103 protein-coding genes (2 of these 103 cut by a window edge) are annotated in these 112,998 nt (G+C 73.2%); 51 read left to right on the top strand and 52 right to left on the bottom strand.

All coding sequences use genetic code 11. From position 1 onward, the window contains the following. The 3 genes from QSJ60_RS00540 to QSJ60_RS00550 form a co-directional block, all read right to left on the bottom strand. Nucleotides 1-397, bottom strand: the beginning of a protein-coding gene (locus tag QSJ60_RS00540) for an LLM class F420-dependent oxidoreductase (protein WP_285462144.1). The gene continues 404 nt to the left of window position 1, outside the view; only the first 397 of its 801 coding nucleotides appear in the window; its start codon is at nt 395-397; its stop codon lies off the left edge, out of view. A 98-nt stretch (nt 398-495) separates the two neighbouring features. Next, the gene (locus QSJ60_RS00545) at nt 496-1,875 is read right to left on the bottom strand and encodes an APC family permease (RefSeq protein ID WP_230765484.1); all 1,380 of its coding nucleotides are present in this window, start codon (nt 1,873-1,875) and stop codon (nt 496-498) included. A 27-nt stretch (nt 1,876-1,902) separates the two neighbouring features. Further along, nucleotides 1,903-3,534, bottom strand: coding sequence for an amidohydrolase (locus tag QSJ60_RS00550; RefSeq protein WP_285462145.1), 1,632 nt, complete (start codon nt 3,532-3,534; stop codon nt 1,903-1,905). A gap of 106 nt (nt 3,535-3,640) precedes the next feature. Here QSJ60_RS00550 and QSJ60_RS00555 point away from each other — a divergent pair, with 106 nt between their 5' ends. The 3 genes from QSJ60_RS00555 (at nt 3,641) to QSJ60_RS00565 (ending at nt 5,230) form a co-directional block, all read left to right on the top strand. After that, on the top strand, nt 3,641-4,258 hold the full coding sequence (locus tag QSJ60_RS00555; protein WP_285462146.1) for a TetR/AcrR family transcriptional regulator C-terminal domain-containing protein: 618 nt from the start codon (nt 3,641-3,643) through the stop codon (nt 4,256-4,258). A gap of 145 nt (nt 4,259-4,403) precedes the next feature. Further along, nucleotides 4,404-4,841, top strand: coding sequence for an Lrp/AsnC family transcriptional regulator (locus QSJ60_RS00560; RefSeq protein WP_189085248.1), 438 nt, complete (start codon nt 4,404-4,406; stop codon nt 4,839-4,841). An 11-nt stretch (nt 4,842-4,852) separates the two neighbouring features. Further along, nucleotides 4,853-5,230 carry a GntR family transcriptional regulator gene (locus tag QSJ60_RS00565; RefSeq protein ID WP_285462147.1) on the top strand — a complete coding sequence of 126 codons (378 nt, stop codon included), beginning with the start codon at nt 4,853-4,855 and terminating at the stop codon, nt 5,228-5,230. Between the two features lie 49 nt (nt 5,231-5,279). Here the strand turns inward: QSJ60_RS00565 and QSJ60_RS00570 are convergent, their stop codons facing one another. Both QSJ60_RS00570 and QSJ60_RS00575 read right to left on the bottom strand, forming a co-directional pair. Beyond that, the gene (locus QSJ60_RS00570; RefSeq protein WP_285462148.1) at nt 5,280-6,434 is read right to left on the bottom strand and encodes an SLC13 family permease; all 1,155 of its coding nucleotides are present in this window, start codon (nt 6,432-6,434) and stop codon (nt 5,280-5,282) included. A gap of 62 nt (nt 6,435-6,496) precedes the next feature. Beyond that, a complete protein-coding gene (locus QSJ60_RS00575; RefSeq protein WP_230765474.1) occupies nt 6,497-7,690 on the bottom strand; it encodes a RimK family alpha-L-glutamate ligase in 1,194 nt (397 codons plus the stop codon). A gap of 26 nt (nt 7,691-7,716) precedes the next feature. On the opposite strand from QSJ60_RS00575, the gene QSJ60_RS00580 reads away from it, so the two are divergent. After that, complete coding sequence (locus QSJ60_RS00580; RefSeq protein ID WP_189085244.1) at nt 7,717-8,196, top strand: ATP-dependent zinc protease family protein; 480 nt, start codon at nt 7,717-7,719, stop codon at nt 8,194-8,196. Between the two features lie 61 nt (nt 8,197-8,257). Here the strand turns inward: QSJ60_RS00580 and QSJ60_RS00585 are convergent, their stop codons facing one another. Next, the gene (locus tag QSJ60_RS00585) at nt 8,258-11,920 is read right to left on the bottom strand and encodes a proline dehydrogenase family protein (RefSeq protein WP_285462149.1); all 3,663 of its coding nucleotides are present in this window, start codon (nt 11,918-11,920) and stop codon (nt 8,258-8,260) included. A 213-nt stretch (nt 11,921-12,133) separates the two neighbouring features. Here QSJ60_RS00585 and QSJ60_RS00590 point away from each other — a divergent pair, with 213 nt between their 5' ends. Next, nucleotides 12,134-13,048: a LysR substrate-binding domain-containing protein gene (locus QSJ60_RS00590; RefSeq protein WP_285462150.1), complete on the top strand. Its 915-nt coding sequence runs from the start codon at nt 12,134-12,136 to the stop codon at nt 13,046-13,048. 17 nt (nt 13,049-13,065) lie between these two features. Here QSJ60_RS00590 and QSJ60_RS00595 read toward each other — a convergent pair whose 3' ends face one another. Further along, nucleotides 13,066-13,848, bottom strand: a complete 783-nt coding sequence (locus QSJ60_RS00595; protein WP_285462151.1) for an alpha/beta fold hydrolase — start codon at nt 13,846-13,848, stop codon at nt 13,066-13,068. Nucleotides 13,849-13,946: 98 nt separating this feature from the next. Between QSJ60_RS00595 and QSJ60_RS00600 the strand changes: the two genes are divergently transcribed. Next, entirely contained in the window at nt 13,947-14,597 is a 651-nt protein-coding gene (locus tag QSJ60_RS00600) for a TetR/AcrR family transcriptional regulator (RefSeq protein WP_285462152.1), read from the top strand. Between the two features lie 49 nt (nt 14,598-14,646). Here the strand turns inward: QSJ60_RS00600 and QSJ60_RS00605 are convergent, their stop codons facing one another. Beyond that, the gene (locus QSJ60_RS00605; RefSeq protein ID WP_285462153.1) at nt 14,647-15,627 is read right to left on the bottom strand and encodes a helix-turn-helix transcriptional regulator; all 981 of its coding nucleotides are present in this window, start codon (nt 15,625-15,627) and stop codon (nt 14,647-14,649) included. Nucleotides 15,628-15,687: 60 nt separating this feature from the next. On the opposite strand from QSJ60_RS00605, the gene QSJ60_RS00610 reads away from it, so the two are divergent. The 3 genes from QSJ60_RS00610 (at nt 15,688) to QSJ60_RS00620 (ending at nt 19,352) form a co-directional block, all read left to right on the top strand. Next, the gene (locus QSJ60_RS00610) at nt 15,688-16,704 is read left to right on the top strand and encodes an ATP-binding cassette domain-containing protein (protein WP_230765466.1); all 1,017 of its coding nucleotides are present in this window, start codon (nt 15,688-15,690) and stop codon (nt 16,702-16,704) included. Nucleotides 16,705-16,759: 55 nt separating this feature from the next. Next, nucleotides 16,760-17,599 carry an ABC transporter permease gene (locus QSJ60_RS00615; protein WP_230765464.1) on the top strand — a complete coding sequence of 280 codons (840 nt, stop codon included), beginning with the start codon at nt 16,760-16,762 and terminating at the stop codon, nt 17,597-17,599. Between the two features lie 70 nt (nt 17,600-17,669). Continuing rightward, complete coding sequence (locus QSJ60_RS00620) at nt 17,670-19,352, top strand: phytoene desaturase family protein (RefSeq protein ID WP_285462154.1); 1,683 nt, start codon at nt 17,670-17,672, stop codon at nt 19,350-19,352. A 14-nt stretch (nt 19,353-19,366) separates the two neighbouring features. On the opposite strand, the gene QSJ60_RS00625 is transcribed toward QSJ60_RS00620, so the two are convergent. From QSJ60_RS00625 to QSJ60_RS00635, 3 genes are read right to left on the bottom strand one after another with little or no spacing between them, the layout of a single operon-like run. Further along, nucleotides 19,367-20,032 carry an SRPBCC domain-containing protein gene (locus QSJ60_RS00625; protein ID WP_285462155.1) on the bottom strand — a complete coding sequence of 222 codons (666 nt, stop codon included), beginning with the start codon at nt 20,030-20,032 and terminating at the stop codon, nt 19,367-19,369. A gap of 2 nt (nt 20,033-20,034) precedes the next feature. Then, nucleotides 20,035-20,430 carry an ArsR/SmtB family transcription factor gene (locus QSJ60_RS00630; protein ID WP_230765458.1) on the bottom strand — a complete coding sequence of 132 codons (396 nt, stop codon included), beginning with the start codon at nt 20,428-20,430 and terminating at the stop codon, nt 20,035-20,037. A 51-nt stretch (nt 20,431-20,481) separates the two neighbouring features. After that, a complete protein-coding gene (locus QSJ60_RS00635) occupies nt 20,482-20,850 on the bottom strand; it encodes a hypothetical protein (protein WP_230765457.1) in 369 nt (122 codons plus the stop codon). A gap of 67 nt (nt 20,851-20,917) precedes the next feature. Between QSJ60_RS00635 and QSJ60_RS00640 the strand changes: the two genes are divergently transcribed. Beyond that, on the top strand, nt 20,918-21,430 hold the full coding sequence (locus QSJ60_RS00640) for an SRPBCC domain-containing protein (RefSeq protein ID WP_285462156.1): 513 nt from the start codon (nt 20,918-20,920) through the stop codon (nt 21,428-21,430). Nucleotides 21,431-21,439: 9 nt separating this feature from the next. Continuing rightward, nucleotides 21,440-22,540, top strand: a complete 1,101-nt coding sequence (locus QSJ60_RS00645) for an AI-2E family transporter (RefSeq protein WP_230765453.1) — start codon at nt 21,440-21,442, stop codon at nt 22,538-22,540. Nucleotides 22,541-22,583: 43 nt separating this feature from the next. Here the strand turns inward: QSJ60_RS00645 and QSJ60_RS00650 are convergent, their stop codons facing one another. Continuing rightward, nucleotides 22,584-24,047 carry a DHA2 family efflux MFS transporter permease subunit gene (locus QSJ60_RS00650; protein WP_285462157.1) on the bottom strand — a complete coding sequence of 488 codons (1,464 nt, stop codon included), beginning with the start codon at nt 24,045-24,047 and terminating at the stop codon, nt 22,584-22,586. A gap of 96 nt (nt 24,048-24,143) precedes the next feature. Here QSJ60_RS00650 and QSJ60_RS00655 point away from each other — a divergent pair, with 96 nt between their 5' ends. Beyond that, a complete protein-coding gene (locus tag QSJ60_RS00655) occupies nt 24,144-24,737 on the top strand; it encodes a TetR/AcrR family transcriptional regulator (protein WP_285462158.1) in 594 nt (197 codons plus the stop codon). Between the two features lie 24 nt (nt 24,738-24,761). On the opposite strand, the gene QSJ60_RS00660 is transcribed toward QSJ60_RS00655, so the two are convergent. From QSJ60_RS00660 to QSJ60_RS00680, 5 genes are all read right to left on the bottom strand, one after another. Then, nucleotides 24,762-25,325 (bottom strand): acyl-CoA thioesterase, encoded by a 564-nt coding sequence (locus QSJ60_RS00660; protein WP_189085228.1) that lies wholly within the window; start codon nt 25,323-25,325, stop codon nt 24,762-24,764. Between the two features lie 119 nt (nt 25,326-25,444). After that, nucleotides 25,445-26,575, bottom strand: coding sequence for a bifunctional 2-methylcitrate synthase/citrate synthase (locus QSJ60_RS00665; RefSeq protein WP_230765447.1), 1,131 nt, complete (start codon nt 26,573-26,575; stop codon nt 25,445-25,447). 76 nt (nt 26,576-26,651) lie between these two features. Continuing rightward, entirely contained in the window at nt 26,652-27,572 is a 921-nt protein-coding gene (gene prpB / locus QSJ60_RS00670) for a methylisocitrate lyase (RefSeq protein ID WP_230765445.1), read from the bottom strand. Nucleotides 27,573-27,585: 13 nt separating this feature from the next. Further along, a complete protein-coding gene (locus QSJ60_RS00675; RefSeq protein ID WP_285462159.1) occupies nt 27,586-29,124 on the bottom strand; it encodes an MmgE/PrpD family protein in 1,539 nt (512 codons plus the stop codon). A 29-nt stretch (nt 29,125-29,153) separates the two neighbouring features. Next, a complete protein-coding gene (locus QSJ60_RS00680; RefSeq protein WP_285462160.1) occupies nt 29,154-29,804 on the bottom strand; it encodes a GntR family transcriptional regulator in 651 nt (216 codons plus the stop codon). A gap of 121 nt (nt 29,805-29,925) precedes the next feature. Between QSJ60_RS00680 and QSJ60_RS00685 the strand changes: the two genes are divergently transcribed. Together QSJ60_RS00685 and sufU are read left to right on the top strand one after the other, a co-directional pair. Continuing rightward, complete coding sequence (locus tag QSJ60_RS00685; protein ID WP_285462161.1) at nt 29,926-31,242, top strand: aminotransferase class V-fold PLP-dependent enzyme; 1,317 nt, start codon at nt 29,926-29,928, stop codon at nt 31,240-31,242. Further along, complete coding sequence (gene sufU, locus QSJ60_RS00690; protein ID WP_285462162.1) at nt 31,239-31,691, top strand: Fe-S cluster assembly sulfur transfer protein SufU; 453 nt, start codon at nt 31,239-31,241, stop codon at nt 31,689-31,691. The genes QSJ60_RS00685 and sufU overlap by 4 nt, the downstream gene beginning before the upstream one ends. A gap of 20 nt (nt 31,692-31,711) precedes the next feature. Here the strand turns inward: sufU and QSJ60_RS00695 are convergent, their stop codons facing one another. Further along, nucleotides 31,712-32,761 carry an enoyl-CoA hydratase/isomerase family protein gene (locus tag QSJ60_RS00695; RefSeq protein ID WP_285462163.1) on the bottom strand — a complete coding sequence of 350 codons (1,050 nt, stop codon included), beginning with the start codon at nt 32,759-32,761 and terminating at the stop codon, nt 31,712-31,714. A 30-nt stretch (nt 32,762-32,791) separates the two neighbouring features. Here QSJ60_RS00695 and QSJ60_RS00700 point away from each other — a divergent pair, with 30 nt between their 5' ends. From QSJ60_RS00700 to QSJ60_RS00710, 3 genes are all read left to right on the top strand, one after another. Beyond that, a complete protein-coding gene (locus QSJ60_RS00700; RefSeq protein WP_285462164.1) occupies nt 32,792-33,430 on the top strand; it encodes a LysE family translocator in 639 nt (212 codons plus the stop codon). Nucleotides 33,431-33,559: 129 nt separating this feature from the next. Then, entirely contained in the window at nt 33,560-34,267 is a 708-nt protein-coding gene (locus QSJ60_RS00705; protein ID WP_285462165.1) for a hypothetical protein, read from the top strand. A gap of 65 nt (nt 34,268-34,332) precedes the next feature. Further along, nucleotides 34,333-35,295, top strand: coding sequence for a hypothetical protein (locus QSJ60_RS00710; protein ID WP_285462166.1), 963 nt, complete (start codon nt 34,333-34,335; stop codon nt 35,293-35,295). A gap of 24 nt (nt 35,296-35,319) precedes the next feature. Here the strand turns inward: QSJ60_RS00710 and QSJ60_RS00715 are convergent, their stop codons facing one another. Next, on the bottom strand, nt 35,320-35,880 hold the full coding sequence (locus tag QSJ60_RS00715) for a YbhB/YbcL family Raf kinase inhibitor-like protein (RefSeq protein ID WP_285462167.1): 561 nt from the start codon (nt 35,878-35,880) through the stop codon (nt 35,320-35,322). A gap of 104 nt (nt 35,881-35,984) precedes the next feature. Between QSJ60_RS00715 and trhO the strand changes: the two genes are divergently transcribed. The 7 genes from trhO (at nt 35,985) to QSJ60_RS00750 (ending at nt 42,213) form a co-directional block, all read left to right on the top strand. Further along, nucleotides 35,985-36,878: an oxygen-dependent tRNA uridine(34) hydroxylase TrhO gene (trhO, locus tag QSJ60_RS00720; protein ID WP_285462168.1), complete on the top strand. Its 894-nt coding sequence runs from the start codon at nt 35,985-35,987 to the stop codon at nt 36,876-36,878. Nucleotides 36,879-36,968: 90 nt separating this feature from the next. Continuing rightward, on the top strand, nt 36,969-37,958 hold the full coding sequence (locus QSJ60_RS00725) for a siderophore ABC transporter substrate-binding protein (RefSeq protein WP_285462169.1): 990 nt from the start codon (nt 36,969-36,971) through the stop codon (nt 37,956-37,958). Between the two features lie 80 nt (nt 37,959-38,038). Beyond that, the gene (locus tag QSJ60_RS00730; RefSeq protein ID WP_285462170.1) at nt 38,039-38,977 is read left to right on the top strand and encodes an ABC transporter permease; all 939 of its coding nucleotides are present in this window, start codon (nt 38,039-38,041) and stop codon (nt 38,975-38,977) included. Beyond that, complete coding sequence (locus QSJ60_RS00735) at nt 38,974-40,011, top strand: iron chelate uptake ABC transporter family permease subunit (RefSeq protein WP_285462171.1); 1,038 nt, start codon at nt 38,974-38,976, stop codon at nt 40,009-40,011. Before QSJ60_RS00730 ends, QSJ60_RS00735 begins: the two co-directional genes overlap by 4 nt. Beyond that, entirely contained in the window at nt 40,008-40,826 is an 819-nt protein-coding gene (locus QSJ60_RS00740) for an iron ABC transporter ATP-binding protein (protein ID WP_285462172.1), read from the top strand. The genes QSJ60_RS00735 and QSJ60_RS00740 overlap by 4 nt, the downstream gene beginning before the upstream one ends. 41 nt (nt 40,827-40,867) lie before the next feature. Beyond that, nucleotides 40,868-41,683, top strand: coding sequence for a siderophore-interacting protein (locus QSJ60_RS00745; RefSeq protein WP_285462173.1), 816 nt, complete (start codon nt 40,868-40,870; stop codon nt 41,681-41,683). Between the two features lie 20 nt (nt 41,684-41,703). After that, nucleotides 41,704-42,213, top strand: coding sequence for a hypothetical protein (locus QSJ60_RS00750; RefSeq protein ID WP_285462174.1), 510 nt, complete (start codon nt 41,704-41,706; stop codon nt 42,211-42,213). Between the two features lie 24 nt (nt 42,214-42,237). On the opposite strand, the gene QSJ60_RS00755 is transcribed toward QSJ60_RS00750, so the two are convergent. Next, nucleotides 42,238-43,656 carry an LssY C-terminal domain-containing protein gene (locus tag QSJ60_RS00755; RefSeq protein ID WP_285462175.1) on the bottom strand — a complete coding sequence of 473 codons (1,419 nt, stop codon included), beginning with the start codon at nt 43,654-43,656 and terminating at the stop codon, nt 42,238-42,240. Nucleotides 43,657-43,741: 85 nt separating this feature from the next. Here QSJ60_RS00755 and QSJ60_RS00760 point away from each other — a divergent pair, with 85 nt between their 5' ends. The 3 genes from QSJ60_RS00760 (at nt 43,742) to QSJ60_RS00770 (ending at nt 46,379) form a co-directional block, all read left to right on the top strand. Beyond that, entirely contained in the window at nt 43,742-44,554 is an 813-nt protein-coding gene (locus tag QSJ60_RS00760; RefSeq protein WP_285462176.1) for an isocitrate lyase/PEP mutase family protein, read from the top strand. Between the two features lie 98 nt (nt 44,555-44,652). Beyond that, nucleotides 44,653-45,549, top strand: coding sequence for an ABC transporter ATP-binding protein (locus QSJ60_RS00765; protein WP_230765414.1), 897 nt, complete (start codon nt 44,653-44,655; stop codon nt 45,547-45,549). A 5-nt stretch (nt 45,550-45,554) separates the two neighbouring features. Beyond that, entirely contained in the window at nt 45,555-46,379 is an 825-nt protein-coding gene (locus QSJ60_RS00770; RefSeq protein ID WP_189085205.1) for an ABC transporter permease, read from the top strand. 77 nt (nt 46,380-46,456) lie between these two features. On the opposite strand, the gene QSJ60_RS00775 is transcribed toward QSJ60_RS00770, so the two are convergent. From QSJ60_RS00775 to QSJ60_RS00855, 17 genes are all read right to left on the bottom strand, one after another. Beyond that, nucleotides 46,457-47,092 carry a hypothetical protein gene (locus tag QSJ60_RS00775; protein WP_285462177.1) on the bottom strand — a complete coding sequence of 212 codons (636 nt, stop codon included), beginning with the start codon at nt 47,090-47,092 and terminating at the stop codon, nt 46,457-46,459. A 26-nt stretch (nt 47,093-47,118) separates the two neighbouring features. Next, nucleotides 47,119-47,955 carry a PP2C family protein-serine/threonine phosphatase gene (locus QSJ60_RS00780; RefSeq protein WP_189085203.1) on the bottom strand — a complete coding sequence of 279 codons (837 nt, stop codon included), beginning with the start codon at nt 47,953-47,955 and terminating at the stop codon, nt 47,119-47,121. Beyond that, complete coding sequence (locus QSJ60_RS00785) at nt 47,952-49,445, bottom strand: DUF5684 domain-containing protein (RefSeq protein ID WP_285462178.1); 1,494 nt, start codon at nt 49,443-49,445, stop codon at nt 47,952-47,954. Before QSJ60_RS00785 ends, QSJ60_RS00780 begins: the two co-directional genes overlap by 4 nt. Then, a complete protein-coding gene (locus QSJ60_RS00790) occupies nt 49,442-51,997 on the bottom strand; it encodes a transglutaminase domain-containing protein (protein ID WP_285462179.1) in 2,556 nt (851 codons plus the stop codon). Before QSJ60_RS00790 ends, QSJ60_RS00785 begins: the two co-directional genes overlap by 4 nt. Further along, nucleotides 51,994-53,382 (bottom strand): DUF58 domain-containing protein, encoded by a 1,389-nt coding sequence (locus QSJ60_RS00795; RefSeq protein ID WP_189085200.1) that lies wholly within the window; start codon nt 53,380-53,382, stop codon nt 51,994-51,996. Before QSJ60_RS00795 ends, QSJ60_RS00790 begins: the two co-directional genes overlap by 4 nt. Further along, a complete protein-coding gene (locus QSJ60_RS00800) occupies nt 53,379-54,344 on the bottom strand; it encodes an AAA family ATPase (RefSeq protein ID WP_189085199.1) in 966 nt (321 codons plus the stop codon). Before QSJ60_RS00800 ends, QSJ60_RS00795 begins: the two co-directional genes overlap by 4 nt. Nucleotides 54,345-54,420: 76 nt before the next feature. Beyond that, nucleotides 54,421-60,414 (bottom strand): Ig-like domain-containing protein, encoded by a 5,994-nt coding sequence (locus tag QSJ60_RS00805; RefSeq protein WP_285462180.1) that lies wholly within the window; start codon nt 60,412-60,414, stop codon nt 54,421-54,423. Continuing rightward, nucleotides 60,414-61,544 (bottom strand): serine/threonine-protein kinase, encoded by a 1,131-nt coding sequence (locus QSJ60_RS00810; protein WP_230768679.1) that lies wholly within the window; start codon nt 61,542-61,544, stop codon nt 60,414-60,416. The genes QSJ60_RS00805 and QSJ60_RS00810 overlap by 1 nt, the downstream gene beginning before the upstream one ends. 163 nt (nt 61,545-61,707) lie before the next feature. Further along, entirely contained in the window at nt 61,708-62,097 is a 390-nt protein-coding gene (locus QSJ60_RS00815; protein ID WP_189085196.1) for a hypothetical protein, read from the bottom strand. A 90-nt stretch (nt 62,098-62,187) separates the two neighbouring features. After that, nucleotides 62,188-63,564, bottom strand: a complete 1,377-nt coding sequence (gene hemL / locus QSJ60_RS00820; protein ID WP_285462181.1) for a glutamate-1-semialdehyde 2,1-aminomutase — start codon at nt 63,562-63,564, stop codon at nt 62,188-62,190. After that, nucleotides 63,561-64,553, bottom strand: a complete 993-nt coding sequence (gene hemB / locus QSJ60_RS00825) for a porphobilinogen synthase (protein ID WP_285462182.1) — start codon at nt 64,551-64,553, stop codon at nt 63,561-63,563. Before hemB ends, hemL begins: the two co-directional genes overlap by 4 nt. After that, nucleotides 64,550-65,899 carry a DUF418 domain-containing protein gene (locus QSJ60_RS00830; RefSeq protein ID WP_285462183.1) on the bottom strand — a complete coding sequence of 450 codons (1,350 nt, stop codon included), beginning with the start codon at nt 65,897-65,899 and terminating at the stop codon, nt 64,550-64,552. The genes hemB and QSJ60_RS00830 overlap by 4 nt, the downstream gene beginning before the upstream one ends. A 49-nt stretch (nt 65,900-65,948) precedes the next feature. Next, complete coding sequence (locus QSJ60_RS00835; protein WP_189085932.1) at nt 65,949-66,746, bottom strand: uroporphyrinogen-III synthase; 798 nt, start codon at nt 66,744-66,746, stop codon at nt 65,949-65,951. Nucleotides 66,747-66,760: 14 nt separating this feature from the next. Beyond that, a complete protein-coding gene (gene hemC, locus QSJ60_RS00840) occupies nt 66,761-67,717 on the bottom strand; it encodes a hydroxymethylbilane synthase (protein WP_230768683.1) in 957 nt (318 codons plus the stop codon). Next, entirely contained in the window at nt 67,714-68,979 is a 1,266-nt protein-coding gene (locus tag QSJ60_RS00845; protein WP_230768684.1) for a ferrochelatase, read from the bottom strand. Before QSJ60_RS00845 ends, hemC begins: the two co-directional genes overlap by 4 nt. Then, nucleotides 68,979-69,716 carry a hydrogen peroxide-dependent heme synthase gene (hemQ, locus tag QSJ60_RS00850; protein WP_230768685.1) on the bottom strand — a complete coding sequence of 246 codons (738 nt, stop codon included), beginning with the start codon at nt 69,714-69,716 and terminating at the stop codon, nt 68,979-68,981. The genes QSJ60_RS00845 and hemQ overlap by 1 nt, the downstream gene beginning before the upstream one ends. An 82-nt stretch (nt 69,717-69,798) precedes the next feature. Further along, nucleotides 69,799-70,344: a MarR family winged helix-turn-helix transcriptional regulator gene (locus tag QSJ60_RS00855; RefSeq protein WP_230768686.1), complete on the bottom strand. Its 546-nt coding sequence runs from the start codon at nt 70,342-70,344 to the stop codon at nt 69,799-69,801. Between the two features lie 113 nt (nt 70,345-70,457). On the opposite strand from QSJ60_RS00855, the gene idi reads away from it, so the two are divergent. From idi to QSJ60_RS00890, 7 genes are read left to right on the top strand one after another with little or no spacing between them, the layout of a single operon-like run. Further along, nucleotides 70,458-71,096 (top strand): isopentenyl-diphosphate Delta-isomerase, encoded by a 639-nt coding sequence (idi, locus tag QSJ60_RS00860; protein ID WP_285462184.1) that lies wholly within the window; start codon nt 70,458-70,460, stop codon nt 71,094-71,096. Further along, nucleotides 71,093-72,202, top strand: a complete 1,110-nt coding sequence (locus tag QSJ60_RS00865) for a polyprenyl synthetase family protein (RefSeq protein ID WP_230768688.1) — start codon at nt 71,093-71,095, stop codon at nt 72,200-72,202. Before idi ends, QSJ60_RS00865 begins: the two co-directional genes overlap by 4 nt. Further along, complete coding sequence (locus QSJ60_RS00870) at nt 72,199-73,122, top strand: phytoene/squalene synthase family protein (RefSeq protein ID WP_285462185.1); 924 nt, start codon at nt 72,199-72,201, stop codon at nt 73,120-73,122. Before QSJ60_RS00865 ends, QSJ60_RS00870 begins: the two co-directional genes overlap by 4 nt. Next, entirely contained in the window at nt 73,119-74,729 is a 1,611-nt protein-coding gene (locus tag QSJ60_RS00875) for a phytoene desaturase (protein ID WP_285462186.1), read from the top strand. Before QSJ60_RS00870 ends, QSJ60_RS00875 begins: the two co-directional genes overlap by 4 nt. After that, nucleotides 74,726-75,097 (top strand): lycopene cyclase domain-containing protein, encoded by a 372-nt coding sequence (locus QSJ60_RS00880; protein ID WP_285462187.1) that lies wholly within the window; start codon nt 74,726-74,728, stop codon nt 75,095-75,097. The genes QSJ60_RS00875 and QSJ60_RS00880 overlap by 4 nt, the downstream gene beginning before the upstream one ends. Next, nucleotides 75,094-75,441 (top strand): lycopene cyclase domain-containing protein, encoded by a 348-nt coding sequence (locus QSJ60_RS00885; protein WP_285462188.1) that lies wholly within the window; start codon nt 75,094-75,096, stop codon nt 75,439-75,441. Before QSJ60_RS00880 ends, QSJ60_RS00885 begins: the two co-directional genes overlap by 4 nt. Continuing rightward, nucleotides 75,438-76,334 carry a prenyltransferase gene (locus tag QSJ60_RS00890; protein WP_285462189.1) on the top strand — a complete coding sequence of 299 codons (897 nt, stop codon included), beginning with the start codon at nt 75,438-75,440 and terminating at the stop codon, nt 76,332-76,334. The genes QSJ60_RS00885 and QSJ60_RS00890 overlap by 4 nt, the downstream gene beginning before the upstream one ends. A 24-nt stretch (nt 76,335-76,358) precedes the next feature. Here the strand turns inward: QSJ60_RS00890 and QSJ60_RS00895 are convergent, their stop codons facing one another. The 4 genes from QSJ60_RS00895 to QSJ60_RS00910 are packed head-to-tail and all read right to left on the bottom strand — an operon-like array spanning nt 76,359 to nt 78,257. After that, the gene (locus tag QSJ60_RS00895) at nt 76,359-77,045 is read right to left on the bottom strand and encodes a GntR family transcriptional regulator (RefSeq protein WP_285462190.1); all 687 of its coding nucleotides are present in this window, start codon (nt 77,043-77,045) and stop codon (nt 76,359-76,361) included. An 11-nt stretch (nt 77,046-77,056) separates the two neighbouring features. Next, complete coding sequence (locus tag QSJ60_RS00900) at nt 77,057-77,371, bottom strand: hypothetical protein (RefSeq protein WP_229781658.1); 315 nt, start codon at nt 77,369-77,371, stop codon at nt 77,057-77,059. Further along, a complete protein-coding gene (locus QSJ60_RS00905) occupies nt 77,355-77,762 on the bottom strand; it encodes a phage holin family protein (RefSeq protein WP_285462191.1) in 408 nt (135 codons plus the stop codon). Before QSJ60_RS00905 ends, QSJ60_RS00900 begins: the two co-directional genes overlap by 17 nt. Before the next feature lie 12 nt (nt 77,763-77,774). Next, the gene (locus tag QSJ60_RS00910; protein ID WP_285462192.1) at nt 77,775-78,257 is read right to left on the bottom strand and encodes a YtxH domain-containing protein; all 483 of its coding nucleotides are present in this window, start codon (nt 78,255-78,257) and stop codon (nt 77,775-77,777) included. A 142-nt stretch (nt 78,258-78,399) separates the two neighbouring features. On the opposite strand from QSJ60_RS00910, the gene QSJ60_RS00915 reads away from it, so the two are divergent. After that, entirely contained in the window at nt 78,400-78,984 is a 585-nt protein-coding gene (locus QSJ60_RS00915) for a GNAT family N-acetyltransferase (protein WP_285462193.1), read from the top strand. A 71-nt stretch (nt 78,985-79,055) separates the two neighbouring features. Here QSJ60_RS00915 and hemG read toward each other — a convergent pair whose 3' ends face one another. Further along, on the bottom strand, nt 79,056-80,591 hold the full coding sequence (gene hemG, locus QSJ60_RS00920) for a protoporphyrinogen oxidase (RefSeq protein WP_285462194.1): 1,536 nt from the start codon (nt 80,589-80,591) through the stop codon (nt 79,056-79,058). Continuing rightward, a complete protein-coding gene (gene hemE, locus QSJ60_RS00925) occupies nt 80,588-81,742 on the bottom strand; it encodes a uroporphyrinogen decarboxylase (RefSeq protein ID WP_189085178.1) in 1,155 nt (384 codons plus the stop codon). Before hemE ends, hemG begins: the two co-directional genes overlap by 4 nt. Nucleotides 81,743-81,953: 211 nt before the next feature. Between hemE and QSJ60_RS00930 the strand changes: the two genes are divergently transcribed. The 4 genes from QSJ60_RS00930 to QSJ60_RS00945 all read left to right on the top strand — a co-directional run bounded on the left by QSJ60_RS00930 (nt 81,954) and on the right by QSJ60_RS00945 (nt 86,919). After that, nucleotides 81,954-82,763, top strand: a complete 810-nt coding sequence (locus QSJ60_RS00930) for a hypothetical protein (RefSeq protein WP_285462195.1) — start codon at nt 81,954-81,956, stop codon at nt 82,761-82,763. Nucleotides 82,764-82,839: 76 nt separating this feature from the next. Then, nucleotides 82,840-84,189 (top strand): glutamyl-tRNA reductase, encoded by a 1,350-nt coding sequence (locus QSJ60_RS00935; RefSeq protein WP_285462196.1) that lies wholly within the window; start codon nt 82,840-82,842, stop codon nt 84,187-84,189. 129 nt (nt 84,190-84,318) lie between these two features. Further along, nucleotides 84,319-85,017: a GNAT family N-acetyltransferase gene (locus tag QSJ60_RS00940; RefSeq protein WP_285462197.1), complete on the top strand. Its 699-nt coding sequence runs from the start codon at nt 84,319-84,321 to the stop codon at nt 85,015-85,017. Between the two features lie 102 nt (nt 85,018-85,119). Continuing rightward, nucleotides 85,120-86,919, top strand: a complete 1,800-nt coding sequence (locus QSJ60_RS00945) for an alkaline phosphatase family protein (RefSeq protein ID WP_285462198.1) — start codon at nt 85,120-85,122, stop codon at nt 86,917-86,919. Between the two features lie 80 nt (nt 86,920-86,999). Here the strand turns inward: QSJ60_RS00945 and QSJ60_RS00950 are convergent, their stop codons facing one another. Further along, nucleotides 87,000-89,537 (bottom strand): bifunctional lysylphosphatidylglycerol flippase/synthetase MprF, encoded by a 2,538-nt coding sequence (locus QSJ60_RS00950; RefSeq protein WP_285462199.1) that lies wholly within the window; start codon nt 89,535-89,537, stop codon nt 87,000-87,002. Between the two features lie 53 nt (nt 89,538-89,590). Continuing rightward, nucleotides 89,591-90,892 (bottom strand): alpha/beta hydrolase, encoded by a 1,302-nt coding sequence (locus tag QSJ60_RS00955; protein WP_230768702.1) that lies wholly within the window; start codon nt 90,890-90,892, stop codon nt 89,591-89,593. 112 nt (nt 90,893-91,004) lie between these two features. On the opposite strand from QSJ60_RS00955, the gene QSJ60_RS00960 reads away from it, so the two are divergent. From QSJ60_RS00960 to QSJ60_RS00980, 5 genes are all read left to right on the top strand, one after another. Then, nucleotides 91,005-92,390, top strand: a complete 1,386-nt coding sequence (locus tag QSJ60_RS00960; protein WP_229781657.1) for a glycine--tRNA ligase — start codon at nt 91,005-91,007, stop codon at nt 92,388-92,390. Between the two features lie 14 nt (nt 92,391-92,404). Beyond that, complete coding sequence (locus tag QSJ60_RS00965; protein WP_285462200.1) at nt 92,405-92,848, top strand: NUDIX domain-containing protein; 444 nt, start codon at nt 92,405-92,407, stop codon at nt 92,846-92,848. 15 nt (nt 92,849-92,863) lie between these two features. Next, entirely contained in the window at nt 92,864-93,268 is a 405-nt protein-coding gene (locus QSJ60_RS00970) for an Imm44 family immunity protein (protein ID WP_230768704.1), read from the top strand. A 248-nt stretch (nt 93,269-93,516) separates the two neighbouring features. Continuing rightward, nucleotides 93,517-94,866 carry an HNH endonuclease signature motif containing protein gene (locus QSJ60_RS00975; protein ID WP_285462201.1) on the top strand — a complete coding sequence of 450 codons (1,350 nt, stop codon included), beginning with the start codon at nt 93,517-93,519 and terminating at the stop codon, nt 94,864-94,866. Between the two features lie 130 nt (nt 94,867-94,996). Further along, on the top strand, nt 94,997-96,643 hold the full coding sequence (locus QSJ60_RS00980; RefSeq protein WP_285462202.1) for an alpha/beta fold hydrolase: 1,647 nt from the start codon (nt 94,997-94,999) through the stop codon (nt 96,641-96,643). On the opposite strand, the gene QSJ60_RS00985 is transcribed toward QSJ60_RS00980, so the two are convergent. Next, nucleotides 96,640-97,545, bottom strand: coding sequence for a serine hydrolase (locus QSJ60_RS00985; RefSeq protein WP_229781845.1), 906 nt, complete (start codon nt 97,543-97,545; stop codon nt 96,640-96,642). The genes QSJ60_RS00980 and QSJ60_RS00985 overlap by 4 nt on opposite strands. A gap of 125 nt (nt 97,546-97,670) precedes the next feature. Further along, nucleotides 97,671-99,716: a M13 family metallopeptidase gene (locus QSJ60_RS00990; RefSeq protein WP_285462203.1), complete on the bottom strand. Its 2,046-nt coding sequence runs from the start codon at nt 99,714-99,716 to the stop codon at nt 97,671-97,673. A gap of 132 nt (nt 99,717-99,848) precedes the next feature. Here QSJ60_RS00990 and QSJ60_RS00995 point away from each other — a divergent pair, with 132 nt between their 5' ends. Both QSJ60_RS00995 and QSJ60_RS01000 read left to right on the top strand, forming a co-directional pair. Further along, nucleotides 99,849-100,223 carry a YccF domain-containing protein gene (locus tag QSJ60_RS00995; RefSeq protein ID WP_230768437.1) on the top strand — a complete coding sequence of 125 codons (375 nt, stop codon included), beginning with the start codon at nt 99,849-99,851 and terminating at the stop codon, nt 100,221-100,223. Between the two features lie 64 nt (nt 100,224-100,287). After that, nucleotides 100,288-101,634, top strand: coding sequence for an MATE family efflux transporter (locus QSJ60_RS01000; RefSeq protein WP_285462204.1), 1,347 nt, complete (start codon nt 100,288-100,290; stop codon nt 101,632-101,634). A gap of 21 nt (nt 101,635-101,655) precedes the next feature. On the opposite strand, the gene QSJ60_RS01005 is transcribed toward QSJ60_RS01000, so the two are convergent. The 3 genes from QSJ60_RS01005 to tdh form a co-directional block, all read right to left on the bottom strand. Then, the gene (locus QSJ60_RS01005; RefSeq protein ID WP_285462205.1) at nt 101,656-102,726 is read right to left on the bottom strand and encodes a LacI family DNA-binding transcriptional regulator; all 1,071 of its coding nucleotides are present in this window, start codon (nt 102,724-102,726) and stop codon (nt 101,656-101,658) included. Nucleotides 102,727-102,932: 206 nt separating this feature from the next. After that, nucleotides 102,933-104,141, bottom strand: a complete 1,209-nt coding sequence (locus tag QSJ60_RS01010; RefSeq protein ID WP_285462206.1) for a glycine C-acetyltransferase — start codon at nt 104,139-104,141, stop codon at nt 102,933-102,935. 17 nt (nt 104,142-104,158) lie between these two features. Next, nucleotides 104,159-105,202 carry an L-threonine 3-dehydrogenase gene (gene tdh / locus QSJ60_RS01015; protein WP_285462207.1) on the bottom strand — a complete coding sequence of 348 codons (1,044 nt, stop codon included), beginning with the start codon at nt 105,200-105,202 and terminating at the stop codon, nt 104,159-104,161. 375 nt (nt 105,203-105,577) lie between these two features. On the opposite strand from tdh, the gene QSJ60_RS01020 reads away from it, so the two are divergent. Then, entirely contained in the window at nt 105,578-106,864 is a 1,287-nt protein-coding gene (locus tag QSJ60_RS01020; RefSeq protein ID WP_285462208.1) for an MFS transporter, read from the top strand. Here the strand turns inward: QSJ60_RS01020 and QSJ60_RS01025 are convergent. Next, nucleotides 106,861-107,508 carry a pyroglutamyl-peptidase I gene (locus QSJ60_RS01025; RefSeq protein ID WP_285462209.1) on the bottom strand — a complete coding sequence of 216 codons (648 nt, stop codon included), beginning with the start codon at nt 107,506-107,508 and terminating at the stop codon, nt 106,861-106,863. The two genes, QSJ60_RS01020 and QSJ60_RS01025, sit on opposite strands and share 4 nt — an antisense overlap. A 97-nt stretch (nt 107,509-107,605) precedes the next feature. Here QSJ60_RS01025 and QSJ60_RS01030 point away from each other — a divergent pair, with 97 nt between their 5' ends. The 3 genes from QSJ60_RS01030 to QSJ60_RS01040 all read left to right on the top strand — a co-directional run bounded on the left by QSJ60_RS01030 (nt 107,606) and on the right by QSJ60_RS01040 (nt 109,672). Further along, complete coding sequence (locus QSJ60_RS01030; RefSeq protein ID WP_285462210.1) at nt 107,606-108,160, top strand: dihydrofolate reductase family protein; 555 nt, start codon at nt 107,606-107,608, stop codon at nt 108,158-108,160. A 49-nt stretch (nt 108,161-108,209) separates the two neighbouring features. Next, complete coding sequence (nucS, locus tag QSJ60_RS01035; RefSeq protein ID WP_285462211.1) at nt 108,210-108,905, top strand: endonuclease NucS; 696 nt, start codon at nt 108,210-108,212, stop codon at nt 108,903-108,905. Nucleotides 108,906-108,979: 74 nt separating this feature from the next. Then, nucleotides 108,980-109,672: an HAD hydrolase-like protein gene (locus QSJ60_RS01040; protein WP_229781846.1), complete on the top strand. Its 693-nt coding sequence runs from the start codon at nt 108,980-108,982 to the stop codon at nt 109,670-109,672. A 25-nt stretch (nt 109,673-109,697) separates the two neighbouring features. Here QSJ60_RS01040 and QSJ60_RS01045 read toward each other — a convergent pair whose 3' ends face one another. Beyond that, nucleotides 109,698-110,186 (bottom strand): hypothetical protein, encoded by a 489-nt coding sequence (locus QSJ60_RS01045; RefSeq protein WP_285462212.1) that lies wholly within the window; start codon nt 110,184-110,186, stop codon nt 109,698-109,700. Nucleotides 110,187-110,569: 383 nt separating this feature from the next. On the opposite strand from QSJ60_RS01045, the gene QSJ60_RS01050 reads away from it, so the two are divergent. Then, nucleotides 110,570-112,998, top strand: partial view of an immune inhibitor A domain-containing protein gene (locus tag QSJ60_RS01050; protein ID WP_285462213.1) — the 5' portion only. It continues 337 nt past the right edge of the window; only the first 2,429 of its 2,766 coding nucleotides appear in the window; its start codon is at nt 110,570-110,572; its stop codon lies off the right edge, out of view.

Here is a 112,998-nt window from a genome sequence, read left to right on the forward strand (position 1 = left end):
TGCCGGGGGTGCCGAACTCGTAGCCGTACTCGTCGTAGTCGCGCTCGAACCATCCGGCGCCCGTGCCGAAGATGAAGCGGCCCGTTCCGCCCTTCGCCGAGACGTGATCGAGGGTGCGGGCCATGTCGGCCTGCAGGTCGGCGTTGCGGTACGAGTTGCAGTTCACGAGCGTGCCGAACTCGATGCGCTCGGTCTGCTCGGCCCAGGCGCCGAGCATGCTCCAGCCCTCGAAGTGCAGCCCGTCGGGGTCGCCGGAGAGGGGGTAGAAGTGGTCCCAGTTGAAGACGACGTCGGCGCCGAGCTCCTCGACGCGCAGGACGGCGTCGCGGATGGCGGAGTACTCGGCGTGCTGCGGCTGGAGCTGCACGCCCAGGCGTGCGCGGGGTTCGAGGGTCATCTCGTCAGCCTACGGTCTGCCCGGGCGTGCACGCCCGCCGCTCCAGGGTTGCCCGACTTTCATGAAAGTCGGGCAACCCTGCAGGGGCGGCGAAGCGGCTACTCCTTCAGGTCGAGCATCGGCGTCGGCCGGCGGAAGCCGCGCGTCACGATCGCGAGGATGACGACGCCGAGCGCGAGCCAGGACAGGCCGATGATGAAGGTGCGGCCCGAGAGGCTCGTCCACAGCCACACCGTGAGCGCGAAGCCGATGAGCGGCAGCACGAGGTTGTTCAGCACGCCGAGGCCGGTGCGCTCCTTGCCGTCCAGGAAGTAGTGCTTCACGACCGAGAGGTTCACCACCGAGAAGGCGATGAGCGCGCCGAAGCTGATCATCTCGCTGAGCAGCGTCAGGTCGAACACGAGCGCGAGCAGCGAGATGGCCGAGACGATCAGGATCGCGACGACGGGCGTGCCGAATCGCTTGTTCAGGTGGCCGAACACCCGGCGCGGCAGCACGCCGTCGCGCCCCATCGCGAAGAGGATGCGCGCGACCGAGGCCTGCGAGGTCAGCGCCGATCCGGTCGCACCGGCGACGTAGCCCGCGATGAACAGCGTCGACAGCCACTGGCCGCCCGCGGCGCTCACGACGTCGACGCCCGCGGCGTCCACCGAGGTGAAGTCGTTCGAGGGGAACACGAGCTGCGCCACGTAGGAGAGCAGCACGAACACGAGGCCCGCGCTGATCGTCGTGATCATGATGGCCCGGGGCACGGTGCGCTTCGAGTCCTTCGCCTCCTCCGCGAGCGTCGACACCGAGTCGAAGCCGAGGAACGAGAGGCACAGGATGGCGGCTCCCGCGAACAGCGCGCCGAAGCCGTCGACGGTGCCGTCGCCCTGGAACGGCAGCAGCGGGTCGACCCCGTTGCCGGCCGCAGTCGAGAAGCCGAGCGCGACGAACACGACGATGAAGATCGTCTGCACGGCGATGATCACGAAGTTCGCCCGGTTCACCGAGACGATGCCGACGACGTTCAGGATCGTCACGAGCGCGATCGCGGCGACGACGAACACCCAGGCGGGGATGCCGGGGAACGACGCCGAGAGGTAGATGCCGAGCACCAGGTAGTTGATCATCGGCAGGAACAGGTAGTCGAGCAGCAGCGCCCAGCCGGAGAGGAAGCCGACCGCGCCGCCGAAGCTCCGCTGCGTGTACACGTACGCCGAGCCGGCGTACGGGTAGGCGACCGACATCCTGGCGTAGGAGCGCGCCGTGAAGACCATCGCGACGAGCGTGATCAGGTAGGCGACGGGCACCCGGCCGCCGGTGACCTGCGTGACGATCCCGTACGTCGTGAACACGGTGAGCGGCACCATGTAGACGAGCCCGAAGAGCACGAGCGAGGGCACGCCGAGCACGCGCTTGAAGCGGCCCTCCGTGACTTGCGCGGTGGCGGTGGTCGCCGAGATCAGGGGATCGTGGGGCGAAGCCTGGGACATGGCCGGGTTTCCTTTCGTGGTGCGGCGCTACGCTGCGCCGCGGTATCGGGGGCTTCCTGCGAGGTAGGTGGAGCGGATGGCGAGGGCGGGCAGCTCGGCCGGGGCGAGCTGCCGGGGGTCGGCGGCGAGCACGACGAAGTCGGCGCTCGCGCCGGGCTCGATGCGCCCCCACGGGGCGGCGGCGCGGTCGGCGAAGCCCTGGTGGGCCACGGAGGCCGAGTAGGCGTCGAAGGCGATCGCCGGGTCGAGGATCTCGGCGGGCGTCCAGCCGCCGGCGGGCACGCCGTCGGCGGTCTGCCGCGACACCGCGATCGCGAGGCCGTCGAGCGGGGCGCCGGAGCTGACCGGCCAGTCGGAGCCGAAGGACAGCGCCGCGCCGGATGCCTCGAGCGAGGCCATGCGGTACTGGCGGTCGGCGCGCTCCTGGCCGAGCCGGGGCACGGTGAGCACGGTCATCAGCCCGTCGAGCTGCGCCCAGAGCGGCTGCATGCAGGCGATGACGCCGAGTTCGGCGAAGCGGTCGAGGTCGGCGTCGTCGACGAGCTGGGCGTGGGCGATGACGGGGCGGCGGTCGCGCGGGCCGTTCGCGGCGATGGCGCCCTCGATGGCGTCGAGCGCCTGGCGCACGGCGGCGTCGCCGATCGCGTGGATGTGCACCTGGAAGCCGGCCGCGTCGACCGCGCGCACGGCCTCGGCGAGGGACTCGCCCTCCCAGACCGACATGCCGTGCTTGTGCAGCGCGGAGCAGTACGGCTCCAGCAGCGCGCCCGTCTCGGACTCGATGACGCCGTCGGCGAAGAACTTCACGGTGTGCGCGGTCAGCATGGGCGAGCCGAGCGCCTGCACCCGCTCGCGCGAGTCGAGCATGGTCGGCAGCTGCGCGGGGAACCGCCGCGGATCGGCGTACAGGGCGAGGTTGAAGCGGACGGGGAGGATGCCCCGCTCCGCCGCCTCGAGGTAGCTGTCGACGTCGCCGGGCTCGACCCAGGCATCCTGCACCCAGGTGACCCCGCGGGCGAGGTAGTACTCGCCGGCCCGCACGAGCGCGCGCATGCGCTGCTCGGCCGGCCGCACCGGGGCGGCGTCGAAGACGAGGTCGACGGCGCCCCACTCGCGGAGGGTGCCGAGCGGGCTGCCGTCGGCGCGGCGGGTGATCTCGCCGAGCACGGGGTCGGGCGTCGAGGCGTCGATGCCCGCGAGCTCGAGCGCCCGGGAGTTCACCCAGACGGTGTGGTAGTCGTAGGCGCGCAGCACGACCGGGCGGTCGGGCACGGCGGCGTCGAGCCAGCGGGCGTCGAAGAGGCCCTCCTCGACGAGGCTCGGGTCGTAGGAGGCGCCGAAGATCCACTCCTCCTCGGGGTGCGCCGCGGCGTACTCGGCCACGGCGGCGACGATGTCTTCGACGGAGGTGCAGCCGCGCACGGCGGGCCCCTCGGCCTCGAGGCCGCCGAACAGCGGGTGGGCGTGGCCGTCGCCGAAGGAGGGCATCAGGAACCCGCCGTCGAGCTCGACGCGTTCGACCCGCTCCGCGCCCTCGGCCGCGGCATCCGCCGCCTCGTCGAGCGCGACGATCACGCCGTCGTCGACGAGGAGGGAGCGCGCCGCGGGCTCGCCCGCGCCGCGCCAGATCGTTCCGCCGGAGAAGTGGATCGCCGTCATGCACCGTTGCTTTCACTCGGACGAACAGCGTTCATACGAACACTGTTCGTGTAGGTGTAGAGAGGCTACACTCTCGGCAGGGCTCAGGGAAGAGGGGGATGCCGGGATGCCGACCGTCAACCGCGAGCAGCTCGTCCTCGCCGCCCTCGCGATCGTCGACGAGCAGGGCAGCGAGGCGCTCACGATGCGCTCCCTCGCCACGAGGGTGCACCGGCAGGTCTCCTCGCTCTACAACCACGTCGGCAGCCGCGACGAGCTGATCGAGCTCGTGCGCGCGCACATCGTCGTAGGCATCGACACCAGCCCCTTCGCCGACGAGCCCTGGGACATCGCGCTCGAAGCGTGGGCGCGCTCCTACCTGCGGGTCTTCGCCGCCCACCCGAACCTCATCCGCATCCTCGCGACGACCCCGATCCGGGACATCTCGACGTTCGAGATCTACGACGTCGTGATCGGCGCCCTGATCGAGGCCGGCTGGCCGATGCACGACGCGGTCGCCGTCATGCGCACCGTCGAGGCGCACGTGCTCGGCTCCGCGCTCGACCTCGTGGCGCCGAGCGACATGCTCGACCAGTCCTCGGTGCCGGCGGAGCTCGCCCGGGTGCACGCCGCGCTCGACCCCGAGTACGAGGAGTCGACGAGCGCCGCCGCAGCCTTCGAGCTCGGCATCCGGGCCCTCCTCGACGGCCTCCGCGCGCGCCGCGCCACGGTCGCCCCTGCCTGAACCGCTCCCGAGTTGCCCGACTTTCATGAAAGTCGGGCAACTCTGGTGCTGTTGTGCCCCGTTTGCGAACGATTCCGCAACGACCCGCAGGATTCGCGCGCGACCGGACGACGGTGCGCAAGAGTCCCGCGTACACTCGCGTTCCATGGACAACCTGGACCGAGCGATCCTCGATCTTCTGCGGCAGAACGCCCGTGCCGGCTACGGCGACATCGGCTCCTCCGTGGGGCTCTCCGCCTCGGCGGTGAAGCGGCGCGTCGACAAGCTCGTCGCCGAGGGCGTCATCCGCTCCTTCACGATCCAGGTCGACCCGACCGTTGACGGCATGTCCACCGAGGCCTACGTCGAGCTGTTCTGCCGCGGCACGGTCGCCCCCGAGGAGCTGAAGCGCATCCTCCAGGAGGTGCCCGAGGTCGTCTACGCGGGGACCGTCACCGGCTCCGCCGACGCGATCGTGCAGATCCGCGCGCGCGACATCGCCTCCCTCGAGGACGCGCTCGAACGGGTGCGCATCGCCCCGAACGTCGACCACACCCGCAGCGCGATCGTGCTCTCGCGCCTCGTGAACCGGGTGCGGGACTGAGCGGGCCCCCGATGTCGAAGCCCGGCGCCGGCCTGTCGCTCACGATCGACCCGGATGCGGCGACCGCCCCGTTCGAGCAGCTGCGCGCCGCCGTCGTCGACGCGGTGCAGTCCGGGCGGCTCACCCCCGGCGACCGGCTGCCGACCGTGCGCGCCCTCGCCGAACAGCTCGGCCTCGCCACGAATACGGTCGCGAAAGCGTACCGCGCCCTCGAGGGCGACGGCGTGATCGAGACCAGGGGCCGCAACGGCACCGTCATCGCCGAGCATGGCGACGCCGGGCGCCGGGCCCTGCAGCGCGCCGCCGCCGACTTCGCGGCCCTCGCCCGCCGCGTCGGCGTCGACGCCGCCGAGGCGCGCGAGATCGTCGACGCCGCCCTGCACGACTGAGCCGGGGCGGGCCGGGCGCGGCCCGCCGAGGCATCCCGCGCCGGCGCGCTCAGCCCGCCGCGAGCGCCAGCGCGAGGGTCGCAGCGGCGACGGTGAGCGGCGCGACGAGCAGCCCGAGCGCGACGTAGCGCCACCACGAGATCTCGACGCCCATCGCCACGAGCCGTTGGTGCCAGAGCAGCGTCGCGAGCGACGCCCACGGCGTGACGATCGCGCCCGCGTTCACCCCGATGAGCAGGGCGGCGGTGCGCAGCGGCGACGCGGCGAACGGCTCGAGCGCGAGGAACGCGGGCAGGTTGTCGATCGCGTTCGCGGAGAGGGCGGACGCCCCGGCGAGGCGCAGCAGCTCGAGCGGCCCCTCCCCGGTGCCGGCGAGCGCGCCGAGCACGGCCGTCGCGCCGAGCTCGTGCGCCGCCTGCATCGCGAGGAAGAGCCCGCACACGAACACGAGGAGCGACCACGGCACGAGCCCGGGCCGCAGCACCCGGCGTCGGCGCACGGCGAACACGACGACGAGCACGAGCGCCGCTCCGCTCGCCGGCACCCACACCGGGAGGCCCGAGACGAGCAGCGGCACGAGCGCGACGAGCACGCCGACGGCGGTCCAGAACAGCGGGCGGTCGCCGATCGCGGCGGGCTCGTCGGGGACGAAGCGGGCCGCGAGCTCCCGCCGCCGCACGAGCAGCACGATGACCGCGGGCACCACGACGGCGACGAGCGCCGGCGCGGCCATCAGCGCGGCGAACTCGAGCGGGTGCAGCGCGAGCCGCTCGGCCGCGAGCAGATTCGTCAGATTCGAGACGGGTAGCAGCAGCGAGGCCGTGTTCGCGAGCCACACGGTCGTCAGCGCGAACGGGATCGGCGGCAGCCGCACGTGCGCCGCGAGCGAGACCACCACCGGCGTGAGCAGCACGGCCGTCGTGTCGAGCGAGAGGAAGACGGTCGACGCCGTCGCGAGCACCACGACGAGCAGCCACAGCAGGATGGCCCGCCCGCCCGCCATCCGCGCCAGCCGCTCCGCGAGCGCCCGGAAGACGCCGGCCTCCGCCGCGAGCTCGGCGACCACCGTCATCGCGACGACGAAGCCGAGGATGGGCGCGGAGCGCTCCGCGAGCGCGGCGACCGCGTCGAGCGGCAGCACGCCGCTCGCCACCGCGACGAGGCCGAGCGCGGTGAGCACGGCTCCGACGATCGCGATGCGCACCAGGCGAGGGTAGTCGATCCGCGGCCGCGTCGAGCGCCCCCGGGCGCCGCCGCGCTGCGCCGCTACTCGCTCGTGGGCATCGCCTGCTTCGGGAGCTTGCGTACCTTCGCCCGGCGGCGACGGCGCTCGGGGATCATCGAGCGCATCTCCTCGAGCTTGCCGAAGCAGAGCAGCCGGTCGCCCGACTCGAGCAGCACGCCCTTGCGCGGGTTCGGGATGACGTTCGCGCCGCGGTGCAGGGTGAGCACCGTGATGTCGCGCTCCCAGAGGCCGGACTCCCCGAGCGTCTTGCCGACGAGGTCGGCGTTCGTGTGCACGAGGAGCTCCGCGACGCCGTACCCGGTCGAGACGGTGAGCCGCTGGCGCACATCGATCTCGGGGAATGCGACCTGGTTCGCGATGTAGTCGATGATCGCGCCGGCGACGTCGAGGTTGGTGGCGGCCTCGATGCCCTGCAGGCCCGGCGAGGAGTTGACCTCCATGACGAGGGGCCCGTGCTCGCCCTCGAGCATGTCGACGCCGGCGACCTTGAGGCCCATGATCTGCGCCGAGCGCACGGCCGCCTGCTCGTACTCGGGGGTGAGCTCGACGGATTCGACGGTGCCGCCGCGGTGCACGTTCGAGCGGAACTCGTCGCCGTTCGCGACACGGCGCATGGCCGCGACGACGCGGTCGCCGACGACGAGGGCGCGGATGTCGCGGCCGCGGCTCTCGGCGATGAACTTCTGGATGAGCACGTTCTGCTTCGTCGAGTGCAGCGTCTCGATGATCGCCTCGGCGACCTTCACCTGCGGGGCGAGGATGACGCCGATGCCCTGCGTGCCCTCGAGCAGCTTGATGACGACGGGCGCCCCGCCGACGCGCTCGATCGCCGGACGCACGTCGGCGCGGTTGCGCACGAAGGCGGTCGGCGGCAGGGCGATGTTGTGCCGGGACAGGATCTGGTTCGCGCGCAGCTTGTCGCGGGCGTTCGAGATGCCGTTCGCGGTGTTCGGCGTGTACACGTCCATCTGCTCGAACTGCCGCACCACGGCGGTGCCGAAGTACGTGATCGAGTTGCCGATGCGGGGCAGGATCGCGTCGTAGTCGCTCAGCTGCCGGCCGCGGAACTGCAGGTCGGGCTCTGGTCCCGCGAGGTCGATCGCGAAGCGCAGCGTATTCAGGACCTTGACCTGATGACCGCGCTGCTGAGCTGCGGCCCGGAGGCGCTGGGTCGAGTACGCGTGCGGCGCGCGCGAGAGGATCGCGAGTTTCATGCTGGGTGCCCTGCCAAGATGGACGAGTGAAGTCGAGTTCCCATTCAAGCACCATCGCCGGATGGCGCGAATGGGCGAGCCTCCCCGGGCTCGGGGTGGCCTGGATCAAGGTGAAGCTCGACACCGGCGCCCGCAGCTCCGCGCTGCACGCCTTCGATCTCGAGGAGTTCGAGCGCGACGGCGAGCCGTGGGTGCGCTTCGGCGTGCGGCCCTGGCAGGGCTCCGACGAGGACGACGTCCGGGTCGAGCTGCCGGTGCACGACCGGCGCCTCGTGCGCAGCTCCTCCGGCCACACCGCCGAGCGCATCGTGGTGCTGCTCGACGTCGTGCTGCTCGGCCGCACGGTGACCGCCGAGGTCACGCTCACGAACCGCGACGAGATGGGCTTCCGCATGCTCGTCGGCCGCGAGGCGCTGCGGCAGGGCTTCGTCGTCGACTCCGGCCGTTCCTTCGTCGGCGGCCGCGCGCCGAAGCACGCGCGCCGCCGCAACCGCGGCCGGGCCTGACCCCTCGCTCCAGGGTTGCCCGACTTTCATGAAAGTCGGGCAACCCTGACCCGCCCGTCGCCTAGATCACGCCCTGCGACAGGGTCGTCGGGTTGCCGAAGCGGTGGTTCGTGATCGAGATCGCCTGCTCGTGCAGGAACGGCAGCAGCTCCACCCGGCCCGAGGGCGTCACGGGGTGCGCCCACACCGCGACATCCGGCGCGCCGCCGAGCGCGTGCGCGAGCGCCGAGGCGTCCCCGCCGACGAGCCGCACCCGGCTCGCACCGAGCGCCTTCGCGCCGCGCTTCGCCACTCGGGCGAGCCAGGCGGCGTCGCCCTCGCGGGTGATCCGCACCTCGCGGGCGGCGAGCACGGTGCGCACGCCCTTCGGCAGCTCGAGCGCGGTCGAGACCTCGAAGCGCGACTTCGTGAGCAGGCCGGCGACGACGACCCGGAGGCCCTCGGCGAGATCCGCGTCGTCCGAGATGCGCACGGTGACGGGCAGCGGGCGGTAGCGGAAGACGTTCCGCTCGACGCCGAGCTGCGAGGCGTCGCGGGCGACCCCGTACTCCTCGGCCCAGGCGACGGCGTCGCTCAGCGCGGAGCGGCGCAGCACGTCGAAGGACTCGTAGTCGAGCGCCGACTGGGACGCCTCGATGACCTCCGTGACACGCTTGTCGAGGCCGCGCAGGTGCAGCGTCGAGGACTGGCGGCCGTGCTCGGCCTCCCAGCTGCCGAGCCCGAACAGGTAGTTCGGCCCGCCGGCCTTGGCGCCGGCGCCGACGGCGGAGCGCTTCCAGCCGCCGAACGGCTGGCGCTGCACGATCGCACCGGTGATGCCGCGGTTCACGTAGAGGTTGCCCGCCTCGACCTGGTCGAACCAGCTCGCGAGCTCCTCCGAGTCGAGCGAGTGGAGACCCGCAGTGAGGCCGTAGTCGACGGCGTTCTGGAAGCGGATGGCCTCGTCGAGGTCCTTCGCGTGCATGATGCCGAGCACCGGGCCGAAGAACTCGGTGAGGTGGAAGTAGGAGCCCGGCTGCACCCCGGTCTTGATGCCCGGGGACCAGAGCCGCCCGCTGTCGTCGAGCTGCTTCGGCTCGACGAGCCACTCCTCGCCGATGCCGAGCTGGGTGAGGGCGTGCAGCAGCTTGCCCTGCGCCGGCTCGATGATCGGCCCGATCTGGGTGCGGGCGTCGGCGGGGTAACCGACCCGCATCGAGCGGGCGGCGTCGACGAGCTGACGGCGGAAGCGCTCCGACTTCGCGACCGAGCCGACCAGGATGACGAGCGAGGCCGCCGAGCACTTCTGGCCGGCGTGCCCGAAGGCGCTCTTCACGACGTCGGACGCAGCGAGGTCGAGGTCGGCCGAGGGCGTGACGATGATCGCGTTCTTGCCGCTCGTCTCGGCGAGCAGCGGCAGGTCGGGGCGGAAGGAGCGGAACAGCTCGGCCGTCTCGTACGCGCCGGTCAGGATGACGCGGTCGACGTTCGGGCTGGAGACGAGCTGGGTGCCGAGTTCCCGCTCGCCGACGTCGACGAGGGCGAGGAGCTCCTTCGGGATGCCGGCCTCCCACAGCGCCTCGACCATGACGGCGCCGGAGCGCTGCGCGAGCTTCGCCGGCTTGATCACGACGCCGGAGCCCGCGGCGAGCGCGGCGAGCACGCCGCCGGCGGGGATGGCGACGGGGAAGTTCCACGGCGGGGTGACGACCGTGAGCTTCGAGGGCACGAAGACGGCGCCCTGTACGTGGTCGAGCTCGCGGGCGCGCTCGGCGTAGTAGTGGGCGAAGTCGATCGCCTCGCTGATCTCGGGGTCGGCCTCGGCGATGGTCTTGCCCGCCTCGGCGGCCATGACCTCGATGAGACGGTCGCGGTTCGCGGCGAGCGCCAGGCCCGCCCGGTGCAGCACGGCGGCGCGCTCGGCGCCGGACTTGCGGCCCCAGGCCTCGCCCGCGGCGGCGACGCCGGCCATGAGCTCGGCGAGCGCGTCGGCGTCGTCGATGCGAGCGGCGCGGATCGTGTCGCGGCCGAGTTCGGAGCCGGGGACGCGCTCGAGGATGCGCCGGCCCCACTCCCGGTTGGCGGCGAGCGCGGGGTCGGTGTCGGGCTCGTTGCGGAAGCCAGGGGTCAGGCCCGGGCCATGGTCCGCTGAGCTCGTCGAAGCGGAGCCCGTCGAATGGTCCGCTGAGCCCGTCGAAGCGCCCGTCGAAGCGCCGCCGCTCGACCCTCGGCTGATCCCCAGCACGACGTTGGTGAGCCCCTCCTCGGCGTGCTCGCTGCCGGGCGCGGGGGCGTCGAGCCGGGCGAAGGCGGCTTCGAGCGCATCGCCCGCCCACTCGGTGCGGCGGTTCTGCGTGCGGTTCGGCTGCGGGGCCTCCGCCACGACGGGCTCGAGGGCGGCGAGGGAGCGCTCGTAGCGGGCGCGCTCGCGGTCGAAGAGCCCGCGATCGTCGGCGAGCTCGAACACGGCCGACATGAAGTTCTCCTGGCTCGCGTTCTCCTCGAGCCGGCGGATCAGGTACGCGATCGCGACGTCGAACTCGGCCGGGTTCACGACGGGCGTGTAGAGCAGCAACTGGCCGACGTCGCCACGGACGGCGTCGGCCTGCCCGGTCGCCATGCCGAGCAGCATCTCGAACTCGACGCCGGCCTCGACGCCTCGCGCCTTGGCGGTGAGCCAGGCGTGGGCGACGTCGAAGAGGTTGTGCCCGGCGACGCCGAGCCGGACGGCGTCGATCCGCTCGGGGGTCATCGACCAGTCGAGCACCCGCTTGTAGTTGGTGTCGGAGTCCTGCTTGCTCGAGTAGGTCGCGACGGGCCAGTCGTGGATCGCGGCATCCACCTGCTCCATGGCGAGGTTCGCGCCCTTGACGACGCGCACCTTGATCGGGGCGCCGCCATCTGCGCGCCGGGTCTTCGCCCAGGCCTGCAGCTCCTGCATGGCGCGGAGCGCGTCGGGCAGGTAGGTCTGCAGCACGATGCCGGCCTCGAGCTGCTGCAGCTGCGGCTGGTCGAGCAGCGCGGTGAAGACCGCGATGGTGAGGTCGAGGTCCCGGTACTCCTCCATGTCGAGGTTGATGAACTTCGACTTGCCCTCGGCGGTGCGCTGCGCCGCGAGCTCGTAGAGCGGGGTGAGCTTGTCGACGACCTTGGCGACGGCCTCGTCGAAGGACCACATGGAGAGCTGGCTGACGACGGACGAGACCTTGATCGAGACGTAGTCGACGTCGTCGCGGGCGAGGAACTCGTAGGTGCCGGAGAGCCGGCGGTCGGCCTCCTGCTCGCCGAGCACGGCCTCGCCGAGGAGGTTGAGGTTGAGCCGGTTGCCGCCCTCGCGGAGCTTCGCGATGGCGGGGCCGAGCTTCGCCGGGGTGGCGTCGAGCACGAGGTGGCCGACCATGGCGCGGAGCACGCGACGGGCGATCGGGATGACGACCCAGGGCAGCATCGGGGCGAAGACGCCGCCCACGCGGATGGCCGCCTTCAGGTACCAGGGCAGGAACTTCGGCGTGAGCTTCGCGACCTGCTCGAGGTTGCGGCCGGCGACGCCGAGGTCCTCCGGGCGCATGACGCCGTCGACGAAGCCGACGGTGAAGGCGAGGCCGTTCGGGTCCTTCAGCACGCCCGCGAGCCGCTCGGCGGCGGGGTCGACGGGGTGCGCTGCGCTCTCGGCGAGCCAGCGGCGAACGAGGGAGACGACGTCGTCGGTGCGCGGGCTGCCGGTGGCTGCGCTGAGGTTCGTCATGGTCACGACAGTACTGTCCTTCACTGGAAGCGGGGCCGGGGGAACGCCGGGCATCGACTCAAGTGTGCGGCCGGCCGTTCATTCGGTACAGCGAATGATTCCGATGGATACTGTTCATGATTTCCGAATGATCGTGAGCGCCTTCTCGACTTGCCCGACTTTCATGAAAGTCGGGCAAGTCGAGGCAGTGGAACAGAGAGGAGGGATGCCGCCATGCTCGACGTCCGCCGCCTGCGCCTGCTCGTGGAGCTGAGCCGCCGCGGCACGCTCGCCGCGGTCGCCGAGGCGCTCTCGTACAGCCCGTCCTCGGTGTCGCAGCAGCTCGCGCTGCTCGAGCGCGAGGCCGGCGTGCCCCTGCTCGTGCAGGCGGGCCGCCGGGTGCAGCTCACCCCGCAGGCCCTCGTGCTCGTCGAGCACGGCATCGCGGTGCTCGACCGACTGGAAGAGGCGGAGGCCGAGGTCGCCCGCTCCCTCACCTCGGTCGGCGGCACGGTGCGCGTCGCAGTGTTCCAATCGGCCGCGCACGCCGTCGTGCCGCAGGCGCTGACGATCCTCGCGGCGGAGCACCCGGGGCTCCGCGTCGAGGTCACCGAGCGCGAGCCTGAGGCGGGGCTGTTCGAGGTCGCGGCCCGCGACTTCGACCTCGTCGTCGCCGAGCAGTACCCGGGGCACACGAGGGCGCACCGCCCGGAGCTCGACCGGGTCCCGCTCGTCGCCGACCCCATCCGGCTCGCCCTGCCCGGCGGCGTCGCTCCCGAGGCCGCGACGCTGGCGGGCGCGGCATCCCTGCCCTGGGTTTTGGAGCCGGCCGGCACCGCCTCGCGCGAGTGGGCCGTGCAGCTCTGCCGCGAGGCGGGCTTCGAACCCGATGTGCGCTTCGAGACGGCGGACCTCATCGCGCACATCCGGCTCATCCGGGCCGGCCACGCCGCCGGGCTGCTGCCCGATCTCGTCTGGGCGGGCGAGCCGCCGAGCGTCCGCCTCGCGGAGCTGCCCGGCCGCCCGCAACGCGAGGTGTTCACGGCGACCAGGCACGCGGCGGCCACCCGTCCGGCGGTCGTCGCGTGCCGCGAGGCGCTCGCCCGGGCGGCCCGCGCCGCCGCTCCGGCGCAGCGCCCCGCCGGCTGAGCCGGGAGGCGCCGGGTTCAGCGCTGCGCGTCGAGGAGGCGGGCCAGTCGCTCGGCCATCGCCTCCGGCTCCCAGCTGTGCCACGCGCCGGCGACGCGTTCGGAGGACCCGAACTGCGCCGCGGCCGCGATCTCGTCGGCGGCCTCCGCCATGCCGGGGAACGTCTCCGTGCCGACCACGGCGAGCACCGGCACGGCGAGCCCGCCGAGGTGGGCCGCGAGCCCGTCGGACTCGACGGAGGCGAGCGCCTCGCCGTCGGGGATCCAGCTCAGCACGAGCCCCGGGTAGTCGGGCGAGCGGCGCAGCTCCTCGAGCCACTCCGGCGGCATGCCGACCATGTACGCGGCGACGGCGTCCTCGAGCCGCCCGTCGGCGATGGCCTGCTCGACCACCGCCCACCAGGCGGGCGCGCCGCCCTCGAACTGTCCGAGCGGCGCTTCCCAGAGCGCGAGGCCCGCGAGGCCGGCCACGCGGGGTGCGGCCCGCAGCGCGATGGCGCAGCCCGAGGAGTGCCCGACGAGCACCACGGGCGCGCCCGCCGCCTCGGCGAGCGCGGCGATCGCGTCGAGCTCGCGCTCCAGCGCGATCGGGCCGGATGCCGCGGAGTCGCCGCGTCCGACCCGGTCGTGCACGATCGCCTGGTGCCCGCGCTCGGCGAGCAGGCGCCCGGTCTCGGCGGTCACCGGGTCGTCGGCGCGGGTGGGCCCGGCGCCCTGGATGAAGACGACGGCGGGGGTTCCCGGCTCGCCGTAGCGGTCGAAGGCGACGCGGTCGCCGTTCGCGGTGGTGATGGTTTCCATCGGGGCATCCCCATTTCTGGACTGACGAGTCTTGATTCACTGAGAATATAGACGCACGAGTATGATGTCTGCAAGAGCCTGACCGATCGGAGACGCGGATGCGCCCCAGCTCGCTGCAGAAGCGCGAAGCCGCGCTGCGCGCCGCCGAACGGCAGTTCCTGGCCACCGGCTACGAATCCGTGACCATGGACTCGATCGCCGCCGAGTGCGGCATCGCGAAGCAGACCCTCTACAGCCACTTCGGCAGCAAGCGCGCCCTGTTCCTCGAGCTCGTCACCGCCGAGACCGTGGACACCAGCCGCACCGTGCTGTCGCCGGCGCCGCGCATCGACCCGCACGACGAGCCGCGCACCGCCCTCCGCGAGCTGCTCGTCGGCCAGCTCGAGGCGGTGCTGACGCCGAACATCGTCGGACTGCGGCGCCTCGTCATCGGCGAGCTGCCCCGCTCCCCCGAGCTCGCCGCGGCCCTCTACGAGCACGGGCCGAAGCGAGCGATCGCGAACCTCGCCGGCATCGTCGCCGAGCTGCAGTCCGCCGGGGTGCTGCGCGCCGCCGACCCCGAGCGCGCCGCAGCGCAGCTGAACTGGATGGTCATGGGCGAGCCGCTGAACCGCGCCATGATGCTCGGCGACGCCGCCCTGCCCGACCGTGCCGAGATCGAGGCGCAGGTCGACCTGGCCCTCGAGCTGTTCTTCGAGGGGCTCGCGCCGCACCCCGCCGACGGGTCCGCCGGAGTCCCGCCCGCCTAGCGCCCGGCGGGCGACGGAATCTGCACCCAGACCGCCGCCCCGGGCCCCCTCAGCCCGCGGCGGCGGCGAACCGCGCAGCCTGCACCGCGAGGAACGCCCGCAGCTCCTCGCCCTCGATGCGGTACTCGGCGTCGGCCGGCAGCCACATCAGCCCCATCGCGAGGCCCTCGACGGAGTCCGCCTCGATCGGCCAGGCGCAGTGCCCGGCATCCACCGCTTCGAGCTCGCGCCCCCACCAGCCCAGGTGCGCGGCGAGCTCGGCGAGCGGCAACGCGACGACGACCCGCGCCGTGACCGAGCTGCGCCGGTACCTCGTGGCCCGCTCGACCCGCTCCCGCGCCTCCTCGTCGTTGATCGGCCGGGGCTCGAAGCGCACGCGGGTCTGGAAGACGTCGTCGACCCGGTCAACGCGGAAGGTGCGCCAGTCGTCCCGGTCCCGGTCCCAGGCCAGCAGGTACCAGCGCCGGGCGACCGGCACGAGGCGGTGCGGCTCGACGCTCCGCGCGGTCTCGCCGCCGTTCGCGTCGGTGTATCGGAAGCGCAGCCGTTCGGCGTCGCGGCAGGCGAGCGCGAGCAGGCCCAGGAGTTCCGGATCGACGGCGGGCACCGGTCGCCCCTCGCGCCCGCCCAGGGGCGGCGCGCCGGCGGCGGCGTGCGACTGCAGCGCCTCGATCCGGCGGCGCAGCGCCGGCGGCAGCACCTGCTCGATCTTCGCGAGGGCGCTGAGCGTGGTGTGCTCCGCACCGCGCAGGCCGGCGGTCGCCTGGGACCGCAGGCCGACCGCGATCGCCACGCCCTCGTCGTCGCTGAGGAGCAGCGGCGGCAGCCCGGTGCCGGCCTCCAGCCGGTAGCCGCCGGCGACGCCGCGGAGCGACTCGATGCCGTACCCCAGCTCGCGCAGCCGTTCCACGTCCCGGCGCAGCGTGCGCTCGCTGACGCCGAGGCGGTCGACGAGCTCGTGCGCGGTCCAGTGCCGATGGCTCTGCAGCAGCGAGAGCAGTTCGAGCGTTCGCGAGGTCGTGGCGGCCATGCCACGATTCTCCTCCGATACCGGACAGAAACTGACCGGATGCCTCGAGAAGCTGTGTCCATGACGAAGCACACGCAGGCCGGAACCGGCCAGATGATCACCGCCCGCGGCTTGACGAAGACGTTCCGCTCGAAGGGGCAGACGGTCGAGGCGGTGCGCGCCGTCGACCTCTCCGTCGCCGCCGGGGAGCTCGTCGCGTTCCTCGGGCCGAACGGCGCGGGCAAGTCCACGACGCTCCGGATGCTCACCACGCTGCTGCCCGCGACGAGCGGCGAGGCGACCGTCGCCGGCTGCGACATCCGCCGCGACCCGGCCGGGGTCCGCCGCCGCATCGGCTACGTCGGGCAGGGCAGCTCGGGCGGCCACACGCAGCGGGTCCGCGACGAGCTGCACGCCCAGGGCGCGTTCTACGGCCTCGGCCGGCGCGAGACGCGGGCGCGGGCGGCCGAACTGCTCGACTCGCTCGAGCTCGGGCCGTTCGCGAACCGCAGCGTGCAGTCGCTCTCCGGCGGGCAGAAGCGCCGGCTCGACATCGCGCTCGGCCTCATCCACCGTCCGGAGCTGCTCTTCCTCGACGAGCCGTCGACCGGGCTCGATCCGCACAGCCGGGCGAACCTCTGGGAGCACATCGTCGAGCTCCGCCGCATGACCGGCACGACGATCTTCCTGACCACCCACTACCTCGACGAGGCGGACCAGCTCGCCGAGCGCGTGATGGTCATGGACCACGGCCGCGTCATCGCCGACGACACGGCCGGGGCGCTCAAGGAATCGCTCGCGGGCGACCGCATCACGCTCGGCTTCGCGGGACGGGCGGATGCCTCGGCCGCCGCCGCCCGCCTCGGCGGAGAGCTCGACCCCGCCGACCCGACCCGCCTCGTGCTCACGGCCGCCGACGGCGAGCGGGCCCTGCCGCGGCACCTCCGCGAGCTCGCCGCGGCGGGGCTGGACGTCGTCACGGCGACGCACCGGCCGCCGACGCTCGACGACGTCTTCCTCGCGCTCACCGGGCGCAGCCTCCGCGAGGAGTCCGCCCGGGCCGGAGCGGCCGAGACGCCCGAACCCGCCGCCGCGTGAGCGGCATCCGTCCCACCGCCACCGCCACCGCCACCGCCACCGAAGGAGCACGACCATGAACACCATCGCCGACCCCACACCGTCCACCGCGACGGGCGCGCAGGCGCCCGCCCCGTTCGCCGCCCGCCCGGTCCCGCGCCGCACCGGCTTCGCCCGTGACACCGCGGCGGTGTTCGTGCGCGAATCCCGCCCGCTCGTGCGCGACCCGTTCAGCGTGCTGTTCTCACTCGTCCAGCCGCTCGTCTTCCTCGGCCTGTTCGGCCCATTGCTCGTCGGCGCGGCGGGCGGCGACGTCGCGGGCACGCTGCAGTGGTTCGTGCCCGGCATCCTCGTGATGGTCGCGCTGTTCGGCACCGCCTCGACCGGGGCCAACCTGCTCTTCGAGATGCAGACCGGCTCGCACGAGCGCACCCTCGTCGCCCCGCTCTCGCGGAACGCGCTGCTCGTCGGCCGCGCCCTGAAGGAAGTCGTGCCGCTCATGGTGCAGGGCACGATCGTGGTGCTCGTGGCCGTGCCGTTCGGCTTCAGCGTGAACGTGCCCGGGCTGCTCCTCGGCCTCGTGGTGCTCGCCGTCTTCGGCATCGGCTTCGGCGCACTGAGCTACACGCTCGCGCTCGGCTGCCGCAATCGGGACTGGATGTTCTGGATGGTGCACCAGACCCTGCTGTTCCCCCTGATGATCCTCTCGGGCATGCTGCTGCCGCTCGAAGACGGCCCCGAGTGGATGCGGGTCGCGGCCGCGGTGAACCCGCTCAGCTACCTCGTCGGCGCGGAGCGCGCGCTGCTCGCGGGCGACTTCGGCGCACCGGCCGTGCTCGGCGGCGCGATCGCGGCGGTCGTCACCTGCGCGATCGGCCTCGTCGTCGGCGTGCGCGCGATGCGCCGGGCCCGCTGACGTCGGCGCGGTACTGCGGCGGCGGCCCGACTCGGGCCGCCGCCGCACCGCACCCGGCTACGCTCGAGCCATGCGCGCGCACGACGTCGTCATCCTCGGCGGGGGCCACAACGGTCTGACCGCCGCCGCCTATCTCGCCCGCGCCGGGCTCGACGTGCTGCTGCTCGAGCGCGACGACCATCTCGGCGGCGCCGCCGTCTCGGCCGAGGCGTTCGAGGGGGTCGACGCCCGCCTCTCCCGGTACTCGTACCTCGTGAGCCTGCTGCCCGCCCGCATCGTCGACGAGCTGGGCCTGGAGCTCGAGCTCGTGCGGCGCCGCTTCTCCTCGTACACGCCCGACCCGGCCGACCCCGCGCGCGGACTGCTCGTCGACCGCGACGCGGACGACGCGGCCCTCGCCGCCGCCTTCGCCCGGGTCGGCGCCGAGGCCGACGTGGCCGCCTGGCGCGAGCTCGGCGCCGATACCGGCCGGCTCGCGACGGCGCTCTTCCCCACGCTGACCGAACCGCTGCCGACCCGGGAGGAGGCCCGCGCCCTCGTCGGCGACGACCGCGTGTGGCGGGGCTTCGTCGAGCGCCCCCTCGGCGAGACCGTCGACGCCCGCTTCGCGAGCGACCTCGTGCGCGGGGTCGTCGCGACCGACGGCCTCATCGGCACCTTCACCTCGCTCGACGATCCCGCGCTCGACGCGAACCGCTGCTTCCTCTACCACGTGATCGGCGGCGGCACCGGCGACTGGGACGTCCCCGTCGGCGGCATGGGCGCCGTCACCGGCGAGCTCGAGCGGGTCGCCCGCGCGGCGGGCGCGACGCTGCTCACCGGAGCCGAGGCGCTCGGCGCGAACCCCGCGGGCTCGGTGCGGTACCGGGACGCCTCGGGCGAGCACCTCGTCGCGGCGGGCACGATCCTCGCGAACGTCGCACCGGCGGTGCTCGACCGACTGCTGGCCGCGGGCGCGCCCGGCCCCGAGGCATCCGCACCGGACGCCGGCGCCGAGGCATCCGCCCCGCGCACCCAGGCGCCCTTCGCCGAGGACCGCGTGCCGAGCGTCCCGCCCGTCGTGCTCGAACGGCTCCGCCATCTCGACGCCCCGGAGGGCGCGCAGGTGAAGGTGAACCTGCTGCTCACCCGCCTGCCCCGGCTCCGCGACCCCGAGGTCGCGCCCGAGCAGGCCTTCGCGGGCACGTTCCACATCAACGAGCTCGAGTCGCAGCTCGAGGGGGCGTTCCGCTCGGCCGCCCGCGGGGCCATCCCGGATCCGCTCCCCTGCGAGATCTACTGCCACACCCTGAGCGACCCGACGATCCTCTCGCCCGAGCTCGTCGCGAGCGGCGCGCACACGCTCACCGTCTTCGGGCTGCACGCCGCGGATCGGCTCGGCGAGCGCTTCGGCGCCGACGAGCTGCGCGAGCGGCTCCAGCAGGCCGTGCTCGACTCGCTCGACTCGATGCTCGCGGAGCCGATCGCCGACGTGATCGCGAGGGATGCCTCGGGCCGCCCGTGCATCGAGACGAAGACGACGCGCGACCTGGAGGCGGCACTCGCGATGCCCGGCGGGCACATCTTCCACGGGCCGCTGTCGTGGCCGTGGGCGGAGCCCGGCCGGCCGCTCGCGACGGCCGCGGAGCGCTGGGGCGTCGCGACGGCGCACGAGCGCATCCTGCTCTGCGGCTCGGGCGCCGTGCGCGGCGGCGCGGTCAGCGGCATCGGCGGGCAGAACGCGGCGATGGCCGTGCTCGAGGCGCGCGGCTGACCCGCGCCCGCGGCTCAGGCCCCGGGCATCTCGCCCGTGTAGAAGCCGAAGGTGGCGTCGGCGGCGCGCGCCGCGGTCTCGGCGTCCGCACCGGACGCACGATGCGCGGCGGCCCAGCCGTCGGCGGCGGCGCGGGAGAACGCGCGACCCTCCTCCGAGAGCATCCAGGCCATGGCGTCCGCCGGCGCGATCCGTGCGTCCTGCGTGCCGAGGTGCAGGGCGAGGCCGAGCAGCGCCTGGTCCCAGCCGACGCCGGTCGCGCCCGGCCCGAACGTCTGCCACATCTCCTCGGGGATGTCGCCGACGCGCGCCACGTGCTCGAGCTCGAAGCGGGTGCGCTCGTCGTCGATCGACGCGAGCCGCACGGTCACCCACGACCTCCCGCCGCCGTACTCCCAGGTGATGCGGTAGCTCGCGCGCCCGTCCGCGGGCGGCGAGCAGGCGAGCACCTCGCCGCCGGCGTTGCCCTCGAGCTGGTACCGCCCGCCGAGCTCGAGCGAACCGGTCACCGGCAGGAACCAGCGGGCGATGCGCTCCGGCTCGGTCGCCGCGGCCCACACGTCGGCGAGGTCCGCGGGGTACTCCTGCGCGATGAGCTGGATGCGCGAGGGCTCGCCGTCGAGGTCCTCGGTGCGCAGTTCGCGCGACACGGCGTCGATCTGCTCGTTCACGTCGATCATGGTCACTCCTCGTCTCGTGGCGGATCGGCCGGGCCGCCCGCCCGGTCATGCACGGCGTCGGCGTCGGCGTCGAGCCTGCGGTCCCGCTGGCCGCGCTTCAGCTCCGTTCCGAGCGCGGCGAGCGGTCCGCGCCAGAAGCGCTCGAACGGACTGAGCCAATCGCTCGCCTGCTGGAGCCCGCGGGCGTCGACCGCGTAGAGCCGCCGACGGCCGTCGGCGCGCACCGAGGCGAAGCCCTGCTCGCGCAGCACCCGCAGGTGCTGCGACACCGCGGGCTGCGTGATGCCGAACTCCGCCGACACGATCGCGCAGACGGCGCCGGCGGGCGCCTCGCCCTCGGCGAGGAGCTCCAGGATCCGTCGCCGGACTGGATCGCCGAGGACGTCGAACGCGTGCATGGTCCAATAGTTACGCCTCAACTTATATAAGTCAAGCCGTAAGTATTGGGATCAGAAGACGAAGAGCTGACCGAGCACCAGGATCGCGATGACGAAGAGCGCGACGATCGCGCCGACGATGGCGAGGGAACGCGCCGAGAGCTTCGCGATCGCGTAGCCGACGAGGATCGGCAGCGCGACGAGGAAGATCGTCACGAGCCACCAGAACGCCTGGTAGGCGCCGGTGCCGACCTCTTCGAGGCGGCCCGCGAAGAGCTGCTGCGAGTGCGGGTGCGTCGCGAAGGCGAACGCGGCCGACAGCGGCACCGCGATGAGGGCGAGCACGACGAGGCCGGCGAGCCAGCCCCACAGCCCGGACTTGCCCTCGGTGATGTCCATGGCGGCTTCGCGCTTGGCGGCCGACGACCCCTTGCTACTCATGGCCACGATGCTAGTGGTTCCGAGCGCCGAGGGTTAGCCTGGGGAAACGGACGACGAGGGGGTCGAGATGAACGCTAAGCCCACCGGTCACTACGAGCTGAAGCCCGACGGCCGCTACCTGCAGTTCGACCGCTTGTTCCGCGCCCCCATCGAGGACGTCTGGTACAGCCTCACGAATCCGACCGCCCTCCGCTCTTGGATCGGCACGTACACCGGCAGCCCGTCCACGGGCGGCGTCCGCTTCCGAATGACCGCGGAGAGCGAGGACGCCCCGTGGCAGAACGTGAGCATCCTGCTCTGCGAGGCGCCGCACCGCTTCCACCTCGACGTCGATACCGAGCCAGCGGCCTGGCGACTGCACTGCCACCTGCGCGAGGCCGGCGGGATGACGACGCTGAGCTTCGCGCAGCGCGTCGACGACAAGCTCGACGTCGGCGAGATCGGCCCCGGCTGGGACTACTACCTCAACCGCATGATCGCCGCCAGGCAGGGGCTGGCGATGCCCGAGTGGAGCGACTACTTCCCGGCGTTCGCCGCGCACTACCGCGACCTCCGCGTCCCCGACGCGGCCCGCCCCTAGACTGACGCCGTGAGAGCGGCAGATCGATTGCGGCGGCGCGAGCCGGCCGCCGGCGGCCCGGGGGGCTCCTTCTTCGCGCAGCACCCGCTGCGCTGGGGATTCATCGTCACGCTCGGCGTACTGCTCGCCCTGCTCCTCGCGATCGTGGTGGTGAACCTGCAGAGCGTGCTGCTCTCGGTGTTCATCGCCTCGTTCGTCGCGCTCGGCCTCGACCCGTTGATCCGCTGGTTCCAGCGGCACGGGTTGAAGCGCGGCCCGGCGATCGTCGTCGTCATCATGCTGTTCGTGCTGGTCGTCGTCGGCATCATCTGGGTGCTCATCCCGCCGCTCGTCTCGCAGGCCACCTCGCTCGTGACGACGCTGCCGGCGCAGGTGCAGGAGCTGCAGGACTCGGGCTGGTACGAGCAGGCGAACGAGACGACGAACGGCGTGCTCGCCGCGATCGTGCAGTCCGTCGAGGACATCCTCTCCGACCCGAACGTCTGGGCCTCGATCGGCGGCGGCGCGCTCGCCTTCGGCGCGGCCGTGCTCGACGCGGTCTCGACGGGCTTCTTCGTCGTCGTGCTCTCGATCTACTTCATCGCGACGCTCGACGCCACGAAACGCGCCTGCTACTCCCTCGTCAAGGCCTCCCACCGCGAGCAGGTCGAGGACTACGGCGAGCGCATCATGCAGTCCGTCGGCAAGTACTTGAGCGGCATGGTCGTGCTCGCGTTCTGCAACGCGGTGTTCTCCACGATCCTGCTGAGCCTCGTCGGCGTGAAGTACGCCCTGGTGATCGGTGTCGTGGCCCTGTTCGTCACGCTCATCCCGCTCATCGGTACGGTGCTGACCACGATCCTCATGACGATCGTCTCGCTCTTCGTCTCGCCCACCGCGGCGCTCATCGTGCTCGTCGCGATGCTCGTCTACATGCAGATCGAGGCGTACATCCTGACGCCGAAGGTGATGGGCAAGGCGGTGCAGGTGCCCGGCACCATCGTGCTGATCTCGGCGCTCGCGGGCGGCACGCTGCTCGGCCTGCTCGGCGCGCTCGTCGCGATCCCGATCTCGGCCGGCATCCTGCTCATCATCCGGGAGATCGTGATCCCGCGCCAGGCGCGCAGCTAAGCGCCGAGACCGGCGCGCAGCGAGCCGCCGAGACGGGCCGCGGCTAGTGCGGCGCCGCCGCGAGGCCGGCGTCCGCCGAGGCATCCGACGTCGCGTCCACGGCGGATGGCCCGGCCGAGGCATCCCGCCCGCCGCTGCGCCCGAGCGGCAGGAAGAACGCCGCGACGAGCGCGAGCACGAGCCCGGCCGAGCCGACGAGCACGGCCGGCACCGCGGCGTCCACGAAGCCGGTCGGCGTGAGTTCCCCGCCCGCGCCGGTGAAGACCGCGGTGAGCACCGCCACGCCGAGCGCGACGCCGACCTCGCGGAGCGTCGAGTTCGTGCCGGAGGCCTTGGCGTGATCGTCTTCCGGCATGCCGGCGAGCACGGCCGTCGACATCGGCGCGAAGACGAGCGACATGCCGACTCCCGCCATCAGGAACGGCCCGATCAGCGCGCCGTAGGCGACGTCGGGGTCGAGCTCGAGGGCGAGCCAGGCGAGCGCCGCGGCCTGCAGGGCGAGTCCGGACACGATGAGGGTGCGGGTGCCGATGCGCGGCGCGAGGGCGCCGGCGATCGGGGCGATGAACATCGGGGCGAGGGTCCACGGCATGGTCTGCACGCCCGCCTCGAGCGGCGTCGCGCCCTGCACGACCTGCAGGAACTGGATGAGCACGAACACCGAGCCGAACATGCCGAAGCTGAACCAGAAGCCGACGAGGTTCGCGGCCGTGAAGCCGCGGTTGCGGAAGAGGCGCAGCGGCAGCAGCGGCGCGGGGGCGCGCAGCTCCCAGGCGATGAAGGCGGCGAGCAGCACGGCTCCGGCGGCGAGCGAGCCGAGCACCTCGGCGCTCCCCCAGCCCGCGTCGTTGCCGCGGACGATGCCGAACACGACGCCGAGCACGCCGAGGCCGGCGAGCAGGATGCCGGGCACGTCGATGCGGAGCCGGGCGCCGAGCGCGTTCGGCAGGGCGGCGAGCGCGAGCGGGATGGCGATGACGCCGACGGGCACATTCAGCCAGAAGATGGCCTCCCAGTTCCAGCCCTCGATGACGGCGCCGCCGACGAGCGGGCCGAGCGCGACGCCGAGGCCGGCGACGCCGCCCCAGATGCCGATCGCCATCGGGCGGCGGCGCTCGGGCACGCTGCCGGCGAGCAGGGTGAGCGAGAGCGGCATGATGCCGGCGGCGCCGACGCCCTGCACGGCGCGGCTCGCGATCACCATCCACGGCTCGGTGCTGAGGGCGACGAGGGCGCTCGCGGCGGTGAACACGGCGAGCGCGATGAGGAAGACGGTGCGCCGGCCGATGCGGTCGCCGAGCGCCGCGGCGCCGAGGATGAACGCCGCGAAGGAGAGCGTGAAGGCGTTCACGAACCACTGCAGCTCCTCGATCGAGGCGCCGAGGTCGGCGGCCATCGCGGGGAGCGCGTTCGTGATGACGAGGTTGTCGAGCGTCGCCATGAACATCGGCAGGGATGCCGCGACGATCGCGAGCCAGACGGGGGTCCGGCGTGCGGTGGTGGACATTTCGGGGCTCCTCGGGAGGCAGTGGACAACAATGGTGGTAATCGACTGATTACTTCACTGGAGCGACTGTAGTAATCGACTGATAACATGTCAAGCATGGTGTCGAAGACGGACCGGATCCCGGCGACCGAGCGCCGCGAACAGATCCTCGAGGCGGCCACTCGGGTCTTCGGCGAACTCGGCTACGCCGGCGCGACGACCGACCGGGTCGCGAAGGCGGCCGGCATCAGTCAGCCCTACGTCGTGCGCATGTTCGGCACGAAGGAGCAGCTCTTCATCGAGGTGCTCGAGCGCACCTGCGAGCTCATCGTCGCCGCCTTCGACCGCGCGGTCGCCGACGAGGCATCCGACACGCCCGTCGGCCCGCGCATCGGCGAGGCGTACGTGCACCTCGTCGAGACCGAGCGCGGGGTGCTGCTCGCCCTCATGCAGGGCTTCATCCTCGGCCACGACCCGAACATCGGGCCGGTCGCCCGGCGCGGCTTCCTGCGCATCTACGACCGCATGCGCGAGGTCATGAGCCCCGACGAGGCGATGCGCTTCATGGCGCAGGGCATGCTCATCAACACGCTCATCGCCTCGAACCTCACCGTCCGCATCGACGAGGACGAGCGGGTCGACGAGCTCTTCGCCTGCACCTTCGGCGACAAGCTCGGCATCGTGCTCGAGGGGCTCTCCCGCTCGGCGTGAGGCGCCCGGCGTGAGCCGTGCGGCTCAGCTCCAGACCGACGGCGCCTCGGCGCGGGTCGCCGGCAGCGCGACGTCCTGGCCCCAGCGCTCGATCCACTCGGGCAGCCCGTCGCCCGGGCCGGCGCCGAAGGCCTCGACGACCTCGGCCATCGGCACCGTGCCGCCGGACTTCTTCAGGAAGCGCCCGCGGATGAACCCCTGCGCGTAGATCTCCGGCCGGCCGTCGGCGCCCTTCTTCACGAAGCGCTGCTCGACGTAGACCGCCTTGTCGTCGAAGCCGAGCACGCGCGACTCGATCGTGAACCGCTCCCAGAGCTGCAGCGACTTGCGGAAGGTGATGGTCTCGCTCGCCACCACCGGGTACCAGCCCCGCTCGCGCATGATCCCCCAGACGCCGTTGCGCACGAGCATGTCGAAGCGCGCGACGTCCATGATCGAGAAGTAGACGCCGTTGTTCATGTGCCGGTTGATGTCGAGATCGGTCGGCAGCGTGATGAAGCGCGTGCGCGCCACGTCGTAGTGCCCGAGATCGGGGCGGCGCCGCGACAGGAACAGCACGTGGAGGAGCGTCCGGAAGAGCATGTGCATGAGCACCGAGCGTAGGCGGCTTCGGGCGGATGGCGCGGTCCGTTGAGGGTCGCCACAGCCGGGCGGCGGATGCCTCGGCCGGTGCTTGTGCGGATCCGCCAGTGCGGCCCCGCACCCGCCTACTTCGCGGGCACGTGCCGCTCGTCGACCCCGTTGTAGACCGACAGCGGGCGGATCAGCGCGTTCGAGGCGAGCTGCTCCATGACGTGCGCCGTCCAGCCGACGACGCGACTCGCGACGAACAGCGGGGTGAAGGTCGGGGTGTCGAAGCCCATCAGGTGGTACGTCGGACCGGCCGGGTAGTCCAGGTTCGGCTTGATGTTCTTGCGCTCCCCCATCGCCTGCTCGAGCGCCACGTAGACCTCGAGCAGCTCGGGGCGCTCGTAGTGCTCGACCATCCGCTCCATCGCGTCGCGCATGGTGGGCACGCGGGAGTCGCCGTTCTTGTAGACCCGGTGCCCGAAGCCCATGATCTTGCGCTTCTCGGCGAGCGCGGCGTCGAGCCAGGCGACGGCGCGCTCGGCGCCGCCCTCGCCCGGGCCGATCTCGGCGAAGGCGTGCATGACCGCCTCGTTCGCGCCGCCGTGCAGCGGGCCCTTGAGCGCGCCGATGGCGCCGGTGACCGCCGAGTAGAGGTCGCTCAGGGTCGAGGCGATCACCCGGGCGGTGAACGTCGAGGCGTTGAAGGAGTGCTCGGCGTACAGGATCATCGACACGTCGAAGGCGTTCACGACCGCGAGCTCGGGCGCCTCGCCGAAGGTCTGCCAGAGGAAGTTCGCCGAGTAGCCGAGGTCGTCGCGCGGCTCGACGAACTCGAGCCCGTGCCGGCGGCGCTGGTCGTAGGCGACGATCGAGGGCAGCTTCGCGAACAGCCGCATCGCCTTGTCGAGGTTGGCTTCGGGGGTGTCGACCGGCGTCTCGGGATCGCTCGCGCCGATCACGCTGACGGCCGTGCGCACGACGTCCATCGGGTGCGCCTCGAGCGGCAACTCGTCGACGATGCGCTTCGTCTGGTGGTCGAGGCCGCGGTGCCGGCGCTCGAACTCCCCGAACTCGGCGAGCTCGGCGTCGTTCGGCAGCTCGCCGTGCCAGAGCAGGTACGCCACCTCCTCGAAGGTGCACTGCGCGGCGAGCTCCTGCACGGGGTACCCCCGGTACAGCAGCGAGTTCGATTCGGGGTTCACCTTCGAGATGGCGGTGTAGTCGACCGGCACCCCGGCCAGTCCCTTGAAGATCTCCTGCTCGGTCATTCGTGCTGCCCTTCGTTGGGATGGTTCGCCGTGGTGCGGCGCGGTCGACGGCCGGGCGGGTCGCCCGGCCGTTGGTTCAGTCGGCGCGACCGCCGGGGGTGTCGCCGACGGTGAAGTCGAAGACACCCGAGTCGAATCGGGTGTAGCCCTCGTAGTCGATGAGTTCGTAGAGCTCCGCGCGATGCTGCATCTCGCCGAGCTTGCCGGTGAGCGCGCCCGCCGCCTCGAGCTCGTCGAGCCCGCGCATGGCGGCCCCCATCGCGAGGCGCAGCAGCGACACCGGCCAGATCACGAGGTTCATGCCCACGTCGCGCAGTTGCGCGACGGTGAAGAGCTCGCTCTTGCCGAACTCGGTCATGTTCGCGAGCAGCGGCACGTCGACCGCCTTCCGCACCGCCTCGAACTCGGCGAGCGAGCGCATCGCCTCGGGGAAGATCGCGTCGGCGCCGGCGTCGACGAGCGCCTTCGCGCGGTCGACCGCAGCCTGCGGCCCCTCGACCGCGGCGATGTCGGTGCGCGCCATGATCAGGAAGTTCGGGTCGCGGCGGGCGTCGACGGCGGCGCGGATGCGCTGCAGCGCCGTGTGCTCGTCGACGACCTGCTTGCCGTCGAGGTGCCCGCAGCGCTTGGGGTTCACCTGGTCCTCGATGTGCAGGCCGGCGAGGCCGGCGTCCTCCATCTCCTGCACGGTGCGGGCCACGTTCATCGGCTCGCCGAAGCCCGTGTCGGCGTCGACGATGGCGGGCAGCTCCGTCATCCGCGCGATCTGTTTCGCGCGGCCCGCGACCTCGCTGAGCGTCGTGAGGCCGATGTCGGGCAGGCCGAGGTCGGCCGAGAGCACGGCGCCCGAGATGTAGACGCCCTCGAAGCCGCGCTGCTCGATGAGCCGGGCCGACAGGGGGTTGAAGGCGCCGGGGAAGCGCAGCAGCTCGCCCGTGGCGAGCCGGGCGCGGAACGCCTGGCGCTTCACGTGGGCGGGGGTGGTGGCGTAGAGCATCGGCTGACCTCCGTCAGAACAGTCCCGTGGGGATCGCGAGGCCGGCGAGGACACCGGGGCCCGCGGTGATGGTGAGGCCGCCGAGCTCGTCGGGCGCAAGCTCCGGCAGGCGCTGGGCGAGCTCGAGGAAGCGCTCGATCTCGTCCGCCTCGAGCACGCCGTCGGCGAGCAGCCGGAACTTCTGCACGTACTGCTCGCGCGCGAACGGCCGGGCGCCGAGCGGGTGCGCGTCGGCGACGGCGATCTCATCGACGATCTCGCCGCCGTCGGCGAGCGTGATGACGACGCGGCCGCCGAAGGCCTTCTCGGCGATGTCGAGCGAGTGGTAGCGGCGGGTCCACTCGGCATCCTCGACCGTCGAGATCTTGCGCCAGAGCGCGACGGTCTCGGGCCGGTGCGCCCGCTCCGGCGAGTAGGAGTGCTCGTGGTGCCAGGCGCCGTCCTGCAGGGCGACCGCGAAGATGTACGGGATGGAGTGGTCGAGCGTCTCGCGCGAGGCGTCCGGGTCGTACTTCTGCGGGTCGTTCGCACCCGAGCCGATGACGTAGTGCGTGTGGTGCGAGGTGTGCAGCACGATCGACTCGATGCGCTCGGGGTCGTCGAGGATCAGGGGGTACGCCTCGTGCAGGCGGCGGGCGAGGTCGATCCACGCCTGGGCCTGGTACTCGGCCGAGTGCTCCTTCGTGTAGGAGTCGAGGATGGCGCGCTTCGCCTCGCCGCGCTCGGGCAGCGGCACCTCGTAGGAGCCGTCGGGCCCGTCGAGGAGCCAGGCGATGACGCCGTCCTCGCCCTCGTAGATCGGCACCGGGCTGGTCTCGCCGCGCATGGCCCGGTCGACGGCCTCGATCGCCATCTTGCCGGCGAAGGCGGGGGCGTGCGCCTTCCAGCTGGAGATCTCGCCCTTGCGGGACTGGCGGGTCGCCGTCGTGGTGTGCAGCGCCTGGCCGATGGCCTGGAAGATCGTCTCGCGGTCGAGGCCGAGCAGGGTGCCGATGCCGGCCGCGGCGCTCGGGCCGAGGTGGGCGACGTGGTCGATCTTGTGCTTGTGCAGGCTGATCGCCTTGGCGAGGTCGATCTGGATCTCGTAGCCGGTCGCGATGCCGCGCACGACGTCGCGGCCGGTGAGCCCGCGGGCGGCGGCGAGGTGCTGGGCGACGGCGACGATCGGGGGGATGTTGTCGCCGGGGTGCGAGTACTCCGCGGCCAGGAAGGTGTCGTGGTAGTCGAGCTCGCGCACGGCGACGCCGTTCGCCCAGGCGGCCCACTCGGGGCTCGTGCGGCGGGCGGGGTCGGCGCCGAACACGGTCGCGCCCTGGCCGCCGATCGAGACGGGGTGGGCGAAGGCCTGGCTGCGCGCCGAGACCACGGGACGGCGGGTGAGGGATGCCGCGGCGACCGCCGCGTTGTCGATGACCCGGTTCACCACCATGTCGACGACGTCGGCGTCGAGCTCGACGGGGTCGGCGGCGAGCTCGGCGAGCTGCCAGGCGAGCTGGCCCTCGCGGGGCAGGTCCTCGTCGCTGCGGTGCGTGCGCAGGTGGTGGGTCTGCATCGGGGGATCCCTTCGGTGTTCGGTCGGTGTCAGGCTACGCTCCGCCCGCCGATGGAGGCGAGGGCGTGACGAAGGCTCAGGTGCAGGTGGACGTGGGTGGCGTGCGCGGCGAGCGCGGCGTCGCCGTCGATGATCGCTTCGACGATGAGCAGATGCTCGTCGGCGGCGCGGCGCAGCCGGGCCGGGTGGTGCCTGGCGAGCCGGCGCACGCGTGCGGAGTGCAGCCGGGCGCCGCGCAGCGCGGCTGTCAGCAGCGGGTTGCCGGCGGCGCGATCGACGGCCTCGTCGAGCTCGGCGATCGCGGCGTAGTACTCGGTGAGCCCGTCGGCGCCGCCGTCGAGCCGCTCGGTGGCGGCGACGATGCGGCGGCGCACGGCCAGGAACGGCGCCGGATCGCGCCGTTCGGCGGCGAGCCGCGCCGCCCGCTCTTCGAGGGCCTCGCGCAGTTCGTAGAGCGCGGCGATGCTCTCGGGGCTGAGCTCGGCGACGACGAGGACGCGGGCGGATGCGGCGGTGGCGAGGCCGTCGGCCTCAAGCCGGGCGAAGGCCTCGCGGACGGGCGTGCGGGAGACGCCGAGCCGCGCGGCCTGCTCGACCTCGCCGAGCGGGGCGCCGGGGGCGAGCTCCCCATCGAGGATCTCCTCGCGGAGGCGCTGATACGCGCGTTCGCTGGCCCGCATCCGCACCTCCCGCTCGATGTATACATTACGACGCTAGCACACGTGATGAACGCGAGTATTGCGCGTGAATGTATACATGGATCCGGGTCTCCTCCCGGCTGAGCATGGGACGATGGAAGGGATGAGCAGCGACACCCTCGGGGCCCGGCGCGTCGCCGATCTCCGCCTCGACTTCCCCGTCTTCCGCGACGCCGGCGAGCACGCCCCCGCGTACCTCGACTCCGCCGCGACCTCGCAACGGCCCGCCCGCGTGCTCGACGCAGAACGCGAGTACCTCGAACACCACCTCGCCCCGGTGCACCGCGGCGCGAGCGCCGCCGTGGGCCGCTCCACGACGCTCTTCGAGGACGCCAGGGCCACCGTCGCCCGCTTCGTCGGGGCCGGCGAGCGAGAGCTCGTCTGGGCCGAGAACGCCACCGACGCGCTGAACATCGTCGCGCTCGGCATGGCGGATGCCTCCGCCGGACTCGGCGGCGCCGAGGCATCCCGCTTCGCCCTCCACCCGGGCGACGAGCTCGTCGTCGTCGAGGCCGAGCACCACGCCAACCTCATCCCCTGGCAGCGGCTCGCAGCTCGCACCGGCGCCGTGCTGCGGCCCGTCCGGGTCGATGCCCGCGGACTCTGGGGCCCGGCCGAGCTCGCCGCCGTGCTCTCGCCGCGCACCCGCGTCGTCGCCTTCGCCGAGGTGTCGAACGTCACGGGCTTCCTCGCCCCGGTCGCCGAGCTCGTCGCCCTCGTGCGCGAGCGCTCGCCCGAGGCGCTCGTCGTGCTCGACGCCTGCCAGTCGGTCCCCCACCGGCCGAGCGATCTCGCCGCGACCGGCGTCGACTTCGCCGCGTTCTCCGGCCACAAGATGCTCGGGCCGAACGGCATCGGCGGCCTCTACGGCCGCGCCGAGCTGCTCGACGCGCTGCCCCCGGCGCGCACGGGCGGCTCCACCATCACCCGGGTGACGCTCGAGCACGCCGAGTTCCTGCCCGCGCCGCACCGCTTCGAGGCGGGCACCCAGCCGGTGTCCCAGGTCGTCGCCCTCGCCGAGGCGGCCCGCTACCTCGACGAGCTCGGCATGGCCGAGGTCGCCCGGCACGAGTCCGCGCTCGCGGCCCGCATGGCCGCGGCCGTCGCGGAGCTGCCCGGCGTGCGCCTGATCGGGCCGCCGCCCGGCGAGGAGCGCGCGGGGCTCGTCTCGGTCGTCGTCGACGACGTGCACGCCCACGACGTCGGCCAGTACCTCGACGAGGCGGGCGTCGTCGTGCGCGTGGGTCACCACTGCGCGCAGCCGCTGCACCGGGCGCTCGGCGTCACCGCCACGACCCGGGCGAGCGCGCACGTCTACACGACGGAGGACGAGGTCGACCGCTTCATCGACGCCCTCGGCGGCGTGCGCCGCTTCTTCGGCGTCGCGGGTGCCGGCGAGCAGACGGGGGTCGTCGCGTGAGCGGGCTCGAAGGGCTGTACCAGCAGATCATCCTCGACCACTCGAAGGCGCGGCACGGCGACGGGCCGCTCGAGCGCGCGGCCGCGGAGCACCACGAGTACAACCCGACGTGCGGAGACGAGCTGACCATGCGCATCCGCCTCGACGACGCGGGCGAGCGCATCGAGGAGCTCGCCTGGCAGGGCGACGGCTGCAGCATCTCGATGGCCTCGGCGTCGGCGCTCGTCGACCTCATGGCCGGCCGCACCCTCGCGGAGGCGGGCGAGCGCATCGACGCCTTCCGCACGATGCTGCGCTCGCAGGGCGCGGGCGAGCCCGACGAGGAGCTGCTCGAGGACGCGATCGCGTTCCACGGCGTCTCGAAGTACGTCATGCGGGTGAAGTGCGCGATGCTCTCCTGGGTCGCCCTGGAGGCCTGCCTCACCGAGGCGCGCGCGACGCGCGGCTGAGCCGCTCGGCCGCGGGGGGGTCAGGCGAAGACGCCGCCGCCGGGCGCCGGGGTCTCGAGCACACGGCCCGGCAGCTCGAGCGGTACGTCGCGGATCTCGGGCGGGTTCCAGCGCGGGGAGCGGTCCTTGTCGATGACCCGCGCACGGATGCCCTCGTGCAGATCGGGCTGGTCGAGGAACCAGCTGACCGCCCGGAACTCCTGCTCCAGCGCATCCTCGAGCGCGGGCAGCGTGCGCGCCCGGCGGATCGAGGCGAGCGTCACGGCGAGCGCCGTCGGCGACAGGGACTCGAGCTCGTCGGCGGCGGCCTCGGCATCCTCGTGCCCGTGCTCGCGCAGCCGGCGCACGATCTCGGCCACCGTCGGCGCCGAGTAGCAGGCGTCCACCCAGTCGCGCGCGAGCGCGAGCTTCGAGGGCTCGGGAGTCTCGTCGAAGAGCATGACGATCTCGGCAGGGCTGCCCGGGTCGGCGCGCTCGGCGAGCGCCTGCACGAGGTGGGACAGCCGCTCGGAGGGCACGTACGCGTCGGCGAAGCCGGCGTGGAGGGCGTCGGCCGCGTCCATGGTGCGGGCGTTCAGCCCGAGGTGCACGCCGAGCTCGCCGGGCGCCTTCGCGAGCAGCCAGCTGCCGCCGACGTCGGGGGTGAAGCCGATGCGGGTCTCGGGCATCGCGACGCGGGAGCGCTCGGTGACGATGCGGATCGAGGCGTGCCCGGCGAGGCCGATGCCGCCGCCCATCGCGATGCCGTCCATGATGGCGACGACCGGCTTCGGGTAGCGGGCGATCGCGGCATCCAGCCGGTACTCCGTTCGGAAGAAGGCGCGCGCCTCCTCGTGCCCGTCGCTCGTCGCGTAGCCGTAGAGTTCGCGGATGTCGCCGCCGGCGCAGAAGCCGCGCTCCCCCGCCCCGTCGAGGACGACGAGGCCGACCTCGGTGTCGCGCCGCCACGCCTCGAGCACGCCCGTGAGCTCGCGCACCATCTCGTAGGAGAGGGCGTTGATGGCCTCGGGCCGGTCGAGCGTCAGGTGGCCGACGCCGTCGGCGACCGTAGCGGAGATGTGGGGGCTCACACCGCCACGCTAGCGGAGTAGCATCCTCGCATGGTCCCCGCCGCCAACCTCTGGGCCTTCGTGGCCGCCTCGGTCGTGCTGATCGTCGTGCCCGGCCCGAGCGTGCTGTTCGTGATCGGCCGCTCGCTCGCGCTCGGCCGGATCGGCGGACTGCTGAGCGTCGTCGGCAACGCGCTCGGCATGCTCCCGCTCGTCGCGGCCGTCGCGCTCGGCGTCGGCGTCGTCGTGGCGCAGTCGGTGGTGCTGTTCACGATCGTGAAGATCGTCGGGGCGCTCTACCTCGCCTACTTGGGCGTGCAGGCGATCCGGCACCGGAGGGATGCCTCGGCCGCGATCGCCGGCCGGGTGGCGCGTCGGTCACCGTGTCGGCTGCTCGGCGAGGGCTTCCTCGTGGGCGTGACGAACCCGAAGACGATCGCGTTCTTCGTGGCGGTGCTGCCGCAGTTCGTCGACTTCGGCGCGGGGGCGATCCCGCTGCAGCTCGCGACGCTCGGCGTCGTGTTCGTGGTGCTCGCGCTCGCCTGCGACTCGGTGTGGGCGCTCGCGGCGGGCTCGGCGCGCGACTGGTTCGCGCGTTCGCCGAAGCGCGCCGAGCACCTCGCGACCACCGGCGGCGTCATGATGATCGGACTCGGCGGCGTGCTCGCGCTCAGTGGCGCGAAGCACTAGGACGCCCACCGACTGCCTGGTGTCCGAACGCGCGGATCGGGCAGACCCCGCCGCACCCGACACCCGCGAGGTCTCGGGGAGACGCCACCCGCCTGGCATACCGAGTGCCGAGTTCGTAGACTTCGATGCGTGAGTGATCAGCAGCAGGGGCGGCCGCCAGCACCTCCGGACGGATCCGATTCGCACCTCCGCTCGGTGCCCGACGCGCAGGCGCGGCTCATGCGAGTGGTCCTGCCGCTCCAGCTCATCCCGGCGGGCGTGATGCTCGGCGGGGTGGCGTCGCTGCTCGTGCCCGGCGAGCTCACGCTCGTACCCGTCCTCGTCATCGCCGCGGCCTGGGTCGCGTGGATGGTGGGCACGCTCGTCACCCTCACGGTCATGGCGCGGGAGGAGGCGGGGCTGCAGCACCGCCTGTCCGCGGCATCCGCGCTGCTCGCCGCCGACCCCGGCGCGGTCTCCTCGTGGCCCCGGGTGCCGGCGATCCTCTCGCGAGTCCCGCGCGCCGGCAAGCGGGCGCCGTTCCGCACGGCGATGTATGTGGCGGACCTCGGCGCCCGGGGAACGCTCCCGGTGGCGGTGCGCCTTGCCCCGCAGCCCGTGCCGGCGCAGGACAGCGGCGCGAGGCTGCTGCTCCATCCGCACGACCCGGCGATCGCGCTGCTCGACCCCGCCGCCACCGCGGGCGACCACGCGGCCGCCGCGCACGACCCCGCGCTGACCGGGCTCTCCAAGGCGCAACGCGGAGTCGCATTCGAGTTCCGCCGGCTGCTGCCGTGGATCGGGGCCGGAGCCGCGGCGCTGGTCCTGACCTTCCTGCTGCTGCTCCTCGCCCGGTGAGCGCCGAGCAGCACCAGCCGAATCCGCTCACCGCAAACGCACGCACTCCGAAGACGGGAGCATCCGTGACACGCTGGAACCCCCTGACCGCCGCAGTCGCCCTCGGCATCGCGAGCGCCGCCCTGGCCGGCTGCGCACCGCAGCCGGTGGACACCGACACGTCCGAGAGCACCGCCGTCGTGGACGCGTTCCTCGCGCACCTCGAAGCGGGCGAGGCGCGCGAGGCCGCCGCGCTGACCACGATCGAGTTCGACGACGCGCTCATCGACGACGCGTTCTACCGTGCCTCGGCCGCCCTGCCGACGGACGCGCACATCGTCTCGTCGGCGGGGTCGGCCGACGGCGCCGCGGTGACCGTCGAGTTCGCGTTCGACGGCGTCGACGCCCCGGTCACCCTGGAACTCGGCACCACCAGAGACGGCGAGGAGGTGAAGATCGACCGGCTGGGCCCGGTGGAACGGATCGGGGCGCCCGCTCCGGTCCCCGGCACCCTGATCGTCAACGACCGGGTGGAGTTCCCGCTCCTCGAACCCGCCGCGGAGGTCTCCCTGCTGCCCGGCGCCTACGCCGTCGAGTACGCCGACCCCACCGGGCTCCTGGAAGGCGCGGACGGGGCGTCCGCGTTCACGGCGTACGTCCCCGAGGTCGTCGCCGCCGACGGCTCGATCATCGGCACGGGCTTCGCGTTCACTCCCGTGTTCATGCAGGACGTCGAACCCGGCCTGGCCGACGCGCTCGCGCGACTCCAGGCGGCGTGCGAGGCCGGCGGCTTCGCCGGGCCGTCGTGCCCGGCCGGGTTCCCGACCGAGCCCCGCGAGAGCTCCAGCACGGAGTGGTTCCCGAAGACCGAACCGCAGATCGTCTTCCTGGACGGCGAGTTCGCGACCACCGCGAAGTACGACGTCGTGTTCTGGAACGGCGACGACTCCACCACGGTCGAGGCCTCCTACACCGGCACGGTCTCGCGAGACGCGAGCGGGTCGATCACGTTCACCCCGAGTGCGGGCTCGGCCGGCTCGGCCGACTGAGGCGACCGGACCGGCCGGCCCCGATCAGCCCGCGTCGGCGGGGTTGACGTCGGTGCCGATCAGGATGCCTCGGGCCAGCCCGTGGAAGAAGCAGTTGAAGCCGAGCACGGCGGGCGTCGTCACGGCCGGGTCGAGGTCGAGGTGCGCCACGTCGAGCGCGTGCACGGCGAAGAAGTAGCGGTGCACCCCGCTGCCGGCGGGCGGCCCGGACCCCCGGTACCGCGGCTCGCGGTTCTCGTTCTGCAGCACGAGCGACCCCTCGGGCAGCGCGCCCGTGGCGAGCGCGTCGGGCGCCCCGGCCCCCGCGGCGAGGCTCGTCACCGAGGCGGGGATGTTCGCGACCGCCCAGTGCCACCAGCCGGAGCCCGTCGGCGCGTCGGCGTCGAAGCAGGTCACGGCGAAGCTCTTCGTATCGGCGGGGAAGCCCGACCAGCTGAGCTGCGGCGACACGTCCCCGCCGCCGCGGCCGGCCCCGCGCTGCGCCTCGGCGAGCGGCTGCCCAGGCGCAAGGTCCTCGCTCGTGAGGGCGAACGAGCCCATCGGCCGCAGCTTCTGCAGCTGCTCGTACGGGTCGAAATCGAACATCTCTGTCCTTCCGTCGTTCGCCGGGCCCTCGCTCGATCCCCGCGGAGGCGCCGGCATCCGGTCCTCCGCCCAGCCTACGTCGCGGCCCCACGTAGGATTTCGGGGTGGCCGTCGCCAAGATCCTGCTGTACTACGTGTTCACCCCCATCGCCGACCCCGAGGCGATCCGTCTCTGGCAGCGCGACCTCGCCGAGTCGCTCGGACTGCGCGGCCGGCTGCTCATCTCGGGCGACGGGCTGAACGGCACGCTCGGCGGTGAGCTCGGCGCGCTGAAGCGCTACGTGCGCAAGACGCGCGAGTACGCGCCGTTCCGCGGCATCGACTTCAAGTGGAGCGAGGGCACCGGCCTCGACGAGACGGGGGCCAGCCTGGACTTCCCGAAGCTCAGCGTGCGGGTGCGCGAGGAGATCGTGTCCTTCGGCGCCCCGGGTGAGCTCGTCGTCGATGCGGACGGCGTGGTCGGCGGCGGCACCCGGCTCGACCCCGAGGCGCTGCACGAGCTCGTCGCCGAACGCGGCGACGAGGTGGTCTTCTTCGACGGCCGCAACGCGCTCGAGGCGGAGATCGGCCGCTTCCGCGGGGCGGTGGTACCTGCAACGGAGACGACGCGGGACTTCGTGGAGCTGCTCGACCGCGGCGACTTCGACCACCTGAAGGGCCGGCCGGTCGTCACCTACTGCACGGGCGGCATCCGCTGCGAGGTGTTGTCGGGCCTGATGGCGAGCCGCGGCTTCGGCGAGGTGTACCAGCTCGAGGGCGGCATCGTCCGCTACGGCGAGCGCTACGGGGACGACGGCCTGTGGCAGGGCTCGCTGTACGTCTTCGACGGGCGCGGCTCGGTGGACTTCAGCGATCACGCCGAGGTGATCGGTCGCTGCGCCGGCTGCGGCGCCGCGACGAACCGCACGGCGAACTGCCCGGATACCTCGTGCCGGCAGCAGTCCGTGGTGTGCGAGGGGTGCACGGCGCTCCCCTGCGCGGCGCACGCCGGGGTTTGAGATCCGCCCTCGGTTAAGGTTAGCCTCACCTTAGTCGACGCGACGAGGGGTCGGCATTCCTTGCACACTCCTACGAACGGGGACTTCCGCATGCCCAGACGCCAGTCGATCTTCGCCGCTGCCGGGGCGCTCGCCGCCGCGAGCCTCCTCCTCGCCGGCTGCGCGAGCGGCACGGCCGAGGCCGAACCGAGCACCGCCGCCGCCACCACGGTCACGATCGAGGACAATCACGGCGAGGTCGAGGTCCCGGTGAACCCGAAGCGCGTCGTCGCCCTCGACAACCACGTCTTCGAGACCCTGTCCGCCTGGGACATCCCGCTCGCCGCGGCGCCCAAGGGCGTCATGGGCACCGACATCTGGCCCGAGTACACCGACGACGAGGCGGTGCTCGACGTGGGCGCCCACTTCGAGCCGAACCTCGAGTCGATCGTCGCCGCGCAGCCCGAGCTCATCATCGGCGGCTACCGCTTCGCCGAGTCGTACGACCAGATCGTGAGCCAGAACCCCGACGCCGCCGTCATCGAGATCGCGCCGCGCGAGGGCGAGGACCCCGCCGCCGAGCTCGTGCGCCAGGTCGAGATCCTCGGCCAGATCTTCGACCGCGAGGACGAGGCGGCGAAGCTCGTCGCCGACTTCGAGCAGTCGATCGCCGACGCCAAGAAGGCCTACGACGGCAGCTCGACCGTCGTCAGCCTGATGACCTCGGGCGGCGAGATCTCCTACATCGCCCCGGTCACCGGCCGCGGCCTCGGCATGCTCTACCCCGCGCTCGATCTGAAGCCCGGCATCGAGCAGGCCGCCGACGACACCTCGCACGGCGACGACATCAGCGTCGAGGCGATCGCCGCCGCGAACCCCGACTGGATCGTCGTGATCGACCGCGAGGGCGCTATGACCGACGCCGAGGGCTACGTGCCGGCCAAGCAGCTCATCGAAGGCTCGGAGGCGCTCGCGAACGTCACGGCCGTGAAGCGCGGCCAGGTCGTCTACGTCGACCCGGCGTTCTACCTCCGCGAGGACATCCAGACCTACACCGGGGTCTACGAGCAGCTCGCGAAGGCGTTCGGGGCGGCATCCTGAGCCTCGACACGTCCCACGCTCGGGCGGCAGACCCCGCCGCCCGGCCGGAGGCGCGCGCCGTTCGCGGCGCGCGCCTCCGCGTGCTCGCCCTGCCCGCGGCGATCGCGCTCGCGATCGCGCTGCTCGCGGCCTCCCTCTTCGTGGGCGTGTACGACGTCGTCGGCGCGGAGGGCGGCGGCGAGATGTTCTGGATCACCCGGGTGCCGCGCACCATCGCGCTCGTGCTCTCGGGCTGCGCGATGGCCGTGAGCGGGCTCGTGATGCAGATGCTCACCCAGAACCGCTTCGTCGACGCCACCACCTCCGGCACCACCGAGTGGGCCGCGCTGGGGCTCCTCGTCACCCTCCTCGTCGTGCCGACCGCACCGCTGCCCGTGCAGATGCTCGTCGCCTCCCTCGCGGCCTTCGCCGGCACCCTCGTCTTCCTCGCGGTGCTCCGCCGCATCGCGCTCCGCTCGACCCTCGTGGTGCCGCTCATCGGCATCATGCTCGGCGCCGTCGTGAGCGCCGTCACCACCTACCTCGCCGCGACGAACAACGCGCTGCAGCTGCTCGGCACCTGGTTCATGGGCAGCTTCACGAGCGTCGTCCGCGGCCGCTATGAGGTGCTCTGGGCCGTCGCGATCGTCACGATCCTCGTCTTCGTCGTCGCCGACCGGCTCACGGTCGCCGGGCTCGGTCGCGACGTCGCGACCACCGTCGGCGTGCGCTACGAGGCCGTCGTGCTGCTCGGCACGAGCCTCGTCGCCGTCGCCACGGGCGTGACCGTCGTGGTGGTCGGCTTCCTGCCGTTCCTCGGACTCGTCGTGCCGAACATCGTCTCCCTCGTGCGCGGCGACGACCTCCGCTCGAACCTGCCGTGGGTCTGCGTCGGCGGCGTCGTGCTCGTGACCGCCTGCGACCTCGTCGGGCGCACCGTGCGGATGCCGTTCGAGGTGCCCGTGTCGATGGTGCTCGGCATCGTCGGCAGCGCGGTGTTCATCGCCCTGCTCCTCCGGCAGCGGGCGGTGCGCTCGTGAGCGCCGGGGCCTCCGTCCCGGCCGTCGGCGCCGAGGCATCCGCCCGCCCCGCCGCCGCGGCCCCGCCGCGAGAGCGGCGCGTCCCCCTCGCCGCGATCGTCGCCGCAGCGGCCGCCGCGCTCTTCGCCGTGGGCCTGCTCGTCTGGGGCAACCCGGTGCCGGCCGACCAGCCCGGCTTCTGGGTGATCGTGCAGAGCCGCTCGGTCGCCGTCGCGACGATCGCGCTCGTCGCCGCCGCGCAGGCCCTCGCGACGGTGCTCTTCCACACGGCCACCGGCAACCGCATCCTGACGCCCTCGATCCTCGGCTTCGACGCGCTCTACACCCTGATGCAGACGGCCCTCGTCTTCGTGTTCGGGATGGCGGCGACGCAGGTCGAGGGCGTCGGCAAGATCGTCGCGCAGAGCGCGCTCATGGTGCTCTTCGCGACGCTGCTCTACGGCTGGCTGTTCTCCGGCAAGCGGGCGAACCTGCACGTGCTGCTGCTCGTCGGCGTCGTGCTCGGCGTCGGCTTCGGCTCGGTCTCGACGTTCCTGCAGCGGATGCTCACGCCGAGCGAGTTCGACGTGCTCTCCGCGCGGCTCTACGGCAGCATCGGCCGCGGCAACCCCGAGGTGCTGCCGTGGGCCGCCCTCGTCGTCGCGGCCATCGCGGTGTGGGCGTGGCGGCGACGCGCGGCGCTCGACGTGATCGCGCTCGGGCGGGATGCCGCGACGAGCCTCGGCCTGCGCTACCGGCGTGAGATCGTGGTGCTCCTCGTCGTCGTCGCCGTGCTCGTCTCGGTGTCGACGACGATGGTCGGGCCGATGACGTTCTTCGGCTTCCTGGTGGCGATCATGAGCTACCAGTTCGTCTCCTCCGACCGGCACGGCCAGGTGCTGCCCGTCGCCGTGCTGCTCGGTCTCGCGACCCTGCTCGGCGCCTACTTCGTCATGCAGCACGTCTTCGCCGCCGCGGGCCTCGTCAGCATCGTCATCGAGTTCGTCGGCGGGCTCGCGTTCCTCATCGTCATCCTCAGGAAGGGGCTGCGTTGATCACCATCGAAGCGGTCGACAAGCACTACCGGGCGACCCGTGCGCTCGGACCCGTCGACCTCGAGATCGCCTCGGGCGGGCTCACCGCGCTCGTCGGCCCGAACGGGGCCGGCAAGTCGACCCTGCTCACGATCGTCGGGCGGCTGCTCGACCCCGACAGCGGGCGGGTGCGGGTCGGCGGCCTCGACGTCGTCACGGCGAAGCCGCGCGAGCTCGCGAAGGTCGTCTCGATCCTGAAGCAGGAGAACCACTTCGTCGCCCGGCTCACGGTGCGCCAGCTCGTGTCCTTCGGCCGGTTCCCGCACTCGCAGGGCCGGCTGACCGCCGCCGACCGCGAGGCCGTGGACCGGGCCCTCGCCTTCCTCGACCTGGAGGGCTTCGAGGAGCGCTTCCTCGACGAGCTCTCGGGCGGGCAGCGCCAGCGCGCCTTCGTCGCGATGGTGCTCGCGCAGGACACCGAGGTGGTGCTGCTCGACGAGCCGCTCGCGGCGCTCGACATGCGGCACGCGGCGGCGATGATGCAGCGGCTGCGCGACGCCGCGGACGAGCTCGGCAAGACGATCGTGCTCGTCGTGCACGACGTCAACTTCGCCTCGGCCTACGCCGACCGCATCATCGCCCTCGCCGACGGCCGGATCGTCGCCTCGGGCACGCCCGAGGAGATCATGCGGCCCGAGGTGCTCTCCGCGGTCTTCGACACCCCCGTCGACGTCGTGGAGCACGGCGGCCAGCGCCTCGCCGTCTACTACCGCCCGGCCGCCGTGCCCGCCGCAGCGGGCACCGGGTCCGCATCCGCATCCGCATCCGAGCACTGATCGCCGACCGCACCACCGCAGCGACCCCGAAAGGACCCGCCATGCCCTTCACCCTCGACCGCGTGCCCCGCGAGCTCGTCTTCCGCCCCGTCACGCTGACCGCGCGCGAGCGGCTGGCCCCGCACTACCTGCGCCTCCGCCTCGAGGGCGAGGCGCTGCGCGGCTTCGACTCGCTCGGCAGCGACGACCACATCCGGCTGTTCTTCCCCGGCGAAAGCCCGGCCGAGGGATTCCGTCTCGACGGCGACGCCGGCGCGCTCGACGTCGGGGCGCTCCGCGAGTCCCCGAGCCGGGAGTACACCCCGCTCGCCTGGGACGCCGAGGCCGGCGTGCTCGAGATCGAGTTCGTCGTGCACGGCGAGCACGGCATCGCCGGCCGCTGGGCCGACCACGCGCCGATCGGCTCGGTCATCGGGGTGGGCGGCCCACGCGGCTCGATGGTGATCACCGGCGAGCCCGACGGCTGGCTGCTCGCGGGCGACGAGACGGCGCTGCCGGCGATCCGTCGCTTCCTCGCCCGCCTCTCCCGCGAGGGCGACGCGACGCCCCGCGGACTCGTGCTCGTCGAGGTGCCCGACGCCGCGCACCGGCCCGCCCTCGAGGCCCCCGCCGGCACCGAGCTGCGCTGGGTGCATCGCGACGGGCGCCCGCAGGGCGAGGCACTCGTCGCGGCCCTCGACGCGCTCGGCCCCGAGGACCGGCCCGTCGGCGAGGTGTTCGCCTTCGTCGCCGCCGAGCACGCGATCGTGAAGCCCGGGCGTGCGCTCCTGCTCGACCGCTGGGGCCTCGCGTCCGATCAGCTCGTGGTCAAGGGCTACTGGCGTCGCGGCGAGGCCGAGTACCACGCTCCGCACTGAGCTCGGCCGGAAGGTCGGTGATGAAGCACGCAGCCAAGGCCCTCGTCCTCGCAGCCGCACTCGCCTGCGCGGGGTGCTCGGTTCCCGGGGCGTCGGCGGATGGAGCGCCGCTCACGCGCGATGAGCTCCCGCCGGTCGGCCCCTCGGCGCAGCAGACGATGGCCCTCGCGGACGGTTCGGTGTCGCTGCCCGAGTACCAGGACGCCTTCGCGCGCTACGAGGACTGCATGTCGGACGCCGGCCAGCCGCTCGCGAACATCACCCGGGGCGAGCAGGTCATCGAGTACTCGGTGCCCGACGAAGCCGTGCAGTCGGGAGACGACGACCGCTGCTACCAGCGCGAGTTCGCCGGCGTCGACGAAGCCTGGCAGATCGCGAACGAAGACGACTCGTTCACGACCCGCCTCCTGCAGGCCTGCCTCATCGGCCATGGCCTCACCCCCCTCGATTCCGCGGTCGACGTCGCCGAGCAGGCCGCCGCGGCGGGCCTCACTCCCGACGCGTGCCAGGGCTACGCGGGCTCGCTGTGAGGCCGGGACGCCGCTCGACCGAGCTCAGGGCTCCGCGCGGCCCCGCCGGGCGTAGGCGCGGGCCGAGCGGCTCGACAGGGCGAGCAGCACGAGGATGTCGACGGCGAGCGTCAGCAGCGTCGTGCGGATCGTGATCTCGGCGTCGCCGCCGAAGTAGTCGACCGCCGACACGAGCGTGCTGAGGATCGCGACGAACATCACGGTGATGCGCGCCCAGTTGCTGCCCCGGAACACGAGCCACGCGAACACGAGCTCGGCGAGCAGCACGACCGCGCCGCCGACGATGACGGTCCAGAGCACGAAGGCGGACACCTCCCCCTCCGTGACGCCCTCGGCGACGAGGTCGAGCTCGCGCACGACCGTCGGCCACTGCACGTACAGGCCGATCAGCCAGATCACGCCGAGCAGCACCCGGACCACGATGAGCAGCGCCCCGAGCGAGGTCGCCGCCGGTCGGCGGTGCACCCGGGCGAGCGCGGCCCGCTCCGCGTCGCGGTCGGCGAGCCGGGTGAGCGGCTCGAACGCGGTGCGCTTCGCGGTCTCCGGATGCTCGGCCGGCTCGCCGGGCGCCCCCCAGGAGGCGGCGCGGGTCGCGGATGCCCCGGCCGAGGCATCCGCCGCCGCGACCGCGGAGCCGAGCGCGAGCACCGGCAGGTCGCCGTCGGTCGTGATCGTGTCGCCGCCGCCGTTGCGCGAGTGGTAGCCGGTGGAGAAGTCCCGGATCACGTCGACCGCCGCCGGCACCCCCGCGTCGAGCACGGTTCGCACGATGTGGTCGCGCTCGACGTCGGTGTCGGCGTCGATCTTGTGCGTGATCTGCAGGGTGAACAGCGAGAAGCCGACGGCCCGGTCGAAGGTGCCGGCGGCGAGCCAGTCGACGCGGCGGCCGCCCGGCAGCAGCCAGCCCTCCGGCGTCCGCCAGAAGCGCACGTGGTGCCGTTTCGCCGGATTTCCCTCGACCTCCTGCTGGTACGCGAAGTCCTGCATCCGCCCGAAGAGGAAGAGCGGGCTCACGGGCGCTTCGTCGTAGCTGCGGCGGGTGATCGTGGAGAGGATGATGCGCCAGCTCGAGGCGGCGTCGACATCGTCGGCGCGCGTCCACCCGGCGCCGCGCATGGCCTCGTGGATCGCGCCCTCCTCGCCGAGCAGCGCGAGGTTGACGGGGTCGCCGAGCAGGCCGTCGCTCGTGCGCGCCCGGCCGATGAAGTAGTCGGGCACGTAGATCGTCGTGAGGATGCGGTGCAGCCGGGGCAGCACGAGATAGGCAAGCAGCAGCCAGAACGCGAGGAAGAAGAGGATGCCGAACCAGCCGAACTCGAACGACTGACTGAGCACGAGCCAGGCGAGCCAGATCGCGGCGACGCCCGCGTAGACGAAGACCGCGCCGTCGAGCAGGGCGTTGACCGAGAGACGCCTGCCCCCGCTCGCCGTCGTCGCCCCCATGCGGTCATGCTAGCGATTCCTGGCGCGGCCGGGGCTTCCTGCATCGACCCGGCTCGCCGTCACCGGCTCCGGCTACCCTCGCCTCATGACCTCCACGCCGCACGACCACGCCGCCCACCTCGCCGAGCTCACCGTCTCCCGCGCCGAGCGCCTGCGCGAGCTGCACGCGGCGCCCGAGCTGCTGCAGGTGGTGAACGTCTGGGACGTCGTGAGCGCCCGCGTCGTCGCCGCGCTGCCCGGCACCACGGCGCTCGCCACGGCGAGCCACTCGATCGCGGCGAGCTTCGGCTACCCCGACGGCGAACGCATCCCGGTCGAGCTCATGCTCGACATGGCCGGGCGCATCGCCCGGGCCGTCGAGGTGCCGGTCAGCGCCGACCTCGAGGCGGGGTACGGCGCGCCGGGCGAGACGATCCGGCGGGCGATCGGCGAGGGCATCGTCGGCGCGAACCTCGAAGACGAGCTGAAGCCGCTCGCCGACTCGGTCGCGGCGGTGCGGGCCGCGGTCTCGGCGGCCGAGGCCGAGGGCGTCCCGTTCGCGCTGAACGCGCGCACCGACGCCTGGCTGCGCGGCCACGAGCGCCCGCGCGAGGTGTGGCTGGCCGACGCGATCGAGCGCGGCCGCGCGTTCCTCGACGAGGGGGCGACGTGCGTCTTCGTGCCCGGCGCCCTCGGCGAGGCCGAGATCGCCGAGCTCGTCGACGCGCTCGGCGAGCGCCGGCTGTCCGTCATCGGCCTGCCGGGAGTGCCGGCCCCGGCGCGCCTCGCCGAGCTCGGCGTGGCTCGGGTCTCCTACGGCCCGTACACGCAGCGGCTCGCGCTCGGTGCACTGGAGGATGCCGCCGCGCAGCTGTACGCCGGCGGCGTGCTGCCGTCCGACATCCGCCCGCTCAACTAGCGCGCATCTCCCCCGCGCGACGGATGCCTCTACCGGCATCCGTCGCTAGGGTGATGGCAGGCGGCTGCACCCGCCTGCACGCCACGTGAGGAGAGCGCATGACCGGCGGAATCCCCATCGAGGTCTCGGGACTCGGCAAGCGGTTCGGCCAGGTCGCCGCGGTCGACGATCTGAGCTTCACCGTGCGCCCGGGCGTGGTGACCGGCTTCCTCGGCCCGAACGGCGCGGGCAAGACGACGACGCTGCGGATGCTGCTCGGCCTCGTCCGCGCCGACGCCGGCACCGCGACGTTCGGCGGTACCCCGTACGCGAAGCTCGAGCGGCCGCTCGAGACCGTGGGCGCCGCGCTCGACGCGAGCTTCCATCCCGGCCGCACGGGGCGCGACCACCTGCGCGTCTATGCGACCGCCGCGGGACTGCCCCGCCAGCGGGTCGACACGGTGCTCGAGCAGGTCGGCATGAGCGACTACGCCGGCCGACGCGTCGGCGGCTACTCCCTCGGCATGCGCCAGCGGCTCTCGCTCGCGACCGCCCTGCTCGGCGACCCGGGCGTGCTCGTGCTCGACGAGCCGATCAACGGCCTCGACCCGGAGGGCATCCGGTGGATCCGCGGCTTCCTGCAGCAGCTCGCCGCCGAGGGCCGCACGGTGCTGATCAGCTCGCACCTGCTGAGCGAGGTGCAGCAGTCGGTCGACGAGGTCGTGATCATCGCGCGCGGCAAGCTCATGCGCACGGGGACGCTCGCGAGCCTCGAGCTCGACCGCGCGCCGCGCACCATCGTCGACTCGCCCGACCGCCCCGCGCTCGCGGCCGCGCTCGGCGCCGCGGGCCTCGCCTACGCCGAGGGCCGCAACGGCTTCATCGTCGACGAGCCCGAACCGGGACGGGTCGGTCGCGCCGCGTTCGTCGGCGGGGTGGAGCTCTCGGAGCTGCACCGGCTGAAGTCCGAGCTCGAGGACGCCTTCCTCGCGCTCGTCGGCGAGGGTGAGGGGTGAACGGCATGCGCGTCCTGGCATCCGAGTTCCTGAAGGTCACGACCACCCGCATGTGGTGGCTGCTCGCCATCATCATGTTCGCCTATCTCGCGTTCATCGCGGGCGGCCTGGCGGCGCTGTTCGGTTTCACGATCGCGAACCCCGACGCCGCCGCCGCGACCGGCGCGTCGGCCCCCTCGCTCGGCGACATGCCGCTGGCGCCGCTCATCTACAGCTTCGCGACCTCGATGGGCTACGTCTTCGCGGTGATCATCGGCGTGCTGGCCGTCACCGGCGAGTTCCGGCACCGCACGCTCACGGCGACGTTCCTCGCGACGCCGCAGCGCACCACGGTGCTCGGCGCGAAGCTCCTCGCGCAGCTGCCGATCGGCGCCGGCTTCGGTGTGATCGCGTTCCTCGCCTCGGTCGGGGCCGGCGCGGCGATGCTCGCCGTTTTCGGACTCGACACGCTGCTCGACCAGAGCGACACCTGGGCGATGATCGGCCGTGGCATCCTCGCGATGGCGCTCTGGGCCGCGATCGGTGCGGCGCTCGGCTCGGTCGTGCCGAACCAGGTCGCGGCGATCGTCATCGTGCTCGCCTTCACCCAGTTCGTCGAGCCGCTGCTGCGCCTCGCGACCTCGTTCTCGGACGCGACCGCCGCCATCGGCAAGTTCCTGCCCGGCTCGGCCAGCGACGCGCTCGTCGGCGCCTCGTTCTACGCGCTGGCGACGCCGGGCGGCGCCGCCGAGATGCTGGTGTGGTGGCAGGGCGGACTCGTGCTGCTCGGCATCGCGGTCGTGCTCGCCGTGATCGGAGGGGCGACGAGCTGGCGCCGCGACGTGTCCTGACGCGGCGCGGATGCCTCGGGGCCGGATTCGCGGCGGGGCCGGTTGCCTCGGCGGGGGGGGCCGGGCCGGAGCGAGCGTCAGCCGAAGAGCGCGCGCCAGAGGATCGAGCCGACGGCGATGAGCCCGGCGAGGCCGAGCACCCCGGCGACCACGACGGCGGCGAGCGAGACCACCGCCGAACGTCGGCTGCGGCGGGCGACCGAGGGCAGCGGCGCCGCGGGGTCGCGCGTCGGGCCCGGGCCCTCGCCGAGCTCGGGGATCGGCATCCGCAACGGTTCGCCGGTGCGCGCCGGATAGCGGTCGAGCACGCCGACGCCGGGACCGTGCTCGGCCGTGCGGAGCACCTCGTCCGCGACCGGGGCGGGCGCCGGCTCGCGGCGACGGCGACGACGGTTCGGCGCGTTGAGCACCGGTTCGGCGGGGGTCGCGAGCGGTTCGGCAGGGTGTGCGAGCGGTTCGGCCGCCGTGCCGCGCTCCGCGCGCTCGGCCGAGGCGCCACGGTCGACGACGCGGGTCTCATCGACCTCCGCGCCGCCTGCGCGATCCACGACGACGGTCGCCTCCTCGGGCCGGTCGGCCGTGTCGGCATCCGCCGGGTCCCAGTCGGGATCGGCGAGCGGCGACGCGCCCGCGAGCCGTTCGGCCGTGCGCTCGACGATCACGGTCGCGTCCTCGAGCTCGTCGGGCGCGCCGGCCCCATCATGCGAGGGCATCGGCTCGCCCCGCCCGTGTTCCTCGTTCACGAGGCCGCCCGACGCACCGGGATCGTCGTGTGGTCGTCGGCCTCCTCGCCATCCGCCGCGGGTCGGATCGAGGTGGTGCCGTCGCCGAGCTCCTCGATGCCGCCGGAGATCACATCGACGACGACGACGGTGATGTTGTCGCGCCCGCCCGCCTGCCGGGCGCGCTGCACGAGCGCCTGCGCCGCGGACTCCGGCCGGCCGCTCATGGTGAGCGTCGCGCGGATGCCCTCGTCGCTCACTTCGGCGGTGAGCCCGTCGGAGCAGAGCAGCAGCCGTTCGCCGTTCACGACCGGGAGCAGCCAGCTGTCCGCGGTGCTGTCCGGTGCCCCGATCGCGCGGGTGATGACGTTGCGGCGGTCGAAGCTCGCGAGGTCCTCCCGGCGCATCGCGCCGCGGTCGATGAGCTCCTGACCGAGGGAGTGGTCGACGGTGAGCTGTTCGAGCTCGGTGCCGTGGTGACGGTAGACCCGCGAGTCGCCGACGTTGAACACGAGCCAGGCGGGCTCGCCCTCGTCCTCGATGAGCACCACGCCGGTCACGGTGCTGCCCGCGCCCCGGTCGGTCTCGGCGGCGACCTTCGCGACGCCGTCCGCTGCGGCGGTCAGCGCGTCCCGGACCGCGCCGACCGTGGCGGTGGGCCGTCCGGCGACGTGCACCCGGAACGCCTCGACGACCGCGGCGCTCGCCCGATCGCCGGCCTCGTAGCCGCCCATCCCGTCGGCGACGAGGAAGACGGGCCATTCGGCGAGCGCGGAGTCCTCGTTCGCGCGACGGACCAGGCCGACGTCGGTGGCGACGGCGGCCGCGACGGTCACGGCGTGGGGATCGGTCATACCGGGCCGGTCCGCTCGGACTCGCCACGGAGGATCCGGAGCCCCAGGGTGCCGAGCACGAATCGCTCGGCGACGGGCGTCGGCACTCCGGGGTCGATCAGCTGCTCCTCGCCGAAGCGGTCGGGCACGAGCACGCCGTTCGTGGAGCCGAGGTCGACGACGGTCCACTGCTCGCCGTCGCGGCGGAGCTCGGCGTGCGTCTTCGAGAGCGTGCGGCTGGAATCGGGCACGATGAGCCGCTGCTCGCCCTCGCCGACCTGGCGCGGGTTGCGGCCGAGCACGACGAGCGCGGCGTCGAGGGGCAGCCGCGCGCCCTCGTCGGTGACGAGGATCCAGGTGATCCGCGGGCGGCGCTCGACGACCACGGTGCGGTCGATCGGGTCCTCCTCGGCGGGGGCGACCATGATCGTGGCGGCGTCGGCGATCTCGTCGTCGGCCGGCGGGCTGAAGGCCGGTTCGGCGCGGGCGGATGCCGCGAACGCGGAGGCCGCACCGGCGAACATCGAGGCGGAGTCCGCGAACGCGGAGGCGGACTCGACGAAGGCGGGTCCTGGGGGCATCGGCTCGATGCGATTCGGCGCGGTGGGCTCCTCGGGCGGGGCGGCCGGAACCGCGGGGGCGGCGGCGGGCGCCGCGGCCGGGGCCGCGGGCGCGGCGGCTTGCGGCGCCGGGGGTGCGGGCGGCGCGAAGACCGGCGCCGCGGGCTGCTGCGGGGCTGCGGGCTGCTGCGGAGCGGCCGGCGGCGCGGGCTGGGCCGCCGGCTGGGCCCCGGTCTGGGCCGTCGGCGGCAGCGTGCCGCCCGCGGGCGGGGCGACCGGGGGCACCGCGAAGCTCGGCGGCACGATCGGCGCCGCGGCCGGAGCGGCCGGAGCCGGACGGGCCGTCGCCGGCGCGGGCGCGGAGAACGGCGCGTGCGCCGGCGCTGCAGCCTGCGTGGGCGCGCCCGCGTGCCCGGCGCCGCCGGCCGCGAACGGCTCCTGCGACGGCAGGAACGCGGAGCCCTGCGGGGCGACCGGGGGGATGGCCCCCGGCTGGCCGACGGCGAGCGGGCCCTGCGCGACCGGCGAGGGGCCGGTGTTCGTGCCGAACGGCTTGGGCAGCCGGCCGCGCTCCGGGTCGGGTGCGGCGCCGAGCGCGAGCATCGTCGCCCACACCGGGGGCAGCAGGATGCCGACGACGGTGGTGCCGACCCCGCGCCAGCACTGGGTGGTCACGCGGTGCACGGCGAGGATGCGGAAGTACAGGCCCACGAGCTGCACGATCGGCACGTAGAGCAGGATGGCCGCCCACTTCGGCTGCCCGCCGAGCCCGAAGAGCTGCATCTCGTTGTAGACGGGGACCCAGGCCGACCACGCGGGCAGGCCGAACTTCTGGAACACCCGGGCGAGCATCGCCGCGTACCAGACGTACACCCCGACCGCGACGAGGAGCCAGACGAGGGTCATGACGAGCATGACGACGGCGAACTGCTGGGAATCGGCGGGGGTCATCTGGCGGGCTCCTCCGTGAGAACACGTGCGGGTCGGATTGTACGCAGGAATGACGCGAACGACAGCATCACCCCGAGACGGCGGGGGGCGCCGTCCCGGCTGCGGAGGGCCGCCGTCTCCTGATCGACGATGGCCCACGCGGCGTCCGCATCGGCCGGGGACGGCGGGTCGCCGGCGAAGACGGCGCGCTCGACGAGCGCCGCGAGCGCGACCGCGGCAGGCCGGCCGCTCGCCCGGGCGGTCGCCGCGCGCGTGCCGGACTCCCCCGCGAGGACGCCCTCGTCGACGTAGCGGTCGACGAGCTCGTCCCATGCGCCGACGATCCGCACCTCCGGCGCGGGCTCGCGGCGACGGCCGGCGCGCCGCCACCGCTTCGCGGCGAGCAGGACGAGGACAGGCAGCAGGAGGCAGAGCAGCGCCGCGAGTCCGATCCCCGTCCACCTGAGCACCGCGAAGAGGAGGGAGAGATCCGGCCCGGTCTCCTCGGCGGGCGCCGCCTCGGCCTCACTCGCGTCGCTCTGCGCGGGCGGCGGGTCGAGAGTGTCTGTGTCGGGCCGCTCCGGGCGAGTCGGGTGCTGCGGCAGCTGCTCGCCCTCCTTGATGAAGCTCGGCGCGATCTCGTGCTGCGGGGTCACGTCGACCGTCGCCCAGTCGCCGTTCGCCGAACGGACCTCGACCCACGCGGCGAGCGCACCGCCCGTGCAGACCTCGGTGCAGCGTTCGACGCCGTCGACCTCTCCGGCGGAGTCGAGACGGAACCCGAGCACGACCCGCGACTCGTAGCCGAGGTACCGGGCGAGGAGCGCGACGGCGGGGGCGAACTGCTCGTCGTCGCCGATGCCCGCGACGAGCTCGGCGTCGCCGGCCTGCTCTCCGGCGAGGCGCTGCTGGTCGACGAGCTGTGTGAAGAGCGCCTCGATCCGCGCCGTCGAGTGGCCGGAGTAGCTCGGCAGGAACGCGTAGCCCGGACCCATCCGCCCGATCCACTCGGCCGCCGCCTCGCCGTCGCCGGCCGCGTGGCTCAGATAGCCGCGGGCGCGCAGGCGCTCCACCAGGGTCGCGAGGCCCTCGGCCGAGCGCGGCTGCGCCTGCATCTCCGCCCAGGCGGTGAGCGCGGGATAGCTCTCCTCGTCGATGGCGGACTGGGTGGCGGGGCTGCCGAGGGTCTCGAGTCCGCGGATCTCGTCGGCGTGCGCGACGACCCGGTACCGGTCGCCGGCGACGAGCCCCCGCTGAGCGTCGCGGCCGCTCGAACCCGGCAGCGTCGCGATCGAGATCGAGGTCGCCCCGTCGGCGGAGCGGTGGAAGCCGTCCTCGAGCGCGACCGCACGCTCGCCGGAGAAGTCGGGGGCCGCCATCAGCCCGCCCGGGACCGGGACCCAGAGGCCGCGGTAGCCGTCGCCGACGGCGAGCGTGAACTCGGCGTCGCCGGCCCCCTTCGTCGCGGCGCGCGGCAGCCGGGTGAACCGGGTGGCGGCGTCGTCGGGGTCGGCGGCGACCTGGAACATCTCGCCGTCGAAGTCGTCGAGCGTCGCGATGCGGACGCGCTCCACGCCGGCCGTGTCGCCGTCGAGCTCGAGCCAGGCCTCGTCGATCCGCTCGCTCGTGAAGGCCGAGCGGTAGGCCGACAGCGGCGACGGCGCCTGCCGTACGGCGAGCTCGGGTTCGATGCGGTCGCGCAGCGCGCTGCGGTCGCTCAGCTGCGCGGCGGCGGGGGCGACGGCGGCGCCAGCGATGAGCGCGACCGCGACGAGGCCGCCGGCGACGGCCCGGCGGCGCACCGCGACCCAGCCCGACAGGCCGGAGCGCTGCACCGTTCCGGCCGTCGCCCGCTGCAGCGCGATCCGCCGTGCGGAGCGGGAGCGCAGGAGCAGCCAGCCGACCGCCGCCAGGAGCCCGCCGACGCCGACCAGGAGCTCTCTCGGGGCCGGCACCTGTACGGGCCCGAGCAGCAGCGGGGCGCTCAGGGCGCTCGAGCCGAACACGATGCCGAACACCGTCATGCCGAAGCCTACGAGCACTGCGAGTGGCGACCAGCCGCGGTCGGGCAGTACGAGCAGCCCGCCGAGGAGCGAGCCGAGCAGGATGACGAGCAGGAACGGCACGAGCACCGCCTGGTACTCGCCGAGCGGGAGCGCGAGGGTGAGCAGCTGCTTCCAGCCGACGATGACGCCGACGAAGCCGTCGCGCACGCCCTCGACGATGCGCATCGGGCTGCCGAGCGCGGAGGGGATCGCCACGGGCACGACGACGAGCGCGTAGCCGACGACGGCGAACGCCGTGACGAGGAGGGCGCCGACGACGCCGCGCCAGCGCAGCAGCCGGGCGACGACCGCGAGCCCGAGGCCGAGCACGAGTCCCACGGCGGCGACGAGGATCATGCGCGGGGAGCCGTAGACCGGCCACGCCGCGATCGTCGCCAGCACGACGGCGACGACGACGTAGCCGAGCCCGAGCAGGCTCCGTTCGTCGAAGGGCGACGGTCCGCGCTCGAAGCGCTCGGGCCGGTCGGCGCGGCGGCCGCGGGCCGGCGCCGCCTCCGGCGCGCTCATCGCGCCGCTCCTCTCGCGAGCAGCTGGCCGAGGTCGGCGAGCTCGGCGATCGTGAGCACCGCGAGCTCGCGCGAGCGGCGGAGCCCCGGCTCGGCGCCCGGCTCGCAGCGGACCGCGACGATCGCGATGCCGGGCGGGAGGGCGACGGCGGCCCGGCGCAGCCGGGCGGTCGGCACCTCGGCGCCCGTCACGAGGTAGGCGATCGACAGATCGGCGAAGGAGCGCGCGACGAGCGCGGCGAGCGACTCCAGGCGGATGACGTCGGCGTCGAGCCCTTCGGCGGCGCCGCCCTCGATCGCGGAGGTGGCGTCGAGCAGCACCCGGGGGGAGACGGTCGGCAGCGAGCGCATGGCCTGCACGCTGCCGCGGTCGGCCGGGTCGAGCTCGGCGCTCACGCCGACGAGCACGTCGCGGCCCTCGCGCACGCCCTGCACGCCGAGGGAGGCCGCGGCGCTGACGGCCAGCTCGAACTCGTCCTCGTCGCGGTACCCGCCGAGGTCGAGGTCGAGCAGCACGGCGATGCGGGCGTGCCTGGACTCCTCGTACTGGCGCACCATGAGGGTGCCCGTGCGGGCGGTCGCCTTCCAGTGGATGTGCCGCTGCGAGTCGCCGGGCGCGTACTCCCGCACCGCGTGGAAGGAGAGGTCGGCGTCGACGAGCTGGCTCGACGGCGCGCCCTCGAGGTCGCGGATGAGTCCGGCGCTCGAGGGCGGCAGCTGCGCGGTCACGGGGTGCACGTAGACGCGCTGCACCTCGGGCCAGCTGAGCTCGCGGCGGAGGATGCGCAGCGGGTCGCCGCGCGAGACCGTCATCGGTCCGATGTCGATGACGCCGCGACGCTGCGCGGCGATGACGAGCTCCTCGTGGTGGTGCGCGCCGGCGCGGAGCAGCGGCACGTGGGCCTCGACGAGCCCCGTGCCGACCGGCAGGTCGACGACGCCGGGCAGCGCCAGCCGGCGGCCCTCGTTCACGAGGTCGAGGCCGCCGCGGATCTCGGAGCCCGCGACCACCCGGTCGCGGTCGAGCTCGAGCCGCACCCGGTAGTCGTGCGCGCCGAGCAGGAACGGCACGCACGCGAGCAGCAGCACGCCGGCGATGGCCGCGACGACCCACGCCTCCATCCAGCCGAACGCCCAGCCCGCGAGCACCCCGCCGACCGTGAGCACGGCGAGCAGGACCCCGGCGGGCGACACCGTCTCGCGCACCCAGCGCACGGCCCGGCCCGCGGCATCCCCCGCGCGTCGCCAGCCGCGGCGCAACCGCACCGCGCCGCCCGTGATGCCGCCGAGACGGGTCGCCGAACGACGCGTGACGCTGGCGCCGCGCGTCGAGGTGACGGTGTCGTGGCCCGCGGGTTCGCGGAGCAGGCGTTCGGGTGCGCTCACGCCACCCCGTTCTCCCTCGGCGCCGGCACGTCGAGCAGGATCTGGTTGACGACCGCGCTCTGCGTGACGCCGTCGAACTCGGCCTCGGGCTCGAGGACGAGCCGGTGGGCGAGGGCGGCGACGGCGAGCTCGCGCACGTCGTCGGGGGTCGCGTAGCTGCGGCCGGCCGCGGCCGCCCACGTCATCGCGAGTCGGGACAGGGCGATCGCGCCGCGGACGCTCACGCCGAGGCGCACCTCGGAGGCGCGCCTCGTGGCGTCGACGAGCCGCATGATGTAGTCGGAGACGAGCGGGTTGACGTACACGCTGCGCGAGAGCTCCGTCATCGCGACGATGGTGTCGGTGCCGACGATGGCCTCGAGCTCGCCCTTGGGGGTGCCGACGCCCTGCAGGATGCGCATCGTCGCGGCCTCGTCGGGGTACCCGATGGAGGTCTTGATGGAGAAGCGGTCGAGCTGCGCCTCGGGCAGGCGGTAGGTGCCGCCCTGCTCGATCGGGTTCTGCGTGGCGAGCACGAGGAAGGGGGTGCCGACGGAGCGGGTGACGCCGTCGATCGTGACCTGCCCCTCCTCCATCACCTCGAGCAGCGCGGACTGCGTCTTCGGGCTCGCCCGGTTGATCTCGTCGGCGAGCACGATGTTCGCGAACACCGGTCCGGCGTGGAACTCGAACTCGCCGGACTTCTGGTCGAACACGGTGATGCCGGTGACGTCGCCGGGCAGCAGGTCGGGCGTGAACTGGATGCGCGAGCTGGTGCCGTGGATCGTCTGCCCGATGGCGCGGGCGAGCGCGGTCTTGCCGGTGCCGGGGGCGTCCTCGAGCAGCACGTGTCCGCCGGACACCGCGGTCGCGAGCACGAGCTCGATCACGTGGCGCTTGCCGAGCAGCGCCTGCTCGACGTTGTCGGCGATGAGTCCGAACGTCTCGTGGAACCAGGCGGCCTGTTCCGGGGCGATGGTCATCGGTGGTCCTCTCGGCGGGGATCGGTGCTGGGCTGGGTGGCGGGCTCGGGCTCCGCCCGGCTGCGGTGCGGATGCCTCATCCGCCGCCCCCGGTCTCGCCCGGGTCCGGCGCTGGCGGCTGGCAGATATCGACGGTGCGGTCGATCGCCTGCAGGCCGCCGAACGCCCCGGTGAACGCGAGCCGGAAGGTCGCCTTGTTCGGGTCGTTCGGGTCCGGGGCCCAGTTCTGGATGACGGCGGAGCCCGCCGCGGCCGAGGTGACGGTGGCCCCGGCCTCGCCCGTCGAGACGTCGCTCGGGTTCGCGGGGGCGGGCACGCAGGAGCTGCTGAAGTCGACCGACACGGGCGCGGGCGCAGTGTTCGCGCTCACGGTGATCTCGTTGGAGCAGTAGAGGCCGCCCCAGGTGTCGTGGCACTGCCGGGCGAGCACCTGGCCCGGGTTCGACCCGTCGTTGACGGCCGAGCCGAAGTCCGTCGTCCAGCCGCCGGAGCTGCTCGAGGAGTACTCGACGTGGAAGTCCTCGATCGAGGCGAGGCTCGGGCCGGTGACCTCGTAGCGGAAGTGGGTGCCGCCGCCCGCGGGCGCGGTGGCGACGGTGTAGCTCGCGTCGCCCGTGGGCGTGTCCGCGCTCGTGTAGACGCGCACCTCGCCGATCCCCGAGGCGACGACCCCGAAGCCGTTGGAGCCGCACGCCTTGATGTAGTAGCGCTTGCGCTCGTCGAGGCCGTCGATGTCCGGCGAGGTCGAGACCCGCGCCGAGCCGGCGCTGTACGTGAGCCCGCCGTTGCCGTCGGCGGAGCACTGCGGCTCTCCCCCGGAGCGCCAGGCGAAGTACACGAGCTCGTTCGGCTTCGCGCTCGAGTTGCCCGCGAGGCCGACGCCCGAGATGCGGATCGAGGAGTTCGTCGTGGCGACCGCCTGGATGGCGTTCGGCTCGAGGTAGGGCCCGCCGGCGACGGTGACCGGCGTGGCGGCCTGGCCGCCCTCGTTGTTGCCGCGCCCGGTGGGCGGCGTGTACACGCTGATCGGCACCAGGGTGATCATCTGCGGGCCCGGCGCGAGGGTCAGCTCGGCGTTCGTCTGCGCCCCCGTGCGGTCGATCGTCTGCCCGGTCTCCTGCACGCGGAACGAGCGGGCGTCGGCGTCCGAGGTGATCGTCAGCTGCACCACGCCGGCGCTCGGCGAGGTCGTGCCGGCGCGGTACACGGGGGTCGCGACGACGCCGTCGACCGAGGGCGCCTCGTAGGCCCAGGTCTCGACCGTGTTCGTGGCGGCCGAGGGCCCCACGCTGTTCACGGCGCGGGCCGAGTAGGAGTGCCGCTCGCCGGGGACGAGCCCGCCGACGGTGCACCGCCAGACGCCGGGTGCGCCCGGTCCGCAGGAGGCCCCCACCGAGCGGCCGCCCTCGAGGATCTCGACACCGGTGACCTCCGGGTGGGCCCGGAGCGCCTCGCCGAGCGAGACCTCCATCGTCACGGAGTCCTTCGTGTAGTCGGCCGTGACGATCGACGCGGGCGCCTGCGGCAGGCCGAGCAGGTCGACGGTGAGCCGTCCCTCGCCGGTGCGCCCCTGGGCGTCGGCGACGGTGAACGGCACGACGCACTGACCGCCGTAGGCGTTCTGCCCGCTCGGCCAGGTCACCGTGACGGCGGTGTCGCCCTGCATCCCGATGCTCGCGACGGGGCACGCGGTGGCGCCCAGCGAGCGCAGCTTCAGACCGGAGCCGGCCTTGCCCGAGAACGGGTCGTACTCGCCGGAGACGCCCACGACGGGGATCGAGCAGGAGCTGCCCTGCCCCACCGAGCACTGCTGCGTGAAGACCGCGCCCCGCGGCTGGTCCGCCGGGGCCTGACCGACGACGAGCGTGATCGCGGAGGTCAGCCCGCCGAAGGCGCTCACGCCCACGGTGACGGTCTCGCGGGTGCCCGGCCGGGCATCCGCCCGAGCCTCGGCCGTCACGGTCGCGCCCTGCTGGGTGACGGTGAAGGCGGCGCCCTGGTAGGTGACCGCGTAGTCGAGCTTGCCGCGGTCGCCCTCGCGACCGCCCTCCCAGCTCGTCATCTCCTCGTAGAGCCGCACCGTCTCGCTCGCGCCGGGCGGGACCGTGCGCGACACGGCCGAGAGGATGGCCTGCGGGTCCTTCGGGATGACGCTGATCGGCACGGCGACCTGCGACCACTGCTGCTGCCCCGGGAGCCGGACCCCGATGAGGCAGAGGTCGGACCACGGCGAGCCGGCACCGGCCCGGTACTCCGCCCCGGTGCCGCCCGCGGGGACGCAGCTCGCCGCGTCGCGTTGCACGGGGTACTCGCCGTCGCCCGCCAGCTCGACCCGATCACCCGACTGGAGGTCGAGGAGCTTCTGGACGTCGAAGGTCTTCGACGCCTCCTCCTTCACCTCGACGGGGCTGACGTCGCCGCGCAGCTGCACCCGGAGCTCGTCGGCGGCCGGGACCACGAGGAAGCCGAACGCCTCGACCTCGCCGCCCGCGGAGTTCGTGCCGCTCAACCGGAATGGCACGAGCGCGCCCTCGTCGGGGAGCTGACCGCGGATGCGGTGGCCCTGCACCGAGAAGCCGGCGGCGGCGGGGCCGTCGCCCCAGAGCTCGAGCTTCAGCTCCGCCGGGTCGCCGGAGGCCCAGACCACCCGGCCGCTGACGACGTCGAGCCCGCGGTCGGCGAGCTCGAGCCGGGAGCGCGCGGTGACGACGGTGTCCCGGACGACGGGCACATCGGTCGAGGCGGCCTCGGTGACGTTCACCACGACGAGCCCCTCGGCCGTCGAGGAGGTGCGCTCGGAGGCCACCGTGTAGCGGTAGGAGTTGGTGCCGACCACGTCGCCGGCGCGCAGCACGACGCGGCGGTCGGCGAGCGAGGTCCGGTCGTCGATGAGGGCGAGGAGCCGCTCGTACTCCGCGGTGCCCTCGGGGGCGTTCGGCACGAGCTTCACCAGGCGGAGCGCGCCCTGCGCGGGGTCGAGGTCGTTGCCGGCGGGATCGATCGTCACCGGCGAGTCGGAGGAGCGCTGCACCCGCACGTAGTCGCTGAAGGTGACCGGGGCGGCATCGCTCACGGCGGCGCTCAGCACGCCGACGCGCACGGCGGCGCTGCCGGTCGCGCCCGAGGCGTCGCGCACGGTGTACTCGAAGTTCGGCTGGGTGTCGCCGGTGCCGTCGGCGGGGGCCGTGTACACGATCGCGTCGCCCTCGGCCGAGATCGTGGCGACGCCGAGGCCCTTGCCCGGCTGGGTGACCGACACGAGGCGGGTGCGGTCGCCGTCGGGGTCCATGCCCGCGGCCGGCACGGGGATCGACACGCTCTGACCGCTGAGCACGCGCGCGACGAGCGAGCGGGGCTGCGGCGCGCGGTTCGCGCCGTCCGGGAGCACCGTGACCGTCACGGTCGAGTGGTCGAGCCGGTCGGGCGCCTGCTCGAGGCCGACCGCGTAGCCGAGCTCGTACGTGCCCGGCGTCTTCGGGGCGAGGTAGCGGACGCTGCTGCCGGATGCGAAGACGAGCTCACCCTCGGTGCCGGAACCGGTCACCTCGGGGTGCACGACGAGGCGCTCGGCCCTGGGGCTCACATCGTTCGCGGTGACGGGGATGCTGACGAGCTCCCCCGCCCGCATCGTGACCGTGTCCGGCATCGCGATCGGGCTGAGCCCGGCGGAGGCGGCGACGAGGAACACGCTGAGGTCGCCGACCGCCGTGCCGCCGGCGCCGTCCGAGACGGTGACCCTGGCGCGCCCGACGAGCCCGGGCTGACCGTCCTGGGTCGACCCCGCGACGCGCACCTGGGACTGGCCGACGAGGCCGATGTTGAGCTCGGGCGAGACCGAGACGGCCTCCGTGACCATGAGCACCCGGCCGCCGGTGTTCTGCACGGCGCCGAGCACGTCGACCATGGAGTCCTCGCCCTGCCGGACGAACGCGGTCATCGGGGCGATCGCGATCGGCGCGCCGGCGGCGGCCACGGTGACCCGGATGGTCGCGGACTGCTCGGCACGCGTCACGAGGTCCTGCACCGTGTAGGTGGCGGTGTAGGCGCCCGGCTCGGCGGCGCGGAGCTCGACCTGGCCGGCGGCCGCGTTCGGCACGACCTCGAGCCCGGCGCCCTCCGCGGAGGCCGTCGGCACCGCGTCGAGGAGCCGCAGCGAGCCCGAGCCGCCCGAGGCGTGGTCGGCGATCGGGACGATCGTGGTGCGTCCGGCTCCGGCGGTCACGGCGACCGGCGCGACGTCGAGGCCGGCGTTGGCGGACACCCGGAGGTCGAGGGTCGCGTCGGCGCTCGCGCCGTGGACGTCGGCGATGGTGATCTTCACCGGGACCGTCGTGCCCGCGGCGTTCGGGTCGGTGTGGCGGATGGCGACGCGGCCGTCGCCCATCGGGACGACCGTGACCGGCGCGGACGGGTCGAGCGGCTCGGCGCCGGCGAGCACGAAGGCGTCGCCCTCCGGGTCGACCCAGCCGGACAGCACGTCGACGATCGCGGTCCCGCCGGGCATGAGCTGCGGCGACGGCCACTCCTGCACGCAGGCCTCCACGCCGCACCAGACGGGCGCCGAGTTCTGGTCGTCGGGGACCACGGTGAGCGTCACGGTCACGGGGGCGGAGCTCGCCTGCCCGTCGGTGACGGCGTAGCTGAAGGTGGTCGAGCCGCTCGTCGCCCGCACCCGCACGGTCGGCGTCTGGTCGTTCGCGACGAGCGAGAGCTCGCCGAAGCCCGGGTCCGCGAGCCCGCCCGCCATGGAGGCGCGATCGACCGTCAGCACGTCCTTCGAGTTCGGGTCGTGGTCGTTGAGCAGCACGGGCAGCTCGACCTGCTGGCCCGCGCGCACGCCGAAGGAGTCCGCGACCGCGACGGGCGGTTCCTGCCTCGCGAGGTCCTCCACCTGCTGGGTGCCGACCTTGTCCTCGACCTCGTCGTCGAGGTCCCACTGCTCGAGCGGCACGAGCCGGCCGTCGGGGAGCGTCCAGAGCAGCCCGCTCGTCGTCTCGTTCAGCACCGCGCGGTCGCCGTTCGTGCGCAGCACCGGCGAGAGCGAGGCGGCCGCATCGATCTCGCCCGACGGCATGCCGAGGGCCACCGACTCACCGGTGTCGCCGAACCAGGCGGTGCCGCCGCCCGGCGCGAGCCACGCCGCGACCACACCGCCGTCGGCCACGACGGGCCTGGCCGGCACGCCGCCGTCGGCGGCGACGCGCTCGGGCTCCCCGCCGTCGAGAGGGATCGAGACGAGTCCGTCGGAGTCCGCGAGGAACGCCGCGTCGCCCGACGCCGCGCTCTGCTGCAGCAGCGCGTCGGCTCCGACGTCGAGCGTCGTCGGGGCGCCGCCGCCCTCGCGCCACGTGCGACCGTCCGCGGCGTCGACGAGCAGCCAGTGCTCGCCGATCACGGCGAGCTGGACCCCGGCGTCCGCGGCGGGCGGCGCCTCGATCGACACCGCGTCGCCGAAGCGACCGCTCTCCGCGTCGTAGCTGCGCACCGCGCCCTCGCGCGCCGAGTACATGACGAGCAGGCCGTTCGGGGAGATGCCGATCGCGTTGGCGGCGTACGTCTCGTCGGTGTCGCCCTCCTCGCCCGCGAACGGGTCGACCGGCACCGCCTGGTCGCTCTCGACCCGGCCGACGTGCACGGTCCCGGTGTCGGTGCGGTAGGCGATCCAGTCGCCGGCCGACTGCACCTCGCGCGTGCCGACGGGGGTCGGCGTGCCGCCCACGCCGTCGGCGCCGACGAGGTCGACGGGGTCGGCGACGTTCACCTGCCAGCGCTGCCCGAGCCCCTGGCTGTAGACGGAGGCGCGCGCGCCGGACTGCACGATCGCGCTCGGGTCGTCGACGTCGCGGACGACGTCGATCTCGGCGAGGTCGGTGTTGACCCGAGCGTACTGGCCGGCGTCACGGCTCACCCACACGGAGGTCTCGAGCCGGGGCACCTGCTGGGCCTCGTAGCCGTTCGCCGTCACCGCGAGGGTGACCACGGTCGCGACGGCGGCCACGCCCGCCACGGCGCCGATGATCGCGCTGCGCGACGGTCGACGCCCGCTGCGCTCGCGTGCTGCGGCCGCCATCAGAGCACTCCCGCGAGGTTCATCGCCACGGCGCCGGCGATGAGGACGCCGAGCCCGGCGCCCACGCCGATGAGCGTCGGCTTCAGCCATCCGTTCCGCGCCGGCGCCGCGGCGAGCCCGCCGTCGTCGACGATGCGGCCGCGCGGCGTCGCGGCGGAGGCGGTGCGCGCGGCGAGGCGGCCCTCGGGCTTCACCGTCGAGATCACCGGGCCGCGGCTCGAGGCGTCCGCGAAGTCGATGGGTGCGGCGGCGGCCCACTCCGTCGCGGCGACCTCGAGCGTCGTCGGGGTGAGGCCGAGCTCGTACTGCGCCCAGCGCAGCTGCTCGCCGAACTCGCTCATCGAGGCGTAGCGACGCGAGGGGTCGCGCTGCATCGCCGTCGCGAGCACCGCGTCGATGCGGGGCGGCACGCCGCGCGGGGAGAGCGGCGTGTACCTCGCCGAGAGCACTCGACGGGAGAGCTGGTCAACCGTGTTGCGGGCGCGATCGGGCAACTCGAAGGGGCTGTGCCCCGCGAGCAGCGTGTAGAGGGTCGCGCCGAGCCCCCAGATCTCGGAGGCGACGGTGCCGGTGGTCTGCTCGCCGAGCACCTCCGGCGCGCTCCAGGGGATCGACATGGCGAACGCCTCGCCCTGCCCGTCGCCGATCGCCGCGGCGATGCCGAAGTCGGCGAGCACGGGCGCGCCGAGCGAGTTCAGCAGCAGGTTGCTGGGCTTGATGTCACGGTGCAGCAGGCCGGTGCGGTGCGCGGTCTCGAGGGCGCCCGCCATCCGCACGCCGATGTCGAGCACCTCGTCGTAGGGCATCGGGCCGCGCTTGGCCTTCGCGCCGAGTGAGTCGGGGCAGTACTCCATCACGAGGTACGGGCGGCCGTCTGCGGAGATCGAGGCCTGATGGATGGTCACGATCGAGGGGTGGGCGCTCAGCCTGGCCATCGCGTCGGCCTCGACCGTGAACGAGCGGCGCGCCTCCGCGTCGACGACGTCGGCGAGCAGCACCTTCACCGCGGTGACGCGGCGCGGCAGGTCCTGCTCGTAGAGGAAGACGTCGGCGAAGCCGCCGGTGCCGAGCGGGCGCACGTAGCTGTAGCCCGCGAGCACGGGCGGCGCAGAGGGCAATCGCTTCGCCACGCGGCCCCTCCCTGCCAGCTCGTCATCGGACCGCCGACAGGCGCACCCCGTTCCGTTCTCCGAGTCCGGCCGCCGTCGTCGCGGCCCCCGGATCCCGCGGACGCCTGCCTCCGGCGTCCGCGAGTCATCCTAGATGACCCGCGCTCGGGTGACGAACCCGGGGTTACTCGCCCGCGCCGGCCGACTCCGCCTCGACGTCGGAGGCGGCGGTGAGCCGCAGCGAGTCGATGAGCTGCGCGGCGTGGTTCGTCGACACGATGAGCCGGGCGAACTCGCCGCCGGACAGCTCGAGCACGACCGCCTGGCGCTTGCCCTTGACGATGACGAAGTCGCTGCCGCCGTGGTACTTCCACACGCCGACCGCCACGACGAGCGGGACCTCGGTGCCGCGGCGGCGGATGCCCCGGATCCAGATCCACGGGTCGTCGGTGATGATGGCCGAACGGATGTCGCCCTGCTGCACGACGATGTCGTCTCCGCGCAGCGCGAGCGACTTCTCAGTCGCGGTGAGCTGCACCTCGACGCGGTCGCTGTGCACGCGGAGCTTCGCCATGCCCTCCATCCTGCCCGATCACCACCGACAATTCAGGAATACTCCGGCGCGGAGTTCTGCAGGGGCGGCGGTCGGTCGGGCGCAGGCGGCTCAGGCGGGGCGGGCGGATGCCGCGGCGCGCGCCGCGGCGGGCAGCGCGTCGAGGATGCGGCCGATCGCCGCCTCGTCGTGCGCGGCGGTGACGAACCACGCCTCGAAGACGCTCGGCGGCAGCGAGACCCCGGCGTCGAGCATGGCGTGGAAGAACGGGGCGTAGCGCCACGACTCCTGCCGCTGCACGGTCGCGTAGTCGTGGGCGCCACCCGCGAGCTCCTCGCCGAAGACGAAGCTGAACAGGTTGCCGGCCCGCTGCACCGCGTGGGCGACCCCTTCGGCGGCGAGCGCCTCGGAGACGGCGGTCGAGATCGTCGCGGCCGTGGCGTCGAGCCGCCCGTACACCTCGGCGTCGGCGGCGCGGAGCGTGGCGATGCCCGCAGCCACGGCGACCGGGTTCCCCGAGAGGGTGCCCGCCTGGTAGACCGGGCCGAGCGGCGCGAGCTGCTGCATGAGCTCGGCGCGACCGCCGAGGGCGGCCACCGGCATCCCGCCGCCGATGACCTTGCCGAAGGTCATGAGGTCGGGCGTGTAGGCCGTGTCGGCCGAGCGCGCCTCGAGTCCCCACCAGCCGGCCTCGGATACGCGGAAGCCGGTGAGCACCTCGTCGCTGATGACGAGCGCGCCGTGCGCGTGCGCGAGCTCCACGAGCGCCCGGTTGAAGCCGGGCCGCGGCGGCACGACGCCCATATTCGCGGCCGAGGCCTCGACGATGACGGCGGCGATGCGCTCGCCGTGCTCGGCGAAGACCGCGGCGAGCGCGTCGAGGTCGTTGTAGGGCACGACGAGCGTGAGCGCGGCGATATCGGCGGGTACGCCGGCGGAGCCGGGCAGCGCGAAGGTCGCGAGGCCAGAGCCGGCCTCGGCGAGCAGGCCGTCGGAGTGGCCGTGGTAGTGCCCGGCGAACTTCACGAGCACGTCGCGGCCGGTCGCCCCGCGGGCGAGGCGGATGGCGCTCATGGTGGCCTCGGTGCCGGTGGACACGAGCCGCAGCTGCTCGACGGGGGCGACGCGGGCCTCGACGAGCTCGGCGAGCTCCGTCTCGGCGGGCGTCGAGGAGCCGAACGAGAGGCCTCGGGCAGCGGCCGCCTGCACCGCCTCGACGACGCGCGGGTCGGCGTGGCCGAGGATGGCGGGGCCCCAGCCGGCGACGAGGTCGACGTACTCGCGGCCCTCGGCGTCGGTGACGTACGGCCCGCGGGCGGAGACGAGGAAGCGGGGCGTACCGCCGACGGAGCGGAAGGCGCGCACGGGCGAGTTCACCCCGCCGGGGATGGCGGCCTGCGCGCGCGCGAACAGCTCGGCGTTGGTTCCCTGAGCTCCGCTGGTTCCCTGAGCTCCGCTGGTTCCCTGAGCTCGTCGAAGGGCGCTCATGCCTCGTCCCCGTTCCGGATCCAGGTGGCGAGCTCGCTCGCCCAGTACGTGAGCACGGCGTCGGCGCCCGCGCGGCGGATGGAGCGCACGGACTCGATGATCGCGCGGCGGCGGTCGATCCAGCCGTGCATGGCGGCGGCCTCGATCATCGCGTACTCGCCGGACACCTGGTACGCCCAGACCGGCACCTCCGAGACGGCGGCGACGTCGGCGAGCACGTCAAGGTAGCCGCCGGCGGGCTTCACCATGACGACGTCGGCACCCTCCTGGATGTCGATGGTCGCCTCGCGCAGGCCCTCGCGGCGGTTGCCGGGGTCGAGCTGGTAGCTGCGCCGGTCGCCCTCGAGCGTCGACTCGACGGCGTCGCGGAAGGGCCCGTAGAACGCCGAGGCGTACTTGGCGGAGTAGGCGAGGATCGCGGTGTCGGCGAAGCCGGCGGCGTCGAGCGTGTGCCGCACGGCGGCGACCTGGCCGTCCATCATGCCGGAGAGCCCGAGCAGCTGGGAGCCGGAGGCGGCCTGCACGAGCGCCATCTCGCGGTAGCGGTCGAGGGTGGCGTCGTTGTCGACGGCGCCGGAGGGGTCGAGCACACCGCAGTGGCCGTGGTCGGTGAACTCGTCGAGGCAGAGGTCGGTCTGCACGACGAGCGCGTCGCCGGCCTCCTCGCGCACGATACGGGTCGCGACGTTCAGGATGCCGTCGGCGTCGGTCGCGCCCGAGCCGATCGCGTCACGGGTCTCGGGGACGCCGAACAGCATGACGCCGCCGACGCCGGCCTCGGCCGCCTCGGCGACGGCGCCCTTGACGCTCTCGAGGGAGTGCTGCACGACGCCGGGCATGGAGGCGATCGGCACGGCCTCGGACACGCCCTCGCGGACGAAGATCGGCAGCACGAGGTCGGCGGGGTGCAGCCGGGTCTCGGAGACGAGGCGGCGGAGCGCGGGACTCTGCCGCAGACGACGGGGGCGGATGGCTGGCGCGGAGCTCACCCGTCAAGCCTACGCGGGCCCGGCTGGACGTCGCCTGGCGGGGCGTCGCCTGGCGGGGCATCGCCGCTCGGCGCCGCCGCCGCGGCATCCGCCTCGCCCTTCCCGAGCCGCGCGAAGCGGCGGGCGACCCAGGCGACGACGGCCTCGAGCGGCCCGCGCCGGCCGAGCAGGGCGAGCACGAGCCCGATGAGCAGGGCGCCCGCGACGTGCAGCAGCCAGAGCTGGAGGCTCGACACCTGCCAGGGGATGCCGTCGTCCCACGGCTCCAGCGAGGCGAGCGCGTCGACGAGCCCGGCGGCCAGCACGTGCGCCGTGTAGACGGTGAGCGGGGCGCCGCCCGCGGCGCCGATCGGGGCGAGTACGAGACGCGTCCGCGGCCCGAGGCTCGCGCCGAGCGCGAGGCAGAGGCCGAGCGCGAGGAGCGAGGTGCCGCAGGTGATCGCGAGGTCGAAGCTCGTGCCCGTGTGCGGCGCGGGCGAGGCGAGCCACCACAGGCTGCCGCCGGGCGGTCCGCCGAACTGCTCGGCGAGGAACTGCTCGGCGACGCCGGCCGCGCCGAGCTCCGGCCGGGCCTCGGCGAGACGCTCGAGGCCGCCGAACCCCACCGCGAGCAGCCAGCTGAGCGAGACGGCGACGGCGGCGAGGCCGGCGCCGATCGCCGCGAGCCGGATGCCGAGGGCGCGGAGCCGGGCGGGCTCCGCGACGACGGCGAGCACCGTGCGGCCGACCACGAGCCCGACCATCGTGTAGACGAGCCAGGTGCCGACCGGGTACACGCCGGTGACGAGGAGGCCCCGCACGAGCCGAAGCGGGTCCTCGAAATCGAGCCAGCTCGCGCTGCCGACTTCGAACGGCACGACGAGCTCGGCCCGGGCGAGCTGCAGCAGCGGCGGCCAGACGAGCGCCCAGCCCACGGCGATCGGCAGCAGCACCCGGCTGGGCACGCGCAGGAACGGGATCATCGCCCAGAACGTCAGCGCGTAGTAGGCGAGGATGACGAGGATGCTGCCCGGGAACAGGCCGAGCGTCAGCCCGATCACGAGCAGGGCGAGCCCGCGGCCGAACACCGCCCAGCGTGCCGACGCCAGCCGCCCCTCAGCGACGGCTCGGCGCGTGGACAGCGCGATGCCGACGCCGGCGAGCACGGCGAAGAGCGCGGCGGCCTTGCCCTGCAGCGCGGCGGAGAGCGCGGGCGTGCCGCCGTCGGGCTGCCAGGTCCAGAGATGGGTGGCCATCATGCCGGCGAGGGCGAGGAAGCGCGCGTAGTCGATGCCGACGATGCGGGCCGCGCGCGTGCCGTGGGAGCCGTCGTCGACGGTGCGCTCGCCGGTCCCGCTCGAAGTCATGAGCCGAGACTACGGGCAGCGGCGGCCCGTGGCCTGATGTCCGCGGCTGCTACGCCCGGGCGAGGGCGGCGTTCACGACCGCGTCGATGAGCGACTCGGCACTGCGCTCGACGGCGACGACGTCGACCCGCAGGCCGAGCTTCGCGGCATCCCGCTGGGTCTGCGGCCCGATGGCCGCGACGAGCGTCTGCTCGGGGATCGGCCCGAGCTGCTGCTGCACCTGCTCGGCGACGCTGCCCGAGGTCACGAGCACGGCGCTGACGTTGCCGGCGCGGACGTCGTCGACGACCTTGTCGGCGATGGGCACCCCGACCGTGCGGTATGCGACGACCGCCTCGACGTGGTGGCCGATGCGCTGCAGGCCCACGGAGAGCACCTGCTTCGCGATCGCCGAGCGGAGGGCGAGCACGCGCAGGCCCTTCTGCCCCTCGGTCGCCGCTTCCCACTCCTCGAGCAGGCCGCGCGCCGAGTTCTCCTCGGAGGGGACGATGTCGACGTGGTACCCGGCGGCGGTGAGCGCCGCGGCGGTGGTCTCGCCGACCGCCGCGACCTTCGTCGACGCCGGGATGGTGGCGCCATAGGTGGAGAGCACGTCGACCGTGGTCGCGCTCGTCAGGGTCACCCAGTCGAACTCCCCGCGGCCGAGCTTCTCGAGCGCGGACTCCAGGGCGGCCTGGTCGTCGGCCGGGGCGAAGTTGATCATGGGGGCGATGACGGGGGTGGCCCCGCGCGAGCGGAGCGCCGCGGCGACCGCGTCGCCCCAGGGGCCGCCGCGGGGCACGAGCACGCGCCAGCCGGCGAGCGGTTTGCCGTCGCCCGAGACGGACACGTTGATCGTGCCCGTCATCGGTTCGAATTCGCTCACCGCGGCTCCTCGAGTGCTGCCAGGTCTGCGGCACCGTTGCCGAGGAGTTCGGCGACGACGCGCTCGGCGACGTCGCCGGCCGCTTCGGCCAGGTCGGCGCTCGAGCGGCTTTCAGGGGTCGCAGCGTGAGAACTCGTCAGCTTGCGCGCCCCGTCGGCACTGTACACGGTGGCCGTGAGGAAGAGAAGTTCGTCCTCGATGAAGGCGTTCGCGGCGATCGGAGCGGAGCACCCCGCCTCGAGCCCGGCGAGCACGAGCCGCTCGGCGAGCACCGTGGCCCGGGTCGAGCGGTGGTCGACGCCCTCGAGCGCGCGCTCCAGCACCCGCTCGCCGCGCTCGCGGCGGACCTCGACGGCGAGCGCGCCCTGGCCGGGCGCAGTGGGCCAGTCGGAGAGCTCGAGCAGCTCGGTCGCCGCCTCGAGCCGGCCCAGCCGGCCGAGCCCCGCGGCGGCCAGCACGACGGCGTCGAGCTCGCCGCTCGCCACCTTGCCGAGCCGGGTGTCGACGTTGCCGCGGAGGTCGACGACCTCGAGGTCGGGGCGCACCGAGCGCAGCTGCGCGATGCGGCGCGGCGAGCCGGTGCCGACGCGAGCGCCCTCGGGCAGCTCCGCGAGGGTGAGGCCGTCGCGCGCGCAGAGCGCGTCGCGCGGGTCGGCGCGCTTGGGCACCGCGCCGAGGCGCAGCCCCTCGTGCTCGGCGGTCGGCAGATCCTTCAGGGAGTGCACGACGACGTCGCAGTCGCCGGCGAGCAGCGACTCGCGCAGCGCCGCGGCGAAGACGCCCTCGCCGCCGATCTCGCTGAGCGAGGCGCGCGAGGTGTCGCCGTGCGTGGTGACCTCGACGAGCTCGATCTCGGCGCCGCCGGCGGCCTTCGCGATGCGCTCGGCGATCCAGCGGGTCTGGGCCACCGCGAGGGCGCTGCCCCGGGTGCCGACGCGGATGAGCTCGGTCACGGCGCGATCCCGGCGAGGGCGGGGCGGAAGCCGAGACGGACGTTCTCGCAGCAGCCCGGGCGGCACACGTCGTACCAGGGGCCGAGCTCGGTCATCGCGGGGCGCTCCTCGGTCGGCGTGCCGTTGACACGCTCGAGCACGAGGTCGACGAGGCCCGCGACGTAGGCGGGGTGCGTGCCGGGCGTCGGCACGCGGACGGCCTCGAGCCCGTGCTCCTCGCAGCTCTCGAGCGCCTCGTTGTCGAGGTCCCAGAGCACCTCCATGTGGTCGCTCACGAAGCCGAGCGGCACGATGACGACGGCCTTGCGGCCCGTGGCGGGCAGTTCGGCGATGGCGTCGTTGATGTCGGGCTCGAGCCACGGCATCGACGGGGGGCCGGAGCGCGACTGGTAGACGAGTTGCCACGGCACGTCGCTCGCGCCCGCCTCGCGCATGACGACCTCGGCCACGGCCCGGTGCTGGGCCGCGTAGGCGCCGCCCTCGCCGAAGCCGCGCTCGGCCGGGCCGGACTTGGCCGCGTCGGTCGACGGGATCGAGTGGGTCGCGAAGAGCACCTCGACGCCGCTCGTGCGGTCGAGTCCGGGCACCCGGCGCTCGAGCTCGGCGAGGCCGTCGCGCACGCCCTCGATGAACGGCTGCACGAAGCCGGGGTGGTCGAAGAACTGGCGCACCTTGTCGATCTGGACCGTCTCGGCGAGGCCGGTGTCGGCGAGGGCGTCGGCGAAGTCCTCGCGGTACTGGCGGCAGCTGGAGTACGAGCTGTAGGCGCTCGTGGCGATCGCGATGAGCTTGGTGAAGCCGCGCTCGTTCGCCTCGTTCAGCGCGTCGTTGAGGTACGGGTCCCAGTTGCGGTTGCCCCAGATCACGGGCAGCTCGACGCCGCGCCGGGCGAGCTCCGCCTCGAGGGCGGCCTTCAGCTCGCGGTTCTGCTGGTTGATCGGGCTGATGCCGTCGAAGTGGCGGTAGTGGTGGGCGACCTCTTCGAGGCGCTCGTCGGGGATGCCCCGGCCGCTCGTGACGTTCCGCAGGAAGGGGATGACGTCGTCCTGCCCCTCGGGCCCGCCGAAGCCGGCCAGCAGGATCGCGTCGTAGGCGACGGGCTCGGTGACGTGCTCGGGGCCCGACTGGGCGGCCTCGGTGGCGCCGGGCACGCAGGCGCCGGAGGCGCAGTACGCCTCGGCGGCCGGGGCCGGCTTGCGGCCGCGGGCGGCCTCGCGCTCGGGCGCGGCGGCTCCGGTCGAGCCCAGGTTCGTCGCGGCCATTACTGCAGCACCTCCACGAGCTCGGCGGTCGAGATCCGTCGACCGGTGTAGAACGGGACCTCTTCGCGGACGTGCATGCGGGCGTCGGTGGCGCGCAGCTCGCGCATGAGGTCGACGAGCTCGGTGAGCTCGTCGGACTCGATCGGCAGGAGCCACTCGTAGTCGCCGAGGGCGAAGGCGCTCACGGTGTTCGCGATCGCGCCGCGGAACGAGGCGCCCTTACGGCCGTGCTCGGCGAGCATGCGGGAGCGCTCGGCGGGGTCGAGCAGGTACCACTCGTAGCTGCGCACGAAGGGGTAGATGGTCATCCACGCCTTGGGCTCGATGCCGCGCAGGAAGCCGGGCACGTGCGCCTTGTTGAACTCGGCGTCACGGTGCACGCCCATGGCGTTCCAGGTCGGCAGCAGCGCGCGCAGCAGGCGGCTGCGCTTCAGTTCGCGCAGCGCCCACTGCAGGCCCTCAGCGGTGGCGCCGTGCAGCCAGATCATGACGTCGGCGTCGGCGCGGAGGCCGGAGACGTCGTAGAGGCCGCGGACCGTGACGCCCTCGTTCTCGACGAGCGCGATCACGCCGTCGAGTTCGGTCACGAAGCGCGGCACATCGCGCCCGTCGAGGTCATCGGGGCGCGCGGGGTCCTTTCGGAGCACGGCGAAGAGCGTGTAGCCCTCGGGCGACTGCTCGGGTTCGGACGCGTGACGGAGCTCGTCGGCTGCCCCTTCGGCAGCGGGGGAAGACATACCCCCAGTCTCCCTCTTTCCCCCGGAAGGTCCAAAAGGGAGGCGTCGGCTCCGCCGAATGGCGCGGGAATCCGCGGACGGCTCAGTCCTGTCCGGTCGCGGCGAGCGCGTCGAGGAAGCGGATGACGATCTCGCGCTCCTCCGGTGCGAGGGCCGCCGCGGCAGCGAAGCGGCGCGCGTGCTGACGGCCGACGGTCTCGCGGGCGTCGTGCCGGGTGTGCTCGGTGACGGCGATCGCGAGGGCGCGGCGGTCGCTCGGGTGGGGCGATCGGGTGACGTGGCCGCCGCGTTCGAGCCGGTCGAGGAGCTTCGTGGTGGAGGCGCTGGAGATGCCGAGGTGCTCGGCGAGCGCGCCGGGCGTCACGACGAGCCCCTGGTTGCGTGCGGCGATGAGGAAGCGGATGGCGCGCATGTCGGTCTGGTTGAGCTGCATGTAGCGCCGGGAGGCCTCGCTCATCCGCTCGGCGGCGGCGTGCCAGCCGCGCAGCGCCTGCATGACGCGCACGACCTGGTCGACCTCCTCATCGGCGAGTCCGCTGCGGTCGACGAGCTCCTCGTCGCGGTCGACGATGCGCGGATCGTGCATCGCCGATTCCACGCGCCGGCTGCGCTCCCGCTCATCTGCCATGTCGAGATTCTAGCTAAGCGAGACGAATCTCGCTAAGCTACTCACTAGCCTGGCGAGATAATCGCCGCGGCGAGCGTTCAGCGTCTCACGACCGAGTTGCCGAAGGAGCCGACATGACCGACCTCACCACGACCCCGCCCGCCGCGCGCGCCCGGGCTTCCCGGCCTGCGACGCTCCAGCCCGCCGCCTCGTCGGTCGAGCAGGTCGTGCTCCTCGACGAGGCCGGCAACCAGATCGGCACCGCCCCGAAGTCGAGCGTCCACGGCGCCGACACCGCCCTCCATCTCGCGTTCTCATGCCACGTCTTCGACGACGAGGGCCGCCTCCTGGTGACCCGCCGCGCGCTCGGCAAGGTCGCCTGGCCCGGCGTGTGGACCAACTCGTTCTGCGGGCACCCCGCCCCGGCCGAGCCGCTGCCGCACGCGGTGCGCCGCCGGGCCGAGTTCGAGCTCGGCCTCGAGCTCCGCGACGTCGAGCCGGTGCTGCCGTTCTTCCGCTACCGGGCGACGGATGCCTCGGGCATCGTCGAGCACGAGATCTGCCCGGTCTACACGGCGCGCACGAGCTCGGTGCCGGCGCCGCATCCCGACGAGGTCCTCGACCTCGCCTGGGTCGAACCGGGCGAGCTCGCCACCGCGGTCCGCGCCGCGCCCTGGGCGTTCAGCCCCTGGCTCGTGCTGCAGGCGCAGCTGCTGCCCTTCCTCGGCGGCCACGCCGACGCGCGCGCCCGCACGGAAGCGCTCGTCTCGTGAGCCTCGTCGCGACCGTGGTCGCCCCGAGCCGGCAGGCCGAGGTGGAGCGCTACCTCGGCGGCTTCTTCGACGACGCCATCGTGCGGGCCGACGCGCACGCCGCCGACTACCGGCGGCTCTGGGCGGCAGCGCGGGACGCCGCGAGCGGCGGCAAGCGGATCCGTCCCAGGCTCGTGCTGGGCGCCTACGACGCGCTCGCCGCGCAGGGTGCGCCGGCGAGCGGCCGCGAACGGGCCGACGCCGAGCCGGCTGCCGCTGCGGAGGCCGTGGCGCTCGCGGCGGCCTTCGAGCTGCTGCACACCGCGTTCCTCGTGCACGACGACGTCATCGACCGCGACCTCGTGCGCCGGGGCGAGCCCAACGTCGCCGGCCGCTTCGCGCTCGACGCCGCGCTGCGCGGACTCGAGCGGGAGCGGGCGGACGCCTACGGCCAGGCCTCGGCGATCCTCGCGGGCGACCTGCTGATCGCGGCGGCGCACTCCGTGGCGGCCGGCCTCGACGTGCCGGTCGAGCGCCGGCGCGCCATCCTCGCCGTCCTTGACGAGTGCGTCTTCGCCGCCGCGGCGGGCGAGCACGCCGATGTCCGGCACGCCGCCGGGGTGCGGCCCGGGGAGGCGGACATCCTCGCGATGATCGAGGACAAGACGGCCTGCTACTCGTTCAGCGCGCCGCTCCGGGCGGGGGCGCTCCTCGCCGGAGCCCCGCGCGCGACGGTCGAGCGGCTCGGCGAGATCGGCCGTCGGCTCGGCGTCGCCTTCCAGCTGCAGGACGACGTGCTCGGCGTCTACGGCGACGAGCGGGTGACCGGCAAGACGGCGCTCGGGGACCTGCGCGAAGGCAAGGAGACGCTGCTCATCGCCTACGCCCGCGGGCACGCGGCGTGGGTCGCGGCATCCGGCGCCTTCGGCCGGCCCGACCTCGACGAGGCGGGCGCCCGCCCCCTCCGTGCGGCGATCGAAGCGAGCGGCGCCCGCGCCCGCGTCGAGGCGCGCATCGCCGAGGAGGCGGCCGCGGCGCGCACGGCGATCGCCGCGGCGGGCCTGCCCGCCGCGCTCGAAGCCGAGCTGCTCGGCCTCGCCGCCGAAGCCACGAGGAGGTCGAGGTGAGCACGCGCACCACGCAGCGCACCACCCAGCGCCCGACCGCACCGCCCGCACCGTCCACCGGCCTCGCCCTCTACGACCGCACCGCCGCCGAGGGCTCGGCCCGGGTCATCCGGGCGTACTCGACCTCCTTCGGCCTCGCGAGCCGGCTCTGCTCCCCCGCCGTGCGCGAGCACCTCGCCGAGGTCTACGCGCTCGTGCGCATCGCCGACGAGCTCGTCGACGGCCCGGCCGAGGAGGCCGGGCTGCCGTGCGAGCGCCGCCGCGAGCTGCTCGACGCCCTCGAGGCCGACACGGAGGCCGCCTTCGAGAGCGGCTACAGCGCCAACCTCGTGGTGCACGCCTTCGCGCGCGCGGCGCGGCGCAGCGGCTTCGGCCAGGAGCTCACCCGGCCGTTCTTCGCCTCGATGCGACGCGACCTCGAGCCCATCGCCTTCACCGAGGAGCGCGAGCTCGACGAGTACGTCTACGGCTCGGCCGAGGTCGTCGGCCTGATGTGCCTGCGCGGCTTCGCGATCGGGCTCGCCCCGGACGCCGAGCGCGACGCCCGCTGGGAGCGCGGCGCTCGGGCGCTGGGCTCGGCGTTCCAGCGGGTCAACTTCCTGCGGGACCTCGGGGAGGATGCCTCGCTCCGCGGACGCCGCTACTTCCCGGGGGTCGACCCGGCGAGCTTCTCGGAGGCCCAGCAGCTGCGCCTCCTCGACGGCATCGACGCGGAGCTCGCCGAGGCGGCCGCCGTGATCCCGGAGCTGCCCCGCGGCTGCCGCATCGCGGTCGCCGCCGCGCACGGACTGTTCGGCGAGCTCTCCGTCCGGCTCCGCCGCACACCCGCGGCCGAACTCGTCACCCGGCGGGTCCGGGTGCCCGCGCCGCGCAAGCTCGCCATCGTCGCCCGCGTGATCGCCCGCGGAGGCCGACCGTGAGCCGCGCGGTCGTCATCGGCGGCGGCATCGCCGGGCTCGCGACGGCGGCGCTGCTCGCCCGCGACGGGCACGAGGTGCGGCTCTTCGAGGCGCGCGACGAGCTCGGCGGCCGGGCCGGGCGCTGGCGGGCGAACGGCTTCCTGTTCGACACCGGGCCGAGCTGGTACCTCATGCCGGAGGTCTTCGAGCACTTCTACCGCTTGATGGGCACCACGGCCGCCGAGGAGCTCGAGCTCGTGCGCCTCGACCCCGGCTACCGGGTGTACTTCGAAGGCTACGACGAGCCGGTCGACGTGCGGGCGGAGCGCGAGGCGTCCATCGCCCTGTTCGAGTCGATCCAGCCGGGCGCCGGCGCCGCGCTCGCCCGCCATCTCGACTCCGCCGACGAGACCTACCGGCTCGCGATGACGCACTTCCTCTACACGGACTTCGCCCGGCCGGGAGCGCTGCTCGCCGCGCCCGTGCGACGGCGGCTCGGGCGGCTCGCGAAGCTCCTGCTCGAACCGCTCGACCGCATGGTGGGGCGCTCTTTCGACGACGTGCGGCTGCGGCAGATCCTCGGCTACCCCGCGGTCTTCCTCGGCACCTCGCCCGAGCGGGCGCCGAGCATGTACCACCTGATGAGCCGCTTCGATCTCGCCGACGGCGTGTTCTACCCGATGGGCGGCTTCGGCGAGATCATCGCGAGCGTCGCCCGGCTGGCCCGCCGGGCCGGGGCCGAGCTCGTCACCGGCGCGCGGGTGCTCGGGATCGAGACGGCGGGCGGGCGGGCCACGGGCGTGCGCGTGCAGCACCATGGCCCGGCCGGCGGCCCCGGTTCCGGCACCGAGGAGTTCGTCGAGGCCGAGCTCGTCGTCTCCGCCGCCGATCTGCACCACACGGATGCCGAGCTGCTCCCGCCCCGCGCGCGGACGCGCAGCGAGGCATCCTGGTCCCGGCGCGACCCCGGCCCCGGCGCGGTGCTCGTCATGCTCGGGGTGCACGGGCGGCTACCTGAACTCGCCCACCACACCCTCTGCTTCACGGCCGACTGGCGCACGAACTTCCAGCGCGTGTTCGGCTCGCGACCGGCGATCCCCGACCCGGCGTCGTTCTACGTCTGCCGCCCGAGCGCGACGGATCCGGGCGTGGCGCCCCCCGGCTGCGAGAACCTCTTCCTGCTCGTGCCGGTGCCCGCCGATCCCACGATCGGGGCCGGCGGCGTCGACGGCCGCGGCGACCGCGCGGTCGAGGAGACGGCCGACCGGGCGATCGCGACCCTCGCCGAGTGGGCCGGCATCCCCGACCTCGCGGAGCGGATCCTCGTGCGCCGCACGATCGGACCCGCGGACTTCGAGGACTGGTTCCACTCGTGGCGCGGCTCGGCGCTCGGCCCGGGGCACACCCTGCGGCAGAGCGCCATGTTCCGGGGCCGCACGGCCTCGGCGAACGTCGAGGGGCTGTACTTCGCGGGGGCGACGACGATCCCGGGCATCGGCCTGCCGATGTGCCTGATCAGCGCCGAGCTGGTCGCGAAGGCCGTGCGCGGCGAGGATGCCCCGGGCCCGCTCCCGGAGCCGAGCGAGGAGCCGCACCCCGACCCGCTGCACCGGGAGCGCACCGGATGACCTTCCTCCACCTGGGGCTGCTGCTCGCCTCGATCGTGTGCATCGCGCTCATCGACGCGCGCTACCGGCTGTTCTTCTGGCGGGCGCCGCTGCGGGCGACGGTCGTGGTCGCCCTCGGCGTCGCGATGCTCCTCGTCTGGGACCTCTGGGGCATCTCGCTCGGCATCTTCTTCCGGGAGCCGAACGCCTACTCCACGGGACTGCTCATCGCACCGCACCTGCCGATCGAGGAGCCGGTGTTCCTCGCTTTCCTCTGCCAGCTCGCGATGGTCGGCTACACGGGCCTGCTCCGCCTCCTCGCGCACCGATCCGCGCAGCCCGCCCCCGGCCCCGCTGCCGACTCCACCGCCGAGGAGGCCCGCCGATGAGCTACGCCGTGCTCTGCTTGCCGTTCCTCGCCGTCTCGGCGGTGCTCGCCGCGATCGCCTGGCGGCGTGCACCGGCCGGCCATGCAGCGGCGCTCGCGCTCACGGCGGGCGGCCTGGTGCTCCTCACCGCCGTGTTCGACTCGCTGATGATCGCCGCGGGCCTGTTCGACTACGCCGACGCGCCCCTGCTCGGCCCGCGCCTCGGGCTCGCCCCGATCGAGGACTTCGCCTACCCGATCGCCGCGCTGCTGCTCTGCTCCGCGGTCTGGACGCTGCTCGGGCGAGCGGATGCCTCGGCGCCTCGCGACCGGCCCGCCCGCGCGCCGAGGGGGATCCGCCGATGAGCGCCGTCGGCGCCGAGGCATCCGGTCAGCGCCTGCTCCCCGCGCTCTTCACCGCATCGCGCCCGCTGAGCTGGATCAACACGGCCTTCCCGTTCGCGGCCGCGTACCTGCTGACCGTGCGCGAGATCGACGTCGCCCTCGTCGTCGGCACCCTGTTCTTCCTCGTGCCGTACAACCTCGCGATGTACGGCATCAACGACGTCTTCGACTTCGAGTCCGACGCGCGGAACCCGCGCAAGGGCGGCGTCGAGGGAGCCCTGCTGCCACCCGCCCGGCATCGCGCGGTGCTGATCGCGGCGGTCGCCCTGACGGTGCCGTTCATCGTCTGGCTCGTGCTGCTCGGCGACCCGTGGTCGTGGGCCTGGCTCGCGCTCAGCCTGTTCGCCGTGGTGGCGTACTCGGCGCCGGGCCTCAGGTTCAAGGAGATCCCGGGCCTCGACTCCCTCACCTCGAGCACGCACTTCGTCTCGCCCGCCTGCTACGGGCTCGCCCTCGCGGGGGCGACGGTGACGCCGCAGCTCGTGCTGCTGCTCGGCGCGTTCTTCGTGTGGGGCGTCGCGAGCCACGCCTTCGGCGCGGTGCAGGACGTCGTGCCCGACCGCGAGGCCGGGATCGGCTCGATCGCGACCGCGCTTGGCGCCCGCCGCACCACCCGGCTGGCGATCGGCCTCTGGCTGCTCGCGGGCGTGCTGATGCTCGGCACCTCGTGGCCGGGGCCGCTCGCCGCCGTGCTCGCCGTGCCGTACCTCGTCGCGGCGTGGCCGTACCGCTCGGTGAGCGATGCCGAGTCGGCCCGCGCGAACGGCGGCTGGCGCTGGTTCCTCGCGATCAACTACGGCGTCGGCTTCGCGGCGACGATGCTGCTGATCTGGTACGCGCTGCTCACGGCCTGAGCCGCGAGCGCCCCGTCGAGCGCGTCACTCCCCGTCGAGGGGCGGCGAGCCGAGCAGGAGCCCGGTGGAGTGGGCGATGTGCCGCCGCATCGCCTCGACGCCCTCGGCCTGCACCTCGGCGAGCAGCTCGCGGTGCTCGACGACGAGTTCGGCGAGGCTGTAGTGCCGGCGGATGTGCAGCAGGAAGAGCCGCAGCTCGGCGCCGAGCGCGGCGTGCGCCTCGACGATCCGGGGACTGCCGCTGGCGGCGACGACCGCCCGGTGCACCTCGAGGTGGAGCCGCTCGGCCTCGAGCCAGACCGGCGTCGTCTCGCGCTCACCCGGGGGGCGCAGCGCCTCCTCGGTGACGGCGAGCCGGGCGAGCTCGTCGAGGGCGAGCATCGCCGGGGCGAGCGCCACCTCGGGCCAGTGCGCGCCGTAGCGGTCGCCCGCGATGCGCACCGCCTCGACCTCGAGCGCCTCGCGCAGTTGCTGCAGCGCGAGCACCTGCGCGTGGTCGAACTCGGTGACCCGCACCCCCCGGTAGGGTGCCGACTCCGCGAGCCGCTCGGCGACGAGCCGCTGGAACGCCGCGCGCACGGTGTGCCGCGACACCCCGAAGCGCTCGGCCGCCTGCTCCTCGCGGAGCGGAGCCCCCGAGGGCAGTGCGCCGCTCAGGATCTCGTCGCGGAGCGCATCGGCCATCCGCTCGACGGCGGTGGGCGCCGGCATGCCGCCGCGGCTCAGTCGTCGCTGACGGCGGCGCGCACGACGAGGGCGACGACGCCGGCGACCACGACGACCGCCCCGATCGCGACGGCGACCGCCCCGGCGGGGTTGCGGTCGGCGAAGGCTCTGGCCTTCACCTTCGCGCGATCGACGCGGATGCCGAGCTGCTTCGGCACGTTGAGCTTGTCCTCGAGGGCGTTGAGCGTGCTCGCGAACTCGGCGCGGGCGTCGACGACGGCCGCTCGGGCCTGCACCCGGCCGAGATTGCGTTCGCGGGTCTTCTGCTCGCGCTTGGAGCCGGAGCCGGGCGCGTCAGTAGCGGCGGTCATAGTCACCCGTTCCCTTCAGGGCGTCGAGGTCGGCCTTGAGACTGTCGATCGACTCGAGCGGCTCGGCGCCGCGCTTGAAGTTCATGATGCCGATGCTCACGAGGATCGCCATGACGAGCAGGATGGCGCCGGCGACCACGAGGGCCGCGGCCCACGCGGGCATGACGAGCGCGAGCGCGAAGATCGCCGCCGCCAGCAGGCAGAACACCAGGAACGGCAGCAGCACCAGCACCGTGACGAAGAGCCCCGAGCCGATGCCGAAGTGCTTCGCCTTGTAGCTGAACTCGGCCTTGACCTGGTCGACCTCGGCGCGGACGAGGCTCGACACCGTGTCGGGCAGCTGCCCGATCAGGGTGAAGAGCGAGCGTTCGTCTTCTGTTGGTGCACTCATCTTGCCGCCCTCCTAGGAGTCGGAGCCCGCCGAACGGCCGCTCGTGCCGCCCGGCTTCTTCGCTGCGCCGCTCTTGGCGGCGGCGCGCTTCTGCGTGCCGGGCTTCGCCGCCTGCTCCGCGGTCTTCGCCGCGGCGTCGATCGCGTCGCCGACCGCGTCGGCGGCGTCTTCGACGGCCGAGCTCGCGGCCTTGGCCGTCTTCGAGACGCCGCGCTTGGCGGCCTCTGCGGCCTCGCGCACCTCGGACTTCGTGGCACCCGAACCGCGGGTCGCGTTGCCGATGAACGACTTGGCGGCGTCGAGCACGGTGTCGGAGACGTCGCCGAGCTTGTCCTTGGCGAAGTCGGTGACGGTGCTGACGCCCTGCTGCACGGCCGGCTGGTTCCAGACGCCCTCGGCCGCGCGCTTGATCTGCTCGTACCGTTCGCGGCCGGCTCGGGTGCCGAGCACGTAGCCCACACCAAGGCCGACGACGAAGAGGATCTTGCCCTTCATTTCCACCCCATCTCCTGCCGCCTTCGGCACGGCGACCCTTCCAAGGGTAGACCCCGAGCAGGTGGGCGCAAGGGGGGTTGACGGAAATATTCCGTTTCGGTCATGAACTCGCCGTGTCGGTCGGGATGCCTACACTCCTGGCATGCCGCAGCGCACCGCACGCCTCCTGCTCGACCCGACGAGCGCCGACGATCTCGACGCCCTGCACGAGATCTACGGCGACGCGCGCACCTGGACCCATCTGCCCACCGGCCGCCACCGCGACCGCGGGCGCACGGCCGAGGTGCTCGAGCGCTGGCTCGACGACTGGCGCAGCGAAGGCTTCGGCGCCTGGACGATCCGGGAGGCGGCCGCACCCGAGCTCGTGATCGGGCACGGCGGCTGCGTGGTCCGCGGCCGTGCGGCCGGCGCGCACGACGATGCGGCCCGCGACGCCGGGGCGTACTGGAATCTCGGCTACCGCTTCCGGCCCGAGGCGCAGGGCCGGGGGCTCGCGACCGAGCTCTCGCGCGCCGCGGTCGAGGCGGCCAGACTGCGCCGGCCCGAGCTGCCGATCGTCGCCTACCTGCTGGAGCACAACACGGCGTCGGCCAGGGTGGCCGAGAAGGTCGGGCTGACGCTGCGGCACCGCGCCCCCGATGCGGGCAATCCGGATGCCTCGGCCATCCGCCTCGTCTACGCCGATCGCGAGCTCACCGCCGCGCAGCTCGCCGCGACCCTCGCCTGAGCAGAGCGGGGCCGCGCCGAGCGGGGCCGAGCCGGGCCGAGCCGGGTCGGACCCGGATCGGCTCTGCCGCGCTACTGGCGCTCCTGCACCGCCAGGTGCCGGATGCGCGCCGCGGCCTCGATGGCGTGCGGCACGACCGAGGCGAGCCCGGTGCCGGCGACCCAGGAGCCCGTCGCCTCGATGCCGGGCTCCGCGGTGAGCGCGTCCTCGAACTCGGCGACCCTCGCCCGCTGACCGAGCGCGGCGTGCGAGAGCGCGTCGCGCCAGGCGGTGCGGCCCGAGGCCACGAGCGCCTCGGCATCGAGCTCGACGCCGAGGAGGGCAGAGGCATCCGCGACCGCGAGGCGGGCGACCGCCTCGTCGTCGAGCCCCTCGAGCGGGTTCGCCGCGCCCGCTCGGCCGTAGGAGAGCCGCACGACGTGGCGCGAACCGCTGCCACCGCTCGCGTTGGCGGCCTCGGCCAGCCAGGGCCACTTCGCCGAGGAGTGCGTGAGGGCCTTCGCCTGCACGCCGACGGCGTCGGCCGCCACGAGCACGCCGGTGCCGCGAGGGGCCGCGTCGAGCGCGGGGGCGTCGAGCACGAGGGTGACGATCTCGACGGAGGCGGCGCTCGGCCAGTCCGAGGCGTCCGCCCAGCCCTCGACGGCCTGGCCGAGCAGGCGGCGCGAGGTCTGCGCCGGGGCGGCGAGGATCGCGTAGCGCGCGTCGATCACGAGGTCGCGCTCTGAGCCGAGGGCGCGGACGCGCCAGCTCGCGGCCTCGTCGTCCGGCGACTCGACGCGCTGCAGCTCGACCACCTCTCGGCCCGTCTCCACGACGGCGCCGAAGCGGGCGAGCTCCCCGCGCAGGGCGTCGACGAGCCGGTGCATGCCGCCCCGCAGCCCGAGCACGGCGCTGCCCGCGCGACGGGTCTCCACGAGCTCGCCGACGCCGCCCGACAGCGAGCCGGCACGGGTCATCGCGGCGTTGAGGCCGGGGGCGACGAGGTCGAGGTCGAGGTCCATCGGATCGGCGGAGTAGACGCCGGAGGAGATCGGGGTCACGAGGCGTTCGAGCACCGCGGCGCCCATGCGGGAGCGGACGAGCTTGCCGACGCTGTCGGCCCGCCCGATGCGCAGGATCGGCATGAGCCGATCGGCATATGCGCGGATGGCCCCGCCCCAGCCGATGATGGCGCGCACGTCGTCGCCGAGGGGGTTCGCGGGGATGCCGAGCACGCCCGTCTTCGGCAGCGGGGCCGCCCGCAGCCCGGCGCCCCAGACGAGCCACGCGCCGGCGCGGTTCGGTGTGACGATGTCGTCGGCGAGGCCGAGCGCCTCGAGGAGCTCGGCGACGGAGCCGTTGCGGGTCGCGAACGATTCGGCGCCGGAGTCGAGCGAGAGCCCCTCGAGCTCGATGCGGCCGACGCATCCGCCCGGCTCTTCCTGACGCTCGACGACCGTGACCGAGAGCCCGATCTTGGCGCACTCGAGCGCAGCCACGAGCCCGGCGGCCCCGCCGCCCACGACCACGACGTCGCTGCGTCGCTGCTCGGGCTCGACGGGCTCGCCCGCCGCCTCGGCCGGATCGAGCGCGGCGGGGTCGAGCCCGGCGGGATCGCTGCTCACGCGCCGGCCTCGTGCACGAGCTCGACGACGCGGGTGAGCACGGTCGGGTCGGTCTCGGGCGGCACGCCGTGGCCGAGGTTGAACACGTGGGCGGGCGCGCTGCGGCCTCGGCGCAGCACGTCGCGGACCGCGTCGGCGAGCACGGGCCACGGCGCCGCGAGCAGGGCGGGGTCGAGGTTGCCCTGCAGCGGCACGTCGCCGCCGACGCGCTCCGCGGCGACGTCGAGCGGGATGCGGTAGTCGACGCCGACCGTGTCGACGCCGATGTCGTGCATGGCGCCGAGCAGCTCGCCCGTGCCGACGCCGAAGTGCACGACCGGCACGCTGCGGGTCACGGTCGTGCTGCTGCCGCTGCCGTCGCCGAGCCGGCGCTCGTACGAGAGGTCGTGCACGAAGGAGAGCGCCTTCGCCGAGGCGGGCGCGACGTGGCGCTCGTAGTCGGCGAGTGAGAGGGCGCCCGCCCAGGAGTCGAAGAGCTGCGCGGCCGAGGTGCCGGCGAGCACCTGCGTGCGCAGGAAGCGGCCGGTGAGCTCGGCGGTCCAGTCCATCAGCGCGCGCCAGGCGCCGGGGTCGGCGTGCATCAGGGTGCGCGCGGCGAGGTGGTCCTTCGAGGGGCCGCCCTCGGCGAGGTATGCGGCGAGCGTGAAGGGGGCGCCCGCGAAGCCGATCAGCGGGGTCGCGCCCGACTCGGCGCCGGACGGCGCGGTCTCGTTCAGCTCGGCGACCGTGCGGCGCACGGCCTCGGCGATGGGCGCGGCGCGCTCGTCGAGGAGCGCGGGGTCGATCGCGGTGAGCTCCGCGACGCCCTCGGCGTCGGCGTAGCCGCGGGCGAAGACCGGGCCACGGCCCGGCTCGATCGAGACGTCGACGCCGACGAGCTTCAGCGGCACGACGATGTCGCTGAAGAAGATGCCGGCGTCCACGCCGTGGCGGCGGACGGGCTGCAGCGTGATCTCCGCCGCCATCTCGGGGTCGAGGCAGGCGTCGAGCATGCGGGTGCCGACGCGGAGCTCGCGGTACTCGGGCAGCGAGCGGCCGGCCTGGCGCATGAACCAGACGGGCGTCGTCTCGGGGCGCTCGCCGCCGTAGGCGCGGACGAGACGGGAATCGGCGGTGAGGCCGGCCTGCAGGGGGTGGGTGGTGTCGAGCATCACCCCGCCATTCTCGCGCACCGGGCTGAACGTGCGCCCTGACGCGCGGCGGCGCGTGGGCGCGCCGGGCCGTATGACGAGATTTGCAAGGAGCCCTTACCTTTGCGAGCGGTTCGCGCTAGCATCGGTGCCGTCGCGCCATCCCCCAGTGGTGCGACGACGCGTCGACCGCGACGTCGACGCGCCTCCGCGCCCCACGGAGAGAGACGACGTGTCCCGAATCGTCACACCCCAGTCCGCCTTCCCGACCCCGGCCGACGAGCGTCCCGGCGAGCACCGGCTCGCCCTCACCGTCGCCGTCGCCGCGGCCACCGTCGGGGTCGTCGCGGTGCTGGCGGTCGCCGGCCCGGCCCTCGACGAGCTCATCGGCTCCCTGCCCTCCGTGAACGGGCCGGCAGCGGCCGGCGTCTTCCTCGCCGTCGTCGGCGTGCTGGCGCTCGCGACGATCGCGGTGCGCTTCGCCCTACTCGCCCGCAACCGGGCCCGCCGCCGCGCGCTCGAGGCCCGCTTCGAGGGCGGCATCTCGTGCGGCCTCCGGCACCGCGAGCTCGAGGACGCCCTGGCCGAGCTGCCCGGCTGCGAGGTCCCGCTCGCGACGCGCTACTCGATCGTGGCCGACCGGGCCGGGCTGACGTTCTGGAACGGCGGCGCCCGCCCGCGCCGCGCGGCCCACGTCGCCTGGCGCGAGGTGCGGAGCATCCGCCCCGATGAGCTCATCGCGGGCTCGCGCCCCGCCCCGGTCGTCATCGTCCGCGTGCGCCGCCAGGGCACGAGCATCGCCCTGCCGCTCCTCCTCGCGGGCGAGCAGCCCGGCGTCTTCGCCGTCACGGACGCGCCCTTCTACGCCGTGGTGCGCTCCTGGAAGGCGCTGCACCGCACCGCGCTCGAGCACGAGGGCCTGGAGCCGCCGACGAGCACGACCCCGATCCCGGTCATCACCGCGAGCACGGCCGCGCTCCCGGACTCGGCGTCGCCGCGCCGCGCCGCGCGTCGCGACACTCGCCGGGGCGCGCGCCGCTAGCGAGGCCTCCGCCCCGCGAGCGCGCCGGATGTCGCGGCGAGTCCGTGCGGCACTCTACGGCGGGTAGAATCCTCTGGTGCTCATCTGCCTCTCCGCGAGCCACAAGAACGCCGGCTTCGACATGCTCGAGCGGCTCTCCGCCTCCGCAGACGCCGCGGCCGGCCGCATCGTCGACGGCCACGCCGCCCTGCAGGGCGCCGTCGTGGTCGCCACCTGCAACCGCTTCGAGGCCTACCTCGACCTCGCCACCCCCGAGGGCGAGTCCCCCGTTCCCATCGTCCACGAGGCGATCCGCGCCGTCGGCGACGTCGCCGGCCTCGAGCCCGAGGAGCTGCGCAGCACCTTCGACTTCGCCCACGGCAACGCCGTCGCCGGGCACCTCTTCTCCGTCGCCTCGGGCCTCGAGTCGGTCGTCGTCGGCGAGGGCGAGATCGCCGGGCAGGTGCGGCGCTCGCTCGAACGCGCCCGCGACGAGGGGACGACCACTCCGGAGCTCGAACGCCTGTTCCAGCGGGCCTCGCAGACCTCCCGCACGGTGAAGAACCGCACCGGGGTCGGCAGCGCCGGCCGCTCGCTCGTGCGCCTCGCGCTCGACCTCGCGTCGTCCCGCGTCGCCGACTGGGGCAAGGCGCGGGTGCTGCTCGTCGGCACCGGCCAGTACGCCGGCGCCTCGCTGGCGGCCCTCCGCGACCGCGGGGCGAACGACGTGCGCGTCTACTCGCCGTCCGGCCGGGCCGCGCGCTTCGCCCGCAGCCACGGCATCGAGGCCGTGAGCCACGCCGGCTACGCGGTCGCCGCGGCGGCCGCCGACGTGATCATCACCTGCACCACCGCCGACCACCACGTCGTCGACCGGGTCCTGCTCGCCGGCGGCAAGGCGACGCTCGCCTCCTCGCATGCGGCGCCGACGGATGCCGAGGCATCCGCCGTGCTCGCCGAGTTCCGCGCCTGGTGCCCCGTCCCCGGCGCCGCCCGCAGCGCCCGTCAGCTGGTCGTGGACCTCGGCATGCCCCGCAACGTCGCGACCGACGTCGTCGAGGTGGAGGGCGTCGAGCTGCTCGACCTCGAGACGATCCGCCGGCACGCTCCGCTCGAGGAGCTCGGCGCCACCGAGGCCGCCCGCGAGCTCGTCAACAGCGCGGCGCGCAATTTCGGCGCGGTCGGCGAGGAGCTCGACCTCGCACCGTCCGTGGTCGCGCTGCGCTCGCACGTCGCCGGCATCCTCGACGCCGAGATCGAGCGGGCGAGGGGCCGCGGCCAGGGCGATCCCGACGGGCGCGTCGAGCAGGCGCTGCGGCACATGGCGGGCGTCCTCCTGCACACCCCGATGGTGCGCTCGCGCGAGTTCGCCCGCTCGGGCGAGCAGCGCGCCTGGATCGAGGCGCTCGACGCCCTCTTCGGCGTCCGCGCCGACGACGCCCGCTGATCGGGCCCGGTTCTCTCTCCGGCGGGGCATAACGGCAGTTTTCGTGGGTCGCGGCGGCTCCGCACCCGCAGAAACTGCCCGCTTGCCCCCGGCGGTTCGGATGTCGTCCGCTGCGGGTAGCGTCGTGCCATGACCGCCGACGCTCGCCCCACCACTCCGGACTCCGTCCCTCCCGTCGACACCGCGCACAGCTCAGGGGCGCCGGCGCTCGCGCTGCCCTTCGACGTCGAGGAGATCGAGCGCCGACCGATCATCACCGAGCGCCTGGTGATCCGGCCGATCACGGCCGACGACAGCGACGACGTCTGGGAGTACCAGCGCCTGCCCGAGGTGCTGCGCTACATCCCGTGGCCCGAGCGCAGCCGCGAGGAGGCGCACGAGCACACGATGCGGCGGGTGGGCAGCCGGCTCCTCGCGGAAGACGGCGACAACGTGCACTTCGCGATGGTCCTCTCCGGCGAGCCCTCGCCCACCGGGACCGGGCGCGACCGGGTCATCGGCGACGTCATGGTGCGGGTGGCGAGCGTGGAGCACGCGCGGCTCGAGCTCGGCTGGGTGCTGCATCCCGACTTCCAGGGGCGCGGGCTCGCCGCGGAGGGCACGGCCGCGGTGCTCGCCTTCGCGTTCGACACGCTGCAGGCGCATCGCGTGCTCGCGGAGCTCGTCGAAGCCAACACCGCCTCCGCGAAGCTCTGCCTGCGCCTCGGCATGCGCCACGAGGCGACCTTCGTCGAGCACGAGTACGACCGCGACGCGGGCGCCTGGCTCGACATGGCGTTCTACGCCATCCTCCGGCGCGAGCACCTCGCTGCCCGTCTCGCCGGCTGAGCGCCGAGTCGGCGCGCGGAGCGCCGCCGCGCCCCGCGCGAGCTCCAGCTGGCTACACTCGCAAGCACGCGGCGCCGCGCCGCATTCGACGAGGGGGCGCCGATGACCGAACGAGACGAACCGGGCGCGAGCAGGGGCGTCGGCGAAGGCGCCGACCCGGCATCCACGCCGCCCTCACCGGACGGTCCCCGCCGCTCCCGGCGCGACTTCCTGAAGATCGGCGGCGCGGCCGCGGCCGGCGCGATCGTCGGCGGCGGCGCGGGCGCCGCGATCGGCGCCGCGATCGGGCACCGCGCGGGCTTCGTCGAGGGCGCCGACGACTTCGCCGGGCTCTCGCCGCGCAACAAGCCCGGATTCGACCACCTCGTCGTGGTGATGGGCGAGAACCGCTCGTTCGACAACCTGCTCGGCTGGCTCTACACGCCCGACACGCTGCCGGAGGGACAGAGCTTCGACGGGCTCGCCTTCGGCGACTACGGCAACACCGGCCCCGACGGCGTCACCGTCAAGGCGCACATCTACGAGGGCCCGACCGACGAGATCATGGGCCGACCGAACCCCGACCCGGGCGAAGAGTTCCCGCACGTGAACACGCAGCTGTTCGACACGATCGAGCCCGCGGGCAACGCCGCGCTCTTCGTCGAGGCGATGAAGCCGCCGTACAACGCGCCGCAGCACGGCGAACAGGCCGACATGAGCGGCTTCCTGAACGACTACTACGTCAACTTCATGCGCTTGAAGAAGGGGACCCCGCCGACCGCAGAGGAGGCCAGCCAGATCATGGGGGCGTTCTCGCCCGAGATGCTGCCGGTGCTCTCCACCCTCGCCCAGGAGTTCGCGGTCTTCGACGCCTGGCACTGCGCGGTGCCGTCGCAGACGTTCTGCAACCGCTCGTTCTTCCACGCGTCGACGTCGCACGGCTTCGTCACCAACAAGCACGGCGGCGGCTACGACAAGTGGCTCGACGCCCCCGCCGCCCCGACGATCTTCAACCGGCTCGAGGAGGCGGGGCTCAGCTGGCGCATCTACTACGACGAGCTCCAGCTGGTCTCCTTCACCGGCGTGCTGCACGCCCCCGTGCTCGAGCAGTACTGGCAGACCGAGCACTTCGCCACCATGAGCGAGTTCTACGAGGACGTGCGGCTGGGCACTCTGCCCGCCTACGCCTTCATCGAGCCCCGCATGACCTACAACCACAACGACTTCCACCCGCCGTTCGGGGTGTTCCGCTCGAGCGACGTCGACGGGCGCGCCATCATCGACAGCGCCGTCTCGGACGTGCGCGCGGGCGAGGCGCTGATCCACGAGATCTACTCGGCGATCCGGCGGAGCCATTCCGAGCACGGTTCCAATGCCGTCAACACGATGCTGCTGATCACCTTCGACGAGCACGGCGGCACCTACGACCATGTCGCGCCGCCGCCCGCCACGCCCCCGCACGCCGACGCGGGCCCCGGCGAGATGGGATTCGAGTTCGACCGGCTCGGATGCCGCGTGCCGGCGATCGCCGTCTCGGCGTACACCCGGAAGGGCACCGTCATCAACGACGAGATGCACCACGGCTCGGTGATCGCGACGCTCAACCGTCTGCACGGACTGAAACCGCTGACCCGCCGGGACGCCGGCGCCAACGACCTGTTCGACGTGATCAACCTGGAACAGCCCCGGCACCCGGACGACTGGCCGGAGACGCATCCCCAGTACATCCCGCCGAACCCGCAGGCCGAGGCACCGCACCCGGCCCACGCGCACAAGGACAAGCCCCTCAGCCCGCCCGGTCGCGGTCTGCTGGGCATCCTGCTGGCGAAGGCCGGCGTGCAGGACCAGGAGGAGCCCATCACCTACGCCGAGGCGTACGAGCTGCTGCACCAGTACGGCGTGGGGCTGTTCGGGAAGCCCTGACCTGGTTCGCTGAGCCCGTCGAAGCGCGCCCTGGCCCGCTGAGCTCGTCGAAGCGCTTCGACCGGCTCAGCGAACCAGGCTCACTCCGCCCGGGTGAGCGTGCGCACGAGGGCCATCGCCTCCTTCGGCGACACCTCCGGCAGGTACGCCTTGCCGACGGCGATGCCGATGGCGGGCAGCATCAGCGGGTCCGCGTAGCTCATCGAGATCGTGCGGTACTCGGGGTTGAACTTCGCCTTGAACCGGAACAGCGAGGAGAAGCCGTACGCGGGTTCGAGCGTGCGCCCGAGCCACTCGAGCAGTCGGCTCATCGCGGTCGGCGGGGGCGGTTCCTCCCCCGGCGCGAGCGGCTTCGTGGCGAGCGGCGCACCCGACAGGCTCAGCACCTCGGCGCCGGCCTCCTTCATGTGCAGGGCAGCGGAGGCGATGAGGAACTCCATGATGCCGTTCATCGAACCGTCGGCCCGGCGCATGAAGTCGATCGTCCAGCCGACGACCTCGCCGTCCCGGTGCACGGGCAGCCAACTCGTGACCGCCTGCAGGCGGCCGTCGGGGCCGACGGCGAGCATGAGCCGCACCTCGGGGTCCTTCAGCTCCGCCATCCCGCCGAGCGTAAAGCCCATCTCCGGCAGCTCCTTCTCGGCGACCCACTCCTCCGAGATCGCGGTGATCTCGGCGATCGTGGGCCTGGGCAGCTCGTCCCAGCTCGCCCAGACGGTCGTCATCCCCTCCTTGATCCCGCGGTTCAGGGCCTGCCGCACCTTCTGCCACGGCTTGCCGGTGAGCTCGAGCCCGGTGGTGCGCACGACGGTCTCCTCGCCGACCGACATGTGCTGCCAGCCGAGCTCGTCGAAGACGGGCAGCAGCTCGTCGTGGACGCTGTAGAACACGGGGCTCCAGTTGCGCGCATCGCAGAACGCGGCGAACTCGCGCACCGTCTCGGCGAGGCGATCGGGGGCGCAGATCGGGTCGGACATGGTGATCGCGATCCCGTTGATCTCGCGGTAGGCGACGGCGGCCTCGCCGTCCGCACTGAACCACGGCGTGTTGCCGGGCCAGGTCGTCATGAAGCCGAGCGTGCCCCCGCCGTGGCGGTGCAGCAGCGCCCGCAGCCGCGCCTCGTCGCCGTCGGCGGCCGGCCCGGCAGGCCGGTGCATGACGCGGACCGCCGCGACGACGAAGACGGTCCAGAACGCCACCCCCACCCACTCGTAGAGGAAGCTCGCGAAGTCGTGCCCGGGCAGCACGATCGGGTCGGTGGCGGCGAGGAAGTGCGGCGGCACGAAGCGCTTGAGGGTGTCGAGGGCGACGTCGCCGACGGTGGCCTGCGGCCAGTACTCCCGGATCGTCGAGAGCCCGACGGCGAGATACCCGACCGCCAGCGCGACGAAGGAGCCGACGACGACCGCGACGAAGCGGCCGAGCGCCCGTCGCTGCAGCCGGATGCGGAAATGCCGCCGCGTGACGATGAGCAGCACGATGACGCCGATCGGCAGCAGCGCGATCGCCGCGAGCCAGACCAGCAGCTCGCCGAGGTCGAACACCGACCAGTCCCCCGAGTCGAGGTCGCCGAGCTCGTTCGTGACCTCGAAGGCGGGCCGGGCGAACAGCAGGATCGCCGCGTTCACCGCGATGGCGAGCCACAGCGCGAACCGCCGGCCCTGATGCAGTCCCCAGGCCGCGAGCAGCAGCAGCACGACCGGCAGGAACGACAGCAGGAACATGCCGACGCCCTGCGCCGAGAGGAGCGTGAGCTGGCGCAGGCACTCCTCCGCGAGCGGTGCCGCGTCGCCGCAGCTGCGCTGCACCGCGTCGAGGTCGATGGGCTGGTCGGCGAAGAGGAAGGAGCCGAAGGCGAAGGGCGTCAGCTCGGTGCGGGTCGCGAACGCGACGACCGGGCCGAGGCCGGTGACCGCGACGACGGCGGCGATGAGGGTGCGCGTCTCGCGATGCGAGCTGCGCGGGATGCGGAGCGCGGATGCGTCGCGCGCGAGCAATGCCCCGAAGGGCCCGGCGACGAGCACCGCGATGAGCCGGTACACGTCGGAGGAGTCGCCGTCGTACAGCACGAAGATGCAGAGGAAGGCGAGGGTGACGACCCGGAACCGCCGCCGCCACAGCGGTCCCATGAACGCGGTCGCCGTGATCAGCGCGCCGGCGATGCCGGTGAGCGGGTCGAGCGTCAGGTCGATGGAGGTGCCGCTCGCCCACCACTCGCCCGCGAGCGAGCCGATCCACTGCAGCACGACGCCGAGGAGCACGCCGATCGTGCCGGTGACGAGGAGCGCGAGCACCGTGCGGCCCGTCCCCATCCGCCGTTCCGCGATGCCGAGGAGCAGCACGCTCGCGAGCACGCCCGCGGCGAGCTGGAACGGGTCCCAGGGGATGACGAGCGCGCTCAGCACGGTCCACCAGCGACCGGCATCGATCGTCGTCAGCACGCCCGCGGCCCACTGCGACTCGGTCGCATGGGAGGGCGGTCCGGCGATGGTGCCGGTGGCGACGGCGGTCACGATCAGGAGCGCCGCGAAGGCGAGGCTGAACGGGATGCGTCGGGCGAACTGCCCGAGCGCCTCGCCGGTCGATCGGAGCCGGCCGACGGGTTCCGCGTCGAGCACCGCCGCGTCTCCGCCGCCCCCACCTCGCTGCGGAGACCCGCCCGTCGCCGCGCTCACGGTGCCACCAGCCCGAGCCTCGGGTACAGCACGTCGAAGCCGTGATCCAGCCCGCCGAGCAGCGCGGAGACGCCGTGATCGGCGCCCGGCACGAGGAAGCGGCTCGCCGCCATGCCCGCCGCGGTCGCGGCATCCGTCAGCGCCGTCGCGCTCGCGACGTACGCCGGGTCGTTCTCGCCCGCCGTGAACACCGCGGTCGAGTCCGGGTAGGGCGCCTTCGCCGCCATGATGTTGGCGGGCTTCACGGCGTCGTAGGCGGCCTGGTCGCCGCCGAAGACGTCGCGGAGCGTGTCCTGCGGGTGCTCGGCGCCCGCGTACTCGACGGGCGACACCGCGAGGATGTTGCCGAAGACCTCGGGGTACTTCGCGCCGAAGTAGGCGGCGCAGCCGCCGCCGTTGGAGTAGCCGGCGACGGTCCAGCTCGCGGCGCTGCGCAGCACGTCGAGGTGCTCGCGGGCCCAGGGCACGACATCCTGCATCACGTAGCTCTCCACTTTCCCGAGGTCGGTGTCGAGGCACATCGGGTCCGCGGTCGGATCACCGAGCTGATCGACCACGAGGGCGATCGGCGCGAGACCGTCGTGGGCCGCGGCGTGCTCGTCGAGCACCTTGGCGATGAACTGCGGGTCGGGGTCGCCCGGCTGCCCCATCATCATGATGACGAGCGGCAGCCGCGGCGCATCGGCGACGAGGGCCGCGGGCGGCAGGTAGAGCTGCGCCGGGCGTGCGTCGAATCCCGAGTTCGTGTTCGGGATGCCGCCGGGGACGAGGCCCGTCTCCCCGTGCGCCGGAAGGTCGGCGGGCGCCTGCCACGTCGCGTACAGCGGTTCGGCGGGATCGTTCGTCTCCGCCGGGTCGGGGTCCGGGATGTCGATGGGATCGGCCGTGGAGATGCCGAGCATGGCGCCGATCGTGGTGTCGATGCCGTAGGCGGCGTTGACTCCGACGGCCGCGGTGACGGCGAAGACCGGGATGGCGAGGATCGCGATGAGCTTGCGCCACCAGCGCGAGCGCCAGAGGTTCCAGATCGCCAGCAGGATCGCGCCGGAGGCGAGCGGGACCCAGAGCCAGGCGGCGTCGGCGACCGGCCCGCCGAAGAGGTCCAGGAAGTTCGCGCAGAGCCACAGCGCCGCGCCGCCGATCAGCCCCCCGACGATGAGGATGATGATCGCCGTCATCACCCAGCCGCCGGTGCGCTCCCGGCCGAGCAGGTACAGCAGGAGGAGCACGGCGAGCACCGAGAGCGCGATCGGGAACCAGCCGTCGACCACGCTCACCTCGAGCAGCGCGTCCAGCATGCGACCCCCCAAGCCTCCCCGCGTTGACGACAGGGTAGCGGTCGGGGGCCCGGCCGCCGCGGATTTCCGTAGGATTGCAGGTGAACCCCCTTCACCGACCATTGGAGCCACCGTGGCCGCACCCAGCACGCTCGACGCCGTCATCACCCTCGCCCAGCACCGCGGATTCGTCTTCCAAGCCGGCGAGATCTACGGCGGCTCGCGCTCCGCGTGGGACTACGGCCCCCTCGGCGTCGAGCTGAAGGAGAACATCAAGCGCCAGTGGTGGCGCTACATGGTGCAGCAGCGCGACGACATCGTCGGCCTCGACTCCAGCGTCATCCTGCCGAAGCAGGTGTGGGAGGCCTCCGGCCACGTCGAGGTGTTCAGCGACCCGCTCATCGAGTGCCTCAGCTGCCACAAGCGCTTCCGCGAGGACCACCTCGTCGAGGCCTTCGAGGCGAAGAAGGGGCGGGAGCCCGAGGGCGGCCTCGCCGAGATCGTCTGCCCGAACTGCGGCACCCGCGGCCAGTGGACCGAGCCGCGCGCGTTCTCGGGTCTGCTGAAGACCTATCTCGGCGTCGTCGACGACGAGTCGGGCCTGCACTACCTGCGCCCCGAGACCGCGCAGGGCATCTTCGTGAACTTCGCGAACGTGCTGCAGGCGGCGCGCATGAAGCCCCCGTTCGGCATCGCGCAGATCGGCAAGAGCTTCCGCAACGAGATCACGCCCGGCAACTTCATCTTCCGCACGCGCGAGTTCGAGCAGATGGAGATGGAGTACTTCGTCGAGCCCGGCACCGACGAAGAGTGGTTCGACTACTGGATCCAGCACTGCTGGGACTGGTTCACCGACCTCGGCATCGACCCCGAGAACATCCGCCGCTACGAGCACCCGCAGGAGAAGCTGAGCCACTACTCGAAGCGCACGATCGACATCGAGTACCGCTTCGGCTTCGCCGGTGGCGAGTGGGGCGAACTCATGGGCGTCGCGAACCGCACCGACTTCGACCTGTCGACGCACTCGAAGCACTCCGGCAAAGACCTCTCGTACTTCGACCAGTCGAAGAACGAGCGCTGGGTGCCCTACGTCATCGAGCCGGCGTTCGGCCTCACCCGTGCGCTCATGGCATTCCTCGTCGACGCCTACCACGTCGAGGAGGTGCAGAACGCGAAGGGCGGCACCGACCAGCGCACCGTGCTGAAGCTCGACCCGCGCCTCGCCCCCGTGAAGGCCGCGGTGCTGCCGCTGTCGCGCAACGAGAAGCTCTCGCCGCTCGCCCGCGAACTCGCAGCGAAGCTGCGCCGCACCTGGAACATCGACTTCGACGACGCGGGCGCCATCGGCCGCCGGTACCGCCGTCAGGACGAGATCGGCACCCCGTTCTGCATCACGGTCGACTTCGACTCGCTCGACGACGACGCCGTGACGGTGCGCGACCGCGACACGATGTCGCAGGAGCGGGTGCCGCTCGCCGAGCTCGAGGGCTACCTGGCCACGCGCCTGCTCGGCGCCTGACCGCGAGGATCGCCGTGGCCGTGGAGTCAGGGGCGGAGCGCGGCTCCGAGCCATCCGCCCTGCCCGATCTGTTCGTCGCGGCGATCGCGCTCGTCCGCGATCGCCGCGTGCTGATGGTGACCGCGCGCGAGCGCGAGGTGCACTACATGCCGGGCGGCAAGATCGACGACGGCGAGACCGCGGCCGAGGCGGCCGCGCGCGAGGCTCGCGAGGAGGTGTCGCTCGAACTCGATCCCGCCGAGCTCGAGGAGCTCTTCGAAGTCGTCACCCAGGCGCACGGCGAGCCCGAGGGGCGGATGGTGCGCATGCGCGTCTTCCTGACGCGCACGGATGCCTCGCCGAAGGCCTCGGCCGAGGTCGGCGCACTGCACTGGGTGACGACCGCCGAGCTCGACCGCTGCCCGCCGGCCGGGGCCGAGGTGCTCAGGCGTCTCGCGGCGGACGGGCTCATCGACTAGGGCTGCGCGGACGGCATGGAGTTCGACACCACCAGCGACACGGGCTGGATCGGCGACGTGCGTGAACTGGCGCATGAGCTTTCGGAGTCGTCCGCCGCCTTCGCGCAGGCGACCGAATCGGTCTCCGACGCGCTGTTCGTCGCGTTGCGATCGCTGCCGAGCGAGCTGTCGCCGCGCTCCTTCGTGCGCTACGACCGCCGCGATGCGGTGCTCATCGTGGATCTGCGGGTCGCGGAAGAGGATCTCTCCGGCCTGACGATGGACGAGCAACGACGACTGCTCGGCCCGTTGCTGCTGGCGCTGGTGTCGCGAGGCTCGAGGTCGAGGACCGCGACGTGGAGCCGGGAGCAGCGCGCCCTCGTCGTCGCCGAGTTCGAGCGGATGCTGTCGCGGCTGAACTGGCTGCCCGCCGAGGCGTGAGGGCCGGGGCCGCGGGTTTTCCACAGCGCCACTTCGGTGGTGAGTTTCGAAGCTGTGTTCGATAGTGTCGGGGTATGCCCGAAGCGCTGCACCCCGACGACCTGGCCGACCCGGCCGCGGTCAGTGCTGCCGAGCGGGCCGACCCTGGGTGGGCTGACCCTGACTGGGCTGAGCCTGAGTGGGCTGACCCTGATTGGGCGTCGTTGGATGGGTGGCGGGCCGCGTCGGCCGCTGGCGGGTCGCGGGCCGTGTTCGCCGAACTCCAGGCCACGCTGGATGCCGCCGAGGGCGCCCAGTTGGAAGCGAATCGCATGCAGGCCGTGCAGCTCGACGCGTACCGGCAGGCATTCGCGCTCGCCGACACCCACCCCGAACTCTACGTCCACCCCGACGCCCACCACACCGAGTCCCGCGGCGGCATCCCCGTCGCAGAGCTCGCCGCCCGCTCCGTCGCCGCAGAACTCTCGATGCGACTCCAACAGCCCGCCGCGACGATCCGCAACCGTGCCCACCACGCTGCTGTCGCGCACCGGTATCTGCCCCGCCTGTGGGCGAGGTTCCGTGACGGCATCGCCTCGTACGCCGAGGTACGCGCCGCGCTCGACACTCTCGACGGAGTACCCCTCAACGACCCGCACCGCGCCCCGGCCGATGCCGCCCGGCACGCCGCCGCACTCGCAGAGTTCGACGACACCCTCGCCGGTCTTGCCGGCACGATCCCGGTCACCCGGTTCCGGCAGCGTGCCCGCCGGCTCCGCACCCGACTCGAACCCCCAGAAACCGCATCGGCCCGCCACCAGCGCGCCCACACCACCCGACGGCTGATCCTCGAGCCCGCCCCCGACGGGATGGCGTGGATCAGCCTCTACGTCTCCGCCGTCGACGCGGCCCGCATCCACGCCCGCGTCCACACCACCGCCACCCACCACTCAGGCCAGCCCGGCGAGACCCGCACCCTCGACCAACTCCGCGCCGACACCGCGACCGACTGGCTCACCGGCCACGACACCCCCACCGCCGTACGCACCGAGATCCTCATCACCATCCCCGCCCTCACCCTCACCCGCACCACCACCGGCACCGGCACCCGCACCGGGGACGTGCCGGGCACCGGGTACGTGCCCGCCGAGCTCGACGGCCACGGCCCCATCGACGACGACACCGCCCGACACCTCTTCGCCCACGCCCCCACCTTCCTCCGCCTGATCACCGACCCCATCACCGCCGCCCCACTCGCCCTGGACCGCACCCGCTACCGCACCACCACCGCCCAACGCCGCTGGCTCACCCACCACTACGGCACCTGCACCAGACCCGGCTGCACCAGACCCGCCTACCACACCGACCTCGACCACCTCACCCCCTGGGCAACCGGCGGCCCCACCAACACCACCAACCTCGCCCCCACCTGCCGCACCGACCACACCCTCAAACACCACACCCGCTTCCACGTCACCAAAGCGCCCAACGGCACCATCACCTGGCACACCCCCACCGGCCACACCGCCACCACCACACCCCAACACCTGCACCCACCCCAACACTCCACCGAGCACCCACCCGAACCCCAGCGCTACCCCGAACCCGCACCCTTCTAAACACGCGCCCGGCCAAGCCAAGCCAAGCCAAGCCAAGCCAAGCCAAGCCAAGCCAAGCGCTGCTTGCCTCATCCACCCATCGCTCGTCACCCTCCCCTCCCCGCCGCACTCGCCTGCCTAGACTTCGACCATGACGATTCGACGCTTCCGGCGGGGCGACCACGAAACCGTCATCACCGAGACCGGGATCGACAGTGGTCCGACATACGTGCTCGTCCACGGCGTCGGCATGGGCCACCGCACCTGGTCGGACCTCGCCGAGACGCTCGCGCGCTCCGGCCGGGTGCTCGCGCTCGACCTCCCCGGCTTCGGCGACGCCCCGGAGCCCGAGGAGTCGCTCGACATGGCGTCGTCGGGCGCCTACCTCGGGGAGCTGGTCGCGGCCGAGTCACCGGGCGAGCCCGTCGTGCTCGTCGGGCACTCGATGGGCACGCAGATCGTCGCCGAGACCGCGGCTCAGCGCCCCGAGCTCGTCGCGGCCCTCGTGCTCATCGCGCCGACGATCAATCGCCGGGAGCGCACCGCGGCGATGCAGGCGCTCCGCCTCGTCCAGGACCTCGCCTTCAGCCACCTCAAGGTGCTCGCGCTCGGCATCCGCTACTACTTCCAGGCCGGGCCCCGCTGGTACTTCGCGAAGCTCGCCGACATGCTCGCCCACCGCATCGAGCTCGTGCTGCCGCGCATCCGGGCGCGCACCCTCGTCATCCGCGGCGAGCACGACCAGGTCGCCCCGCGCGACTGGGCCGAGCTCGTCACCGCCCTTCTGCCCGACGGGCGCCTCGTCGAGGTCGCGGGACGCGGCCACGAGACCATGATCACCGCGGGCGCCGAGGTCGCGCGGCTCGTCGCGGCGCACGCTGCCGGCGAACCCGTCGGGCATCCCGTCGCCCAGCCCGTGCCGACCGGGCGCCGGCAGCGCCTCGGCACTCGCCCGGGCGCGAAGGCGAAGGCGGACGCGAACGGGAACGCGAACGCTCGCGTCCCCTGGTGGCGCACCGCGGGCTGGTGGGCCGCCGACTACCTCTACGCCGGGTGGCGCCACCTCGCGGCGCCGTTCGACCGCCGCGACGCCCGGCACTGGCAGCGCGGGGATGCTGCCCTGCCCGAGGTGGTCCTGCTGCCGGGCATCTACGAGCACTGGACCTTCCTGCGCCCGCTCGCCGAACGCCTGCACCGGGCGGGCCACCGCGTCCGCGTCGTGCACGGCCTCGGGGCGAACCGCCGTGCCATCGCCGAGACCGCCGAGCTCCTCGGCCGCGCGCTCGCCCGCCGGCCGGCGCCGCCGGCGGGCCGGGTGATCGTGGGGCACTCCAAGGGCGGGCTCATCGGCAAGCAACTGCTCGTCGATGAGCTGCAGCGAGCGGACGCCACCGGCTCGACCCCGGGTGCCGAGCTCGGCCTGCTCGGCGTCGTCGCGATCAGCACGCCGTTCGGCGGTTCGAGCCGGGCCCGCTTCTTCTTCGCCGACCGCAGCCTCCTCGCGCTGCTCCCCGGCGACGCCACGATCCACGCGCTCGGCGAGGCGCGCGAGGTCGACGCCCGCATCGTCTCGGTCTTCGGCCGCTGGGATCCGCACATCCCCGACGGCAGCGAACTGCCCGGCGCGCGCAACATCGAGGTGCCGGTCGCCGGCCACTTCCGCGTGCTCGGCGCCCCGGAGACGGCGAGCGCCGTGCTCGACGGGATCACTGGGCTGGCGGCGCGGGAAGGGGCGCGCGTCGCGGACGCCCCCGATCTCACCGCGGCCACCGAGGCAACCGCGGAGACGCCGAGTTAGTGCACGAACTCCAGCAGGTCGAGCCCGACCTGCCGCATGCCGTCGAGCACCGCGAGGCGGCTCGAGAGCTGCGTGTCGGCGTAGTACATCGACACGGCGAACGCGACGCTCGCACGCGGTCCGCGCAGCACGCCGACCTCGCTGCGCACGCCGCCGTCGGTACCCGTCTTGTTCATCAGCAGCACGCTGTGGTCGGGGCGCCGGTGCGCGAGCGGATCGAGCCCGAACGCCGCGGACACCATCGACAGGTCGGTGTTCAGCGTCAGCCAGCCGACGACGCGCTGCGACACCTCGGGCGAGACGATCTCGCCGCGCGCGAGCGAGGCGAACAGCCAGGTGAGCTCCTTCGCGGAACCGATCGAGAGCTGCGGGGCGTCGTCGGGGCCGCGGTGGTCGCGCACGAGGTCGAGCAGGGCGGTGCGAGTGAGGCCGAGCGCCTCGGTGCGGGCGCGCACGGCCTCGAGCCCGACGTAGCGCAGCAGCACGTTCGTCGCGAGGTTGTCGCTCGTCGCGCCGATGAGCGCGGCGAGATCGGCGATCGGCAGCGAGGGCGACTGCAGGTGCTGCCAGATGCCGGCGTCGCCGACGGCGTCGCGCGCGTCGCGGTCGAGCACCGTGAGCGCCTCGGTCTCGCTCTCGGCGAGCCGGGCGGCGACCTCGACGAGCAGCAGCACCTTGCCGATCGAGGCGGTCGGCATCACGACGTGGTCGTCGACCGAGAAGAGCACCCGGCCGGTGGCGAGGTCGGTCGCCCGCGCCGACACCTGCACCCCGGCGAGCGCGAGCTCCCCGAGCGCGTCGAAGCCGCGGCTGAAGTCCTCGCTCGCCTCGTCGGTACGGTGCTTCCCTCGCCGGACATCGGCATGGCGCGCTCTGCGCTCTGAGCCTTGCGAGGGGGTCACCACGGTGCTTGCACACTCCTGCTCACGAGCTCGGCGCTCCCCCGCCGCGGGGTGCGGCACGCTCGAGGTCAACGGTATCTGGTGGGGCGGGTTCCGGTCACGGGTTTCCGGGACCGTGGAGCGGACTACCAGATCGTCACCCGCTCGGCCGGGTCGAGCCAGAGGGCGTCGTCGGGGGTCACTCCGAAGCCAGTGTAGAACTCATCGATGTTCCTGACGATCTGGTTGCAGCGGAACTCGTTCGGCGAGTGGGGGTCGATCGCGAGCAGCCGCACCACCTCCGCGTCGCGCGCCTTCATCTGCCAGGCCTGCGCCCACGAGAGGAAGAAGCGCTCGGCGCCGCTCAGCCCGTCGATCACCGGCGGCTCCGCGCCCCCGAGCGAGAGCAGGTACGCCTTCCAGGCGATCGCGAGGCCGCCGAGGTCGCCGATGTTCTCACCGATGGTGAGCGCGCCGTTGACGTGCGGGAGCTCGGAGGCATCCGCGGCATCCGCCTCGCCCGAGGCATCCGCCCCGCCCTCGCCGCCCGCGGCGAGCTGCGCCGGGACGAGCGCGTCGTACTGATCGATGAGCGCCTTCGTGCGCTCCTCGAAGGCGGCGCGGTCGTCGGCCGTCCACCAGTCGGTGAGCCGCCCGTCGCCGTCGTACTTCGAGCCCTGGTCGTCGAAGCCGTGGCCGATCTCGTGCCCGATCACCGCGCCGATCGCGCCGTAGTTGGCGGCCGCGTCGCGCTCCGGCGTGAAGAAGGGGTACTGCAGGATGGCCGCGGGGAACACGATCTCGTTGAAGCCCGGGTTGTAGTACGCATTGATCGTCTGCGGGGTCATGAACCACTCGTCGCGATCGATGGGCTTGCCGATCTTGCCGAGCTCGCGGCGGAACTCGAACTCCGCCGTCGCCCGCACGTTCGCGACGAGGTCGCCGGGCTCGATGCCGAGGCTCGAGTAGTCGCGCCACTTCACGGGGAAGCCGATCTTCGGCGTGAACTTCGCGAGCTTGTCGAGCGCCTTGCGCTTCGTCTCCTCGCCCATCCAGTCGAGGCCGACGATGGACTGGCGGTAGGCCTCGACGAGGTAGCCGACGAGCTCGTCCATCTGCTCCTTCGCGGCGGGCGGGAAGTGCCGCTCCACGTAGATGCGGCCGACGGCCTCGCCCATCGCGCCCTCGACGAGGGAGACGCCGCGCTTCCAGCGCTCGCGGAGCTGCGGCGTGCCGGTGAGGGTGCGGCCGTAGAAGTCGAAGTTCGCCTCGACGAAGTCCTTCGACAGGTAGGGGGATGCCCCGCGCACGACCTGCCACGCGAGCCAGTCGCGCCACGCCGGCACGCGCTCCTCCGTGAGCAGCGCGCCCAGCCCCTCGACGAAGCTCGGCTGGCGGACGACGAGCTCGGCGAAGGCTGCCTCCGGGGCGCCCATCGCGTCGCGCCAGACGGCGAGCCCGGCCGAGGCCGGGTCGGCGCCGGGGAAGGCGAGCGCCGCGGCATCCGCCCAGCTCTTCAGGTTGTAGGTCTTCTCGCTGTCGCGGGAGTCGACGTTGCTCCAGTGCACTGCGGCGATCGCGGTCTCGAGCTCGAACACGCGCGCCGCGCGCTCGGCCGCGTCGTCGAGCTTCGCGAGCCGGAACATGCGCTCGAGGTGCGAACGGTACGCCTCGCGCACCTCGGCGAAGCGCTCCTCGCGGAAGTAGCTCTCGTCGGGCAGGCCGATGCCGCCCTGCTCGACGAAGACGAGGTAGCGCTCGGGGTCGCCGGGGTCGTTGTCGACGAAGAGCTGCGCGAAGCCCGCGACGCCCTGGCGCTCGAGGCGACCGAGGGTCTCGAGGAAGCTCGGCACGTCGCCGATGAGCGACACCTCGACGAGCTGACCGGCGATCGGCGTGGCCCCGAGGAGCTCGGCGTGCTGCTCGTCCATGAAGCTCGCGAAGAGGTCGCCGACCTTGCGCTCCTCGGTGCCGGGATCGGCCCCCTGCGCCTCGACGATGATCTCCCGGACCGCGCGCTCGGCCTCCTCGTGCAGCTCGATGAACGAGCCGAAGCGGGCCTTGTCGGCCGGGATCTCGGTGCGATCGATCCACTTGCCGTTGACGTGTCGGAACAGATCGTCCTGCGGGCGCACGCCCGGGTCGAGTTCGTCGAGCGCGATGCCGGAGCTGAGGGTGCCGTCGTCGGTCATGCGCTCCAGCCTAGGCGGCGAAGCCTGAACGGTGGCCCGCGATTCGCGTGAAAGATGCGACGTGGATCCATGTCGCCGGGGACGGCCACCCGGCAGACTCGTCGCCGGATCCGGTGCGAAGATGGAGGCCCTATGAACACCGTGCTCAACGTCATCTGGCTCGTGCTCTCCGGGTTCTGGCTGTTCCTCGGCTACCTCGTGGCCGGGGTGATCATGTGCGTGCTCATCGTGACGATCCCGTGGGGCATCGCCTCGTTCCGCATCGCGCGGTACGCGCTCTGGCCGTTCGGCCGCGAGGTCGTGCAGAAGCCGACCTCCGGCGCGTGGGCGTTCATCGGCAACGTGATCTGGTTCCTGCTCGCCGGGCTGTGGCTCGCGATCGGGCACGTGCTGTCCGGGGTGGCGCTCTGCATCACGATCATCGGCATCCCGCTCGGGCTCGCCGACTTCAAGATGATCCCGATCTCGCTCGCCCCGCTCGGCAAGGAGATCGTCGATAAGGCGTGAGGTCGCGCGGCCGAGCCGAGGCGGGGCGGGGCCGTCGGCGGCAGGCCGTAGGCTCGACGGGCACATGAGCACCACGCCCCAACGCCGTTCCGTCGACCGCGACATCCTGCGCCTCGCGCTGCCCGCGCTCGGCGCGCTCATCGCCGAGCCCGCGTTCCTGCTCGCCGACACCGCCATGGTCGGCCACCTCGGCGCCACCCCGCTCGCCGGGCTCGGCCTGGCCAGCGCGGTGCTGCAGACGATCATCGGGCTGATGATCTTCCTCGCCTACGCGACGACCCCGGCGGTCGCCCGACGGCTCGGCGCGGGCGACGAGCGCGGCGCGGTGCAGGCGGGCATCGACGGGCTCTGGCTCGCACTCGGGCTCGGCGCGCTGCTCGGGCTCGCCGGCTGGGCCGCGACGCCCGCGCTCGTCGGCGCCTTCGGGGCCGACGAGGCCGTCGCCGAGGCCGCCCGCAGCTATCTCGGCATCTCGATGGCGGGCCTGCCCGCGATGCTGCTCGTCTTCGCCGCGACGGGCCTCCTCCGCGGCCTGCAGGACACCCGCACGCCGCTCTGGGTCGCCGGCATCGGCTTCGCCGCGAACATCGCGCTGAACTTCGTGTTCATCTACCTCGCCGGCTGGGGCATCGCCGGTTCGGCCGTCGGCACCGTCGTCGCGCAGTGGGGCATGGTCGCCGTCTACCTGATCGTCGTCGCCCGGCACGTTCGGCGCGCGGGCGCGGGCTGGCGTCCGCACCGGGCCGGCCTCCTCGGCGGCGCCTCGTCGAGCGGTTGGCTGTTCCTCCGCACGCTGAGCCTGCGGGCGGCGCTGCTGCTCTCGACCTGGTCGGCGACGGCGCTCGGCCCCGACGAGCTCGCGGCCTACCAGGTGGCGATCTCGATCTACTTCACCCTCGGCTTCGCGCTCGACGCTCTCGCGATCGCCGCGCAGGCGCTCGTCGGCCGCGGGCTCGGCGCGGGCGACGTCGCCGAGGTGCGGCTCGTGCTGCGCCGCTGCCTGCAGTGGGGCATCGGCTCGGGCGTCGTCATCGGCGCGCTCGTCGTCTCGACCGCGTGGGTGCTGCCGCAGCTGTTCACCTCCTCGGCCGAGGTCGCCGCGCTGCTGCCGCCCGCGCTCGTCGTGCTCGGCATCTCGGCGCCGCTCGGCGGACTGGTCTTCGTGCTCGACGGCGTGCTCATCGGCGCGGGCGACGCCCGCTACCTCGCCTGGACCGGACTCGTGAACCTCGCGGCCTACGCGCCGCTCGCGCTCGGCGCCGTCTGGTGGGCGGATGCCTCGGGCGCACCCGGTGCCGCCGCGCTCGCGTGGCTCATGGCGGCGTTCGCCCTCGGCTACCTCGCCGCGCGCGCGATCACGCTCTCGCTGCGCGCGCGGGGCAGCCGGTGGATGGTCACCGGGGTGGCGTAGCGCCCGGGCGGACCGGCGCGATCAGCGCGCCGGCGGTGCCGTCGTGTCGCCGATGTGCAGGGTGCTCGTGAACGCGAGCGACGTCGCGGGCTCGCCCGCGAGCAGCCGCACCACCGCCTCGCCGGCCGCGCGCCCCTTGTCGGTCGAGGGCTGGTCGAGCGTCGTCAGGTCGTGCCGCAGGCCGTCGACGCGGATGCCGTCGAAGCCGACGACGCTGAGCTCGCCCGGCACGGTGAGGCCGAGCTCCTCGGCGGCGAGGATCACTCCCGCCGCGAGCAGGTCGCTCTGCGCGATGATCGCCGTCGGACGGCGCTCGGCGGGAAGCACCCGGCCCGAGGCATCCGCCAGCAGCAGGCGCGCGGCGAGGCGGCCGTCCTCGACCGAGCTCGTCGCCGCGGCGACCGCGGGCGCCTCGGGGAACACGTCGCGCGCGCCCTGCAGCCGCTCGATCGTGACCTGCGTCGTCGCCCGCGCCTCGAGGGCCGCGTCGACGGGACCGCTCGTGCGCTCCGCGTCGAAGGCCAGCGTCACGACGGCCACGTCGCGGTGGCCGAGCTCCGCGAGGTGCTCGGCGCCGCGCCGGGTCGCGTCGCGGTTGTCGATGGAGATGTCGGGGACGTCGTCGCCGGTGGGTCCGCCCTCGATCGCCACGGTGGGGATGCCCCGGCGGCGCAGGATCTCGAGCGAGTGCCCGACCCGGGGGCTGCAGCCGATGAGCACGACGGCGTCGACCGGGGCGTCCTCGATGGTGGCGCCCTCGGAGTCGCCGCCGATGAACGGCAGCAGCAGCAGGGCCGCGCCGAGCGGGGCGATGCCGTCGGCGATGCCGTCGAGCGTGCGGATCTTCACCGGGTCGAGGAAGGCGCTGCGCACCCGCTCCTCGAGCACGACGCCGACGATGCCGGAACGGCCGCGGCGCAGCGAGCGCGCCCGCGGGTCGGGTCCGGCGTAGCCGAGCTCGGCGGCCGCGGCGAGCACCCGCTCCTTCGTGGCATCCGACACGGGGCCCGACCCTGAGAAGGCGAGCGACGCGGTCGACGCCGAGACGCCGGCGCGGGCGGCCACGTCGGCGAGGGTCGGTCGGGCGGTCATGCCCCGAGTCTAGGGGCCGGCGCTGCGAGCCGCCCGAATCGATTCGAGCGCCCGCGCCCGGTGCACTCACCCACCCTGTCTCCGCCCGACCCCCGCGAGTTGCACGACAAGAACGCGGGGGCGCCAGCCGAGTTGGCGCTGCGGCGGTTTCGTCGTGCAGCTCGCGGTCGGGCGCGGTCGGGCGCGGTCAGTGCGGGTGCTCGGGCTCAGGCGGCGACGACCTCGTCCCGCGCGGCGGTGAAGGCCTCGACGCAGGCGCGGATCTCGTCCTCGGAGTGCGCGGCGGAGAGCTGCACGCGGATGCGCGCCTCGCCCTTCGGCACCACGGGGTAGGAGAACGCGGTGACGTACACGCCCCGGGCCTGCAGCGCGTCGGCGATGCGGGCGGTGAGGGCCGCGTCGCCGAACATGACGGGAACGATGGGGTGCTCGCCGGGCAGCAGCTCGAAGCCCGCCTCGGTCATCAGCGAACGGAACAGGGCCGCGTTCGCCCGCAGCTGCTCGCGCAGCTCGCCCGACGACGACAGCAACGCGAGCGCCTCGAGCGTGCCCGCGACGATCGCCGGGGCCAGCGTGTTCGAGAAGAGGTAGGGGCGGGCGCGCTGGCGCAGCAGGTCGACGATCTCCTGCCGGGCCGCGACGTAGCCGCCGGAGGCGCCGCCGAGCGCCTTGCCGAAGGTGCCGGTCGTGATGTCGACCCGCCCCTCGACGCCGCACAGCTCGGGGGTGCCGCGGCCGTTCGCGCCGACGAAGCCGACGGCGTGCGAGTCGTCGACGAAGACGAGCGCGCCGTAGCGGTCGGCGAGGTCGCAGATCTCCCGCAGCGGGGCGATGTAGCCGTCCATCGAGAACACGCCGTCGGTGACGATCACCTTCCGGCGGGCGTCGGATGCCTCGACGAGGCGCTGCTCGAGATCGGCGAGGTCGCGGTTCGCGTAGCGGTAGCGGCGAGCCTTGGACAGGCGGATGCCGTCGATGATCGACGCGTGGTTCAGCGCGTCGGAGATGATCGCGTCGTCCGGGCCGAACAGCGTCTCGAAGACGCCGCCGTTCGCGTCGAAGCAGGAGGAGAACAGGATGGTGTCGTCGTAGCCGAGGAACTCGCTCACCCGGGCCTCGAGCTCGAGGTGCTGCGTCTGCGTGCCGCAGATGAAGCGCACGCTCGCCATCCCGTACCCCCACTCGTCGAGGCCGCGGTGCGCGGCCTCCACGATGCGCGGGTCGTCGGCGAGGCCGAGGTAGTTGTTCGCGCAGAAGTTCAGCACCCGCTGCAGCCCGATGCCGTCGGCACCGCCGGAGGCGATGTCCACCTCGGACGACTGCGGTCCGACGATGCCGCGCTCGCGCTTCGTGAGCCCCGCGGCATCGATCTCGTCGAGCTCGGCGCGCAACTGCGCCTTCACGTCTCCGTACATGTGCGTTCCACCCGTTCCTATACTTCGGTCCAGTCGAGGATGACCTTGCCCGCGCCCGCGGACGCGGCGACGTCGAACGCCGCCCGCCACTCGCGCGCGGGGAAACGGTCCGAGATCACGCTCGCGACGGCCTCGCGCAGCGGCTCGCTCGTCTGCAGCATCGCGGACATCGAGTTCCACGTCTCGAACATCTCGCGCCCGTAGATCCCCTTCAGCGTCAGCATGTGCGTCACGACCTTGCCCCAGTCGATCGCGTACGGCTCGGCGGGCAGGCCCAGCATCGCGATCCGGCCGCCGTGGTTCATGTTCTCGAGCAGCTCCGGCAGCGCCTTCGGCGAGCCGCTCATCTCGAAGCCGACGTCGAAGCCCTCGCGCATGCCGAGCCGCTCCTGCGCCTCGCGCACCCGCTCCTTCGACACGTCCACCACGTCGTCGGCGCCCATGCGGCGCGCGAGCTCGAGGCGTGCCGGCGACACATCCGTCGCGACCACGAAGCGCGCCCCCACGTGCCGGGCGACCGCGATCGACATCAGGCCGATCGGCCCGCAGCCGGTGACGAGCACGTCCTCGCCGACCACACCGAAGGCGAGCGCCGTGTGCACCGCATTGCCGAAGGGATCGAAGATCGCACCCAGCTCGGGATCGACCGGGGAATGGTGCACCCACACGTTCTGCCCGGGGATCACGATGTACTCCGCGAACGCGCCGTCGCGGTGCAGGCCCACGCCCTGCGTGCGGATGCACATCTGCCGGCGGCCGGCACGGCAGTTGCGGCACATGCCGCACACCACGTGCCCCTCGCCCGACACCAGATCGCCGACCGAGACGTCGTGCACGAGCGGCCCGACCTCGACGACCTCGCCCGAGAACTCGTGCCCCGGGATCAGCGGCGTCGCGATCGTCGACGCGGCCCAGTCGTCCCACTTCTCGATGTGCAGGTCCGTGCCGCAGATGCCCGTGCGCAGCACCCGGATCTTCACGTCGGCCGGCCCCACCTCGGGCTCCGGCCGATCCACGAACTCGAATCCGGCACCGGGCGCGGCTTTGAACAGGGCCTTCATGTGGAACTCCATCGTGGTTCAGGGCACGGAACCGCTGGGTGCGGCGGTCCGTGCGAGTCGGTCCGGTGGGTGCGCCGGATGCCTCAGCCATCGTATCGACGTGGCGCCAGATGTTTCAGGGGACGCGGTCGGCTGCGCCGGCAGTGCTGATGCCTCGGGGCGCGGCGGAGCCCTTGCACGAGGACGACGCGCTCGCTATCGTGGTCGAATCGATTCGAGTCGAATCGATTCGAGGGGCGCGGCGGGTCGGACTGGACCCCGACCCGCCGTGCTCCCGCCCCTCCGCACCACCACCCCGCACCACCATCCCGCATCGGCCAGACTGGGAGCGGCATCCCGGCCGTTCGGGCCGACGACGACCGCGAGGACGACCGGATGACCCAGCCGACCCACGACGAAGCGCTTGAGATGACCGACACCCCAGATGAGAGCGGAACCTCCGCCCGCACCCCCAAGCGCGGGCGCACGCCCCGCGGCCTCGCGGCCTGGCGCAACGCGGTCTTCGCCATCTTCTTCCTGTCCGGCCTCAGCATGGCCAGCTGGGTCGCCCGCCTGCCCGCGGTGCGCGACTTCACCGAGCTGTCGACGCAGGGCGTCGGCCTCGTCATCCTCGGCATGTCCGTCGGCTCGATCATCGGCCTCGTCGTCGCGCCGATCTTCCTCGCCCGCCTCGGCGCGCGCACCGGTATGATCGCGATGCTGCTGCTCGTCTCCATCGGCCTCGTGCTCATCGGCATCGGCGGCTCGCTCGTGCCGTCCGTGGCCACGATCGTCGTCGGCCTCGCCTTCTTCGGCTTCGGCAACGGCGCGGTCGACGTCATGATGAACGTCGAGGGCGCTGAGGCCGAGCGCGAGATCGGCAAGACGCTGATGCCGCTCATGCACGCCTTCTTCAGCTTCGGCACGGTCGCCGGCGCCGTGCTCGCCGCCGGGGCCGCCGGGCTCGGCCTGCCCGTGCTCGCGCACCTCGGCATCATCGCGGGGCTCATCGCGATCGCCGTCGTCATCGCCGTGCGCTTCGTGCCGCGCCGCGCCGAGCTCGGCGACCCCGAGGAGCACGACGCCCCCAAGCCGCCGTGGCGGGAGCGCCTGCGCGCGAGCCTCTCCGTGTGGGCCGACGCCCGCCTGCTCCTCATCGGCGCGATCATGCTCAGCATGTCCTTCGCCGAGGGCTCCGCGAACGACTGGATCACCCTCGCCGCCGTCGACGGCCACGGCTTCGACGCGACCACCGGCGCCCTCGTCTTCAGCGTCTTCACCGTGTCGATGACGGTCTCCCGCGTGCTCGGAGGCCCGCTGCTCGACCGCTTCGGCCGGGTGCCCGTGCTCCGGGTGCTCTCGGTGACCGCGGTCGTCGGCATCTCGATGTTCATCTTCGGCACCGAGCCGTGGGTCATCGTCGTCGGCACCGCGCTCTGGGCGGTCGGCTGCTCGCTCGGCTTCCCGGTCGGCATGTCCGCCGCGGCCGACGATCCGGTGAACTCCGCCGCCCGGGTGAGCGCGGTCGCGATCATCGGCTACTTCGCGTTCCTCGCGGGGCCGCCGCTCATCGGCTTCCTCGGCGAGCACTTCGGGCTGCTGAACGCGCTGCTCGTCATCCTGGCGCTCACCGCCGTCGCCGGCATCCTCGCCCCCGCGGCACGCGAGCGCTCGCGCAGCTAGCGGGCCGCGACGCCCTCGGCGAGCGAGCGCACGGCCGCCTCGGCGGCGTGGGCGAGCTCGTCGAAGCCGAGCGCGCTGGCGTCGGCCGCGCCGGTCCCCGCCCCGGCCGTGCCGCCGGTCTCCGCGCCGACCGTGGCGACGCCGCGGCTCCGCACGGCCGGCACGTGCAGGAACCCACCCGGCAGCTCGGAGCGCGCGAGCTCGTAGGCGATCCGGTTGCAGACGAAGCCGCCGGCATCGTCGGATGCCTCGGCGCGGACGCCGACCGCACAGATCGCGTCGACCATCGCGTCGACGTCGAAGCGCGCCGCCCGGCGCTCGGGGCCGTCGTCGATCGGCACCCCGAGCGGCTGCGCGCCGTCGTTGTCGGGGATGCGCGCGTCGACCAGGTTCCGCGCGCCGCGCTCGGGGGTGACCGCCGCGCGCCGCCCGGCCTCGCCGAGCGCGAGCACGGCATCGGGGCGGTGCTCGGTCACGAGCTCGCCGAGGCGCGCGGGCGCGCCCGCGAACGACACCGGCAGGATGGCGGTGACGAGCTCGATCGCCGGGTCGCTCCAGCGCTCGCGCAGCCGTGCGACGGTCTCGCCGCTCGCGTTCTCAGAATCCGAGCCGAACGGTTCGAAGCCGGTGACGAGGATGCGCATCGCTCCAGGATTCCATGAGCGGGCGACCGGGCCAGTGCGCAGCACCCCTGGCGGCGCGGGCCCGTTCGGTGCAGCATGTGCGCCAGGAGGTATCACGATGGCCGCACTGCTCTACTCCACGAACTGCTCGCTCGACGGCTACATCACCGACGAGCAGGGCAGCTTCGACTTCAGCGATCCGAGTCCCGACCAGCACCAGTTCATCAACGACCGGATGCGCACCGTCGGCACGCACCTCTACGGCCGCCGGCTCTACGAGGTGATGCGGGTGTGGGAGGACTTCGATCCCGCCGAGCTCGCCCCCGTCGAGGCCGACTTCCAGGAGATCTGGCGGGCGACCGACAAGGTCGTCTACTCGGCGACGCTCGACGAGGTGCCGACCCCGCGCACGACGCTCGAGCGCAGCTTCGACCCCCAGGCGGTGCGGGAGTTTGTCCGTACCGCGGAGGCCGACGTGCTCGTCGGCGGCGCGATGCTCGCGGCCGAGGCGCTGCGCGCGGGAATCGTCGACGAGCTCTCGCTCTACGTCGCGCCCTGCCTGCTCGGCGGCGGCGCGAGGGCGCTGCCCGACGGCGTGCGCCAGCAGCTCCGGCTCGTCGACACCCGGCGCTTCGACAACGGGGTCGTGGTGGTGACGTACCTCCGCGCGTGACCCGGCGCCGAGCCGCGGGTGCGGTGCGCCGGCCGCGTACACTCGAACGGTGCGTCTCGTCATCGCCCGCTGCTCCGTCGACTACGCCGGCCGGCTCTCCGCCCATCTGCCGCTCGCGACCCGCCTGCTCATGGTCAAGGGCGACGGCAGCCTGCTCGTGCACTCCGACGGCGGCAGCTACAAGCCGCTGAACTGGATGAGCCCGCCCTGCACGCTCGCCGAGTCGGAGCCCGACGAGGAGCAGGCCGCCGGCGGCATCACGCAGGTCTGGACGGTGACGCACAAGAAGACCGCCGACCGGCTCATCGTGAAGATCCACGAGGTGCTGCACGACTCGGCGCACGAGCTCGGCGTCGACCCCGGCCTCCAGAAAGACGGCGTCGAGGCGCACCTGCAGCAGCTGCTCGCCGAGCAGATCGAGCGGCTCGGCGACGGCTACACGCTGATCCGCCGCGAGTACATGACCGCGATCGGCCCGGTCGACATCCTCGCCACCGACGAGGCGGGCGCGAGCGTCGCCGTCGAACTCAAGCGCCGCGGCGACATCGACGGCGTCGAGCAGCTCACCCGCTACCTCGAGCTGATGAACCGCGACCCCCGGCTCGCCCCCGTGCGCGGCGTCTTCGCCGCCCAGGAGATCAAGCCGCAGGCGCGCACCCTCGCCGAGGACCGCGGCATCCGCTGCGTCGTGCTCGACTATGACGAGATGCGCGGCGTCGACAGCGGGCACGCCCGGCTGTTCTGACGCTGATCAGGGCACACTCCCGGACCCGAGCGACACTCGGCTTTCGCCGAGGTGCGCGCCCATAGGATGTCACGGTGACCTCTGACACGCTGCTCCCCCCGGCACCCGTCGTCGCCACCCGAACCTGGTCGGCCGTGCTGTTCGACCTCGACGGCACGATCATCGACTCCGCCGGAGACATCACCCGCTCCCTCGCCCACGCCTTCGACACGGTCGGGCTGCCCGTGCCCGACGAGGCGACCCTGCGCGACTACGTCGGCCCGCCGCTGCTCGACAGCCTCCGCCTCTCGGCGGGGCTCGACGACGAGCAGGCCAGGCACGCACTCGGCATCTACCGCGCGCACTACAACCAGCGGGCCATCCGCTCCCCCGTCTTCCCCGGCATTGCCGGGCTGCTCGAGCGGCTGCACGCCGCCGGCATCCCCGTCGCCCTCGCCACCTCGAAGCCCGAGGCCGTCGCCCGCGCCGTGCTCGAGCACGCGGGCCTCAGCGACTACTTCACGACGATCACCGGCGCGAGCGAGGACGAGTCGCGCACCACGAAGGCCGACGTCGTCGCCGAGGCGCTGCGCCGACTCGGCGACGCCGGAGTGGATGCCTCGCACGCGGTCATGGTCGGCGACCGCGGCTACGACATCCTCGGCGCCGCCGCGCACGACGTGCCCACGATCGTCGTCGAGTGGGGCTACGGCTCGCCCGCCGAGGCCGCCGACGCCCTCGCGATCGTGCACTCGAGCGACCAGCTCGGCAAGCTGCTGCTGGGCTGAGCGGGCGGGGGCGCGGGCACCCGCGCTACGACGCCGGCACCACTACGAGCGTGAACTCGAGCTTGTCGCCCGACTCGTCGTTCGTCAGCGTCACCTCGGTGTCGCCCTCGGCGAGCGCGGTGAGCCCCGGGTTGAACTGCGCCGAGCCGTCGTCCTTGCCCGGCACGAACTCGGCGACCTCCGGGTCGGAGAGCTCCGCCGTCCAGGCGAGGAAGTGCTCGTCGTCGCCGACCAGGTCGACGGTGCCGCCGACGGGCACCTCCACCTCGGTGCCGTCAACGGCGCCGAGGTCGACGATCACGGGCGGGAGCGCCGAGGCGCCGCTGCTCGCGGGCGGGCTCGCACTGGGCGACGCCGTGCCGCCGCCCGCGGCGCAGCCGGCGAGCGTCGCGGCGAGCGCGGCGGCGGCGAGCAGCGCCCCGAACCGCCTGGTCAGCTGAGCCCGTCGAAGCCCCTGGTTCGCTGAGCCCGTCGAAGCGAGGCCGTCGAAACGCATCGTTCGCGGTCGAGTCATCCTGATCCCCCCCATCCGGCGCGGCTCCGCGCCACGGCCAGCGTAGCGCGCGACGCAGATCCCGCATCGGCCGCGCGCGAGATCGCAGATCCTCGCGATCATGCCGTCGTCGCGGGCCCGACGGCGGCGATCCGCCACCGGATCGGAATTCCCCTCTTCCCCCGAACGGGGTACACGGTGCATGATGCCGAGTACGCGCGTCTGATCGACGCGTGCCAGTCGCACCGGCGCGACGAACCCACGCGTCGGTGCTCGGAGGGAGAAGCATGTCTGGAAACTCCACTCGCGCGCGGCGCGTGGTGGCGACGACCTCTGTGCTCGCGCTCACGGCCGCCGGGTTGGCGACCCTGAGCATCGCGCCAGCGAATGCGTCGCCATCGCCCGTGTCCGCGCCGGTGATCGGTGACGACGAGTACTACATGAACTACGTCGCACCGCGAGCGGAAGTCGCCTTCGGCGACGACGAAGTGGTCGTCGACGTGAACGGGGCGAAGAACGACACGGCCCGCGGCATGTCCGCGCTCGAACAGGCCAAGGTCGTCGACGAGAAGTACGCGGCCGGCAACCCGGTCGCGGCGCAGGGCCTCGCCAAGCTCGAAGACCAGTCCAACAAGACCGGCAAGAGCCCGAAGGAACTGAAGTGGGACCGCGGCGGCCACGGGCACGGCCACGGTTGGAAGGGCAACAAGCACAAGAAGCCGAACTACAAGCAGGCCGACGAGACGCAGGAGGCGAAGCTCCTCACGATCCTCGTGGAGTTCGACGACACGGTGGTCGACGACTTCAGCGACGTGTACGTGCCGACCGAGTTCGGCGCGACCGAGTGCAAGCCGGGCGCTCCGCAGAGCGGCCCGCTGCACAACAACATCCCGAACCCTGCCGACTACGAGCTCGAGGACAACAACTCGATGTGGGTGCCCGACTTCTCGAGCGAGCACTACAACAAGATGCTGTTCAGCGACAAGGGCATCACGGAGCGCGTCCGCACGGACCTCCGCGGGCCCGACGGCCGCAAGGGCATCGACATCTCCGGCTACACGATGAAGAACATGTACGAGGAGATGTCGCAGGGCGCCTACACCGTCACGGGTGAGGCGACCGCCTGGGTGACGGTGCCGCACTCCGAGGCGTACTACGGCGCGACGGTCTGCCACCAGAACGACGAGGGCGTCTACGAGGCCGGCCCCATGCAGGACATGCAGGGCCACCCGGACAACCCGCTCGGGCCGGGCCAGCTGCCCATCGACGCGGTCGCGGCGCTGTCCGCGGCGCAGCCCGACTTCCCCTGGGCCGACTACGACATCGAGGACCAGGGCGACCGCGACGGCGACGGCGACCTTTTCGAACCCGACGGCGTGATCGACCACGTCGTGCTCGTGCACGCGGGTGAGGACAAGTCGGGCGGCGGCGGCGCCGAGGGCACCTACGCCATCTGGGCGCACTCCTCCGCCGTCGCGGGCGGGGCCCCGATCCCCGGCACCGACCTCAAGCTGTCGAACTACATCGTGCAGCCCGAGGACTCGGGCGTCGGCGTGTTCGCGCACGAGTACGGCCACGACCTCGGCCTGCCCGACCTGTACGACACCTCGAACGCCGGGGACTCCGACGTCGACTTCTGGGACCTGATGAGCTCCGGCTCGCACGCGGGTCCCATCTTCCAGTCGATGCCGACGCACATGGGCCTCTGGGACAAGTACGTGCTCGGCTGGGTCGACCCGGCCGAGATGAACCCCGGTGACGACCCCGACACCTTCAAGGTGGGCCAGAACTCGCGTCCGCTGAAGGGCTCCGCGGACGGCGTGAAGGTCAACCTGCCCGACAAGGTGGTGACCCTCGCGACCCCGCACAGCGGCGAGAACATGTGGTACACCGGCTCCGATCAGGACTGGGCGGACCTCCGCCTCGGCCGCACGATCGACGTCCCCGCGACCGACCCGAAGTTCTGGATGTGGAACGACTTCGTGATCGAGGAGGACTGGGACTTCGGCTTCGTCGAGGTCTCGACCGACGGCGGCACGACGTGGACCGAGCAGAAGGTCTTCGACGAGGCCGGCGCCGAGGTCACCACGCCCGACGGCTACGCCGACCCGAACGGCCGGCTGAGCGACTTCGGGGCGGGCACGCCGAAGAAGTACGGCCTGACCGGCTCGACCGGCGGCTGGCGCCACGACTACGTCGACCTGAGCTCGTACGCCGGGCAGACGGTGCAGCTGCGCCTTCGGCTCGCGACGGACGCCGCCTTCCAGGAGCGCGGATGGTTCGCCGACGACTTCTCGGTCACGAGCGGCGCCGACACCGTCTGGAGCGACGACGTCGAGCAGGGCGACAACGGCTGGACCGCCGAGGTGGCCTCGTTCACCACGACGACCGGCCCCGGCTGGCGGCAGGACACCGGCACTTCGATCAAGGCGCAGTACTACCTCGTCGAGTGGCGGAACATGGACGGCTTCGACCAGGGCCTCAAGTACGCGTACAACAGCGTGTACCAGGAGGGCGCCTGGAAGGTCGAGAAGCTCGCCTACAACGCGCCGGGCATGCTCGTCTGGTACCGGGACACGACGTACGGCGACTCGAACATGATCACGGCCAACGAGGCGGCGCTGCCCAGCTACGGCGCCAAGGGCGGCCTGCTCATCGTCGACAGCCACTTCAATCCGCTGCAGCGGACCGGAGCGGCCGCCGACCTCGACCCGTCGACGCTCAACGTGATGCCCTCGCGGGCGCAGTCCTCGAACGCCGCCTTCGGCGTGCAGAAGACGTACCCCTTCACGGAGTGCATCGTCGATGACGCGTTCGCCGAGTACTGCACGGA

The sequence above is a fragment of the Agromyces sp. NBRC 114283 genome (assembly GCF_030268405.1).
Lineage (GTDB): Bacteria > Actinomycetota > Actinomycetes > Actinomycetales > Microbacteriaceae > Agromyces > Agromyces mediolanus.

Coding starts and splice junctions, on each gene's coding strand:
- QSJ60_RS00760 (WP_285462176.1), top strand. CDS start 43,742: ATGACCTCCACGCCGCACGACCACGCCGCCCACCTCGCCGAGCTCACC.
- QSJ60_RS00830 (WP_285462183.1), bottom strand. CDS start 65,899: ATGACTTCGAGCGGGACCGGCGAGCGCACCGTCGACGACGGCTCCCAC.
- QSJ60_RS01010 (WP_285462206.1), bottom strand. CDS start 104,141: ATGTACGGAGACGTGAAGGCGCAGTTGCGCGCCGAGCTCGACGAGATC.
- QSJ60_RS00805 (WP_285462180.1), bottom strand. CDS start 60,414: ATGGCGGCCGCAGCACGCGAGCGCAGCGGGCGTCGACCGTCGCGCAGC.
- QSJ60_RS00545 (WP_230765484.1), bottom strand. CDS start 1,875: ATGTCCCAGGCTTCGCCCCACGATCCCCTGATCTCGGCGACCACCGCC.
- QSJ60_RS00910 (WP_285462192.1), bottom strand. CDS start 78,257: ATGAAGGGCAAGATCCTCTTCGTCGTCGGCCTTGGTGTGGGCTACGTG.
- QSJ60_RS00995 (WP_230768437.1), top strand. CDS start 99,849: ATGAACACCGTGCTCAACGTCATCTGGCTCGTGCTCTCCGGGTTCTGG.
- QSJ60_RS00600 (WP_285462152.1), top strand. CDS start 13,947: ATGCGCCCCAGCTCGCTGCAGAAGCGCGAAGCCGCGCTGCGCGCCGCC.
- QSJ60_RS00725 (WP_285462169.1), top strand. CDS start 36,969: ATGCCCAGACGCCAGTCGATCTTCGCCGCTGCCGGGGCGCTCGCCGCC.
- QSJ60_RS00750 (WP_285462174.1), top strand. CDS start 41,704: ATGAAGCACGCAGCCAAGGCCCTCGTCCTCGCAGCCGCACTCGCCTGC.
- QSJ60_RS00745 (WP_285462173.1), top strand. CDS start 40,868: ATGCCCTTCACCCTCGACCGCGTGCCCCGCGAGCTCGTCTTCCGCCCC.
- QSJ60_RS00665 (WP_230765447.1), bottom strand. CDS start 26,575: ATGACCGAGCAGGAGATCTTCAAGGGACTGGCCGGGGTGCCGGTCGAC.
- prpB (WP_230765445.1), bottom strand. CDS start 27,572: ATGCTCTACGCCACCACCCCCGCCCACGTGAAGCGCCAGGCGTTCCGC.
- QSJ60_RS00800 (WP_189085199.1), bottom strand. CDS start 54,344: ATGACCATCGCCCCGGAACAGGCCGCCTGGTTCCACGAGACGTTCGGA.
- QSJ60_RS00575 (WP_230765474.1), bottom strand. CDS start 7,690: ATGAAACTCGCGATCCTCTCGCGCGCGCCGCACGCGTACTCGACCCAG.
- QSJ60_RS00880 (WP_285462187.1), top strand. CDS start 74,726: ATGACCTTCCTCCACCTGGGGCTGCTGCTCGCCTCGATCGTGTGCATC.
- QSJ60_RS00885 (WP_285462188.1), top strand. CDS start 75,094: ATGAGCTACGCCGTGCTCTGCTTGCCGTTCCTCGCCGTCTCGGCGGTG.
- QSJ60_RS00595 (WP_285462151.1), bottom strand. CDS start 13,848: ATGGAAACCATCACCACCGCGAACGGCGACCGCGTCGCCTTCGACCGC.
- QSJ60_RS00550 (WP_285462145.1), bottom strand. CDS start 3,534: ATGACGGCGATCCACTTCTCCGGCGGAACGATCTGGCGCGGCGCGGGC.
- QSJ60_RS00680 (WP_285462160.1), bottom strand. CDS start 29,804: ATGCGGGCCAGCGAACGCGCGTATCAGCGCCTCCGCGAGGAGATCCTC.
- QSJ60_RS00610 (WP_230765466.1), top strand. CDS start 15,688: ATGACGAAGCACACGCAGGCCGGAACCGGCCAGATGATCACCGCCCGC.
- QSJ60_RS00660 (WP_189085228.1), bottom strand. CDS start 25,325: ATGCACATGCTCTTCCGGACGCTCCTCCACGTGCTGTTCCTGTCGCGG.
- hemE (WP_189085178.1), bottom strand. CDS start 81,742: ATGCTCGACACCACCCACCCCCTGCAGGCCGGCCTCACCGCCGATTCC.
- QSJ60_RS00605 (WP_285462153.1), bottom strand. CDS start 15,627: ATGGCCGCCACGACCTCGCGAACGCTCGAACTGCTCTCGCTGCTGCAG.
- QSJ60_RS00635 (WP_230765457.1), bottom strand. CDS start 20,850: ATGAGTAGCAAGGGGTCGTCGGCCGCCAAGCGCGAAGCCGCCATGGAC.
- QSJ60_RS00755 (WP_285462175.1), bottom strand. CDS start 43,656: ATGGGGGCGACGACGGCGAGCGGGGGCAGGCGTCTCTCGGTCAACGCC.
- QSJ60_RS00715 (WP_285462167.1), bottom strand. CDS start 35,880: ATGTTCGATTTCGACCCGTACGAGCAGCTGCAGAAGCTGCGGCCGATG.
- hemL (WP_285462181.1), bottom strand. CDS start 63,564: ATGAGCGCCCTTCGACGAGCTCAGGGAACCAGCGGAGCTCAGGGAACC.
- QSJ60_RS00640 (WP_285462156.1), top strand. CDS start 20,918: ATGAACGCTAAGCCCACCGGTCACTACGAGCTGAAGCCCGACGGCCGC.
- QSJ60_RS00630 (WP_230765458.1), bottom strand. CDS start 20,430: ATGCACGCGTTCGACGTCCTCGGCGATCCAGTCCGGCGACGGATCCTG.
- QSJ60_RS00835 (WP_189085932.1), bottom strand. CDS start 66,746: ATGACGGGCACGATCAACGTGTCCGTCTCGGGCGACGGCAAACCGCTC.
- QSJ60_RS00940 (WP_285462197.1), top strand. CDS start 84,319: ATGACCGCCGACGCTCGCCCCACCACTCCGGACTCCGTCCCTCCCGTC.
- QSJ60_RS00980 (WP_285462202.1), top strand. CDS start 94,997: ATGACGATTCGACGCTTCCGGCGGGGCGACCACGAAACCGTCATCACC.
- QSJ60_RS00585 (WP_285462149.1), bottom strand. CDS start 11,920: ATGACGAACCTCAGCGCAGCCACCGGCAGCCCGCGCACCGACGACGTC.
- idi (WP_285462184.1), top strand. CDS start 70,458: ATGACCGACCTCACCACGACCCCGCCCGCCGCGCGCGCCCGGGCTTCC.
- QSJ60_RS00780 (WP_189085203.1), bottom strand. CDS start 47,955: ATGACCGATCCCCACGCCGTGACCGTCGCGGCCGCCGTCGCCACCGAC.
- QSJ60_RS00845 (WP_230768684.1), bottom strand. CDS start 68,979: ATGGCCGCGACGAACCTGGGCTCGACCGGAGCCGCCGCGCCCGAGCGC.
- QSJ60_RS00855 (WP_230768686.1), bottom strand. CDS start 70,344: ATGGCAGATGAGCGGGAGCGCAGCCGGCGCGTGGAATCGGCGATGCAC.
- QSJ60_RS00790 (WP_285462179.1), bottom strand. CDS start 51,997: ATGAGCGCGCCGGAGGCGGCGCCGGCCCGCGGCCGCCGCGCCGACCGG.
- QSJ60_RS00590 (WP_285462150.1), top strand. CDS start 12,134: ATGCTCGACGTCCGCCGCCTGCGCCTGCTCGTGGAGCTGAGCCGCCGC.
- QSJ60_RS00560 (WP_189085248.1), top strand. CDS start 4,404: ATGGACAACCTGGACCGAGCGATCCTCGATCTTCTGCGGCAGAACGCC.
- QSJ60_RS00895 (WP_285462190.1), bottom strand. CDS start 77,045: ATGCCGGCGCCCACCGCCGTCGAGCGGATGGCCGATGCGCTCCGCGAC.
- QSJ60_RS00685 (WP_285462161.1), top strand. CDS start 29,926: ATGAGCAGCGACACCCTCGGGGCCCGGCGCGTCGCCGATCTCCGCCTC.
- QSJ60_RS00675 (WP_285462159.1), bottom strand. CDS start 29,124: ATGCAGACCCACCACCTGCGCACGCACCGCAGCGACGAGGACCTGCCC.
- QSJ60_RS00815 (WP_189085196.1), bottom strand. CDS start 62,097: ATGGCGAAGCTCCGCGTGCACAGCGACCGCGTCGAGGTGCAGCTCACC.
- QSJ60_RS00970 (WP_230768704.1), top strand. CDS start 92,864: ATGGAGTTCGACACCACCAGCGACACGGGCTGGATCGGCGACGTGCGT.
- QSJ60_RS01005 (WP_285462205.1), bottom strand. CDS start 102,726: ATGACCGCCCGACCGACCCTCGCCGACGTGGCCGCCCGCGCCGGCGTC.
- QSJ60_RS01020 (WP_285462208.1), top strand. CDS start 105,578: ATGACCCAGCCGACCCACGACGAAGCGCTTGAGATGACCGACACCCCA.
- QSJ60_RS01045 (WP_285462212.1), bottom strand. CDS start 110,186: ATGACTCGACCGCGAACGATGCGTTTCGACGGCCTCGCTTCGACGGGC.
- QSJ60_RS00700 (WP_285462164.1), top strand. CDS start 32,792: ATGGTCCCCGCCGCCAACCTCTGGGCCTTCGTGGCCGCCTCGGTCGTG.
- QSJ60_RS00900 (WP_229781658.1), bottom strand. CDS start 77,371: ATGACCGCCGCTACTGACGCGCCCGGCTCCGGCTCCAAGCGCGAGCAG.
- QSJ60_RS00765 (WP_230765414.1), top strand. CDS start 44,653: ATGACCGGCGGAATCCCCATCGAGGTCTCGGGACTCGGCAAGCGGTTC.
- QSJ60_RS00915 (WP_285462193.1), top strand. CDS start 78,400: ATGCCGCAGCGCACCGCACGCCTCCTGCTCGACCCGACGAGCGCCGAC.
- QSJ60_RS01000 (WP_285462204.1), top strand. CDS start 100,288: ATGAGCACCACGCCCCAACGCCGTTCCGTCGACCGCGACATCCTGCGC.
- QSJ60_RS00615 (WP_230765464.1), top strand. CDS start 16,760: ATGAACACCATCGCCGACCCCACACCGTCCACCGCGACGGGCGCGCAG.
- QSJ60_RS00890 (WP_285462189.1), top strand. CDS start 75,438: ATGAGCGCCGTCGGCGCCGAGGCATCCGGTCAGCGCCTGCTCCCCGCG.
- QSJ60_RS00905 (WP_285462191.1), bottom strand. CDS start 77,762: ATGAGTGCACCAACAGAAGACGAACGCTCGCTCTTCACCCTGATCGGG.
- QSJ60_RS00655 (WP_285462158.1), top strand. CDS start 24,144: ATGGTGTCGAAGACGGACCGGATCCCGGCGACCGAGCGCCGCGAACAG.
- hemQ (WP_230768685.1), bottom strand. CDS start 69,716: ATGTCTTCCCCCGCTGCCGAAGGGGCAGCCGACGAGCTCCGTCACGCG.
- QSJ60_RS00625 (WP_285462155.1), bottom strand. CDS start 20,032: ATGATCGACGTGAACGAGCAGATCGACGCCGTGTCGCGCGAACTGCGC.
- QSJ60_RS01030 (WP_285462210.1), top strand. CDS start 107,606: ATGGCCGCACTGCTCTACTCCACGAACTGCTCGCTCGACGGCTACATC.
- QSJ60_RS00775 (WP_285462177.1), bottom strand. CDS start 47,092: ATGCCCTCGCATGATGGGGCCGGCGCGCCCGACGAGCTCGAGGACGCG.
- QSJ60_RS00990 (WP_285462203.1), bottom strand. CDS start 99,716: ATGACCGACGACGGCACCCTCAGCTCCGGCATCGCGCTCGACGAACTC.
- tdh (WP_285462207.1), bottom strand. CDS start 105,202: ATGAAGGCCCTGTTCAAAGCCGCGCCCGGTGCCGGATTCGAGTTCGTG.
- QSJ60_RS00650 (WP_285462157.1), bottom strand. CDS start 24,047: ATGTCCACCACCGCACGCCGGACCCCCGTCTGGCTCGCGATCGTCGCG.
- QSJ60_RS00955 (WP_230768702.1), bottom strand. CDS start 90,892: ATGCTGGACGCGCTGCTCGAGGTGAGCGTGGTCGACGGCTGGTTCCCG.
- QSJ60_RS00945 (WP_285462198.1), top strand. CDS start 85,120: ATGACCGAACGAGACGAACCGGGCGCGAGCAGGGGCGTCGGCGAAGGC.
- QSJ60_RS00565 (WP_285462147.1), top strand. CDS start 4,853: ATGTCGAAGCCCGGCGCCGGCCTGTCGCTCACGATCGACCCGGATGCG.
- QSJ60_RS00620 (WP_285462154.1), top strand. CDS start 17,670: ATGCGCGCGCACGACGTCGTCATCCTCGGCGGGGGCCACAACGGTCTG.
- QSJ60_RS00555 (WP_285462146.1), top strand. CDS start 3,641: ATGCCGACCGTCAACCGCGAGCAGCTCGTCCTCGCCGCCCTCGCGATC.
- QSJ60_RS01025 (WP_285462209.1), bottom strand. CDS start 107,508: ATGCGCATCCTCGTCACCGGCTTCGAACCGTTCGGCTCGGATTCTGAG.
- QSJ60_RS00770 (WP_189085205.1), top strand. CDS start 45,555: ATGCGCGTCCTGGCATCCGAGTTCCTGAAGGTCACGACCACCCGCATG.
- QSJ60_RS00785 (WP_285462178.1), bottom strand. CDS start 49,445: ATGACCCCCGCCGATTCCCAGCAGTTCGCCGTCGTCATGCTCGTCATG.